Here is a 113,821-nt window from a genome sequence, read left to right as displayed (position 1 = left end):
CCGGTCTCGATCAGCACCGTCAGTGGCGAGAAGCTCGACGCGCTGGCCTCCGGCGGCACCGACGTGCGCTACCTGTCCGGCCGCGTGCCCAGCCTCAACATCGAATCCTCGTTCGGCCGTGCGTTCCCGCGCTTCTACATCCGTGGCTACGGCAACACCGATTTCCGCCTGAACACCTCGCAGCCGGTGTCGCTGGTGTACGACGACGTGGTGCAGGAGAACCCGATCCTGAAGGGCTTCCCGATCTTCGACGTGGAGCAGGTGGAAGTGCTGCGCGGCCCGCAGGGCTCGCTGTTCGGCCGCAACACCCCGGCCGGCGTGGTGAAGTTCGACTCGGTGCGCCCGACCCAGGAGTTCAACGGCTATGGCAAGGTCGGCTACGGCAGCGACAACCTGTGGAACGTCGAGGCCGCCGTCGGCGGCGCGCTGAGCGCGCGCTGGTCGGCCCGCGTGTCGGCGCTGTACCAGCGTCGCGACGATTGGGTGAAGAACACCGGCACCGGCCCGAACGACGGCCTGGAAGGCTATGACGAGTCCGCCGTGCGCGTGCAGTTCCTGTACGAGGGCGACAATTTCGAGGCGCTGCTGGGTGCGCACAAGCGCCACCTCAACGGCACCGCGCGCCTGTTCCGCGGCAACATCTTCAAGCCGGGCACGAACGACTTCGTCGCCGGCTTCGACGAGGACAAGGTGTCCATCGACGGCCTGAACCACTCCGAGCTGGACAGCAGCGGTGCCAACGCGCGCCTGAGCTGGGACTTGGGCAACCTGAAGCTGTCCTCGATCACCGGCTACGAAACCGTGGACACCTACAGCGTGGGTGACATCGACGGCACCTCCGGCCCGTACTTCACCCCTGAAGTGCCGTTTGCCTCCGAAACCGCCGACGGCATCCCGAGCCATTCGCAGTGGACGCAGGAACTGCGCCTGGAATCGCTCAACGAGGGTCCGCTGAACTGGCAGGCCGGCTTGTTCTATTTCAAGGAAGACTACGACGTCGACAGCTACAGCTACGACACCACCAACGGCAGCAGGCAGGATGGCTTCCAGCGCATCAACCAGACCAACGATGCCTGGGCGGCGTTCGGTGGGGTGACCTTCCAGGCCACCGACAAGCTGGAGCTGCGCGCCGGCGTGCGTTACACCGTCGACAAGAAGGACCTGGTGGTCAAGGACTACTGGAACACCGGCTTCTCCCCGTGCGTGCTGTCGGCCAAGTGCGACCTGGCCGGCCTGCTCGCCGCCCAGCAGGCGGCCTTCGCCCGCGGTGACGCGGTGGACCCGTACCTGTCGGCCTCGACCAAGGACAAGAAGTTCAACTGGGACTTCTCGGCCACCTACGCCGTCAACGACACCGTCAACGTCTACGGGCGCGTTGCCACCGGCTTCCGCGGCAGCTCGATCCAGTCGGCCGGCGCCTTCAACGACAAGACAGTGGCCGACCCGGAAACCGTGCTGTCCTTCGAGGCCGGCGTGAAGGCGGACTTCTGGGACAACCGTGCACGCCTGAATGCCAGCGTCTACCACTACCGGGTCAAGGACCAGCAGCTGACCGCCGTGGGCGGCGAGCTGGGTAACGCCAACATCCTGCTCAATGCCGACAAGAGCGTGGGCCAGGGCTTCGAGCTGGACCTGCAGGCCTACCTGACCGACAACCTGCTGGTCACGCTGGGCAGCGGGTACAACCACACCGAGATCAAGGACGCCGGTCTCAGCGTTGCACCGTGCTTCTCGTGCACCGTGACCAACCCTGTCATCGATGGCAAGGCGCGGATCAACGGCAACGCGCTGCCGCAGGCACCGGAGTGGACCCACAACCTGACCGCACGCTGGTCGCTGCCGCTGGCCGATGGTGCGCAGTTCTACGTGTTCACCGACTGGGCGTACCGCAGCGAAGTGAATTTCTTCCTGTACGAGTCCAGGGAATTCACCGGCAAGTCGTTGCTGGAAGGCGGCCTGCGCCTGGGTTACCAGTGGAACGACGGGGACTACGACGTGGCGCTGTACGGCCGCAACATCACCAACCAGATCCGCGCCACCGGCGGCATCGACTTCAACAACCTCACCGGCTTCATCAACGAGCCGCGCCTGTGGGGCGTGGAGTTCAAGACCCGCTTCTAAGCGCCGGTCTGCAGGTTGAACGAAGAAGGCGCGGAGCAATCCGCGCCTTCTTCTTTTCCGTAGTGCCGAGCCATGCTCGGCTGGGGCTTCAACGGTAACGCCCCTTGCCGAGCATGGCCCGGCACTACCCCGCATTGCTCAGCGGGCTTCGGAGATGTCGGAGGTGAGCGCGGCGGTCTCGGCGGCGCAGTCACGCGGCAACGACCGCTTCAGCGTGCGGGCGTACGCCAGCTCGCGGCGTGCCTTGGCCAGGTCGGCGACGAACTCGGGGTTGTCGTGCAGGCGGGCGACCGTGGCCGCACCCATGAAGCGTCCCTGCTGCACGTCACTGAACCAGTGCACGTTGCAGACCAGCCGGCTGTGGCCGTAGTTGCGGCCGCGCTCGATCAGGGCGGTGGCGTGCTCCGGATCGATCTCGGCCAGGATCAACGCCCAGGCCCAGCCGATCGAGGTGTGCCCGGACGGGTAGGAGCCACTCTTGCGCAGGTCCTGCTCGTCCTCCGGCGTGCAGGTCGGCTCGTTGTTGACCATGAACGGACGCGGGCGCTGGTAGTGGTGCTTGGCGGCCTTGGTGGCGGCGCTGGCATCGATGCGGCTGCGTTCGAGCAGGGTGTACAGCGTCGGCGTGTCCTGCGCGGTGACCGCCACGCCCAGCGCGCAGCTGAACTGCTCGGCGCCGGCCGGGAAGGACAGGTCGGCGTCGGCATGGGCCTGCTGGAAGCGCGCGCTGCCGCGCATGCCGATGGCCTCGCGGGCCACGGCCTCGTCCAGCTGCGCCCAGACCGAGCCCGGGGCCGGCGGGGCCGGGCTCAGCGCCAGGCTGTCGGGAATGGCATCGCCCTGCAGGTAGCCGCTGGCGTGCTGGGTGGGGTCCTCGTCCGGCGCACCGGAACGGGTGGGGGTGCTGGAACAGGCGGCCAGGGCGGCGGCCAGCGAAACGGCTGCGGCAAGGCGCAGCGGGAAGCGGGTACGGGACATTCGGGTACGGCGGAAACGACGGAACGGACCGGCATCATCGCATTGCCGGCACCGCCCCGGTGGATCGGGGCAGCGGCGATGGCCCGTTTACCCGACCCAGGCGGTCAGCCGGCCTTCGTCCTCGCGGACCTGGACCGGCCCGCCGAACAGCTCGGACAGCGGCCCGGAGCACAACAGCTCCGCGCGCGGGCCGTCGGCCAGGATGCGGCCGCCCTTCATCAGCACAACGCGGCCGATTTCCGGGATCACTTCCTCGATGTGGTGGGTGACCAGCACCAGGGTGATGCCCTCCCGGGCCAGGTGCTGCATGGTGTCGACCAGGTGCTGGCGCGAGATCAGGTCCAGCCCGGTGGAGGGTTCGTCCAGCAGCAGGGCGCGTGGCTGGTTGACCAATGCCCGCGCGATCAGCACGCGGCGGGTTTCCCCGGCCGACAGCTCGGCGTAGCTGCGGCCCAGCAGCGGCAGGGCGCGGGCCAGCTCCAGCGCCTGGCGGGCACGCTGGCGCATGGCGTCGGTGACGTCGCGGTGCGCCGGCACCACGTAGCTGGCGAAGAAGCCGGAGATCACCGCTTCCTCCACGCTCAACCCGGGCATGTCGGACAGGTTGCTGGACAGGTCGCCGGTGACGATGCCCAGCTGCGAGCGCAGCCGGTCCACCTGCCAGCGGGTCTGGCCCAGCACCTGCACCGGAATGTGACCGTCCGCACGTGCCAGCGGGTACAGCTCGCGGGTGATCAGCTTGATGAACGAGGATTTGCCGCAGCCGTTGGGGCCGAGGATCGCCGTGTGCTGTCCCTGCTCGATGCGCAGGTTCAATTCATGCAGGACGCGGACCTGGCCGCGGATGACGCAGGCATGGTCCAGTTCGATCAGGGGGGCCGGGCTGGCGGCGGGGGCGATGGACATCAGGAGGTGAGCGGCAGCTGAGGATTCGACCAACGGACGACCCGCCGGTGGATGAAGTTTGCGCCGACAGCCCCCATCATGTGTAGCGGTTGTTTCATCTGGCACCGACCTGCCACGGAGTCCCGCCATGCCTGACGCCCTGTTTGATTTCCTCACTGGTGGCATCGCCGGCCTGGGCTGGTGGGGCATGCTGGCGGTGCTGCTGGTGGTCACCCAGCTGACCATCTTCGCGGTGACCCTGTACCTGCACCGCAGCCAGGCCCATCGCGGCGTGGATTTCCATCCGCTCATCGCCCACTTCTTCCGCTTCTGGGTGTGGCTGACCACCTCGATGATCACCCGCGAGTGGGTGGCCATCCATCGCAAGCACCACGCCAAGGTCGAGACCGAGGACGACCCGCACAGCCCGGTGACCAAGGGCATCGACCGCGTGTTCTGGCGCGGCGTGGAGCTGTACCGCGAAGCCCGCGCGCTGCGCGGCGACATCGAGCAGTACGGGCGCGGCGCGCCGGAGGACTGGATCGAGCGCCACCTCTACACCCCGCACGCCAACCTCGGGCCGGTGCTGTTGTTCGTGGTCAACACGGTGCTGTTCGGCCTGCCGGGCATCGCGCTGTGGGCGATCCAGATGGCGTGGATCCCGTTCTGGGCCGCCGGTGTGGTCAACGGCCTGGGCCACTGGTGGGGCTACCGCAACTTCGAGTCGGCCGACACCTCCACCAATCTCACCCCGTGGGCGTTCTGGATCGGCGGCGAGGAGCTGCACAACAACCACCACGCCTTCCCGAGCTCGGCGCGCTTCTCGATGCGGCGCTGGGAGTTCGACATCGGCTGGCAGGCGATCCGCCTGCTGCAGGCGCTGCGCCTGGCCAAGGTGCTGCGCGTGGCACCGAGCATGGACATCCGTCCCAACATCGCCGTGCCCGATGCCGACACGCTCAAGGCGTTGCTCTCGCACCGCTTCCAGGCGATGACCGACTACCAGCGCAATGTGTTCGCCCCGGCCCTGAAGGATGAGGCCATCGCCGCCGGTGCCAAGCTGCGCAAACTGCTGCCGCGGCGCCTGCGCAAGGGTCTGGTCAACGATGGCCGTTGGCTCAAGCCGGCCTGCCGCGAGCAGTTGCAGGACTGGGTGCAGCAGCGCCCGCGCATCCAGCTGCTGGTCGACTACCGTGCGCGCTTGTCGGCCCTGCTGGAGGCCCGCAGCCACGATGCCGCCGAGCGCCTGCGCCAGCTGCAGCAGTGGTGCCAGGACGCCGAGGCCAGTGGCAGTGCGGTGCTGCAGGCCTATGCCGCGCGCCTGAAGGGCTACGCGCTCAGCGCCGCATGAAGACGGTGACGGTGCTGGTGGGCCTGTTGCTGGCCGGCCCGGCGATGGCGCAGGTACAGGACACCCACGAATACCTGCAACGCATGGACGCCGATGGCGACGGCAAGGTCAGCCCGGACGAGTACCTGCAGTGGATGCTGTACGCCTTCGACCGCATGGATCGCAACGGCAATGGCGTGCTGGAGCCGGAAGAACAACCCGGTGGCCGTGGCAAGCCGATCACCCGCGAGGAACAGCGGCAGGTGATCCTGGCGCGGTTCGCGCGACAGGACGCCAATGGCGACGGGTTCCTCAGCGCCCGCGAGCTGATGGCACCGCCGCGTTGAGCGACGGCGCGGCGCAGGGGCGGCCTTGGCCGCGGAACCGAAACCACGTCCTGCACTGGCAAGGCAATGCACATCGGCGGTTGAGGCGGGTCGTTCAACAACGCCAGCTTCGCGGCCGAGGCCGCTCCTACGAAAAACGATTCTGGAACGCGACATGCCCGAATTACCGGAAGTAGAAACCACCCGCCGTGGGCTGGAGCCACACCTGCAGGGACGGCGCATCCATGGCGTGATCCTGCGCCGGCCAGACCTGCGCTGGCCGATCCCGGCGGAGATCGAGGCCGAGCTGCCGGGCCAGCGCATCGCCGCGATCCGCCGCCGTGCCAAGTACCTGCTGCTGGACACCGAAGCGGGCAGCGCGGTGTTGCACCTGGGCATGTCCGGCAGCCTGCGCGTGCTGCCCGGCGATACGCCGGTGCGTGCGCACGACCACGTCGACATCAGCCTGGAGGACGGCCGCCTGCTGCGCTTCAACGACCCGCGCCGGTTCGGTTGCCTGCTGTGGCAGCCGACCGGGGAAACCCATGAACTGCTGCGCGGCCTGGGCCCGGAACCGCTGGATGATGACTTCGACGGCGACTACCTGTTCCAGCGCAGCCGTGGCCGCAGCGCGGCGGTGAAGACCTTCCTGATGGACCAGGGCATCGTCGTCGGGGTGGGCAACATCTACGCGGCCGAAAGCCTGTTCATGGCGGGCATCAACCCGCTGCGCGAAGCGGGCAAGGTCTCGCGTGCGCGTTACCAGCGGCTGGCCGATGCGGTGAAGGCCATCCTCGGCCACGCCATCGTGCGCGGCGGCACCACGCTGCGTGACTTCATCAGCCCCGACGGTGCTCCCGGCTACTTCGAGCAGGAGCTGTTGGTGTACGGGCGCGAGGGGGAGGCCTGCAAGCAGTGCGGGCGCGCGCTGCGCCACGCCACCATCGGCCAGCGGGCGACGGTGTGGTGCGGGCATTGCCAGCGGTGAGTGGCTAGCGGCGGCGCAGGGGCAATTGCAACCGCAACAGCACCCCTCCCCGGCCCTCCCCTGCTGCGCAAGGGAGGGGGTGGTTCCTGCAGGTCGGGCAGGTGGCAGCGCAACCCTGCTTTTGCCCCCTCCCTTTGGCATCGCCAAGGGGAGGGCCGGGGAGGGGTGCCGTTGCTGTTGATCTACCTACCGCCCCGCGCAGACGCTCACTCCAGAGTTAGCCGGCGTATGCCTATCATGCGCAACCTTTTTTGCTCCGGACGACTGCATGCAACGCCGTGATTTCCTGCGCAATGCCGCCGCCGCACTGGCTGCCTTCGGCCTGCCTTCCTTCGCCGCCTGCGCGGCCACGCCGGCCCAGTTGGGCCTGCGCCGCATCGGCCAGCCACAGCCCTTTGATTTCGCCGCGCTCAAGGGCCAGGCGCGGGCGCTGGCGGCCGCGCCGTACCAGAGCCACAAGCGCACCTTGCCGGCCGAGCTGGAAGCGCTGGACTGGGACCAGTACCAGTCCATCCGCTACCGCCAGGACCATGCCCTGTGGGCCAACCAGCCGGGCAAGTTCCAGGCCAAGTTCTTCCACCTGGGGCTGTACTTCCATTCGCCGGTGCGCATGTTCGACGTGGCCGATGGCAAGGCGCAGGAGCTGGCCTACGACGGTGATGCGTTCGACTACGGCAGCAGTGGCGTGCACGGCAAGCGCCTGCCGGCCGACCTGGGCTTTGCCGGGTTCCGCCTGAACACCCGTGCCGACACCGACCGCGACTTCGCCGCCTTCCTCGGCGCGAGCTATTTCCGCGCGGTGGGCAAGGAGGGCCAGTACGGCCAGTCCGCGCGCGGCCTGGCGATCGACACCGGCATGGGCAAGCCGGAGGAATTCCCGGACTTCATCGCCTATTACCTGGAACAGCCCAGCGGTGACTCCGACACGCTCGTGGTCTATGGCCTGCTGGACTCACCCAGCGTGGCCGGTGCGTATCGCTTCGCGATCACCAATGGCGAGGTGCTGCTGATGGACATCGACAGCGCGCTGTACCCGCGCAGTCAGATCGAGCGGCTGGGCATCGCGCCGTGCACCAGCATGTACCAGGTCGGCGAGAACGACCGCCGCATGGACTGGGACTGGCGCCCGGAGATCCACGACACCGACGGCCTGTCGATGTGGAACGGTGCCGGCGAATGGATCTGGCGCCCGCTGTGCAACCCGCGGCACCTGCGCTTCAACATGTTCATGGACAACAACCCGCGCGGTTTCGGCCTGCTGCAGCGTGACCGCAACTTCGACCATTACCAGGACGATGGCGTGTTCTACGAGAAGCGCCCCTGCCTGTGGGTGGAGCCGAAGGGGCAGTGGGGCGAGGGTTCGGTGCAGCTGGTGGAGATCCCCACCGTCGATGAAACCTTCGACAACATCGTCGCGTTCTGGAACCCCACGGCCAAGCCGCAGCCCGGCCAGGAACTGCTGGTCGGCTACCGCCTGTACTGGGGCGCGCAGCCGCCGGCTCGGCCGCCGCTGGCGCATTGCGTGGCCAGCCGCACCGGCCTGGGCGGGGTCATCGGCAAGAAGCGCGAGTATTTCTCGTGGCGCTTCGCGGTGGATTTCGAAGGCGGCGAACTGGCCGGCCTGATCGACAAGGCCGAGGTCGAGGCGGTGGTGGAAACCAGCCGCGGCAAGGTCGAGATCGTCTCGGCGCGCCCGCTGCGCGAGATCAAGGGCTACCGCGCCATGTTCGACCTGGTGCCGCCGGAAGGCAGTTGCGACCAGATCGACGTCCGCCTGTACCTGCGCAGTGGCGGCAAGACCCTGACCGAGACGTGGCTCTACCAGTACAGCCCGCCGCCGGCCGATGCGCCGGAGCGGACGTTGTATTGATTGGCTCGAGTCCCTGCTTGAGGCCCCCCTCCCCAACCCTCCCCTTGGCTGCGCCAAAGGGAGGGAGCAGAAGCTGGGCCTCACTGTGATTCGACCGACCTGCAGAAATCACCCCCTCCCTTTGGCGTAGCCAAGGGGAGGGTTGGGGAGGGGTAACGCATGTGCCCTCCGCACATCACCTCACAACGGCAGCGGTGCCTGCATCGGGTCGATGCGTCCTTCACCGCGCGTGATCTTCTTGAACTCGGCGCGGCTGACCGACACGTAGCGCTCGTTGCCGCCGATTTCCACCTGCGGGCCGTCCTGCACGGCGAAGCCGTTTTCGTCCACGCGCACGGTCATCGTCGCCTTCTTGCCGCTGTGGCAGATGGTCTTGATCTCCTGCATCTCGTCGGCCCAGGCCAGCAGGTACTGGCTGCCCTCGAACAGCTCGCCGCGGAAGTCGGTGCGCAGGCCGTAGCACAGCACCGGGATACGCAGTTCATCGACCACCTCGGACAGCTGCCAGACCTGCGCCTTGCTCAGGAACTGGGCCTCGTCCACCAACACGCAGCCAAGCTTGCCGTGGCGGGCGATGTCCTGCTCGATCAGCTTCTGCAGGTCGGTGTCATGCTCGAAGGCGGTGGCTTCGGCCTGCAGGCCGATCCGCGAGGCGACCACGCCGGTGCCGGCGCGGTGGTCCAGGCGCGGGGTGAGCAGGGCCACCCGCATGCCGCGCTCACGGTAGTTGTGGGCGGACTGCAGCAGGGTGGTGGTCTTGCCGGCGTTCATCGCCGAGTAGTAGAAATAAAGCTTGGCCATGGGCCATTTTACCGCGCCGGCCGGCGCTCACGGGCGATGGATTACACTGCCGGCCTGCTAGTGATCCGACCCCATGCTGGACTCCCTCAATCCCCCCCAACGCGCGGCGGCGGTGCACGCCGAAGGTCCCCTGCTGGTGCTGGCCGGTGCAGGCAGCGGCAAGACGCGCGTGATCGTCGAGAAAATCGCCCACCTGATCGGCAGCAACCGCTACCCGGCCCGGCGCATCGCGGCGATCACCTTCACCAACAAGTCGGCCAAGGAAATGCGCGAGCGCGTGGCCAAGCGCCTGCGCGCGGAGGATGCCGCCGAGGTGACCATCTGCACGTTCCACGCGCTGGGGCTGAAGTTCCTGCAGATCGAACATGAACAGGTGGGGTTGAAGCGCAACTTCTCGATCTTCGATGCCGATGACGCGGGCGGCCAGATCAAGGACCTGCTGGGCGGCAGCAATGCCAAGCCCGACGACATCGAGGACATCAAGAACCTGATCTCGCGGGCCAAGAACGCCGGCCTGTCGCCGGAGCAGGCGATGGCGGCGGCGCGCAGCAGCCGCGAGAAGAACGCGGCCATGGTCTACGAGCTGTACCAGGCGCGGCTGACCTCGTTCAACGCGGTGGACTTCGATGACCTGATCCGGTTGCCGGTGCAGGTGCTGGAAGAGAACCCGGACATCGCCCTGGCCTGGCGCGAGCGCATCGGCTACCTGCTGGTGGACGAATGCCAGGACACCAACGACGCCCAGTACCGGCTGCTCAAGCAACTGGCCGGGCCGCGCGGCAACTTCACCTGCGTGGGGGACGACGACCAGTCGATCTACGCCTGGCGTGGCGCCAACCCGGAAAACCTGCAGCAGATGGGCCGCGACTACCCGGCGCTGAAGATCATCAAGCTGGAGCAGAACTACCGCTGCTCCAACCGCGTGCTGCGCGCGGCCAATGCGCTGATCGCGCACAACCCGCACGAGCACCTGAAGACGCTGTGGTCCGACCAGGCCGACGGCGAGCGCATCCGCGTGTGGGAGTGCCGAAACAGCGAGCACGAGGCGGAGAAGGTGGCCTCGGAGATCCATTTCCTGGCCACCAACCGCAAGATCCCGTGGAGTGATTTCTGCATCCTGTTCCGCGGCAACTTCCAGTCACGGCCGCTGGAAAAGGCGATGCAGCTGGTCGGCGTGCCGTACCACCTCAACGGCGGCACGGTGTTCCTGGAACGGCAGGAGGTGAAGGACACGCTGTCCTGGCTGCGCCTGCTGGTGAACCCGGACGACGACACCGCGTTCATGCGCGCGGTGCAGTCGCCCAAGCGTGACGTCGGCGCCAGCACCTTGGCCAAGCTGGCCGAGCTGGCCTCGGAGAAGGGCATGCCGATGGCGCAGGCCGCCGAGGCGATGGGCGCGCTGGCGCAGCTGCCGCCGCGCGCGGCCAACAGCCTGAGCAAGTTCACCGACATCCTGCGCGCGCTGCGCATGGACATGCGCCAGATGAGCTCGGGCGACCTGGTGCGGCGCGTGGCCAAGGACTCCGGCCTGCTGGCGGAAATGCGCCACCAGGCCAAGGACACCACCAGCTACGAGCGCCGCGCCAACAACGTCGAGGAACTGGCCTCGTGGTTCGAGAGCGGCCCGCGCGGTGCCAGCGCCGCCGACATGGCCGCGCAGCTGGCGCTGATCTCGCGCAACGACAAGGACGACGGCGGCAACCAGGTGCGGATGATGACGCTGCACGCGTCCAAGGGCCTGGAGTTCCCGTATGTGTTCATCGTCGGCTGCGAGGACGGCGTGCTGCCACACCAGGTCAGCCTGGACGAGGGCAACCTGCAGGAAGAGCGCCGCCTGCTGTACGTGGGCATCACCCGAGCCAAGGTACAGCTGTGGATGAGCTTCAGCCGCCTGACCCGCAAGTTCGGCGAGCACATCCGGCTCAAGCCCAGCCGCTTCTTCGACGAGCTGCCGGCCAGCGAGATCCAGCGCGACGGCGCCGACCCGGTGGCCGATGCCGCGCACAAGCAGGAGCGCGCGAAGGCGGGGTTGGCGGCGATCCAGGCGTTGTTTGACTGACCCCTCCCCAGCCCGCCCGGCCCTCAGGCACAGCCTTCGGGCGTTCATCGGACCGCACGCCAGTGGCATGCAAACGCTCCTCTTCACCCCCTCCGCCTTCGGCAAAGGGAGGGGGCGGATCATGACGGTCGGTCAGGTCAACGTGTACCGCTTTGCTCCCTCCCTTGCGCCGCAGGCGGAGGGGAGCGCCGGGGAGGGGTAAGCTCGGCCTGCACATCCCGCACGGAACCCGGCAATGCCCCAACCCCTGATCCAGACCGAACGCCTCACCCTGCGCCTGCTGCGCGATGACGACACCGACGCGGCCGGCATGCTGGCCCTGCTCAACGAGCCGGGTTTCCACCAGTACATCGGCGACCGCGGCGTGCGCACGCAGGAGCAGGCGCGCGACTACATCCGCAATGGCCCGTTCGCCAGCTACGTGGCCAACGGCTTCGGCATGTACGTGATCGAGCGGCGCGAGGACGGTGCGTGGATGGGCAACGCCGGGTTGGTGCGTCGTGATGGCCTGGCCCACGTCGACGTGGGTTACGCGCTGCTGGGGGAATTCGGCGGGCGCGGCTACGCGCTGGAAGCCGCGCGCGCGGTGGTGGCGTATGCGCGCGATGCGCTGCGCATCGGGACGCTGTGCGCGATCGTGTCCAAGGGCAATGCGCGTTCGGTGGCGCTGCTGGAGAAGCTGGGGTTCGTGGCGGACGGCGTGGTGACGCTGCCGGGCAAGGACGAGGAGTTGTTCCTGTTTTTACTGGCGGAGGGGGCTGACTGAATTTCCAGGCATCGTCGTAGCCGTCCTTCTCCCTGCGGGAGAAGGTGCCCGAAGGGCGGATGAGGGTTCGGGCTAGGCACTGTGTCGTTGATTTCAGGTGGGCTTTGCTTCTTGCCCTCTCCCCAACCCCTCTCCCGCTTGCGGGAGAGGGGCTAGAGTCAACGCCTTACGGCATCACCGGTGGCACGTAGGCCAGGGTCGCGCCCAGCGCCCATAGCAGGAGCAGCACCAGCGGGATGTGCACCAGCAGCTGCACGAAGGTGAAGCCGATCAGGTCGCGTGCCTTCAGGCCCAGCACGCCGAGCAGCGGCAGCATGTAGAACGGGTTGATCAGGTTGGGCAGTGCTTCGGCGGCGTTGTAGATCTGCACCGACCAGCCCAGGTGGTATTGCAGGTCGTTGGCCACCTGCATCACGTACGGCGCTTCGATGATCCACTTGCCGCCACCGGAGGGGATGAAGAAGCCCAGCACCGCTGAATAGCTGCCCATCAGCAGCGCGTAGGTGTCGTGGCTGGCGATCCGGGTGAAGAAGGTGGAGATGATGTGGGCCACGCTGTGGCCATCGCTGCCGTTGACGGTGGTCATGATCGCGGCGATCGAACCATACAACGGGAACTGGATCAGCACGCCGGTGGTGGACGGCACCGCGCGCGCCACCGCATCCAGGAAGTTGCGTGGGCGCCAGTGCAGCAGCGCGCCCAGCATCAGGAACAGCAGGTTGTAGGTATTCAGACCGGAGATGGCCTGGATGGCCGGCTTGGTCGAAAACTCATGCACCAGCCAGCCAGCGGCCAGCAGCACCAGCAGCAGGATCAGCAGCGGGCTGTGTTCCAGCCATTCGCCGGGGCGGGTCGGCGTGGCCTTGGGCGGGGCGACGTCGTGGTGCACGTCCACGCCGCAGTCGGCCGCGTCACGCGCGGAGTTGGCGTTGGGCGCGGTGACGTAGGAGATCACCAGCGACACCAGCACCAGCGCTGCCAGCAGCACGCCGGACTGCCACAGGAAGATGGTTTCGGTGAACGGGATGACGCCGGTGATGGACAGGATCGACGGCGGCAGGCTGGCCGGGTTGGCCTGCAGCTGCGCGGCCGAGGACGACAGGCCCAGTGCCCATACCGCACCCAGGCCGAGATAGCCCGCCGCGCCGGCGGCGCGGTAGTCCATCTTCAGCTCGCTGCGGCGCGCCAGCGCACGCACCAGCAGGCCGGCGAACACCAGGCTCAGGCCCCAGTTCAACAGCGAGGCCAGCATCGACACGGTGGCCACCAGCGCCACCGCGGTGCGACCGTTGCGCGGTACCCGGGCAAGCCGGTCGATCAGCCGCGAGGCCGGGCCGGAGGAGGCCACCACGTAACCGCCGATGACCACGAAGGCCATCTGCATGGTGAAGGGGATCAGGCTCCAGAAGCCATCGCCGAAGGCCTTGGCGGTTTCGGTGGCCGGGGCGCCGATGGCCAGTGCGGCCAGTGACACGGCAGCCAGGGCGAGGGCGGCGAACACCCAGGAGTCGGGGAACCAGCGCTCGGCGAACTGGGCGCAGCGGATGGCGAAGCGCGCCGAGGCGGTGTCTTGGGTGGTGTGCATGGGGAGCTACCGTGAGGAACACCCGCTCGACGGTAGCGCGGTGACGTGGCCGCTGGAACTGGACCTTCGGATAGTAGGGATGGCAACAGCAACAGCACCCCTCCCCAGCCCTCCCCTTGGCTTACGCCAAAGGGAGGGGGCGATTCGTGCCGTTCGATCAGCCTGCAGAGTGGTGCTTTTAGCTCCCTCCCTTTGGCGTAAGCCAAGGGGAGGGCTGGGGAGGGGTAATGCGGTTGAGCTCCCCATCCACTCCTGCATCACTCCGCCGCGTCGTAGCCGAACTGGATGCCCGCCGTGCCGCCGGTGCTAATGAACAGCTCCATGAACTGCTTGGCGGTGCCGCTGCGGTTCCAGTCGCGCTGCAGCTCGCAGAACAGCTGCGGCACGCTGATCAGCTTGGCGCCGGCCTGCTCGACGCGGCGCAGGGCGGCGTCATGGGCGGCCAGCGAGGTGCCGCCCACCGCATCGACCGGCACGTACACCTCGTAGCCCTCGCGCAGCGCGTCCAGCGCCGGGAAGGTGAGGCAGGCCTCGGTCCACAGCGCGGTCATGATCAGCTTCCTGCGGCCGGTGGCCTCCACGGCCTTGCGGAACTCCACGTCTTCCCACGAGTTGATGGTGGTGCGGTCGTAGGTGGGCTCGTCCTTCAGCACCTTGCGCAGCTGCGGGATCGGCGGCTTGTTCAAGCCGGTCTTGACGTTGACCGTGGAGTGCACGATCGGCAGTCCATAGACCTTTGCGGCCTTGGCGACGCCGACGATGTGGTTGACCAGCAACTGGCGGTCCATCGAGGCGATGGAGTTCACCTGCACCGGCTGGTAGTCGATGACGATCAGGGCGGAGTTCTCCGGGGTCAGCAGATCGTCGGTCTTCGGGTCACGCTTGGTTTCGCTGGTCATCACAAAGCTCCTTTGCAGGGAGGGATGCACCGCGCGCAGGGCGCACGCGGTGCGGGGGGAAACGGATCAATCGCGCTGCGAATCCAGCGGTTCGTGGTTGGTCACCACTTCCTGCGCCTTGCTGTAGCTCTCGATCAGCAGCTGGTAGTTCGGGAAGATCTGCGTGTAGGCCTGCGCCCATTCGGCGGCGTCGGCGCGGTTCCAGGTCTTCTGCAGCTCCGAGGCCACGGCGGCCACGTCGATGACCACCACGCCGGCCTGCATCATCCGCGCCAGGGTGATTTCCTGGGCCTGCTTGGAATAGGTGCCCGAGGCATCGATCACCGCGAACACCTGGTAGCCCTCGGCCACCGCCGCGATCGACGGGAACGCCATGCACACGCTGGTGATGGTGCCGGCGATGATCAGCTGCTGCTTGCCGGTGTCCTTCACCGCCTGCACGAAGTCGGGGTTGTCCCAGGCGTTGATCTCGCCCTTGCGCGCCACGTACTTGGCGTGCGGTGCGTTCTGGTGGATCTCCGGGATCAGCGGGCCGTTCGGGCCCTGCGGCACCGAGGCGGTGGTGATGACCGGGATCTTGGCCAGCGACGCCAGCTTGGCCAGCGTGGCGGCCAGGCGGCGCAGCGTGGTGAACGGCATGTCGTGCACGGTCTGGAACAGGCCGCTCTGGTGGTCGATCAGCAGCATGGCGACGTTGTCCGGGTCGATTACCGGCTTGGCACCGTTGAAGTTGGCCGCGTACGGGAAGGCATTCATGGCGGGGCTCTCATTGAGTAGCGATGGGACGATCGCGCTGCATCGGTAATGCAGGCGCGACGGGGAAGTGACCGGGCGGTTACGCCCGGTCATGGGTTCAAGCGGCGATCTGGCCGAAGCGGCCGGAGTTGAAGTCCTCCATCGCCTGGCGGATTTCTTCCTGCGTGTTCATCACGAACGGGCCGTAGCCGGCGATGGGCTCGTCGATCGGCTCACCGGCCAGCACCAGCACGGTGGCATCGGCGTTGGCTTCCAGCGCCACCTCGCCGGCGGTACGGTCGAACAGCACCATCTGGCCTTCGCGGGCCACCTGGCTGCCGTTGAACAGCACCGTGCCGTGCAGCACCACCATCGCCACGGTGTGGCCTTCGGCAAAGGCGAAGGTGGCGTGCCGGTCACGCTGCAGGCGAAGGTCCCAGACATCCATCGGCGTGTGGGTGCGGGCCGGACCATGCTGGCCACCGAACGCACCGGCAATCACGCGGACGGAGCCGGCGCCATCGGCCAGGGGCACGACCGGGATGTCGGCATTGCTGAGGTTCTGGTAGCCCGGCGTGGCCATCTTGTCGCTGGCCGGCAGGTTCACCCACAGCTGCACCATCTCCAGCTTGCCTCCGCGGCGGGTGAAGGCCTCGGAGTGGAACTCCTCGTGCAGGATGCCGGAGGCGGCCGTCATCCACTGCACGTCGCCCGGGCCGATCTCGCCGCCGGCACCGGTGGAGTCGCGATGGGCCACTTCGCCGTCATAGACGATGGTGACCGTCTCGAACCCGCGGTGCGGGTGCTGGCCGACCCCGCGCGGGGTGTCGGTGGGGCTGAACTCGGCCGGGCCGGCGTGGTCCAGCAGCAGGAACGGGCTGAGCTGCCGGCCGTGGGTGTTGTAGGAGAACAACGAACGGACCGGGAAGCCGTCGCCGACCCAGTGCGGGCGGGGGGCGCTGTAGAGGCCGCTGATCTTCTTCATGTCTTTGCTCCAGTGGCGGCGCGGGTGCGCCTTTGTTGAAGCGAAGATTAGGATTGGGACGATACCCCCGGTAGACGGCAAAAAGTGGTCTCATAGTCCTATTTGGTGAACGATGGGACGCGCCATGCAGGACCTGAACGACCTGTACTACTTCGCCAAGGTGGTCGACTACGGCGGCTTCGCGCCGGCCGGGCGCGCGCTGGGCGAACCCAAGTCCAAGCTGAGCCGGCGCATCGCCTTGCTGGAAGAACGGCTGGGGGTGCGGCTGATCCAGCGTTCGACCCGGCATTTCTCGGTGACCGAGATCGGGCAGACCTTCCACGCGCATTGCCGGGCGATGCTGGTCGAGGCCGAGGCGGCGGCCGAATCCATCGAGATGACCCGCTCACAGCCACGCGGCATCGTGCGGGTGAGCTGCCCGACCATGCTGCTGGACTTCCGGGTGGCGAAGATGGTGGCCGACTTCATGGCGCAGTGCCCCGACGTGCAGGTGCACCTGGAGGCCACCAACCGCCGCGTCGACGTGATCGCCGAAGGCTTCGACCTGGCCATCCGGGTGCGTCCGCCACCGCTGGAGGACAGCGAGCTGGTGCTGAAGGTGCTGGCCGAGCGCACCCAATGCCTGGTGGCGGCGCCGTCGCTGGTCGAGCGGCATGGCATGGCGCACGGCCCGGCCGACCTGCACCTGCTGCCGAGCGTGGCGCTGGGCGTGCCGCAGGCCGAGCATGCCTGGCGGTTGATCGGCCCCGATGGCGCCGAAGCGGTGGTGGCGCATGCGCCGCGGCTGGTCACGCGCGGGATGACGGCCCTGCGCGAAGCGGCCTGGGCCGGTGTCGGCGTGGCCCAGCTGCCCTCGATGATCGTGCGCGAGTCGGTGGAGCAGGGCCGCCTGCTGCGCGTGGCACCGGACTGGGCCCCGCCGAAGGAGATCGTGCACGCGGTGTTTCCGTCGCGGCGCGGGCTGTTGCCGTCGGTGCGCGAGTTCATCGATTTCCTCGCCGCGCGCTTCGCCGAGCTGGACGAATCCTGAGCCGGCGGCGGCGCGATCGATCCTGAACCGGGGACAGTCACAGGAAATGCACATGCCGTTGGTGAACTTGGTCGATCACTCGCAAAGGAGCGCCCTGCATGCGCCATGGAATCGCCACGCTGACCTGTCTGTCGTTGTTGCTTGCCGCCTGTGGGCGCACCCCGCCCGCCGCGCCGGCGTCCGGTGACGCCGCGCCCACCGCAGGCGCCCCGGCCCCCGCCGCCGCCCCGGCAGCGGAAGGCTTGACCGCCGGCAGCATCGAGTTCCCGGTGATCCCGCCGATCATGGTGCCCAGCATCATCGGCAGCGGCCCGGCGCAGAAGCAGCTGGAGGCCTCGATGCAGGCGCTGATCAACCCGATCGACGGCATCACCGTGCGTCCGGCCAACTGCGCCACCGACGGCGGGCTGGTCAACGAGAGCGGCTTCACCAACGTCGATGCGCAGGGCAACCTGCAGCGCGTCAGCGGCCAGGGCGTGTTCGAGATCGGCGCCGATGGCAGTGGCCATGCGGTCACCGGCGACGACGTGGTCGAAGTGGCGCCCGACGGCAGCGGCAGCATCATCAACAGCGCCGGCACCTTCGAAGTGCAGGCCGATGGCTCGGGCACCTACGTCGGCGCGTACGGCAACATCGAGCTGGACGGCAAGGGGGGCGGCAACTGGGTCGGCGAGTTCGGCAACATCGAGAACCATGGCGATGGCTCGGGCCGCTGGGTCGGCGCGGAGGGCAGCATCGAGATCAATGCCGATGGCTCGGGCAAGTGGATCGGTGGCCCGGAGGGCATCGTCGAGAACCGTGGCGACGGTACCGGCACCGTGGGCGCGGTCGCCCGCGAGGTGCGCATGGCGCCGCTGCCGCCGCTGCCGCCGGCCGGCCGCTTCCCGTTGCTGGACAAGTTCAAGCCGTCCGGTGCGCCGTGTGGTTTCGTCATCACGCTCAACGACCAGGTGTTGTTCGACTTCGACAAGGCCGACATCCGTCCTGATGCCGGCAAGGTGCTGGACACCCTGGCCACCGCGCTGGGCACGGTGCAGGCCAGCTCCCTCGAGGTCCGTGGCCACACCGATGCCAAGGGCAGCGACGATTACAACCAGGACCTGTCCGAGCGCCGCGCGCGTTCGGTGGTGGCCGCGCTGCAGCAGCGGGGTGCGGCGGCCGGGGCAAGCGCCCACGGCTACGGCGAAACGCAGCCGGTCGCGCCCAACGAGATCAACGGCAAGGACAACCCGGGTGGCCGCCAGCTCAACCGCCGCGTGGAGATCTTCGTCCGCACCTAGGAGCGAGGTCGGGTGATGCATCGCGGCCAAGGCGGCTCCCGCGGCGTGGGTGTCCGCGACCATGCCTAACGGCCCGTGTCAGGGCCGTGCGCGTCGACGCATCATGGGGCTCTCAGACAAACGAGAGGTTGGTGATGCATGTATTCCGTCCTGCGGCGCTGGGGCTGGCCCTGATGGCCGCCATCGGCTTGGCGAATGCGGCACCGGACGTGCCCGATACCGACGCACGGGGCGTCAGGATCAGCGAGGCCGCCTACCCGGGCACCATCGTGCTCGACGTGGACGCCACCGACCTGGGCCAGCGCGTGTTCAAGGTGAAGCAGACCATGCCGGTGCAGGCTGGCCTGCAGCGCTTCCACTACCCGGCCTGGTTGCCGGGCAACCATTCGCCCACCGGCCAGATCGAGAAGCTGGCCGGCCTGGTCATCACCGGCAACGGCCAGCGCCTGGACTGGGTGCGCGACCCGCTCGACGTCTACACCTTCAACGTGCAGGTGCCCGAAGGCGTCGGCGAGCTGCGCATGGAGTACCAGTTCCTGAGCCCCACCGATTCGGCGCAGGGCCGCACGGTGATGACGCCGAACATGCTCAACCTGCAGTGGAACGCGATGCTGCTGTACCCGGCCGGGCATGCCGCCCATGCCATCACCTACCAGGCCAACGCGCGCTACCCGCAGGGCTGGGAAGCGGCCAGCGCGCTGACCGTGGCGCGCCGTGACGGCGACACCGTGCACTACGCGCCGACCAACCTGGAAATCCTGGTGGACTCGCCGGTGTTCGCCGGCCGCTACCACCGCCGCTTCGACCTGGCCCCGGCCGGCACCCGCCCGGTGCGCCTGAACGTGTTCGCCGACCGCGCCAAGGACCTGGAGGCCAAGCCCGAGCACATCGAGCAGCACCGCGCGCTGGTCACCCAGGCGCGCAAGCTGTTCGGTGCCGAGCACTACGACCATTACGACTTCCTGTTCGCGGTGACCAGCCAGCTGGGCGGCATCGGCCTGGAGCACCAGCGCTCCAGCGAGAACAGCGAGGACCGCGACTACTTCAGCGGCTGGGACGCGAAGGTCGGCAGCAGTGACCTGCTCGGCCACGAATACACCCATTCCTGGGACGGCAAGTACCGCCGCCCGGCCGACCTGACCACGTTGAACTACAACGTGCCGATGCAGGGCAGCCTGTTGTGGGTGTACGAGGGCCAGACCCAGTATTGGGGCAACGTGCTCACCGCGCGCGCCGGCATCCGCCCGCTGGAGGCCTCGCGTGACGCGCTGGCGCTGGTGGCCGCCACTTACGCCGACAACCGCCCGGGGCTGGAATGGCGCTCGCTGGGCGACACCACCAACGACCCGGTGATCGCCCGCCGCAAGCCCAAGCCGTACCGTGGCTACCAGATGAGCGAGGACTACTACCAGGGCGGCCAGATGCTGTGGCTGGAAACCGACGTGCGCATCCGCAGGCTCAGTGGCGGCAAGCGCAGCCTGGATGATTTCGCCAAGGCCTTCTTCGGCCAGAACGATGGCCAGTGGGAACGCCCGGATACCTATACCTTCGAGGATGTCGCCGCGACGCTGGAGCAGGTGCAGCCCACCGGTGACTGGACGCAGTTCCTGCGCGAGCGCGTGGATGGCCGCCGCGGGCTGACCGACGGCATCGCCGCCGCCGGCTGGAAGCTGGTCTACCAGGACAAGCCCAGCGCCTACTACAAGGCGATGATGAAGGGCCGGGGCGCCAACTTCATCTACTCGCTGGGCATGTCGCTGGACAGTGCCGGCCGCGTTGGCGAAGTGCGCTGGGACAGCCCGGCCTTCAACGCCGGCCTGGGCACCGGCATGCAGGTGCTGGCGGTCAACGACCTGCAGTACAGCGCCGACGAGCTGGAGGAGGCGGTACGTGCGGCCAAGGCCCATCCGCAGCCGGTGCGGCTGCTGGTCAAGGAGATGGACGTGTACCGCACCCTGAGCATCGACTACCAGGGCGGCCTGCGCTACCCGGTGCTGGAGCGCATCGAAGGCAGCACCGACTATCTGACGCCGATCCTCAGCGCCAGGAAGTGAGTGACCGTGCCGGGCGCTGCCCGGCACGGATGCACTGCAACACAAACCGGTGGTGCCAGGCCATGCCCGGCGCCACCGGCCGGGCGATGCCCATGCGATGCATGGCTGCCTGCTGCCGCAGGTCAGTTCTTGATCTGCACGTCGTCGATGTAGACGTTGATGTCATACGCGGTGTTGGCGTGGTACAGCCAGATCGCATCGAGCTTGACGCTGGAGGCGGTGATCGCACCGTTGCCGTCGACCCAGGCGTTCCATTGCGCCGCATCGGTCAGCGGCCATGACACGTAGGTCCAGGTATTGGCGGCGATGGCCTTGCTGGTCGATCGCTCGGTGCCATCGCTGTCGTCGATGCCCACGCCCACGCTCACGCCGCTGCCACCGGTCCACACCCAGAAGCCGACCACGCCGTTGCTGCGCGCCAGCGCGGTGTTGTTGGCCGGCGTGCCTGCGCCGGACAGCAGGCGCACCGCCCACGAAGCGGTGCTGGCGGTGTTGTCCTTCAGCAGCACGCGCAGCGAACAGCTGCCGTTCTTCTGCGTGGTGCAGTCGCGGGTGGCGGTGGAAGCGGTGCTGATGCCGGTGGTGCTGCCGGAATAGCTGGGACTGGTGTCGAAATGCCCCACGCTGCTCTCGAAGCGGTCCAGGTAAGTGACCGCGCCGGTGCCGCCGCCGCTGCCCGGGTTGATCAGCGCGTAGTACTTGGACCAGTTCCAGTTGATGCCCGGGTCGGTGTGGGTCTGCCCGCTGTAGTGCTGGTGGCCCTTGATCTTGACGCTGGTGGCGAGCACGTTGATGCCGCTGCTGGACGGGCCGCTGTAGGCGCTGGCGCAGCTGATCGCGCTGTACTTGGCGCAGAAGTTGCGTACCAGCGCCGCCGAGGCCTCGTACATGGCGTTGGTGTACCAGGAGCTGTTGTCGACGTAACCCTCGTGCTCGATGCCCAGCGTGTAGCTGTTCTGGCTGCCCACGTGCCAGGCGGTGTGCGCGTCGCGCACCATCTGCGTGACCTGGCCATCGGAGGAACGGATCACGTAGTGCGCGCTGACCTGGGCGCTGGCGTTCTTGAACCACGAGATGGTACCGGCGTAGCTGCCCTGGGTGGTGTGCACGGTGACCGCGCTGATCGCGGCCGCGCGCGAGGCGGCGTAGTTGGAACTGGACGCGGCGCTCCAGATCGCAGGGCCATAGTCGGTGCTCTGGATGGTCGCGTCGATGCCGGCCGTGGCCCGTGCATCGGCGCGCGCGGTGTTGGCCTGCAGGGTCTCGCTGACCGGGTCGATGTGGTAGGCGCCGGTGTCCACGCGGTCGCCGCTGACATCCAGGCGCACCATCGGGGCCCGCAGGGTGACCAGCTGCGGCGCGTCGAAGGCATCCTCCCAGGCGATGGGCCGTTCCGGCACCACGATGCCGCGGTCGTTGACGCCGCGGTCCTGCGCCAGCAGCACGTCATAGGCGAAGCTGGTGCGCGCGTAGGTGTCGATGTTGCCGCCGCTGCGCGCGGCCTGAGCGCCGGCCGGGGCGAAGCCGGCATAGCGCATCAGCGCGGGGCGGATGGCCTCGGGCGTGGCGTTGGTCCGCGCATCGGCATCGGGGATGTCCTGGCGGATCTGCGCATCCAGCAGCGCGGCGGCGGCCAGGATGTTGGTGGCCACGTCGGTGCGCACCGCGTCGCTGCTGACGCCGAGCAACCGTGCGCCTTCACCGACCTGGTCTTCGAAACCCTGGCCGGCGTACAGGCCCATCACGCCCCAGGAGGCGGGCATGCGCAGGTGGTTGGCGTCCTGTGCCTGCCGCGGCTGCAGGTTGGACCAGCGGCTCTGCACGAAGGCCATCGCCTCCAGCGTGCCGGACGGGATGGACGGATAGCGGCGGTAGGCCTGCTGGAAGTAGCGGCGGAACATCGCGCGCTGCGGTGCCAGCACGGCTTCTTCCATCTTCAACTGCATGTCCAGCGCCTGGCTGGAATCGGCCTGCGCTGCCTTGAGCGAGGTTTGGGCGAGCGCGGGTGCGGCCACGATACTGGTGATGACGGCAGACAGCAGCACGGCGGTATGACGGTGCATCATCGATAGGACCCCTTCAGTTGGAACCCCCTGCCGCTGTGGTTCTACCGGATCGCGGCCGCCCGTGGGTGAAGAGCGTGCCGGTATGTGACGCGCCTCACCCGCGGTGCGGGCACGGTGCAGAGCGGCCTTGGCCGCGAAACCACGAAGGCTTCCGGTCACCTGATGCCCGCTTCGGGAAAACCAGGCGACGTGTCGCGGCAGGATGCGGTATCGGCTTCGCGGCTCAGGCCGCTGCCACGACGGGCTTGCGGCGCTCCAGCCACCACAGCAATGCGGCGACCAGCACGAATGCCAACAGCCATGGCCAGCGTGGGCCGGGAACGCGGACGGTGGCCTGCGCGGTGCCGGCGGTGCCACGCAGCGCCAGCGTTGCATCCCGCTGTTGCGTTGCGTGCAGTGCCCTGGCCTGCTGCGGTTCCAGCAGCAGCATCGTCGCCTGCGCCGAACCGGCGGCAAGGGTGTGCCAACCGGCCTGCGTCGGCCACCAGCCGCTGCAGTTGCCTGCCTGTGGATCGGCCAGCAGGGCGCTGCGCGCGCCGTCCGGGGCAATGGCCTGTGCGTCGGTCGGCAGGCCACACAGCACGTTGCGCTCGCCGGCCCAGCCCCAGCCGGCAAGCTCGGGCGACGGCGTGGTCGGGAGCGGGCGCGCCAGCGTTGCCAGCACCTGGTTCCACAGCGCGGCGTGCTGCGGCGCGTGGCCGGCCAGCACCAGGCTGTAGCTGTCGCTGACCGGCAACACGCCAACCCGGCCCAGCCCCAGTGCACGCCACTGGCCGACCGCGTTGCCTTCGGCATCGCGCAGCAGCGGCACCGCGTCGTCTCCCACGACATCCAGCGTGAAACGCTCCAGCGCGAACGGCTCCGCGCTGCCATCGCCCGCCGCGCCATCAATGAACTTCAGCGGACGCAGTTCCTGGCCGCCGCGGGTATCGAGCCCCCATTCGCGCAGGGCCCGCCGCGCGCCGGCATCCAGGGGCCCGCCCATGCGCACCAGCACGCCGAGGCCGGCCCGCATCGCCGCGTTGACGCCACTGCGTTGCAGCGGGGACAGCGCGGCCAGCCGGCGTTCGTCCAGCACCAGCAGGTCGATCTTGGCCAGGCTGGCCGCATCCAGAGCGGCCGGGGCATCGCCCAACTGCACGCCACCGCCGACCAGGATGCTGGTCTGCTGGGACGCGCCGGTGTCGGCGGCCCAGCGTTGCAGGTACTTCAGCTCGGGCCCCGGAGCTCCGGCCAGCAGCCGCAGCGACGGCGGCGGCACCGCGCGCACCCGTACCGGCACCGGCAGCTGGTCCCGTACCTTGCCGTCGGCATCAAGCAGGCGCAGCGCGAAACTGACATCACCGGGCTCGCGCGCGCTGGCCACCAGGCGCACGCGGCCATCGCTGCCCGGCGTGGTGATGGCGACGCGGTGGCCGGCCGGATCGAGCAGTTCGACCCGGACATCACGCAGGCCATGCACGCGGCTGCCCACCGCGAAGCGGGCTCCCGGTGCCAGCAGTGGCGGTGCGCGCAGTTCGACCAGTCCGGTCGGCGCGGGGTTGGCGAGGAACCGCAGCGCCGGCGGCAACGGCGCGTCGCGGTCGCGCGCGGTCAATCCTTCACCGACGATCACCAGCTCGCGCGTGCCCGGATGCTGGCGCATGGCGGTGGCCAGGTCCGGCACCGCGGCCACGCGCGACATCGCCGGTGCCTCGGGCAGGCGCAGATGGGTAGTGGCGGGAATGGCGAGCACATCGGCCTCCCGCGCCCCGGCGGTGGCGATGACCAGGGTGTCGGCGCGCACGCTGCGCGGCGGGGGCGACAAGGCCAGGCACAGCAGCACCGCCGCCACGGCCTGCAACAGCAGCAATGCGGACAGGCGTGCCGGCGCCGGGCGTGGCCGCTGGCACAGGCGGATGCTGGCCAGCAGTACCGCCAGTGCGACGATGGCCCATGGCAGCCAGGTGCTCGTCATCGTGTCTCCCGTGGCGCGGCCAATGCATCCAGGTAGCGGCGCCCGCCGGCATCGGCGGCGTCGCGGCGCGCGGGCGGGCCGGGCGGGCGCTGCAGGGCCGGCCACAGCTGCGCGCGCAGGCGCTGGCGGCATGCCTGGCAATCCGGTTGCTGGCGGACATCGTCGATGGCGGCGAGCACGTCGAGCGGGTCCGGCACGGCCTGCGGATGTGCATCCAGCCAACGCGACAGCGCGTCCAGGTCGACCGCGCCATCGGCCTGCGCCAATGCCTGCCACGCATCGCTGACGAAACGCTCCGGTGGCGGCCGCGTGGACGGTTGCAGGGCGCGATTGCCCAGGCCCTCGCGCTTGCCGGTCATGCGCCGGGCCAGGTCGATCGGCGGCAACGCGCTGCCCACGCGCGCCAGGTAGATGCGCTCGGCCTGCTGCACCTGCTTGATGAAGCCCAGTGCCTTGTACGCGTAGGGCAATGCCAGGTCCGGATGCCCCTGGCGCAGGTGGCCCTCGGACTGCCACATCTGGTCGAGCGCGGCCTTGAGGATGGCGCGCGTCTGCGGATCCAGCAGCGTGGCGGCCTCGGCGTGGTCGTGGGTGTGCCCGTATTCGGACAACACGTCGGTGGCGCTGCCGAACACCGGCGTGCCGTCGGTGCCGCTGCTGCCGTGGTCATGGCCGTCCTCGTGGGCATGCGTGTCGGCGTGCTCGGCAGGGTCACCGGCCGTGGCGGCGTCGCCGGTGGGCAGGTCGCCGGTCGGCGGCGGCTTGGCCCCGCCTTCGGCTTCCTCGCCGAGGAACTGGCCATAGCGCAGGCGCAGGATGCGCTGGTCCACGCCGATCGCGTCGGAGCGCCTGGTGAAGGTTTCCGCGTCCAGCTGGCCGCGCTGCTTCTGCAGGGCCTCGGCGTCGATGATGATCTGCCGCTGGCTGCGGAAGTACGCCGGCATCACCTTCTTGATCGCACCTTCCAGCGCACTGGCCTGCATGTCCTGTTCGCTGGGAAGGCGCAGGATCAGGCTGGCACTGCGCGCCTGCTGCGGTTGCGGGTCGCGGTTGTCGCGCACGGTCAGGCGCGCGACCACTTCGTCACCGGGGCCGACGCCCAGCGCGGCGAGGTCGGCGGTGTAGGCGAAGCGGCGCGTGGTCGCTGGACCACTACCGTTCACCGTTACACGCTGGTGTTGGAAGGCGATGTTCTCGCCGCTGCCCTTGGCGGTGGTGAGCTCCAGCGTGGCGCTGGCGGTGACGCCGAAATCGTCGCTGGCCTCGAAGCGCAGCGGCCATTGCCGCTGCCCGGCGGTGGCCTGGTTGAGGGTCTGTGCCGGCTCCAGCACCTTGACCTGCGGCGGGTGGTCCGGCACCACGTCCAGGCGGTAGGCGCGGCTGGCGGTGGCCAGCGCCGGCGCGGTGACGATGCGGTACAGGCCCGCGCGCTGCAGCGTCTGCCCGGCCTGCCAGCGCTCGCCGTCGCGCTGCAACGGCAACCGTCGCCCATCGTGGAACTGCAGCCATGCCTGCCGCGGCTGCGGTTGGAACTGCAGCTGCCAGTGCAGGCGACTGCCCTGCACGGCACGTGCGTCGAGTTTCTCGCCGCCGGTCGTGGGCTGGCCGGTGTAGGCCGGTGGGGTCACGCGCAGTTGCGCGGCACGCAGCACCGGTGCCTGCGCGGCCGGGGATGCCGCGTTGCCGGTGGTGTCATTGGCGGCGGTTGGCCGCTCGCCACCGCGTGGCCATGCCAGGGCGATGGCCGCGACCAGCAACGCCACCGCGACACAGGCCAGCAGGCGCAATCCCGGCCACGGCTGGCGCAGGTCGGGCGGGTCCGCCTGCAGGCGCTGGCCGATGCGCTGGCGCTGCCGCTGCTGCAGGGGATTCAATGTCGCCGGCGTGGCGAACAGCAGGTCGGCGCTGTCCTCAAAACGCGGATGCTCGTTGAGCCGGGCAATCAGCCAGCGTGCATCACGCCGGCGCGCGCGCCACATCGCCACGCCGGCGACGGCGAGCAGGGCCAGGGTGAGGACCACCGACGCCACATCGATGTCGTACAGGCGCCAGCCCAGCACCGCGAGCGCCGCGGCGATCGGCAGCCCGCCAAGCAGGGTGATGGCCTGCACCCGGCGTCGCGCGCGTTGCAACAGCGCAGGCCGTTTCATGCCTGCCCCCGGCGACGCCGTGCGCTGGCCAGCCAGCGTTCGAGCAGGAACAGCAGGGCGGCCGTGAGCACCAGCCACGGCGCGAGCTCACGTGCGGGCTGCGGATATGCAGGGGCACCGCTGTCCGGGCGCAGGCTGGTGGCATCGGCACGGCCAGGTGCCGGCGGCGGCTGCAGCCGTGCCTGCAATTGCGAGGGGAAGCGCGCATCCAGCAACGCCGGCATCGATGCCGCGGCCAGGTTGGCATTCCAGCGCAACCAGCGCGGTGGCTGGTTGACCTGCTCGAGCAGCAGGTTGCCGGCGTCGTCATGCCATAGCGGGGTGTGCTGCGCCTGCGGCGGCACCGGGGTGCGCGCGTCGACCAGCAAGGTGCCGCCGTTCCCGGCCCAGGCCAGCAGCCCGGCGGGCACAGGCTTGGAAGACAGCCAGACGCGCACCGCGTCACCCTCGGTGAAGGCCTGGTCGTCGCCGGCGCTGTCCAGCACGGCCTCCGCATGCCAGGCCTGGTTCACGGCGCGCAGGTAGCGCAGCTGCAACGCGCCCTCGGCATCGTGGCGGACCTGCAACCGCGGTGGCTTGTGCGTCGCTGAGGCCGTGCCCGCAGGGGGCACGTCGACCTGCAGCCAACGTACCGTGCGCGACAGGCGTGGGCGCTGTGCGTCCCACCCCTGGCTGACCGACGGCACGATCACGGTCAGGGGTACGTCCGGCGGCAATGACGCATCGAGCTCACGCAGCAGGCTGGCCACGGGTTGCCGCGCATCGGGCATGGGCGCGTCCTGCCCGATGCGTGGAAACCCCGGTGCCAGCCACTGCCATTGCGACGGCGTGGTCCCGGCGATGGCACGCGCCTGTGCCGGAGTCACGCCGGGCAGCACGGCGATGCGTGGCTCGGTGTCGCGCAGGCCGTCCAGCGCCGGGCGCGCCAGCAACAATGCCAGTGCCGCCAGCAACAGCAGGCGCACCAGCAACAGCGGCCATTCGTCGAAGCGGATGCGGTGGCGCGGGCGCGGCTTGGCCGACAACCAGCGCAGCGCAGCGAAATCGATCAACTGTTGCTGGTCGCGCCGGGCCAGATGAATCAGCAGCGGCAACAGCAGCGCGGCCAATGCCGCCAGGCCGGCCGGGAACAGCCACAGCAGGCTCACGCCGCGCCTCCGCGCCGGCCAAACAGGCGCTGCAGCGGTGCATCGATGGGCGCATCGAGGAAGGCGGTGTCGTGACGGATGCCAGCGGCCTGCAGGCGCGCATCCAGCGTGCGGCGGGCCTCGGCGAAGCGGGCCAGGTAGTCGGCGCGCACGCGGCTGCCATCGCTGAGCAGTTCCTGCGCGGTTTCCGGGTCGCGGAAGCGGTGTCCGTCGCGGAATGGGAAGTCGCGCTCCTCCACGGTGAGCAACTGCAGGTGCACCACGTCGCGACCGGCCTTGGCCAGGTGTTCGGCCAGTTCAATCGCCGCCTCGTCGAAGCCGTCGCCGATCATCACCACCAGATCATGCGCGCCGATGCGTTCCCAGACCGGCTTCAGCTGCTCGGCGCCGGGCCATTGCCCGCGTGCGTGCAGGCCATGCAGTTGCAGGTGCAGCCGGTCGCGCTGGCGCAGGCCGATACCGGCCGGCAGCAACTGCAGGCCGTCGCCGTTGATGGCGATCAACCCGAACGCGTCGCCCTGCTGCAGGGCGAGTTCGACCACGCAGCCGGCCAGGGCCTTGGCGGCGTGCAGGCGCGTCCAGTCGCGGCGGGCCTGGTCGGCCTGTTGCATCGAGGCGGTGGCATCGAGGACCAGCCATACGGTGAGCGGGCTTTCGCGTTCGGACTCGCGCACGAAGAAGCGGTCCGAGCGGGCGTACAGCTTCCAGTCGATCTGGCGCAGTTCATCGCCCGGTTCGTAGGCCCGGTACTGCGCGAACTCCAGCCCGGCGCCGCGGCTGCGGCTGGCATGCATGCCGATGCCACGGCTGCCGCTGGCGCGCTGCGGGACCAGCCGCAACGCACGCAGGCGGCTGCGCACATCGGCGGGAATCAACGGTGGGGCAGGGGACACCATGGCGGGATCGGCATCAAGCCGGGAACGGCACCGTGCGCAGCAATGCGGTGATCACGTCATCGGCACTCTTCTGCTCGGCCTCGGCGGCGAAGGACAGCAGCAGGCGGTGGCGCATCACCGGCGCGGCCAGGGCCTGCACGTCCTCGCGGGTGGCGGCGAAGCGACCATGCAGCAGGGCGCGTGCTTTCGACGCCAGCACCAGCGACTGGCCGGCGCGCGGGCCGGCGCCCCACTTGATCCAGTTGTTGACCTCGGTCGGCGCGCCGTCGCCGGGACGGCTGGCGCGGACCAGGCGGGTGATCCAGGTCAGCAGGTCGGGGCTGACGTGCACGTCGCGCACGGCGGCCTGCAGTGCCTTGACCGCCTCGGCATCCATCACCTTCGGCACCGTGCCGCTGTGGCTGCCAGTGGTTTGGGCCAGGATGTCGCGCTCCTCGGCCTCATCGGGGTAGTCCACGCGCACGTGCAGCAGGAAGCGGTCCAGCTGCGCTTCCGGCAGCGGGTAGGTGCCGGCCTGCTCGATCGGGTTCTGCGTGGCCAGCACGAAGAACGGCGAGGGCAGCGTGTAGGTGGTGCCGGCATAGCTGACGGTGCGCTCCTGCATGGCTTCGAGCAGGGCGGCCTGGGTCTTGGGCGGGGTGCGGTTGAGCTCGTCGGCCAGCAGCAGGTTGGTGAAGATCGGGCCCTGCTGGAAGCGGAACGCGCGCTTGCCGGTGCCGTGGTCCTCCTCCAGCAGCTCGGTGCCGAGGATGTCGCTGGGCATCAGGTCGGGCGTGAACTGCACGCGCCGGAACTGCAGTTCCAGCGCCTGCCCGAGCGAGCGCACCAGCAGCGTCTTGCCCAGGCCCGGTGCGCCTTCGAGCAGGCAGTGGCCGCCGGCGAGCAGGCCGATCAGCAGTTGCTCGACCACCGCCTGCTGGCCGACCACGGCCTGCGCCAACGCGCCGCGCAGTTCGCCCAGGCGGGGCAGCAGGGAATCGAGGTCGGGGGAAGTGGCAGTCATGCGGTCACCAGTGGGGTCAGTGCGTCAGTGCGTACATCACGATGTTCACGCCGAACTTGGTGTTGTCTTCGGCCAGGAAGCGTTTGTTGCGCCAGTCGTAGTCCCATTCGCAGCCGTAGTCCTTGTTGCTGTAGAGCACGCCCAGCCGGCCATCGATCTCGATGCCCTTGAGGTAGTCGTGCACCAGGTCATCGCCCCAGCCGTTGAGTTCGAAGCCGGTGGCCGGCGGACCTTCGGGGAACTTGAAGAAGCTGTTGTAGACGGCGTGGTTGTTCGGCAGCTTCTTCAATGCGGTGGTGCCGAAGATACCGCGCATCTGCGCCTCGAACGAGGTGGCGAACAGGCCGTCGATGTCATGGTTGCAGTCATCGACGAAGACGAAGCCGCCGTTGCGCACGTAGCGCTCGAAGTTGCGGCGTTCGTCGGGGTTGAACTCGACCAGCTTGTGCCCGGCCAGGTAGCAGAACGGCGCGCGCAGCATCTTCGGGTCGGACAGCGCCACGACATGTTCGTTGGGGTCCACGCGCAGCGTGGTGTAGTCCACCAGCGAGGTGAGCAGGTTGGACGGCATGCGCGCGTCCACGTCCCAGTCGCCGGAGTCGTACTTCAGGCGGGTGAACCAGAAGTCGTAGCGGCCGGCCTGCGCCTTGGCCCGTCCCGGCAATGCGGCCGCAACCGCACCGCCAAGCAGCAGCTGCAGGAATTGCGCTCGCGTTAGACGGGACTGGAGCAAAGGCCAAGAATCTCAGGAAACCAGGAGCCCCTCTCCCGCAGGCGGGGTGAGAGGGGATGTTTGCGAACCATTGGTTCGCGGCCCGTCGAACGCCCTTGCGCCAGCGCAAGGGCCGGGGCGCGGAGCGGGGGTTGGGGTGAGGGCAGGCTTCTGGAGAGCAAACGTCAGAAGCGCCCCTCATCCGCCCTTCGGGCACCTTCTCCCGCATGCGGGAGAAGGGATGGAGCAACAGCGGAAGGCTGGAGGCAGCCGCTCAAATCAAAAGCTAAAAGAAGCCGCCTCCGTCACACCGCATCCGACAACGAGGTGAACGTGAAATCACGCAGCTTCATCGGCGGGATCATCATCACGAAGCTGGACTCGTCACCGGCCACGCGCACCGGCTTGCCCAGCTCGTCAATGTTGTTGAGCATGATCACCGGCGACTCGTTGAAGCGGAAGTTCTTCACCGGGTGCTTGATCTGGCCGTTCTCGATGTAGAACGTGCCGTCGCGGGTCAGCCCGGTCAGCAGCACGGTCTGCGGGTCGACCATGCGGATGTACCAGGTGCGGGTGACCAGGATGCCCTTCTCGGTGCCGCGCACCAGCTCGGCGATGGACTTGCTGCCGCCGCTCATCAGCAGGTTGCCCGGCTGCGCGTTGGCGGTCTTGCCCTGCTTCTGCGCCCAGTAGCGCGAATAGCTGAGGTTGGCGACCTTGCCGTTCTCGATGATGGCCATGCGCTCGCGCGGCATGCCTTCACCGTCCCACGGCAGCACCGGTGCATCGGGATGCCACGGGTCGGCGAACAGGTTCACCTGCGGGTCGTAGACCTGCTCGCCCAGCTTGTTTCCGCCGCCTTTCCTGGACAGGAAGCTGCGGCCTTCGTCGGCCGAGCGGGCGCTGAAGAAATTCATCATGAAGCTGATCAGGCCCGCGGCGGCGGCCGGCTCCAGGATCACCGTGTACTTGCCCGGCTCCAGCGCCTTGGCCTCGGCCGATTCGGTGGCCTTGCGCTTGGCGATCTCGATGTCCTGGTCGGCCCTGAAGTCCGATGCGTCCTTCAGGTTGCGGCCCACCCAGCCCGAACCGCGGCCGTCCTCGGTGCGCACGGTGCAGGTGTAGTTGAAGTTGGTGCTCTTCTGGTAGCCGAAGTTGCCGTTGCTGTTGGCGATGGCGACGAAGCCGTTGCCGTCCTCCAGGAAGCCGGCGGCGACCAGGCCATGGCCGCGGCACGGGGCGATCGAGTCGGCCGCCACCTTGGCGCGGAACTCCGGGTCGATCGCGGCGGTGGACGCGCTGAAGGTCGGGCTGGCGGTGTACTGCTGCTTGCCGATGGCCGGCACGAACTCGGGGTTTTCCGGTGCCAGCTTCGCAAGGTCCTCGGCGCGGCGGACCACGCGCTCCAGCGAGGCGTCATCGAACTCGTTGATCGAGGCGGTGCCCACGCGCTTGCCGAAGGCCACCTGCACGGCCAGTTCGGCATTGCTGACGATGCCGCTGGTGGAGACGTTGTTCAGCGCGAAACGGATGTTGCCATCGACCGAGCCGGCCAGCGTGGCGGTGCATTCATCGGCCTTGGACAGCGCGATGACCTTGTCCAGGATGGCCTTGGCTTCCTGTTCGGTGAAGATGCTCATGGTTCTCGAAGCTCCTTGACGATCAGCCGAGGCTGCGCGCGGTATTGATGACGTTGATGCCGTCGAAACGGGCGGTGGACGAGCCATGCGACACCGCCGAGACCTGGCCCGGCTGGCCCTTGCCGTCGAAGAACGAGCCGCCCAGGCGGTAGTCGCGCTCGTCGGCCACGGCGCTGCAGGCGTTCCAGAATTCCGGCGTGCGGATCTGGTAGGCCACGTCCTCCAGCATGCGGGTGATCTGCCCGTTCTTGATCTCGTAGAACAGCTGCCCGCCGAACTGCGCGTTGTAACGCTGCTGGTCGATGGAGAACGAGCCGTCGCCGATGATGTAGATGCCGTTCTCCACGTCCTTGACCAGGTCGGCCACCGACAGCGGGGTCTTGCCCGGTGCCATCGACACGTTGGCCATGCGCTGGAACTGCACGCTGGACCACGAGTCGGCATAGCAGCAGCCATCGGACTCGGTCTTGCCCAGGATGTGGGCCTGGTCGCGGATGGTCTGGTAGTCGACCAGCTTGCCGTCGGTGATCAGCGGCCAGCGCTTGGTCTTCACGCCCTCGTCGTCGTAGGCCACCGCGCCGAGCGAGCCGGGCTGGGTCTTGTCGGCGAAGATGTTGACCTTGTCGCTGCCGTACTGGAAATGCTGCTCGCGCTTGTCCAGCGTGGCGAAGCTGGTGCCGGCATAGTTGGCCTCGTAGCCGAGCACGCGGTCCAGCTCCAGCGGATGGCCGACCGATTCGTGGATGGTCAGCCAGGTGTGCGAGGGGTCCAGCACCAGGTCGTACTTGCCCGGCTTCACCGACGGCGCCTTGAGCTTCTCCTGCGCGTCCTTGGCCGCGGCGATGGCGTCCTCGCGCATGTCGTAGGACTGGCCGTACACGGTCACGCCGTTGGGCAGCACGGTCTTGCCGGAGGCGTCGCCGTCCAGGTATTCGAAGCCCAGGCCCATCGGCGAGGACAGGCCGTCGCGGGTGCGGAACTTGCCGCTGGCCTTGTCGATGGCAGTGACCGTCATCGGCGCCCAGATGCGATGCACGTCCTGGTCGATGTAGGAGCCATCGGTGGAGGCGAAATACTTCTGCTCGTTGACCAGGAACAGCATCGAGTTGACGAAGCTGGCACCGGCGGCGGTCGCGGCGGCATTGACGCCCAGCAGCAGGTCGGCCTTGTCCTTGATCGGCACTTCCATCGCGTTCTTCCTGATCGGCGTGCGCCAGCTGACCTCGCCGTAGCCCGGTGCCTTGGCGAACTGCACCGGCGAGGTCTGCACCCTGGCGTTGGCCTTGGCGATGGCGGCGGCCTGCTGCGCGGCCTTGACCACGCCGGCCGGGCTCAGGTCGTTGGTGGCGGCGAAGCCCCAGGCGCCATTCACGATCACGCGGATGCCGGTGCCGGTGGATTCGGTGTTCACCACGTTCTGGACCTTGTCCTCGCGGGTGATCACGAACTGGCGCAGGTAGCGGCCGATGCGCACGTCGCAATAGGTGGCGCCGGCGGCGCGCGCGGCGTTCAGTGCGTCATCGGCCAGGCGTTTCTTGACGACGGGGTCGAGCACGGTGAGCAGCTGCTCGGCGGCGATTGCCTTGCCGAAGAACGATGGCACCATCAGGCCACCGGCGGTGAGCCCGGTCAGGGCGAGGAAGTCACGTCTTTGCAAGGCTGCTCTCCGGAGGCGCGGCCCGCGATGCGGGCAATGGGCAACGAACGACGATGGCTTCGCGATGCTCTGCGAACCCTCCCGATTCTTGCGGGCGCGCGATGACAGCGGTAGTGACTTTAGGCATGGATGATGTGCCGGTGGTGCGGTTCGGAGCGCACGGCATCCCCTTCGCAACGCGTCCCTTGCCTGCGGCAAAGGGAGGGAGCGGTTCAGGAGTGAACGGGAGGGCTGGCGTTGATGCGCTACCCGCGGCCCCCGACCACGTCGCCCATCACCCCCTGCAGCCATTCCACGAACACCCGCAGCCGCTGCGAGGGATGCCGCCGATGCGGGAACAGCAGGTGCATCGGCATCGGGTCGGCGCGGTGGTCCGGCATCACCTCCACCAGGCGTCCATCGACCAGCTCATCGCGCACGTCATAGGCGGGGATCTGGATCAGCCCCATCCCGGCGATGCAGCAGGCGATGTAGGCCTCGGCGCTGTTGACGGTGACGCGTCCGCGCAGCGGCAGGGTGTGCAACGCCCCGTGTTCGCGCCACTCCCAGGGTTCGACCCGGCCGCTGCCGGGCGAGGCGTACAACACGCCCCAATGCTGCTCCAGCCGGCGTGGATGAACAGGCACGCCGTGCGTGGCCAGGTAGCCGGCACTGGCCACGTTGAGCAGCGGCAGCTGGCCCAGGCTGCGCGCCACCAGGCGCGAGTCCTGCAGCGGGCCGACCCGCAACGCGCAATCCACGCCGTCCTCGACCAGGTCGATGCTGCGGTCGGTGATGCCCAGTTCCACGTCGATCTGCGGATGCGCCTGCAGGAACGCCGGCAGCGCCGGTGCCACGATCAGGCGCCCGATGCGGCCGGGCACATCGACCTTCAGCCGCCCGCTGAGCGCCTGCGGCGCCTGCCGGAACAACTGCTCGGCCTCGTCCGTGTCGGCGATCAGCTGCTGGCAGCGGGCATGGAACAGCAGCCCGTCCTGGGTGGGCGTGACCTGGCGGGTGGTGCGGTGGAGCAGGCGCGTGCCCAGCCGCTGTTCCAGCGTGCGCACCGCCTCGGAGACGGTGGAGCGCGGCAGGTTCAGCTGGTCGGCGGCGCGGGTGAAGCCGGCACAGTCGACCACGCGGACGAAGATGCGGTACAGCTCGATGCGGTCCATGGGCGGATTGTCCGGAAAGGCCGACAAGTGAAGTCAGAATGGCGGGCTTTATCCGGAATTCCAAGCCGATAGCCTCTGTGGGCATCCACCCGCACAGGAGTTGCCCCATGACCGACCATCGCATCCACGGCAAGACCGTCCTCATCGCCGGCGGCGCCAAGAACCTGGGCGGTCTGCTCGCCCGTGACCTCGCCGCCCAGGGCGCGGCCGGCATCGCCCTCCATTACAACGGCGACGCCGCCCGTGCCGAGGCCGAGGCCACCGCCGAGGCGGTGCGCGCCGCCGGCGCCGACGCACACCTGTTCCAGGCCGACCTGACCCACGCCGCGGCGGTGGAGCAGCTGTTCGCCGATGCCCGGCAGGCATTGGGCCGCATCGACATCGCGGTCAACACGGTGGGCAAGGTGCTGAAGAAGCCGATGACCCAGATCAGCGAGGCCGAGTTCGACCAGATGGACGCGGTCAACAACAAGGCGGCGTTCTTCTTCCTGAAGGAAGCCGGCCGCCACCTGGCCGACAACGGCAAGGTGTGCACGCTGGTGACCTCGCTGCTGGGGGCGTTCACCCCGTTCTACTCCAGCTATGCCGGCACCAAGGCGCCGGTGGAGCACTACACCCGTGCGGCGGCCAAGGAGTTCGGCGAGCGCGGCATCTCGGTGACCGCGATCGGCCCGGGGCCGATGGACACGCCGTTCTTCTACCCGGCCGAAGGTGCCGACGCGGTGGCGTACCACAAGACTGCCGCGGCGCTGTCGCCGTTCTCGCGCACCGGCCTGACCGACATCCAGGACATCGTGCCGTGGGTGCGCTTCCTGGTGTCCGAGGGCTGGTGGATGACCGGGCAGACGATCCTGGTCAATGGTGGGTATACGACGCGCTGACAGCGTCGCCCCTCATCCGCCCCGTTGGGGGCACCTTCTCCCGCTTGCGGGAGAAGGAAGCGGTTTGCTGCAGTGTGCGGTGCTTCCCTCCCTTCTCCCGCAAGCGGGAGAAGGTGCCCGCAGGGCGGATGAGGGCAGCGTTTCGCGCTTACCCCAACGACCGCGCGGTATTGATGATGCTCACCCCGTCAAAGCGCGTCGTCGCCGAACCGTGCGACACCGCCGACACCTGGCCCGGTTGGCCCTTGCCGTCGAAGAACGAACCGCCCAGGCGGAAGTCGCGCTCGTCGCAGATCGCGCTGCAGGCATTCCAGAACTCCGGCGTGCGGATCTGGTACGCCGCATCCTCGACCAACCCGGTGATCTCGCCGTTCCTGATCTGGTAGCAGAGCTGGCCGCCGAACTGCGCGTTGTAGCGCTGCTGGTCGATCGAATACGAACCACGGCCGTGGATGTAGATGCCGTTCTCCACGTCCTTGACCATCTGCGCCGGCGTCAGCGGTGTCTTGCCCGGGGCCAGCGACACGTTGGCCATGCGCTGGAACTGCACGCTCTTCCACGAATCGGCGTAGCTGCAGCCATGCGAGGCGTTCTCGCCGAGGATGTGCACCTCGTCGCGGGTGGCCTGGTAGTTGACCAGGATGCCGTCCTTGACCAGGTCCCAGCGCCGGGTCTTCACGCCCTCATCGTCGTACCCCACCGCGCCCAGGCTGTACGGCTCGGTCTTGTCGGCGGTGAAGTTGACGATCTCGCTGCCCCAGCGATAGCCGCTCTCGCGCTTGTCCAGCGTGGCGAAGCTGGTGCCGGCGTAGTTGGCTTCGTAGCCGAGCACGCGGTCCAGCTCCAGCGGGTGGCCGACGTTCTCGTGGATGGTCAGGAACAGGTTGGACGGGTCCAGCACCAGGTCGTACTTGCCCGGCTTCACCGACGGCGCGGTGAGCTTGGCGCGCGCCTGCTTCGCGGCGGCGATGGCGTCCTCGACCGGGTCATAGGAATGCCCGTAGCCCACCACGCCACCGGGCAGTGCGTGCTTGTCGGCGGCGTTGCCGTCGAGGAACTCCCAGCCCATGCCGGCCGGCGCCGACAGCCCGGCGCGGGTGCGGAACTTGCCGCTGGCCTTGTCGATGGCGGTGGCGGTGAACGGCAGCCAGATGCGGTGCACGTCCTGGTCGATCCACGAGCCATCGCTGGAGGCGAAGTACTTCTGTTCGTTGACCAGGAACAGCTGCGAGTTGATGAAGTCGGCGCCGGCGTTGATCGCCGCGGCGTTGATCGACAGCAGCAGCTCCACCTTGTCCTTGACCGGCACCGCCATCGCGTTGCTGCGGATCGGCGTCTTCCATTGCACCTCGCCGACGCCGGGAGTGGGCGCCAGCTGCACCGGCTTGGTCTGGATCTTCGCGTTGGCCTTGGCAATGGCCACGGCCTGGGCCACGGCGGCAGCAATGCCCTGCGGGTTGGTCTGGTTGCTGGCGGCAAAGCCCCAGGCGCCATCGACGATCACGCGGATGCCAACGCCGGCCGATTCGCTGTTGGTGACGTTCTGCACCTTGTCTTCGCGGGTGACGATGGCCTGGTTGAGGTAACGACCGATGCGCACGTCGCAGTAGCTGGCACCGCCGCGCCTGGCCAATGCCAGCACGGTGTCGGCCAATGCCTTCTTCTTCGCCACGTCCGACGGCGTGAGCAGCTCCTCGGCGGCGATCAGGCGGGCATTGGGCAGCATCATCCCGGCCAGGCCGAGACCGGAGAGGGTGAGGAACTGACGGCGTTGCATGGGGGGCGGGGCTCCGGAGCAGGCGATGCACGCATCGCGCAAGACCGTTGAATCTCGGCGCCAGCCCACGCCGGGCACAAGTGACCATGGTCATGCGTGGGCCGAAAGTGGCATTGCGGCACAATCACGGTGGTCTTTCCCGGTAGCGCCGCCATGCCCGACAAACCCTATGCCGAATCCTGCGAGCGCAACCGCGCGCCCATCCTGGCCGAGCTGCAGCGACACCTCGGCGGCGCCCGGCGCGTGCTGGAGATCGGCAGCGGCACCGGCCAGCACGCGGTGCATTTCGCCGCGGCGCTGCCCTGGCTGAGCTGGCAGGCCAGTGATCACCGCGACCACCTGCCGGGCATCAGGCAATGGCTGGACGAGGCGGCGCTGCCCAATACACCGTCGCCCATCGCGCTGCAGGCAGTCACCGAGCCCGTCGCCGGCCTGCAGCCGGTGCCCACCGCCGGTGGCCGCTTCGATGCGGTGTTCACCGCCAACACCCTGCACATCATGAGCTGGGCGCACGTGCAGGCCTTGTTCGCCGGCCTGCCGGCGGTGCTGTCCACCGATGGCCTGCTGCTGGTGTACGGGCCATTCAACTACGGCGGTGCGTTCACCAGCGACAGCAACCGTGCCTTCGATGGCTGGTTGAAGGCACGCGATGCCGCCTCCGGCATCCGTGACTTCGAGGCGGTCGACGCGCTGGCGCGCGCGCAGCGGCTGGTGCTGCAGGCCGACGTGGCGATGCCGGCCAACAACCGCTTGCTGGTCTGGCAGCGCCAACCCGGTTGAGGACCGGCTAGGATGCGGGAACTTCTCGGGAGGGCAGGGCGTGGTGAAACACGGTCGTAGGTGGTTGTTGGCGGTGGCCCTGGGCGTGACGCCCTGGTGGGTGCAGGCACAGCAGGGGGATGCACGGCAGGCGGCCCTGCAGGTGCAGGCCAGCTATCCCGGCGTGATCGAGCTGGAGGTGGACGCCAGCGACGTCGACCGCCGCATCCAGCGCGTGCGCGAGCGCATCCCGGTGGCCCCCGGCCCGCTCAGGCTGTGGTATCCGCAATGGATCCCCGGCAACCACGCACCGACCGGCCCGATCAACCAGATCGGCGGCCTGGTCATCCGTGGCAACGGCCAGCCGCTGCAGTGGCTGCGCGATCCCGGCGACATGTATGCCTTCACGCTGCAGGTGCCCGAAGGCGTCAACGTGCTCGACATCGAGTTCCAGTACCTCTCGCCCACGGCCTCGGACCAGGGGCGCGTGGCGATGACGCCGAACCTGCTCGACCTGCAATGGCATCGCGTGGTGCTGTACCCGGCCGGCGTCGATGCGCGTGGCATCCAGGTCAAGCCGTCATTGCGCCTGCCCGACGGCTGGCAGAGCGGCACCGCACTGGACGTGGAGCGTCGCGAGGGCGGCACCGAGCACTACCAGCCGGTGCCGTTGATGACGCTGATCGATTCACCGGTGTTCGCCGGCCGCCACTTCAAGCGCTTCGCGCTGGATGAGGCCGCCAGGCAGCCGGTGTGGCTGGACGTGGTCGCAGAGAACCCGCAGGCACTGCAGGCCGATGCCAAGGTGCTGGACGCGCACCGCGCGCTGGTGCGCGAGGCCGACGCGGTGTTCGGCGCGCGGCCCTACACGCGCTACAACTTCCTGCTGGCGGTGTCGGACGTGTTCAGCGGCATCGGCCTGGAGCACGCGCAGTCCAGCGAGAACGGCATGCACGATGGCTACCTGCGCGGCGAGCGGCCGTTCATGGACAATGACCTGCTGCCGCACGAGTACGCGCATGCGTGGGTGGGCAAGGCTTGGCGCCCGCGCCCGACCTGGGTACCGCATTACAACGGGCCGATGCACAACGACGAGCTGTGGATGTACGAAGGCCAGACCCAGTACTGGGCGGTGGTACTGGCCGCCCGCTCTGGGTTGTGGAAGCCGGACTACGCGATGGCGATGCTGGCCCAGTTGCAGGCCAACTACGCTACCCAGCCGGGCCGGCAATGGCGCGACCTGCACGACACCGTGCACCAGGGCATCCTCGACTTCAATTCCAAGCCGCAGGCCTGGGCCGACTGGCAGCGTGCCTTCGAGTTCTACAACGAAAGCACGTTGTTGTGGCTGGGCGTGGACGCGCGCCTGCGCGCGCTGTCCAGGGGCAAGGTGACGCTGGATGACTTCGCCCGGCGCTTCCATCAGGGCGGCACGCAGGGCGAGATCCGCCTGTACGACCGTGCCGACGTGATGCAGGCATTGGAAGCGGTACAGCCCGGTGATTGGAATGCCTTCATCGGCACGCGCCTGGATGCGCGTGACGGCAGCGCTCCGGATGGCTTGAAGGCCGCCGGTTGGGAGCTGTACTACAGCGATGCGCCAAACCTGGTGGTGGCCGATGGCGAAGCCGACGGCGTGACCGACCTGCAGTACGCGTTGGGCCTGAAGGTGGGCAGCGATGGCGTGCTGCAGTTCGTCGGTTGGGAGAGCCCGGCGTTCAAGGCGGGGTTGGCCAAGGACGTGACGTTGGTGGCGGTCAATGGCCTGGCGTACAGTGGCGGGCGTCTGAAGCAGGCGGTGATCGATGCGAAGGAAGGGACGCCGATCGAGCTGATCGTGCGCCAGGCCGACAGCTTCCGCACCGTGCGCATCGACTACCGCGATGGGCTGCGTTACCCGCACCTGCGCCGTGTCGAGGGCAGCCCGGATCTGTTGACGAAGATCCTGGCACCGCGCCGATAAGGGCAGCGGAGCCTGACCAGTGCGCGACAACCTCCCTTCTCCCATGCCATGGGAGAAGGTGCCCCAAAGGGGCGGATGAGGGCGCTTCTGCTTTGTTCGCGGAGAGCCTGCCCTCACCCCAACCCCTCTCCCGCACGCGGGAGAGGGGCTTGAGCAAAGCGAAGCCCCGCCAGCGCACGCCATGCTCGAAAACCTCCCTTCTCCCATGCATGGGAGAAGGTGCACCGAAGGGGCGAATGAGGGCGCTTCTGCTTTGTTCGCGGAGGGCCTGCCCTCACCCCAACCCCTCTCCCGCACGCGGGAGAGGGGCTTGAGCAAAGCGAAGCCCCACCAGCACACGGCATGCCCGGGAACCTCCCTTCTCCCATGCATGGGAGAAGGTGCCCCGAAGGGGCGGATGAGGGCGCTTCTGCTTTTTTCGCGGAGAGCCTGCCCTCACCCCAACCCCTCTCCCGCACGCGGGAGAGGGGCTTGAGCAAAGCGAAGCCCCGCCAGCACACGCCATGCCTGGGAACCTCCCTTCTCCCATGCATGGGAGAAGGTGCCCCAAAGGGGCGGATGAGGGCGCTTCTGCCTTGCTCGCGCAACGCCTGCCCTCACCCCAACCCCTCCCGCAAGGAGAGGGGCTTCAAACAGGACCCTCAATACTCCCAGCGGTACCCGATCCCGAACGTCCGCCCCTGCGCGGCCACGCTGGAAATCTGGCCATAGGTCGCCGCTGCCTGCTGCCCGTACACGGTCTTGTAGTCGCGGTCGGCCAGGTTGTAGATGCCGGCACTGAAGCGGCCCACGCCCAGCGGAATCTCCGCCAGCAGGTCGAACACCGCATAGCCGCTGATCTTCGCCGACGGCGTGGCACGGATGGTCGGGCTGAACGCCGTCACCTGCGCGTCGCGCCAGGCATGGTCGGTGCCACCCACCGCCTGCCCCTGCAGGCGCAGCAGGCTGTCGGTGGCGAAGCGCCACTGCCCGTACAGGCCGGCCTTCAGCGGCGACACGCGGAACGCGTTGAGCTCGCGCCACTGGCCGTTGGCATCCTTGTACTGGCCGCGCGTGCTGGCCACGCTCGCGCCGAACTCCCACTGCTCGTTGGGCAGGTAGCGCAGGTTGGCCTCCACGCCCCACACGCGCTCGTCGGTGTCGGCGACCGACACGCTGTAGTCGCGGTTGAACTGCACGGTCTTGTCGGAGTTGTTGTAGAACGCGGTCACGCCACCCTGCAGTACCGCGTCATCGCTGCGGCGCCAGCCCAGCTCGTAGTTGTTGACCTTGATCGGGCCGATGTTGCGGCTGTCGATCACGAAGCTGGCCGGCACGTCGCGCAGCATGCGCTGCGTATCGGGCAGGCTGAAGCCCTGCGAGAAATTGGCGAACAGCTGCTGGCCGTCGGCCACCTTGTAGACCACGCCGGCATTGAACAGCGTCTGCGAATGGCGGACGTTGCCGCCTTCCAGCAGCTTCGGCACATAGGTCGGGTTGGCGGTGGCGGCGATGGCCTCGGTGTAGGGCAGTGAATCGGCGACGCGATTGTGCAGGATCTGGTGGCGCACGCCGGCCTGCACGGTCACGCGTTCGGTCAGCGGGTAGTCGCCTTGCAGGAACAGGCCGGTGGTATCCACGCGTACGTCCGGGCCCATCGCATAGCGCTGGGTCGGAACATAGTTCAGGCCGTTGCTGGCGATGAAGGCAGTGATGTCATAGGTCTGGCCGAGCTGGCTGTCCTTCTCGCGCTCATGATCCACACCGTAGGAAAGCTGCAACGCACGCCCATCCACGTCGAAAGCCTTGTGCAGCGCGCTGCGCACGCCCCACACGTCGATGTCGGTGTTGGACTGCATCGCCACATAGGCGAAGCCGCCCGGCAGCGCCGGGTGTACCGCGGCTGAAACCGACGGGAACCAGCGGCCCTTCTCGTTGCGGTAATAGGCTTCCACGCTCAGCTCATGGCCGCCGAGGATGTCGCGGTTGCGGTACTGGCTGTTGATGCCCTGGTGCCTGGTGCGCGGCTGGTCATCCAGCTGCAGGCCCTTCACCGCTAGGTGGCTGGGCGCATAGGCTGGGTTGAACAGCACGGCCAGGCGCGGGCCGTAGTCGGGGCCGTAGTCGCTGTCCTGCTGGTCGTCGTACCAGCGCAGGCCCACGCTCAACTGCTGCTTTTCGTCCGGGTTCCAATCCAGGCGACTGTTGAACTCCTTGGTCTCGGTGTCCTGGCGGTCGGTCTGTGCGATCTCCGGGCCGATGCGTCGGCCATCGGCATCCAGCGAGGCGCCCTGGCGCGCGTAGTTGATGCCGGCCGCGCCACTGAGCGTGCCGCTGCGGAAGGTCAGCGTCTGCGCCAGGTTCCAGGCCAGGTTGTCGCCATCCACGTCCGACGGGCTGCGCAGGCCGACCTGCGTGGCCAGCGCCAGCGGCTGCTCGCCCGGCTGCAGGGTGATGATGTTGATGATGCCGCCGCTGGCGCCAGCGCCGTACAGCGCAGTGGCGCCGGAAATCACCTCGATGCGCTCGATCATCGTCGGCGAGATGCTGTTGAGCTGGCGCGAGCCGTCACGGGCACCGGTCAGCGGCACGCCATCGATCATCACCTGCACGCTGCGGCCGCGCATGGTCGTGCCGTAGTTGCTGGTAGTGCCCGAGGCCGGGGCCAGCGACGGCACCAGCTGGCCGAGGATGTCGGCGGTACTACGGCCGGCGGCAATCTGCTGCGCAACCTGCGCGTGGTCGATGCGATACACGGTGCCGGCGATCTCGGCCACGCTGCGCGCGGCGCGGGTGGCGTTGACGCTGACCGTGTCCAGTTGCTGCACGGAAGTAGTGCTCTGCGCATACAGCTGGCTGCTGATGGCCAGGCTCAGCAAGGCGAGCGGAAGGGTTGCCGCATGATGCCGCATGGTGTCCTCGGGGATGTCGTCAGGGAGAAGGGGAGGGCGCTGCCAGGCGCGTCATCACCGGCCTGCACAACAGCAGGCCGATGGCCGATACGGCCGCCAGCAGCAGGTAATACGGGGCATAGCCCAGGCCTTTGGCCAGGAAGCCGGAGGCCGCGCCGCCGATGAAGAACAGCAGCAGCTCGAAGCACACCAGCAGGGTGAAGTCGGTGCCGGCCTGCTCGCGCGAACTGACCCGCATGAACAGCGCATACAAGCTGGTCATGGCCACGTAGCGCAGGGCGAGCATTGCCACCACCAGCGCGCCCAGCCCCCACCGTGAGCCGGCCAGCACACCGCCGTACAACAACGCCGCCAGCAGCACGTACAGCACGCTGCGCCAGATGCCGGCGTGCATCAGCAGCTGTTCGGCGCTGCGGCGCTTGAGCAGCCACGCCGCGGCCACGGCGGCAAGCATGCCGATGCCGGCACCGGTCACCGAGATCAGCAGGCCGATATCGGTCAGGCTCCACTGCTGGTCGACCAGCAGCGGGTTGATCATCGCCATCGCCGGTGCCTCGACCAGCCGGTACAGCACGATCAGCAGCAACGCCCAGCGCATCGACGGCCGGCGCAGGGCGCGCAGCACGCTCGGGCGCTGCTGCTCGGCCGGGCGAGGTTGCTCCTGTACCGCCTGCACGGCAAGCAGGGTCAGCGCGCTCATCGCCGCCAGGATCAGCAGCGCCACGTTCCAGCCACGGGTTTCATACAGCCACAGCACGCCGGCACCGCCGACCATGCTGCCCAACGCCACGCCCACGCTCTGCGCCATGCTGCCCAACCGGTGCTCGGCCGGTGCCAGTGCTTCGACGGTGTAGCCGTCGATGGCGATGTCCTGGGTGGCGGCGACGGTGGAGATCCACAGCCCCACCGCGAGGAACACGCCCAGACCGTGGTCCAGCCCGGTCGCGGCCAGCGCCAGGATGCCGGCCAGCAACAGCAGCTGGGTCAACCACAGCCAGCTGCGGCGGCGTCCGATCCGTGGCAGGTGCCAGCGGTCGACCAAGGGCGCCCACAGGAACTTGAACGCCCACGGCAGGTACAGCAGCGACAACATGCCGATCCAGCGCAGGTCCACGCCCTGGCTGCGCAGGATGGCCGGCACCGCCACGTTGTAGAAGTACAGCGGCAGCGCATGCGCCATGTACAGCGCCACGATCACGGTCAAGCCCAGCGGTGCGGCGGCCGAACGCTCAACGCGCATCGCCGGCCTCCCACTGGGTGGTGATCCACTGCAGGCCGGCGTGTTCGTCGGTGGTGACGAAGTAGGGCACGCCCCAGGCCGCGTGCAGGGCCGGGGTGTCCAGCCGCTGCTGGTCCTCGGCCGAGACGGCGATGCGCACCAGCCCGCGGCAATACCGGCGGAACGCGGCCTTGTGCTGCTTGTACCAGACCGCCTGGATGGCCCGGTAGTCGTCGCAGAAGCTGGCGCCGGGCAGGGTGGCGGCGATGAAGAAAAACGGTGTACGGGCCACGATCAGGCGTTCCACTCCGGCCAGCCAGCGGCGGATCTCGTCCGCATCCACCTGGCCGTGGAACACGGCGCGTACCAGCACCGCCTCGTTGATCGTCAAACCCATCACTGCTGCCTGTTCAGGAAAGAACGCCCAGCGACAGGTGCTGGGCCTCAAATGAGAATAGTTACCAATTCCATTGCAAGTTTAGGCGGGGCGACGGAAAATTTAGGCACGACCACATTCCCAGGATGCCCTGCATGCAGGTTTTCACCTGCGCCGAACTGATGACCGCCGCCCACGCGCTGGGTGGGCAGGTCGATTTCGATGCCGGCATGGCCGACGCCACGCCGGTGTTGGCCGGCTGGCAGCAGGTGCACGCGGTCGATGACGGGGTGGTGCTGTACCTGAGCCGCAGCCGCGACATGGTCGGCGGCAGCAGCCATAACCGGCTGGCGCCGGGCATCACCGCCGGCTTCCTGGTCGATGGCGAGGCCGACGTGGCCATCGGCAGGCATCGGCTGCGCCTGGAAGGCGCCCAGCGGCGCATGCCGACGATGCTGGTGCACCTGCGCGAGGAAGACAGCTTCCGGCGCCATTGGCAGGCCGGTCGCCAGGAGGGCAAGGTCAGCTTGCACCTGGGCGATGACTGGCTGCGCCGTCAGTTGGATGGCGATGCAACCGGTAGCGCGCGGTTGTCGCGGGTATGCCGCAGCCATGCCGACAACCACGCCTGGCGCCCGGGTGCGCCGTTGCTGCAGCGGGCGACACGGTTGCTGCAGGACGCACCGCAGGCGTTGCCGCTGGTGCGCCGCCTGCAGCAGGAGAGCTTCGCGCTGGAGCTGGCCGCTGATGTGTTGCAGGCCCTGTCGCAGGAGGACGAAGCGCGTCCGTTGAGCGCGCACTTGCAGCGCTGCGTGTTACGCCTGCAGCAATGGCTGGAAAGCGGCGAGGCCGACGCACTGAGCATCACCCAGATGGCGCGCCAGCTCGGCACCAACGCGGTCGACCTGCAGCGCGGCTTCCAGCACTGCCACGGCCAGAGCATCGCCCACCACCAGCGCCAGCTGCGGCTGGAACGCGCCCGCCAGGCGCTGCAGCGCCAGCGCGTACCGGTGGACGTCGCCGCCGCCATCGCCGGCTACGCGCACACCAGCAGCTTCAGCGCCGCCTTCAAGCGCCAGTACGGCGTGTCGCCCTCGCAGCTGAAGTAAGCCCGGCGGGGAAACTTACCCGGTAGGAGCGGCTTCAGTCGCGAAGCTAGTGAACGGGTTCGCCGCGAAGACATTCCGGTTGCTGATGATCGTTCAAGGAGAATCCGCATCACCTGCTCGGGTAATGCAGTTCGTGCCTCCGTGAAATTACTGACGGAAAAGAGTTGTAGACGAACAGAATACTGATCGATGCCTTGGACGAATGGGTGGCTGCTTTCGACCCATAGCGGCCCTTGGTGCGGCCGCCGAGCCTACTGCTGGGTCCGGTTATACGCTGGCTTGTTAGCCGGACCCAGTCACCCTAAGATCGAGCTGTATCGAGGGAAAAGCCCGCCATGCGGTGCTTTGTGGGTAAGTCGTGCAACCGGACCGACGGGTTCGTCTTCCAAGTAGCTGGGTGTCATGCCGAAGTTCATCGTTTCCCTGACCGCGAGCGTGTTGCTGATGCTATCGGGCGCCGCGCAGGCTTGCTCCCTCTTTCCCGATAGCCCAGAGGAGATTTTCAAAAACTATGGTTCAGTGTTTCTTGCTCGCCCTCTCGCGATGTCACCTAGTCCAGAAGCAATTGATCGACTGCCGACCAATGCTCGATATCAACAGACGGTAATCTGGCAAGTGGTGAGTGTCTGGAAAGGTGATCAGAGCGCTGGTGACACGTTTGTACAAGTCGGAAGGCTCGATTCAAGAGATCCATGCTCGGGATGGGGGATCACTCGGAGCTACGAGCCACAGATCTTTTCCTTAGTGGCAGAGTCCACCTTCCACCAGCACTACGGTCTAGGGGCAGCCTACGCTGCAACCCAGTTTGATGCACTCAAGCATCGCGAGAGTTCCTCCCTCATAAAGTGACACCTACTAGTTCGTTCAAGCCAACGCCGCTTCTCGGCGCGGCTTAGTTCCGGAGTCGAAGGTCCGCTCCTGGCCGCTGGGCGCCATGCGACCCATGGCCGACATCAGAACTTCTACCGGAGCGAGCTTGCGGTGGTCACTGAGCCCTTCGCGGGGTCCGGTTATGCGCTGGCTTGTTAGCCGGACCCGGCCGCCCTAAGATCGAGCCGTATCAAGGGGAAAGCCCCTCATACGGTGCTTGGGGGATAAGTCGTATAACCGGACTCACGGGTCCGTCTATTAGGCAGTTTGGGCCCATGTGGAAGATATTCCCAACCTTGGCGCTATTGATTGGCGGGTGCTCGGCAGAGTCACCGCCATCTTCCATACCTGCTGCTCGTAGCTCTGACCCTTGCTCCACAGACGTAGTTGAACCAATCAACGTTTCCCTGGCGGCGCTACTTGCTAATCCGGAGCGTTATGAAGGTCGATCCGTAGCGGTAATTGGCTTCTTGCATCAGTCCTTGGAGCACTCAGCGATCTATTCCCATCGCGAGGACTACGTGCAGACCATTACGCCCAATGGGCTGTGGGTCAGCGGCGCTACTATTCCTGAAGCATTGAACGACCGCTACGCCCGCGTCGAGGGGATTTTCACCACAACTGAGACCGGTCACTTGAATCAGTGGTCAGGTGCCATCTGCAACATCGGACGAGCGACGCCCTGGGGCCGGGATGCGCCCTAACAATTCATTCAAGCCGAACCCCCTGCGCGGGCCGGCTTAATTCCGAGGCTGGGTGCTGATATGAGAATGCGCGCCACGGTCGGGATGCCGACACCTTTGCTCTTTACTCTATCTGGAGCGTGGCTTATTTCGCTGGCGAGCTTGATCACGCTCGACTTCAGCCCTCCCTTCACAGGCCCCCTTCTCATTCTTATGGGCCTATCTTCTGTTGTCATGCTTGCCGTTGTTCCGGCCGCTGGCTACGCCCTGGTCACCAACAAGGCGCTACGGACCGCTGCACAGTGCATTAGCTTTTGGCTCTGCACGCTATGCCTGATCCTGCTTCTATCCACTCTCGTTGCCGGACGTCTGGCTTGGAGCAGCTGATGGACTTGCCCGAGTCAACACCTAATAGTTCATTCAAGCCGAACGTGCTCCGCGGGTCGGCTTAATTCCAGAGTTAGATATCACATGCGAACTAATGATTCGTCCAGCATTCTTTACTGCAGCTTCTGCGGCAAGAGTCAGCACGAAGTTGTAAAGCTCATCGCCGGTCCGGCGGTGTTCGTCTGCGATGAATGTGTCGAGCTATGCGTTGACATCATCTATGACGAGGATGGAAACGCAAAAATCAAAAGAACCATAACGTTCGAGCCAGAGTATGCTCAGGCCGGCGTTTCAATCCTTGCCAATTTCTCCAGAATCATCGCGCAGAAGTACCCAGGAATCCCAGTAGAAGTCACTATCGAGCAGGCCGGCACTACGGTTTCTATGCTCATCATCACTCCTTCGGGCGAGCAGGAGCGCGTTCTAGAAACGCTTGGGAGTTATGGGATGGTCCTGAAGGGGGAGATTCGGCCGGATCAATTACTTTCCGACCCAATGCAGATCATGGAGCTAAACAACAAGCTTCAGCTTGCTGCGCTCGAGGTCAAGATGACGCGAGACATGATGGAGCAAGCGCGCCTGCAATCTTCAGAGCGAATTGGCAGCTTGGAGCATCAGGTGGCCGCGCTTCAATCCCTAATAGGGTCGAGCCTAAGCTGTATTACGTCCCCATCGGTTGTGCTTGATGCACTAGCTCGATACCAAACTGCTGACTTTGAGCTCAAATCAGCTGTAGCAACTTTAGTCAAGGCGCATTCGAGAAAGTTGCAAGGTGCCGATCCTGCGGTTCAACTTGCGCTCGAAGTTGTCCGCAAGAAGGACTCATCCCTCTACTCCGACATTAAGGACGTAACTAAGGAGATTATTGCGGGTATCGCGGTAAGCACAACCACTGGGGTGCTGGGAACAGTGATGGGGTCCCTGCCGAAGTGAGAGCAAAAAGTTCATTCAAACCGATGCCGCATCGCGGCGCGGCCAAATTCAGGCATTTCGAACGTCCGCTTCTGGCCGGAAGCGGCCTTGGAAGATCAAATCCACAACAGCGTCACGCCGCTGAGCACCGGTATGACCAGCGCCGCATTGCTGGCCAAGCCCAACGCTTCCAGAATCAAGCGGCAGCAAGTGCACGGTCCACCCGCTAACCGGCTGCACATGCACCGTGCAATGGATACTTCAACTCACCACCAACGGAAGGTCGGGTCACATGTTCAAGATCGTGCTTGTTGCAGCATTCCTGTTGATCGCCAACAGCGCACTGGCGCGTGATCGCCCGATCCAATCATGCGAGAAGGCGCCGCTTCTGGCAGAAATCCAGAAACGTGTCCCGGACCACGTCATCGGTGAATCGGCCGACGTGAAGCCTGCGCCGGTGGGGACGCTGCCGACGTTTCCCCGTGGTATCTGGATGCGCTCCGGCAGCAGCCTGACCTGCGTCGTGGTGGCGCTGGATGCCGCTGGAACACCGCAGGATGCCGTCGTTTCCTATCCTATCCGTCCCGGTTCGCGTTGACCGAGCAGGAGAAGCAGATGGTGCTGTCCGTCCAATGGACGCCGGCGCAGGTGGGTGGGCAGGCGCGGCCGTCGCTGGTCTCCATGGATTTCCGGACGCGCTGACAGGCGACCCGCCTCCCCGAACCGCAGCTTCCCGGCGAACGGCCGGGCGGCTATGCGAACAGGTTGTGCATGCCCCATGCAGCCTGAGCGGGAAACGCATCATCGCCGGCATTGGCTAACCCGCCCCGGTGATCGTGCGCCACCTGCATCGCCTCCCGGAGGCAGTACAGGCGGCGCATCATCGGCTTACGCCATCTGCACGATATGCAGTGCCCTCGGGTTGCGCCACGTCGCCAGCAGCGTCGCTTCGCGGGCCTTGGCTTCGTGCAGGTGCGCTTCCTTGACGTGGCCGTAGCCGCGGATGTGCTCGGGGATGCTGGCGATGTCCACCGCCAGCGCCAGCCGGCGCGCGTCCAGCCCGCCCAGCAGTTCCTGCAGGGTCTTCTCGTAGTCGGCGATCAGCTGGCGTTCGCCACGGCGTTCCTCGGTGTAGCCGAAGACGTCGAAGCGGCCGCCGCGCAGGCCCTTGAGCTTGGCCAGCAGGCCGAAGGCCTTGAACATCCACGGGCCGTATTCCTTCTTCTGCAGCTGGCCCTGCTCGTCGCGCTTGGCGAACAGCGGCGGTGCCAGGTGGAAACGCACCTGGTAGTCGCCCTCGAACTGCTGCTGCACGCGCTTGATGAAGTCGCCGCTGGTGTACAGGCGGGCCACTTCGTACTCGTCCTTGTAGGCCATCAGCTTGAAGAAGTAGCGCGACACCGCCTCGGTCAGCGCGGTGCTGCCCGGCACGGCCTGCTGCTCGGCGCTGCGCACCGCATCGACCAGCGTGCGGTAGCGCTTGGCGTAGGCCGCGTCCTGGTAGTCGGTGAGGAAGGCGCTGCGGCGCGCGACCAGCTCGTCGAGCGAGCGCGACAGGCGGCCGTCGTCCAGCGCGGCGAAGGTGGCTTCGCCATTGGCCGGGCCGGCGGCGGGCAGGCCGCGCACCTCCGGTTCATTGCCGGGGTTGCGCGGTGCCGACGGCGCGCCGGCCTCGCTGCCTTCCCATTCGCCCGGCGGCAGTTCATGCAATGCACCCGGCGTGCGTTCGGCCTGGGTCGGCGCGTTGCGCACCAGCCCGGCGGCCTGCTGCACGGCCTGCGGATCAATCGCCGCCAGCCGGCCCCAGGCAAACGCCTTCTGGTTCATCTCGATGGCCGCGCCATTGAGTTCCACCGCGCGCATCAGCGATTCCAGCGACAGCGGCACCAGGCCCTGTTGCCAGGCAAAGCCGAGGATGAACAGGTTGGCGGCGATCGCGTCGCCGAGCAGGGCGGTAGCCAGCTGGGTGGCGTCGAGCAGGATCGGGTCACGCCCGCCCAGTGCCACCTTCACGCCGGCGATGATGTCGGCGGCCGGGAACTGCATGTCCGGGTGCGTGGTGAACGTGCCGGGCATGGCTTCGTAGGTGTTGAGCACCACCTGCGAGCGCTCGGCGCGCACCTTGGACAGCGCCCAGTAGTCATTGACCACCACCATGTCGCAGCCCAGCACCAGGTCGGCCTCGCCGGCGGCGATGCGCACGGCGTGGATGTCGGCCGGGGTGTTGGCGATGCGGATGTGCGTGGTGACCGCGCCGCCCTTCTGCGCCAGGCCGGTCTGGTCGAGCACGCTGGCGCCCTTGCCCTCCAGGTGGCCGGCCATGCCCAGCAGCGCGCCGATGGTGACCACGCCGGTGCCGCCGACGCCGGTGATCAGGATGTTCCAGGGCTGGGACAGGTCAGTGCGGAACGCCGGGGTCGGCAGGTTGTCGAGCAGGCTGGCCGCATCGCTCTTCTTGCCCTTGCGCAGCTGGCCGCCGTGCACGGTGACGAAGCTCGGGCAGAAACCGGTGGTGCAGGAGAAATCCTTGTTGCAGTTGGACTGGTCGATGTCGCGCTTGCGGCCGAACTCGGTTTCCTTCGGCAGCACCGACACGCAGAAACTCTTTTCGCCGCAATCGCCGCAGCCTTCGCAGACCAGCGAGTTGATCATCGTGCGCTTGGGCGGGTCGACCAGCTTGCCGCGCTTGCGGCGGCGGCGCTTCTCGGTGGCGCAGGTCTGCTCGTAGATCAGGATGCTGGTGCCCTTCACCGTGCGCAGCTGCTTCTGGACGGCGTCCAGCTCGGCGCGGTCGTGGAACTCCACGTCGGACGGGAATTCGTGGCGACGCGACTTCCATTTGTCGATGTCGTCGGACAGCAGCACGATGGTGTACACGCCCTCGGCGCGCATCTGGTGCGCGATCTGCGGCACGGTCAGGGTGCCGTCCACCGGCTGCCCGCCGGTCATCGCCACCGCATCGTTGTAGAGGATCTTGTAGGTGATGTTGACGCCGGCGGCGATCGCCTGGCGGATCGCCAGCGAGCCGCTGTGGAAGTAGGTGCCGTCACCGAGGTTCTGGAACACGTGCTCGGTGTCGGTGAAGGCGGCCTGCCCGGCCCAGGTGACGCCTTCGCCGCCCATGTGGGTGAAGGTGTCGGTGTCGCGGTCCATCCACGTCACCATGTAATGGCAGCCAATGCCGGCCATCGCACGCGAGCCTTCCGGCACGTTGGTGGAGGTGTTGTGCGGGCAACCGGAGCAGTAATGCGGCACGCGTGGGAACTGCGCGCGCGGCAGCGCCATCTCCGCTTCCTTCTCGTCCATCCAGCGCAGGCGCTGCTCGATCGATTCGGTGTTGAAGAACTGCTGGATGCGACGGCCGATCACGCCGGCGATGGTGGCCGGGGTGAGTTCGCCGGTGGACGGCAGGATCCATTCGCCCTGCTCGTCGTACTTGCCGACGATGGACGGGCGCGCGCCCCAGCTGGCCGGCCAGTTGTAGAAGTACTCCTTCATCTGCCGCTCGATGAAGGCCTTCTTCTCCTCCACCACGACGATGTCCTGCAGGCCGCGTGCGAATGCGGCGATGCCCTGCGGTTCCAGCGGCCAGGTCATGCCGACCTTGTACACGCGGATGCCGATCTGCGCGCAGGCCTTTTCGTCCAGGCCCAGGTACTCCAGCGCCTGCAGCACGTCCAGGTAGCTCTTGCCGGTGGTGACGATGCCCAGCCGCGCGTTCGGCGCGTCCATCACCACCTTGTCGATGCCGTTGGCGCGGGCGAAGGCCTGCGCGGCCTTCACCGCATAGCGGTGCAGGCGCATCTCCTGCTCCATCGGCGGGTCCGGCCAGCGGATGTTGAGCCCGGCGGACGGCATCTCGAAATCTTCCGGCAGGATGATCTGCCGCGCGAACGGGTTCACATCCACCGAGGCCGAGGACTCCACCGTCTCGGCGATGGTCTTGAAGCCGATCCAGCGGCCGGTGTAGCGGCTCATCGCCCAGCCGACCAGGCCCATGTCCAGGATGTCCTGCACCCCGGCCGGGTTCAGCACCGGCATCATCGCGCTGACGAACTCCTCCTCGCTGCCATGCGGCAGGGTCGAGCTGCGGCAGGCATGGTCGTCGGCGGCCAGCGCCAGCACGCCGCCGTGCTTCGAGGTGCCGGCGGCATTGCCGTGCTTGAACACGTCGCCGCAGCGGTCCACGCCCGGGCCCTTGCCGTACCACATGCCGAACACGCCATCGACGTTGGCGCCGGGGAACAGGTTGGTCTGCTGGGTGCCCCAGACCATGGTCGCGCCGAGGTCCTCGTTGAGGCCGGGCACGAACTTCACCCGCGCCGCCTCCAGGTGCTTGCGCGCGCGCCACAGCTCCAGGTCGAAGCCGCCCAGCGGCGAGCCACGGTAGCCGCTGATGAAACCGCCGGTGTTAAGCCCCGCCGCCAGGTCACGCTGCTGCTGCATCAGCGGCAGCCGTACCAGTGCCTGTACCCCGCTCAGGTAGATGCGGCCGTCGGTGCGCGTGTACTTGTGGTCCAGCGTGTAGTCGCGGTCGCGGACCCCGATCAGCGGGTCATTGGCGGACGCGGGCGAGGTAAGTTCGGCAGTGCTGGTCATGGCTGGCCCATTGCAAAAAACGGCTGGCGGCTGGCGCCGCTGGCGGCGCGCGTGGCAGCCGGCGATTGTAGCAGTGGCCGTTTCAGCCCCCCCTGCTGCAATCGCACACGGGCCGCCTTGCGGGTTAGGATCGGGGGCTGGATGTGAAAATCGGGATACGGGGATTGCTGTGATGGGGATGATCAGGCGTCTGGTCGCCGGCACCGTGCTGGCCGGGCTGTTGTTTTCCAATGCATGGGCCGAAGGCCTTCCGAAGATCAACGAGTTCTATTTCGACGAGGACACGGCGGCCAAGCCGATCCAGGCGGTGCCGCCGGAGCAGGCCGACGTGGTGGACCAGCTGATGAAGCTGCGCGAGCGCGGCCGCAAGGGGCTGGAGGCGACCGTGCAGCTGGCCAGCATCGCCTATGCCGAGGGCCGCGATGAACTGGGGGCCAAGCTGTACCAGGAAGCCTATGCGACGGTGAGCGAGTCCTCGGTGCAGATGCGCGGCCTGCGCTGGAACCAGGGCTGGGACCTGTATCGCCGGGGCGAGGTCGATGCCGCCCTGGGCCTGTGGACGCGCGCGGCCGAGAGTGCGCGCGGCAACCCCGGCTGGCTGCCGCCGACCCTGGCGCTGGCACTGTGGAAGCAGGGCAACAAGGCCGATGCGCTGGCCTGGTATGCCGCCGCCGTGCGTACCGAGCCCACCCAATGGGGCAGCAGCGCCGAGTTCGCGCGCCTGTTGCCGGCCTGGACCGATGCCGAGCGCGCGCAGCTGGCCGAGGTGCAGCAGGCCTGGGCGGCCAATCCGCCGGCCTGGCCCTGACCACCGCTTCGCCCGCTGGCCGGGCGGCGCTTGACCACATCCGGACGATTGCCGATTCCAATGGCGCGGCCCGGCAGGGCATGCTTGCGGCATGGCTTTCGATGCATTCGCACTGATCTTGGCCATGCTCGCGCTGGGCATGGTCTTCGCACGACGGCGTACCTTCCCGGACAACGCCGCCGACACGCTCAACCGCGTGGTGCTGTACCTGTGCCTTCCCGCCGCAGTGCTCACCTACGTGCCGCGCCTGCAGCTGGACCTGTCGCTGGCCGGCATCATCGCCACTCCCTGGCTGTTGATGCTGTTGAGCGTGGGCCTGGTCAGCCTGGCCACGCGCCTGTTCGGCTTCGAGCGGCAGGTGCATGCGGTGCTGCTGCTGTGCGTGGCGTTGTGCAATTCCAGCTTCATCGGCTATCCGATGGTGCGTGCATTGCTGGGCGACCATGCCTTGCCGTACGCCGTGGTCTACGACCAGTTCGGCACCTTCGTGCTGCTCTCGACCTTCGGCCTATACGTGCTGGCCCGCTACAGCGGCGATGCGCCGCCCACCGCCGGCGAGATCCTGCTGCGCATCCTCCGCTTCCCGCCGCTATGGGCACTGCTGTTCGCGGTGACGCTGATGCCGGCCGAGCCGCCGTCGTGGGTCGCCTCGGCCTTGAAGAGCCTGGCCGACGCGATGTTGCCGCTGGTGATGCTGGCGGTCGGCCTCACCATCCAGTTGCGCCTGTCGCGTGCCGAGCTGGCGCCCCTGGCGGTGGGTCTGTTGCTCAAGCTGCTGGTGTTGCCGGCGGTGGCCCTGCCGCTGTCACTGGCCTTTGGCCTGCGTGGTGAGATGCTGCAGGTCAACGTGCTGGAGACGGCCATGCCGACCATGATCACCGCCGCCGCGCTGGCCATCTCGCACCGGCTGGCGCCGCGCCTGGCCGCGGCGATGGTGGGGTATGGCATCGTGCTGTCGCTGGTGACCCTGCCGGCGTGGGTGTGGGTGCTGCATCACCTGGGGTGATGCGCGTACGGCGACGAATTTCAACCCGTTGGGAGGATCAAGGCATGCGTGGACAGGGAGTGTGGGCGATGGTGTTGCTGGTGTTTGCCGGCATGGCCAATGCGCAACCGCCGGCGGAGGAGGAGATCGCACCGGAGCAGCTGCTGGCACGGATCGAGGCCCAGAACGCCGCACGCCTGCAACTGGCCCGCGGGCTTGCGGCCACCGGTGAGCCGCGCAAACTGTATGCCGCCTCCCTGCTGGTGCCAATGCGCATGGATCTGGCGAGCAAAGGCCTCAAGCGCGAGCCCGAAGCCGACGCCTGGCTCGCGCAGGCCATTGCGTCCGGCAGCACGCAGCCGCTGATCGCGATGGAAGCCGTGCGGCGTTGCATCGGGAAGGACGCCTGCGCCATCGATGCCGCGGTGCAGACCTTGCAGGGGGACGGTGCCGCCGATGCCGGTTCGCAACTGCTGTTGAAGCGGCTGGCCGAACACCGCAAGGACGCTGCCCAGGCCGCGCAGGCGTGGCAGCGGGCGACGCAGGCCACGCGTTACGGTGACTCGCTGGCACAGCTGGTGGGCTTGCTGGATGAAGCCACGCGCGACGTGCCGTGGCCGGTATCCGATGCCGCGCGCGCGGCCGAATGGGAGCAGCGCAACGGTGGCAGCTATGCCGACCAGGAGCGCGCGATCACGTTGTTCGGCATCGCCGCGACGGTGTGGATGCCGGAGCTGAAAACGGCCTTCGACGCGTGCCCGAAGGACATCGGTGAGCCCGCGAGGAGGCAGGCGTGCGAACGCGTGTTCTCGGTGATGGCCGACAGCACCTCGAACGCGGTGGCCCAGGCCGGTGCCCGATGGATGTTCGAAGCCAGCGCGGGCACGCCCGCGCAGGCACGGTGGGAAGCGCGCCGGCGCCTGCTGGCGTGGATCAGCATCCGCGCCAGCGGCGTGCTCGGATCGGAACAGGGCACTGCGCCCAAGGTGAGCCCCGCCGACTACATGCGCTGGATCGGTGATGACGGGGAACTACCGGCCATGCGCCGCCTGCTGGCCGTGCATGGCATCGCCGCCGAGCCGCCGGCGGACTGGCAACCGCCGTCCACGCCACAGTGAGCCGAAGCCCGCCTGTGGCATCGGCAAAGCCGGAGACGGTCAGGTTCGCGGGCGGTGGGTGATGGGTGGGCGAACGTTTCCCAGGCGTGCCGTGCTCACCCGGGCCAGGTGATGCATGCCGCGGCTCAATCGGCCGGCACGGTGCGCTCGCGCGCCCAGTCACGCAGCGACTGCACCTGTTCGGCCATCAGCACCGACAGCGGCCGGGTGTTGCGGATCTCGGCCATCAGCAGCTCGGTGTCCAGCGGGCGCTGCTCGGCGTGCGCGGCATACAGCCCGGCCACCACCGCCTGTTCGATCTCGGCGCCGGAGAAGCCCTCGCTGGCTGCCGCGAGGGCGGGCAGGGCGAAGGCTTCCGGGTCCAGCTGGCGGCGTTGCAGGTGCAGCTGCAGCAGCTCCACGCGCACGTCCGGGGCCGGCAGGTCGACGAAGAAGATCTCGTCGAAGCGGCCCTTGCGCAGCAGTTCGGCCGGCAGCTCGTGCACCTGGTTGGCGGTGGCCACGATGAACACCGGCGCCTTGCGCTCGGCCAACCAGGTCAGCAGGTAGCCCAGCACCCGGCGCGACACGCCGCCGTCCTCGCCGTTGCTGGCCAGGCCTTTCTCGATCTCGTCGATCCACAGCACGCACGGGGCCAGCTGCTCGGCCGAGGTCAGCGCCTCGCGCAGGTTCTTCTCGGTCTCGCCGTGGTACTTGTTGTACAGCGTGCCGAAATCCAGTCGCAACAACGGCACGCCGAAGCCGGCGGCGGTGGCCTTGGCCAGCATCGACTTGCCGCAGCCCTGCACGCCCAGCAGCAGCATGCCCTTGGGCGGGTCCAGCCCCGGCGGGGCGTTGCCGGAGACGAACACCGCCCGGCGCTGCTCGATCCAGCGCTTGAGCCGGCGCGCGCCGGCCACCTCGTTGAAGCGCGCCGAGTCGTACTCGTAATGCAGGTTGCCGCTGCGGTTGAGCAGCTCGAACTTGAGCTTGGCCAGCTGTGGCAGGTCGTCGGCCTGCAGCGCGCCGTCCTCGTAGATCAGCTGGCGGGCGATGCGGCGGGCGTCGGTCATGCTCAGCCCGCGCAGGTTGCGCAGGATCTGCTGCACCGCGTCCTGGTCGGCCTCGACCCGGCGCCCGCCGTTGTCCCTGGCGTAGCTGGCCGCCTCCTCGCGCAGCATCTTCAGCAGCGCGTTGGCGTCGGGCAGGCGCGGGTTGAAGCGGGTGGCCAGGGCCTCCAGCTCCGGCGGCAGCTCGACCTTGGCCCCGACCAGCACCAGCACGTGTGGCTGGCTGTGGCGGCGCTGGACGATGTCGCGCAGCAGCCGCTGGTGGCTGGCGTAGCCCAGGTAGGGGTGGAAATCGAGCAGCAGGTAGATGCCGCGCTGCTCGGCCTCCTGGATCATCCGCAGCACCGAGCTGGCGTCGGGCGGGCCGAACGCCTCGTCCTCGCGGTCCATGTCGATCCGGCGCAGGCCCTCGGTGATCGACCAGCGGTACAACGCCCGCCAGACGTGCATCAGCGCCTGCCGGAACAGCTCCACGACCCGCGACTCATCCTGGGTCTGGATGACGATCAACGGCGTGTTGGCGCGGATCAGCGCGGTCAGGTCCTGCAGTTCGCTCATGGTGGTTCCATCCCGGGGGCGACACGATAGCAAAGCCGGGCTCCGGGGCCGACCCTCACCCGGTGACTACCTTTGGTCATGCAACGCGGTGTACGCTGCGGGAACGTTCCGCGGAAACGAGGCGTGCATGAAGACGATCCTGGTAGCCGGCTCCAAGGGCGGTGTCGGCAAGACCACCATCGCCACCCATCTGGCCGCGCATTCGGCCCTGGCAGGCCATGCCACGGTGATTGCCGATGCCGATCCGCAAGGCTCCAGCAGCCGCTGGGCCGAGCGCCGGGCCATGCTGGACAGCGCCGTGCTGCCGGTCGACGTGCACCGCAAGAAGAACTGGGAAAAGCTGATCCCCGACGGCACCGAGCAGGTCATCATCGATGCCCCCGCCGGCGCCTATGGCGAGGACCTGGAGCGCTTCACCGACATCGCCGACGCGGTGGTGGTGCCGGTCCTGCCCTCGGCCCTGGACATCGAGGCCATCGTCGGCTTCCTCAACAGCCTGTCCAAGCTCAAGCGCGTGCATTCGCGCGCGCTGCCGGTGGGGCTGGTGCTCAACCGCACCAAACCGTGGACGCAGACATCGCAACAGGCCCGGCAGATGCTGGGCCAATGGCCGTATGAGGTGGTCGCGCAGCTGCGCGACAGCCAAAGCTACGTGGTGATGGTCGGGCTGGGCCGCAGCCTGTTCGACTATCACTCCGCCCAGGTACGCGAGCACCAGCAGGACTGGGAGCCGCTACTCAAATGGTTGAACAAGGTCTGACAGGAGTACTCCCCGGCCATGCGTGAACTGATCCTGCTGCGACATGCCCATGCCGAACCGGCCAACAACGGCCTGGCCGACATCGATCGTCCCCTTTCCCCGCACGGGCTGGCCGAGGCCGAGGCCGCCGGGCGCTGGCTGCTGGAGCAGAAGCTCACCCCGGACCGGGTGCTGTGTTCGCCGGCGCGGCGGACCCGCGAGACGCTGGAGGCGGTGCTGGCACTGACCGGCTACGTCGAGCAGCGGCTGGAGGAGCGCATCTACGACGCCATGCCCGGCACGCTGGCGGCGCTGGTGGATGAGCACCGCGAGGTCGAGCGGCTGCTGGTGGTGGGCCACAACCCGGGCCTGGAACAGCTGGTGGCGCTGATGCACAGCGGCCAGTCCGGGGATTACCGCGGCATGCCGCCGGCCTCGGTGGCGGTGCTGTCGCTGCCGATGGAGGCATCGATAGAACCGGGCATTGCCCGTCTGGCGGCGTTCTGGTGGCCGTAAGTCCATGGGTTTGTTCCGTGGCGGGCTGCTGCTGGGCTTGCTGATCGGGCCGGTTTCGTCCTTCGCGGCGGAACCGCCCCAGTTCGACCCGGCTCATTCACAGTTCGGCTTCGAGATCCGCACCCGCTTCGGCCAGAAGATCGAAGGGGTGTTCCGCCGTTTTGATGCACAGGCCACCGCGCTGCCCAACGGGCAGCACCAGGTGGTGCTGCGCATGTACACCCAATACGTCGAGATCCCGGACAAGCCGCGCTACACCGGCTGGATGCGCGGCGAGGATTTCTTCGACGTGGCGCGTTACCCGGTGATCGAGTTCCGCTCCGATCCGTACTCGCCGGAGCTGATCCACCAGGGCGGCGACGTCAATGGCTGGTTGACCATCCGCGGCATCAGCCGCCGGGAGACGCTGCACCTGGCAAAGCCTGAATGCGCACGTCCCGGCTATGATTGCGACCTCGTCAGCCGGGGCACCGTCCAGCGCGGGCGGTACGGCATGGACAGCTGGCAGATGGCCCTGGGTGATCGAGTGACCTTCATATTGCGTACGCGCCTGAGCAGCGCCCCCCCAAAGTGAACCCTTTCGTACGACTTTTCCTGCTGCTGGCGGCGCTGCTGGCCGGCGGTTGCGCCTCGCTGTCGCCGCAGCAGCGCGACCGTGCCCAGGGCATTGCCATCGCCGCGCGCTCGACCGTGGTGGACTGCGACCGGCCGGACCGCTGCGCGCTGGATTCGCCGCTGCGCGCGCTGGGCGGGCAGGCCATCACCGAATCGGCGCCCGGGCTGCCGCGCCACTACGCCACCATCGTGGACGAGGGTGAACTGGCGCTGGTGGCGCGCCTGAACCTGATCCGCAGCGCCACCCGCAGCATCGACCTGCAGACCTACATCTTCGACACCGACGACAGTGCGCGGCTGGTGATCGACGAACTGCTGGCCGCCGCCCGGCGCGGGGTCAAGGTGCGGGTGCTGATCGACCAGCTCTCGGCGATCTCCGACGTGCAGATGCTGGCCGCCCTGTCCGGGGCGCATGCCAACTTCGAGCTGCGCGTCTACAACCCCGCCTTCGGCAAGGCCAAGCTGAACTACCTGGACTACGCCGGCAGCGTGCTGTGCTGCTTCCGCCGCTTCAACCAGCGCATGCACAACAAGCTGCTGGTGATCGACGACGTGCTGGGCGTGGTCGGTGGCCGCAACTACCAGGACGATTACTACGACTGGGACAACGAGTACAACTTCCGCGATCGTGACGTGATCGTCGCCGGTCCGGAGGCGCGGGAAATGGCCGCCAACTTTGAGTCGTTCTGGGTTGCGCAGCGCAGCGTGCCGGCCGAACGGCTCAACGACGTGGGCCGGGCGCTGCTCAAGCAGGGGGTGCCGGCGATGCCGCAGGCCAACTTCCGCCACCCCGAGCGGATCGAGCGGGTGGGCGAGGAGGCAACCGACCCGGCGTTCATCGACGAGGCCTTCGTGCAGACCGCGCTGCCGGTGCGGTCGGTGGCCTACGTGGCCGACCTGCCGCGCAAGCATCGCCACGAGGACGACGATCCGGACGACGGCCAGCATGTCACCGAGCCGCGGCTGGATGCCCTGATCGCCTCGGCCAGGACCGAAGTGCTGCTGCAGACGCCGTACCTGGTGTTGTCCAAGCCGGCCCAGCAGCTGTTCCGCGACCTGCGCAAGCGCGAGGCCGCGCCGCGGGTGGTGGTCTCGACCAACAGCCTGGCCGCCACCGACAACCCGATCGTCTACGCGCTGTCGTACAAGTACAAGCGCCGCAACCTGCGCGAACTGGGCTTCAACATCTACGAATACAAGCCGTTCCCGCTCGATGCGCCGGTCAACTACCCCGGGCTGCTGCCCGAGCCGGTGGACGTCGAATCGGTGCCGTCCGGCCGCAACCGGGTGATCGGCGGCAGCGCGGCCGGCAGCAACGTGCGCGGCAGCGGCTCGGGCCGGCGCAACACGCCCGGAGGCAGCGACGTCGAACGCGAGGTGCTGCGCACCGAGACGCGCCCCTCGTTCCTGAGCCGGCGCGCGGCCAACCGGCCGCTGCCGGTGACCCGCAGCGGCGCGCGCATGGGCCTGCATGCCAAGTCGCTGGTGGTGGACCGCCGCATCGGCGTGATCGGTACCCACAACTTCGACCCGCGCAGCGAGAACTACAACACCGAGGGCGCGGTGATCATCGAGGATGCCGCCTTCGCCGAGCAGTTGGCGCGCAGCATCGAGCGCGACATCGCCCCGGACAACTCCTGGGTGGTGGCGCCGCGCGAGAAGGCACCGGTGTTCTCCGGCCTGAACTACAGCATCGGCAAGGCGTCCGAAGCGCTGCCGGTGCTCGATTTCTGGCCGTGGCGCTACGCCACCATCTATGAGTTCAAGCCCGGCCCGGACTGCCCGCGGCCGCTGCCGCGGCAGGACCCCGGCTTCCGCGCCTGCTACACCGCCATCGGCGATTTCCCGGAAGTGGACGTCGGCCCGAAATGGCTGCTGGTGCGCATGCTTACTGCCTTCGGCGCCGGGTTGGTGCCCATCCTCTGACTGCGTCCCCGCAAAGGTTCAAGCCATGTCCCGAGTATTCCGCGCCCCCGTCGACCTGGAACAGGTCAATGCCCTGAGCCGCAACACCCTGATCGACCACCTCGGCATCGTGTTCACCGCTGCCGGCGAGGATTGGCTGCAGGCCACCATGCCGGTCGACGAACGCACCCGCCAGCCGTATGGCCTGCTGCACGGCGGCGCCTCGGTGGTGCTGGCCGAAACCCTCGGCAGCAGCGCCGGCAACCTGTGCGTGGACCCGGCCGAGCAGGTCTGCGTGGGGCTGGAGATCAACGCCAACCACCTGCGCGCGGCGCGCACCGGCGTGGTCACCGGCACCGCGCGGGCGCTGCACGTGGGCCGCACCACCCAGGTGTGGGAGATCCGCATCGAGAACGAAGACGGCAAGCCGGTGTGCATTTCGCGGCTGACGCTGGCGGTGGTGGCCCGCTGAGCGGGCGTTGACGCGCGATACCTGCGGCTTACCCCTCCCCAGCCCTCCCCTGCTGCGCAAGGGAGGGATTTACCGTGATCGGTCCGACCCCGCCGAACCGCTCCCTCCCTTTGGCGAAGCCCAGGGGAGGGGGAATGCCCCGCCGCCGTAGCCGTCGCTCAGCCCTCGACCATCGCCGGCAGATGCTCGCGCACCCATTGCGCCAATGCCGGCGCGGGCAGGGCAGGGGTGAAGTGGAAGCCCTGCGCGATGTGATAGCCCTGCTCGCCGAGCAGGCGCAGCTGCTCGCTGCTTTCCACGCCTTCGGCCACCACCTTCAGGTGCAGGCTCTGGCCGATGTGGGCGATGGCCTGGGTCAGCGCGCTGGCCACGCTGTCACGCTCGATCCCGTTGACGAAGCTGCGGTCCAGCTTGAGCTCGCTGATCGGCAGCTGGCGCAGGTAACTCAGGCTGGAATAGCCGGTGCCGAAATCGTCCATCGACAGGCGCACGCCCAGCGCATGCACTTTGCGCAGGGTCTGCAGGGTGACCGGGTCGGCGTCGAGCAGCACATCCTCGGTGATTTCCAGGATCAGGTCCGACGCCGACAGGCCGTGCTCGTGCAGGATCCGGCTGATCATCTCGGCCAGCGCCGGGCTGTGGAAGTTGGTCGGTGACAGGTTGACCGAGACCGAGGGCACCTCCAGCCCATCCTCGCGCCAGTCGGCCAGCTGGTGGCAGGCCTCGTGCAGCGCCCATTGGCCAAGGTCGCCGATCAGCCCGGTTTCCTCGGCCAGCGGGATGAAGCGGACCGGCGGCACGTTGCCCAGCCGCGGGTGGTGCCAGCGGGCCAGGGCCTCGACGCTGTGCAGGCGACCATCGTGCAGGTCGATCTGCGGCTGGTAGTGCAGTTGCAGCTGGCCCAGTGCGAGGGCTTCGCGCAGGGCATTCTCCAGCGCCAGCCGCTCCTGCGCGCTCTGGTCCATCTCGCAGCTGTAGAAACGGGCCAGGTTGCGGCCGCTGTGCTTGGCCTGGTACATCGCCATGTCGGCGCGGTGCAGCAGGGTTTCCATGCTCGTGCCGTCGTGCGGGAACACGCTGATGCCGATGCTGGCCGAGGGCCGGATCTCCATCTCCCCCAGCTGCAACGGCTCGCCCAACGCGCGCAGCAGGCGTTCGCTGTGTTCGTCGGCGCCCTGCGCGTCGCAGCCGTTGAGCACCACCACGAACTCGTCGCCGGACAGGCGGCCGACGATGTCCATCGGCCCGGTCTGCTCCTGCAGGCGGCGCGCGACCACCCGCAGCAGTTCATCGCCGCCGGGGTGGCCGAAGGAATCGTTGACCTGCTTGAAGCGGTCCAGGTCGATGAACAGCACCGCCAGCGCTTGGTGGGTGTGGCCGGCGGCGCTGATCGCCTGGTCGGCGCGGGCATGCAGCAGGCTGCGGTTGGGCAGGCCGGTGAGGTCGTCGTAGAAGGCCAGCCGGCGGATGCGGTTACGGGCTTCCTCGCGTTCCAGCGCCAGCGCGCACAGGTGCACGATCACCTCGACCAGGCGCCGGTGGAAGCTGTCCGGCTCCATCGGCTGCCGGTAGTAGAACGCGAAGGTGCCCAGCACGCGGCCGTCGCTGGACTTGATCGGCGTGGACCAGCACGCCGCCAGGCCGTACTGCAGGGCCAGGTGGCTGACGCCCTCCCAGTTGGGGTCGCTGGCGATGTCACGCGCGACCACGGTTTCGCCGCAATGGGCCGCGGTGCCGCAGCTGCCCGAATGCGGGCCGACCGGCGTGCCATCGACCAGCTTGCTGTAGGCCTCCGGCAGGCTGGGCGCGGCCAGCGTGCGCAGCCGGCCGTCCTCCACGCGCAGCACCGAGCAGGTGACCTGCGGGGCGATCTTCTCCACCTCCTCGCACATCATCTGCATGATCTCGGCGGTGGGTACCTCGCGCACCATCGCATCGAGCATGCGGTGCTGCAGGACCTCATGCACCTTGGTGCGGGTGATGTCGGTCAGCACCACGACCATGTTCACCAGCTTGCCGTAGTCGTCGAAGATCGGGTTGATGGTGACCGAACACCACAGCGGCTGGCCGTCCTTGCGGTACAGGCGCTCGTCGGCGCGGATCGACTGCCCGGACATCAGCCGCGTCATGTAGGCGGCCATCTGTTCGCCGGAATGATCGTCCGGCGCCAGCAGGGTGGGGACGTAGCGGCCGAGCAGCTCGCTGTCCAGGAAGCCGAACAGGCGACGGAAACCCTTGTTCGGGTAGACCACATGGGCCTGGGCATCGGTGATCAGCACCGCGCTCTGGGTCTCGTCGAACCCCAGCGACAGCAGCCGCTCGCGCTCCTGCGCCTGGCGCCGCGCGGTGACGTCGCTGATCAGTGCCATGTGGATGTCGCGGCCGCCGCTGGACACGTGCGACAGGGTCACGCTGATCCAGCAGTGGCTGCCGTCCTTGCGCACCAGCTGGATGTCATGCGGCGCCAGGGCCAGTTCCTGCACGCGGTTGCTGGCCCCCGGGTACAGGCGGGTGTCATAGCGCTCGCGCATGGAGGGCGGGGCCAGCTGGCCCAGGTTCCTGCCCAGCATTTCCTCGCGCGGCCAGCCGGAGATGGTCTCCATGGCGCGGTTGAGGTACAGGATGGTGTTCTGTTCGTCGAACAGGATCACGCCGCTGCCAATGCGCTCCAGCGCGGCAGAAAAGAAGTGCAGCATGTCCTCTGTCGATGACAGCAGCTGCCGGTGCATCACCACGCTCCCCTGAACGTTGGAACCGTTTTACACACTTACGGCGCGGGAAGGGTAACGCTGAAGGTCCAGCCGGGCCCCTTGGCCCGCGTGATGTCTGGATACTGTGCCGCAACGCACCTTTCCGTGTCCTGGCAGCAATACCCTGCCGCCGTAACAGTCGCTGGCACAAGCCGGACCGCATCCGGTATCGTGCGCGGATGATCTCCCCCCGTCCCGCCCGCCAGGGCGGTGTGGCTCGCGTGTTCCGTTACCTGTACCGCGTCCCGCTGCTGCTGGTGCACATCGTCCTGTTCCTGCCGCTGATCCTGTTGCTGATGGCCCCGCCATTCGGCCGCATCGGCGGGCCTGCCGATCCCCTGGAGCACCGCGTGGTGCGCTGGTGGTCGGGCGTGCTGATGTGGATCTTCGGCTTCCGGCTCAAGCGCTTCGGCCAGCCGCTGCCGGGGCCGGTGCTGTTCGTGGCCAACCACGTGGGCTGGGTCGACATCTGCATGATCCACAGCCAGAAAATGGTCGGTTTCGTCGCCAAGCGCGAGATCGCCGGCTGGCCGCTGGTCGGCTGGCTGGCCAGCCGTGGGCATACCATCTACCACCAGCGCGGCAACACCGAGTCGCTGGGCGGGGTGATGGAGGAAATGGTCAAGCGCCTGAACGAACAGCGGCCGGTGGCGGTGTTCCCCGAAGGCCGCACCCGCGGTGGCCACGAAGTGGGCCCGTTCCACGCCCGCATCTTCCAGGCGGCGGTGGAGGCCAACGTGCCGGTGCAGCCGGTGGCTTTGCGCTACGGCGTGCGCGGTGACGCGCAGACCATGGTGGCGTTCGGGCCGGGCGAGAGCTTCTTCGGCAACTTCCTGCGCCTGCTCGGCGAGCCGGCGCGTGCGGCGCAGGTGCACTTCCTCGCGCCGATCGGCAGCCAGGACCTGGAAGGTCGCCGCCGCATCGCCGAAACCTCGCGTGCGCGCATCGTGGCGGTGATGGAAGGGCCGTGAGGCGATGTCGGTCGTGCGCCTGCCGTCGTCGGAAAGCCGCCAGCCAGACGCGCTGAACGCCGCCGATTACCTGCCGCCGCGCTGGTTGCGCAATCCCCACCTGCAATCGATGCTGGCTTCGAGCCGGCTGCGCCTGCGCCGCGGCCTGCAGCTGCTGGCCGCCACCGGCGCGGTCAACCGCGAACTGATCCTGGACGGCGGTGACGGCGTGCGCCTGCAGGCCTGGCACAGCAGCGTGCCGGGCCGTGCCCCGGTCGGGCTGGCGCTGCTGCTGCATGGCTGGGAAGGCAGCACCGAGTCGAGCTACATGCGCATGACCGCCGCGCGCATGCTGGAGGCCGGCTTCGACGTGGTGCGGCTGAACTTCCGCGACCACGGCAACACCCACCACCTGAACCCGGGCATCTTCCACTCCTGCCGCATCGATGAAGTGGTGCAGGCCGCCGGCGACGTGGCGCGCCGTTTCCCGGACCTGCCGATGGTGGCCGCCGGCTACTCGCTGGGCGGCAACTTCGTGCTGCGCCTGGCCCTGCACGCACCGGCCGCGGGCGTGCCCCTGCGGCACGTGGCCTCGGTCTGCCCGGTGCTGGACCCGGCGGTGACGATGGAGAGCATCGAGCACGGGCCGGCGATGTACGACTGGTACTTCCGCCGCAAGTGGACCGGCTCGCTGCGGCGCAAGCGCGCGCTGTTCCCCGAGCTGGCCGACTGCGACGACGACGTGCTCAAGCTGGACATCCGCGCGCTGACCGGCTGGCTGGTGAACCGGCATACCGACTTCCCTACGCTGCAGGACTACTTCGAGGGCTACTCGATCGCCGGCCACAAGCTGGCCGGGCTGCAGGTGCCGGCCGAGATCCTGATGGCGCAGGACGACCCGGTCATCCCCTTCGCCACCTTCGACCATTGGCAGCTGCCGAACCACGCACGCCTGCAGATCGCGCGCTGGGGCGGGCATTGCGGGTTCATCGAGAACCTGCGCGGCGATGGCTTCTCCGAGCGCTGGGTCACCCGGCAACTGCTGGCGGCGTTGCCAGGCTGAACCGTGGCGCGGCGGGCGCGCCCGCTACAATGGGTTTTTTGCGCTCACGCTGGACCGCCATGCAAGACAAGATCATCGAAGCCCTGCGCCGCAACGCCAACGACGACGCGGTGTCCCTGGCCCGCGAATGGGTGGCGGCCGAACCGCAGCAGGCGCAGGCCCATCGCTGGCTGGCGCTGGCCCTGCAGCAGGACAACCAGCTGGAACAGGCCCAGGCCAGCCTGGACCAGGCACTGGCGCTGGCACCGGAAGAGGCCGCCCTGCACCTGCAGCACGCCGGCCTGCTGCTGGCCCTGCGCCAGCTCGAGGCCGCCGACCAGGCGCTGGACCGCAGCACCGCGCTCAACCCCAATGAATTCTCCGCCTACCTGATGCAGGCGCACCTGGCGCTGGGCCGCGAGGACATCGACGAAGCCGACCGCCTGATCCGCCTGGCCGAACGCGTGGACCCGGACAGCCCGGAGCTGGGTGCGGTGCAGGGCATGGTCGCGTTGCGCCGCGGCGAGCTGGACCTCGCGCTGGGCGTGCTGTCGGCCGCGGTCGAGCGCCTGCCGCGCGATCCGCGCCTGCTCTACGCACTGGGCTTCGCCTATCTGGGCAAGGACATGCCGGCGTTCGCCGAGCAGGCCTTCCGCCGCGTGCTCGAACTGGTCCCGGACAACCAGGCGCTGCGCGGCCTGCTGGTGCAGCTGGCGCTGCGCCAGGGCCATGTCGACAACGCGGCCGAAGTGATGCGCGAGGTGCTGGCCAGCAAGGGGGGCGACACCCCCGGCCTGCGACGCCTGGCCGGTGAACTGGAGCTGGCCTCCGGCCAGCCGCTGCAGGCGCTGGAACACCTGCGCCCGCTGCTGTCGCAGCTGCCCGGTGACCGCGGCACGCTGCAGATGCTGCTGGTGGCCTGGCAGCGACTGGGGCGCGAGGAGGAAGCCAGCGCCGCGCTGGATGCGGCACTGGAAGCCCACCCGCAGCTGCACGACCTGTGGCTGGCCCGCCTGGCGATCCCGGCGGTGGGCAGCCCGGAAGCGGTGGCCGTGGTCGAGCGCTGGCTGTCGGCCATGCCCGACCATGTGCCGGCGCTGGAAGCCCGCATGCGGCTGCATGACATGAACGAGGAAAGCGACGCGGCCGAGGCCATCGCCCGTCGCATCGCCGCGCTGGAGCCGGGCCGCGTCAGCGCCGAGCAGCGCATCGTCGAAGCCCTGCTGCTGCGCGATGCGCCCGCGGCAGCGGCGCATGTCCAGGCACTGATCGACCGTGCCCCGGAAGCCGCGCGGCCGAACCTGCGCAGTTGGCTGGGCACCGTGCAGGACCGTGGTGGCAACCCGGCCGGCGCGGTGGCCACCTGGCTGCAGCTGCATGCCGAGCAGGCCGCCACGCGCCTGCCGCTGCCGCCGCAGGCCAAGGCCCCGGTGGAATGGCCGGCGCTGGGTGAGGTGGCCGACGACAACGCGATGCGCCCGCTGTTCGTCTGGGGCGCGCCGGGCTCGGGCGTGGAGCGCGTGGTGACGGTGATGGCGGCCGGCAGCCGGGTGCTGCGCGCCGACCGTTTCGGTGCCACCCCGCCGACCGACGGTTTCCAGAACTACCTGACCCTGCAGCGGCTGGCCACCGATGCGCTGACGCCCGAGCAGCTGGTGCAGCAGTGGCGCGAGCAGCTGCCGGCGCGCGGCATCGCCGACGGCAACGTCATCGACTGGCTGCTGTGGTGGGACAACGCGCTGTTGTGGGCGCTGCGCCCGCAGTTGCCGGAAGGCCGTCTGGTGGTGGCGGTGCGCGATCCGCGCGACATGTTCATCGAATGGCTGGCGCTGGGCGCACCGGCGCCGCTGGCGCTGACCTCGTCGATGGACGCGGCGCAGTGGCTGGCACGCTCCGTGGAGCAGGTGGCCGAGTTGCACGAGGGTGACCTGTACCCGCATCTGATCCTCCGCACCGACGAGGCGGTGAACGACCCGGCGGCGATGGGCGCGCTGCTGGAGCAGGCCTTCGGCGTGCGCTTCCCGCAGGTGCGCAGCCTCGGCCCGGGCACCGTCGAGGCCGGCCACTGGCGCCGCTACGCCCAGGTGCTGGCGGCGGAATTCCTGTATCTCACCCCGGTCGCGGTGCGACTGGGCTACCCCGAAGCCTGACCCGAGGACCCCCGATGAAACTGGACAGCCAGAGTTTCAGCAACGGCCAGCCGATCCCGGCCGAGTTCGCCGCCGGCCAGCCGTCCGGCTTTGCCGGCAACCGCAACCCGCAGCTGTCCTGGCACGACGTGCCCGAAGGCACGCGCTCGTTCGCCCTGCTGTGCGTGGACCCGGACGCGCCGACCGTGGCCGAGCTGGTCGGTCGCGACGATGTCGGCATCCCGCTGGACCAGCCACGCGCTGATTTCGTGCACTGGGTGATGGTGGATATCCCCGCCGACGTGCAGGAGATCGCCGCCGGCAGCTGCAGCGACGGCTTCACCGCGCATGGCAAGCAGCAACCGGCAGGCCCGGCCGGCGCGCGCCAGGGCATCAACGACTACACCGGCTGGTTCGCCGGTGACCTCGACATGGCCGGCACCTATTTCGGCTATGACGGCCCGTACCCGCCGTTCAACGACGAGCGCCCGCACCGCTATTTCTTCCGCGTGTTCGCGCTGGACGTTGCGTCGCTGCCGGTGGAAGGCGCCTTCACCGCCGCCGATGTGTTCAGCGCGATGCAGGGCCACGTGCTGGCCGAAGCCGCGTTGCACGGCACCTACACGTTGAACCCGCACCTCTGACCGGGCGCGGTGCCGCCACACGGCGGCAGGGAACCGAAATAACGAGGGCGCCTTGCGGCGCCCTCGTCGTCTGCTTCGCAGCGGTGGCTTACTTGCCCACCTGCTCCGAGCTGACCACCATGTCCAGCACGTAGGCCAGCGAAGACGCGTCGGCCGGCGGGTTCTTCACCTGGAAACGCTTCAGGCGCAGCACGTTGCGCACGCCCGGCTGGTGGGTGTAACCCTCGATGTTGCCGTAGAAGTTCTCCCACTCACCGCGCTTGCCCTGCTCCAGGCCCTGCTCGTTGTACTTCACCTCGCGCACCTGCAGGCACTGCGCATCACGCATCACGCCGTGGGTGCAGGGCTTGGTCTGTGCATCGACTTCCAGGAACACGCGCTCGCCCTCGCCGCCGTAGCGGGCTTCGGCGGTCGGCTCGGCGCGGAAGGTCAGCACGTCGCCATTGGCGGCGGCCAGCACCAGCTGCGACGCATCCAGCGAACGGATCGTCAGCTTGCCCTGCAGGCGCTCGCTGACCAGGCCGTCCAGCGCCATCACGCCGGGCTCGCCGCAGGCCATGTTGGTGGACATCATGTTGCCGACGCTGAGTGCGTCGCCTTCCAGCGTGTAGCCACCGCCCATGCCGTTGCAGGCATTGCTCACGCTCAGGCGGCCGTCCTTGAAGTCCAGCGTGACCGGCTTGTCGGCGCGCACGAACAGCGCGTCCACGCGCTTGCCGGCCGAATCCACGGCGGTGTCGAGCAGCCAGTGGTTGGCGCCCAGCTGGGTGGCGTCGATCGAGGCCGCCGCGGCCGGGGTGGCGGTGTTGGCGGCGGGGGTGGCTTCACTCTTGGTGGTCGTCTGCGACGGGTTGCTGCAGGCGGCCATCAAGGCCAGCGGCAGGGCCAGCATGAGGATGCGCTTCATGGACAACTCCTTGGGTTATGGAAAGGATTCGGGACGACAAACGGATGAAGCTGCCGGCCGGGGTTGAAGGCGCCGGGGCGCGTTCAGTTTCCAGCAGGCAAGAACAGCAGCAAGCCAATGCCCAGTGCGATGCGGTATAGCGCGAAGCCCGTGAAGGGCCGGCGCTTGATGTAGTCCAGCAGCCACTTCACCACCACGAAACCGGTGATGACGGCGGCGGTGAAGGCCACGCCGACGTCGGTCCAGTTCTCGCTGCCGAGCTGCCCGTCCTTGGCAAGTTCCAGGAACGCGTAGCCACTGGCGGCGAACATGGTGGGAATACCTACCAGAAAGACGAACTCGGCCGCGGCGGCGCGGCGCGTCAGGCCCAGCAGCATGGCCAGGAAGATGGCCGCCGCCGAGCGCGAGGTGCCGGGGAACACGCCGGCCACCACCTGTGCCAGGCCGACGCCGATGGCCACCGTCCAGGTGACCGTCTCGCGGTCGGGCAAGCGTGCGGCGAAGCGTTCGGCGGCCAGCATCCAGACGCCCCCGATGACCAGCGCCCACGCCACCGGGGTCACCGTTTCCGGCAGCTCCCAGCCGGCCAGGCGTACCGGCAGGCCGACCACGGCGGTGACCAGGAAGGCCACGCCCAGCTTCATGACGTAGTCGCGGTTCTCGCGCTGGTCCAGGCCGGTGGCCAGTGTCCACAACCGCTGCCGCAACGCCAGCGTCACCGCCAGGATGGCACCGGCCTGGATCACGATGTTGAAGAAGTCCGAGCGGCTGCCCAGCCAGTGCTGGGCGATCAGCAGATGGCCGGTGCTGGAGATGGGGAGGAATTCGGTGAGGCCTTCGAGAATGCCCAGCAGGAGGGCGGAGAGCAGGTCGGACATGGAGATCGGTGGGAAAAAAGGCCGGTACAGCATAGTCCAAGTGATGTGTTGCACCTGCATGGTGCCGTGCACGCCGTTTGCACCTCCGTGGTGCAATCCGGTCGATGCAATTGCAACTTTCACCAAACAAAAACAATCACTTGCGATGATTTCGGGGTTGGCACGCTACTTGCTCCTTCACCCCATACGTCATCACCCATCCGAGGTTGCACCCGATGTCCCTGGAAAACGTTGAGAAGCTGATCAAGGACAACCAGGTCGAGTTCGTCGACCTGCGTTTCGTCGACATGCGCGGTATCGAGCAGCACGTGACCTTCCCGGTCTCGATCATCGAGCCGTCGCTGTTCGAGGAAGGCAAGATGTTCGATGGCAGCTCGATCGCCGGCTGGAAGGGCATCGCCGAATCGGACATGGTGCTGCTGCCGGACCCGGACAGCGCCTACCTGGACCCGTTCTACGCCGATCCGACCCTGGTGCTGACCTGCGACGTGCTCGACCCGGCCACCATGCAGGGCTATGGCCGCTGCCCGCGCGGCATCGCCAAGCGCGCCGAGGCCTACCTGAAGTCCTCCGGCATCGCCGACCTGGCCTTCTTCGGTCCGGAGCCGGAATTCTTCATCTTCGACTCGGTCCAGTTCGCCAATGACATGGGCCACACCTTCTTCAAGATCAACTCCGAGGAAGGTTCCTGGAACACCGGCAAGAGCTACGAAGGCACCAACAGCGGCTACCGCCCGACCGTGAAGGGCGGCTACTTCCCGGTGCCGCCGACCGACTCGCTGCACGATATCCGCGCCGAGATGTGCAAAGTGCTGGAAAAGGTCGGCATCGAAGTCGAAGTGCACCACCACGAAGTGGCCAACGCCGGCCAGTGCGAGATCGGCGCCAAGTTCAACACCCTGGTCACCAAGGCCGACGAACTGCAGCGCATGAAGCACGTCATCAAGAACGTGGCCCATCGCAACGGCAAGACCGTCACCTTCATGCCCAAGCCGCTGGTCGGCGACAACGGCAGCGGCATGCACGTGCACCAGTCGCTGGCCAAGGAAGGCAAGAACCTGTTCTCCGGTGACGGCTACGGTGGCCTGAGCCAGATGGCGCTGTGGTACATCGGCGGCATCTTCAAGCACGCCCGCGCCATCAATGCCTTCGCCAACTCCGGCACCAACAGCTACAAGCGCCTGGTCCCGGGCTTCGAGGCACCGGTGATGCTGGCCTACTCGGCGCGCAACCGTTCGGCCTCGTGCCGCATCCCGTGGGTGTCCAACCCGAAGGCACGCCGCATCGAAATGCGTTTCCCGGACCCGATCCAGTCCGGCTACCTGACCTTCACCGCGCTGATGATGGCCGGCCTGGACGGCATCAAGAACCAGATCGACCCGGGCGCACCGAGCGACAAGGATCTGTACGACCTGCCGCCGGAAGAAGAGAAGCTGATCCCGCAGGTCTGCTCCTCGCTGGACCAGGCACTGGAAGCGCTGGACAAGGACCGCGAGTTCCTCAAGGCCGGTGGCGTGATGAGCGACGACTTCATCGATGCCTACATCGCGCTGAAGATGAAGGAAGTGACCGCGTTCCGCGCGGCCACCCACCCGCTGGAATACCAGCTGTACTACGCAAGCTGATCCTTTCAGGTGGCGATGACGAAGGGCACCCCTCCCACCTTCGTCATCGCCGCCGCCTGCAAGGCTGGGGAGCCTTGTAGGCGGTCTGAAGCAGGACGCACGGAAGCACCAGGGGCAAGAGAATCCGGACGCGCGCCATGGGCCATTCCTCCCTCCCGCGTCACTGCCGTCAGCGGCTGGAAAAGTGCTGCCGTCAGCGAGGCCCATGACACGTTCGGCGCAACAGCCAGCGGCCGCATCGCGGCCGGTGGAAGACACGAAACCGGCCCGCAGGCGCGGGCCGGTCTCCTCCACTACGGGACATGCGCATGAAATTGATCTCCGCCATCATCCGGCCATTCAAGCTTGACGAGGTACGCGAGGCACTGGGCGCCGTCGGCGTTTCGGGCATCACCGTCACCGAGGTCAAGGGTTTTGGCCGCCAGAAGGGGCACACCGAGCTGTATCGCGGTGCCGAGTACGTCGTCGACTTCCTTCCCAAGATCCGCATCGAGACCGCCGTCACCGACGACCGCGTGGATGCGGTGATCGAAACCCTGCAGGGCGCGGCCGGCACCGGCAAGATCGGTGACGGCAAGATCTTCGTCACCCCGCTCGAGCAGGTGGTGCGTATCCGCACCGGTGAAACAGGCGCTGACGCGCTCTAACCCCCACAGCCGGAGTCGACAATGCGAACGGAATTTTTCACCGGGCTCAAGGCCCGGTTCGGTGGCCTGTGCCTGTCGTTCATGCTCGCCGTCATGGCGGTGGGCATGCTTCCCTCACACGCGTTGGCCCAGCAGGCCACGCCGCCGCAGCCGGAGGCAACGCAAGGCGCGGCACCGGCGGTTGCCGCCGAGGCCCCGGCCGAAGCCGCCGCCGAGGTGGCACCCAGCTTCGATCGCGGGGACGTGGCGTGGATGCTCACCGCCACCTTGCTGGTGCTGATGATGGTGGTGCCGGGCCTGGCGCTGTTCTATGGCGGCCTGGTGCGCGCCAAGAACGTGCTCTCGGTGCTGAGCCAGGTGCTGGTGGTGTTCTCGCTGGTGCTGATGCTGTGGGTGGCCTATGGCTACAGCGCGGTGTTCAGTGCGGGCAACCAGTTCTTCGGTTCCTTCACCGAATTCGCCTTCCTCAAGGGCTTCACCCCCGAGTCGGTGGGCAACACGCCGATCGCCGGGTTGCCGGACTTGCTGTTCGTGGCCTTCCAGTCCACCTTCGCCGGCATCACCACCGCGCTGATCGTCGGCGCGTTCGCCGAGCGCATCAAGTTCCGCGCGGTGCTGTTGCTCTCGGCGTTGTGGTTCACCCTGAGCTACATCCCGATGGCGCACATCGTCTGGGGCGGCGGCTATCTCGGTGAGATGGGCGCGATCGACTTTGCCGGCGGCACGGTGGTGCACATCAACGCCGGTGTGGCCGGCCTGGTGGCGGCGTGGTTCGTCGGCAAGCGCCTGGGCTATGGCCAGACCGCATTGAAGCCGCACAACCTGCCGCTGACCTGGATCGGCGCGATGCTGTTGTGGGTGGGCTGGTTCGGCTTCAACGCCGGCTCGGCCGCGGCCGCCGACACGGTCGCCTCGCTGGCCTTCATCAACACCGTGCTGGCCACCGCTGCCGCGGTGCTGGGCTGGACGCTGGTGGAGGCGGTGACCAAGGGCCATCCCTCGGCGCTGGGTGCGGCTTCCGGCGCCGTCGCCGGCCTGGTGGGCGTGACCCCGGCCTGCGGTACGGTAGGCCCGCTCGGTGCGATCGTGATTGGCTTTGTCACCGGCATGATCTGCGTGTGGGGCGTGACCGGGCTCAAGCGCCTGTTGAAGGCCGATGACACCGCCGACGTGTTCGGCGTGCACGGTGTCGGTGGCATCGTCGGTGCGATCCTCACCGGCGTGTTCAGCGCACAATCGCTGGGCGGCACCAAGGCCGACCTGGACATCGGCCACCAGCTCTGGGTGCAGGTGGTCAGCGTCGGCTTCACGGTGCTGTGGAGTGCCGTGGTCACCGCGGTGATCCTGCTGGTGGTGCGCGCGCTGGTAGGCCTGCGCGTGAGCGAGGAAGCCGAACGTACCGGCCTGGACGTCACCACCCACGGCGAATCCGCCTACGAGGCCTGAGCGCCGCTTCAAAAGCCCCTCTCCCGCCAGCGTGAGAGGGGTTGAGGTGAGGGCCGCGCCAGCATCCTGCCGTAGGTCACTTGCTTTCCCATCCGTGGCAACGTGCAATGCCCGGCATGAACCACAAACTCCTGTTGCCGCTGGCGCTGGTCGCCGCACTCGCCGCCTGCACCACCACGCCGCAGCGCAATCCCCTGGCGCAATGGGTTCCCTCGGCGAACCACAACGCACGCCAGCCGGTGATCATCGTGCTGCACCACACCGACCAGGATTCGGTGCAGCAGAGCCTGGACACGCTGCGCAGCGCCAACAGCGGCGGCAAGGTGAGCTCGCATTACCTGGTGGGGCGCAAGGGTGACCTGTACCAGCTGGTCGCCGACAGCGAACGTGCCTGGCATGCCGGTGGCGGGCGCTGGGGATCGATCACCGACCTCAACTCCACCTCGATCGGCATCGAGATCGACAACGACGGCGAGAGCCCGTTCAGCGCACCGCAGATCGCCACGCTGCTGCGTCTGCTCGATGACCTGTGCACCCGCTACAACATCCCGCGCAGCCAGATCATCGGCCATGCCGACCTGGCCCCGTCGCGCAAGGCCGACCCCAGCCGCTTCTTCCCCTGGCAGCAGCTGGCCGAGGCCGGCTTCGGTATCTGGCCCAAGGCCAGCGACGGCGCGGCCCCGGAAGGCTTCGACCGCTGGCTGGCGCTGCAGGCGCTGGGTTACCCGATGGACGACCGTGCCGCGGCCGCGCGCGCCTTCCACCGGCGCTTCCGTGGCAGCGACACGTTGCCCGCCGAGCTGGATGCCGAAGATGCCCGCATCCTCCACTCGCTGCTGCAGCAGGTGAAGTGAGCGACCGCGCCCGGTGGCATGGTCGCCGGGCGCGTGCTCAGTTGACGCTGCACTGGACCTGCACGTTGATCTGGCTGTTGGCCGGGAACGCCGTCACCGTCGCCCCGTTGGCGGTCAGCAGGTCCGCCGGCGCCTGCGGGCAGGTCGCATTGTTGCTGGGTGTGCAGGAGAGCACCTGGCAGTTGGACAGCCCGCTCGTGGGCGTGTCCTTCAGGACCGCGCCACCGGCATCGCCCGGGCCGCCGTTGCGGAACTGCAGCGAGTAGGTCGTACTGCTCCCGGACGGCACGCTGGCCACGGCATTGGTCTTGGTCACGGAGAGGTCGACGCCGGCCGCATTGGTGAAGGTGCAGGTGATGTTCGCGCCCTGGACGATGGCGGCGGCCGGCAGCGTGACGCTGCGGTTGGGCAGGTCCACGGTACCGTTCACGCCGGCAGGCAGGCCGGTGCACTGGATCGCGCTCAGGGCGAAGCCCGGCGTCTGTGCCTCGGTCAGCGTGGTGGCCGTGTTCACCGCCGTCAGCGCACGCGCGCTGCCGGCCACGGCCTGGCCGGCGCTGGTCGTGGTCAGCGTCTGCGAGGGCAGGCCATTGGTGCCGGTGAAGGTGAAGGCGCCCACCGCGCGTTCGCTGATCTTGCGCGCGGTCACCACCGGCCGGGGCGTGTTGGTGATGGTGCAGGTGTACTGCGTGTTGGCCGCCACCGCGATGGTCCAGTCGGGGCCGGTCCCGCTGGGCGTGTAGGCCTGCTGCTGGCCGTTGAGCTGGTAGGACGTGCAGCTGATGCTCTTGTCGTAGTCACCGATGGCCTGGACGCTGTTGGCCGCCATGTCATCGCGCACGACGTGGTTGCCGGTGCTGACCTGCAGCGCGCCGGTGCTGGCCTGCTGCCCCGTCCCGGCGCCGCTGGTGGAGGCCGCGCGCAACGTGTTGCTGCCCTGGCGGATGGAGACGGTGAACTGGTCGTTGGGCGCGATGCGGCCCAGGTTCACCACCTTGTTGACCATGATCGCCGGCACCGGGTAGACGATGCTGCCGGCGCAGCCGCTGGAACTGCTCGCCTGCGAGGGGTCGCTGAACTGGCTGGCGGGAATGATCTGCGCCGCGCCGCCGTTGATCGCGGGATGCTGCCAGCGCAGCCGGTTGAAGTTCAGGCCGCCGGCGTTCACCCAGTAGATGCGCATCAGGGCACAACTGTTGGCGACGTCGGCGTTGAAGCTGCCGATGGCCCGGAAGTCGGTTTCGCCGTTGGTGTAACTGCTCAGTGCGCCGACCGGGATGTCGTAGTTGGCGGTGCGGTAGGCGGTGCTGGTGTAACTGGAGGACATGCTGACCTGCACCGAGTCGTCATGCGCCACGGAAAGCGTGTAGGTGCCGGCAACCGGGAACCGCACCAGCGTGTACATCACCCGGCCCATGGCCTGGTAGCGGCAGGGATCGGTCTGCAGGTTGGCGGCGGTGCGGCTGTCGCACAACGCGAACGGATTGCTGCCGTAGTCCACCAGCGCCGAGGTGCCGGTGCGGACCGCATTGGCCGGGTTGTTGGCCAACGCGGAGAGGTTGGCGATGGTGGCGGGGTTGTTGACGAACCGCGGGGCGCCTTGCGGACCGATGTAATTGGCATCGGATGCGATGCTGGTGGTGCCACGGTAATCCTCCCACAGCACGTTCTGCGCGGCCGCCTGGAACGCGGTCATGGCCAGCAGCAGGCCGGCGATGCCGGCGCCACCGGCGCGCCAGAGGCCGGAAAGCGTGGTTCGAGCGTGAAGCGTTGGCATGTCATCCCCTGAAGTGTCACTTGCCGCAATGGCGCGGATAGTGGCCTTGGCGGTGCCAAGCCGCCGTGACGATGCTGCCCAGCCGGTCGCCTTTGCACTACATTGGTGCAATGACGATGCCTGATGACCGCCCCGCGCTGGACGTGCTGGGTACCCCCGTAGCCTGGGCCAGCGCCGATGGCCGCATCCTTGGCACCAACCCGGCCTTCGCGCGCTGGATGGGCGTGAGCGTGCGCCGCCTGGTCGGCCAGCCGCTGGTCTCGCTGGAGGCGCAGGGCGAGGCCCTGGCCAACTTCCTGGCCCGCGACGAGCGCGACGTGCTGCGCCTGCATCGGTTGATCCTGGCCCTGCCGGGCGAGAGCCCGCGTTTCGCCGAGGGCTGGTTGAGCCGGCTGGAGGAAGGCGGCTGGCTGCTGGAGGCCTACCCGGTGGACGAGTTCGTCGCGCCCGACCCGGCGCAGGTGCTGCCCGGCGCACTGTCGGCCGCCCTCAAGGGCCTGGCCCACGAGCTGCGCAACCCGTTGGCCGGGCTCAAGGGCGCCGCGCAGCTGCTGGCCCGCCGGGCCCAGGGCCGCGACGCCGGCGAGCGTGAGTTGATCGACCTGATCGGCGCGGAGATCGAACGCCTCAACGGCCTGCTCGAACAACTGCTGTCACCGGCCCCGGCACGACCGCACGCGGCCATGAACATCCACGCCGCGCTGGAGCGGGTGCTGCGCCTGGCCGAGAGCGAGGCGGGCTGGTCGGTGCGTATCCAGCGCGATTACGACCCCAGCATCCCCGAGTTCGACGGTGACCCCGACCGCCTGACCCAGGCCGCCTGGAACCTGGTGCGCAACGCCATCCAGGCCGGCGCCACCGTGGTGACGCTGCGCACCCGGGTCGAGCACGGCCTGCGCATCGGCGACCAGATCCAGCCGTTGGCGCTGCGCCTGGAAGTGGCCGACGACGGCCGCGGCGTGCCCGAGGACATGGCCGAGCACCTGTTCCTGCCGCTGGTCAGTGGCCGCGCCGAGGGCACCGGCCTGGGCCTGGCGCTGGCCCAGCAGGTGGCGCGCGAACACCGCGGCACCCTCGGTTACCGTTCGCGCCCCGGCCACACGGTGTTCACCGTGCTGCTGCCGCTGGGCACACAGGAGGCCCGTGATGCCTGACCCCACCACCGCCACCGTCTGGGTGGTCGATGACGACCGTTCGGTACGTTTCGTGCTGACCACCGCGCTGCGCGAGGCCGGTTACACCGTCGAAGGCTTCGAGCATGCGGCGGCGGCCCTGGCCGCGCTGGAAACCCGGCCGGTGCCCGACCTGCTGTTCACCGACGTGCGCATGCCCGGCGACAACGGCCTGGCACTGCTGGAGAAACTCAAGGCCGCGCATCCGCAGCTGCCGGTCATCGTGATGAGCGCCTACACCGACGTGGCCAGCACCGCCGGAGCGTTCCGCGGCGGTGCGCACGAGTTCCTGTCCAAGCCGTTCGACCTGGACGATGCGGTGGAACTGGCCCGGCGCGCGCTGCCCGAGCCGTTGGTGGAAGACCCGCCGGCGGCGCCACCGCCGGCCGCCGTGGCCGGCCAGGGCGCGCCGCAGCTGATCGGCGACACCCCGGCCATGCGTGCGTTGTTCCGCGCCATCGGCAAGCTGGCGCAGGCGCCGTTGTCGGTGTTGATCAATGGCGAAACCGGCACCGGCAAGGAACTGGTGGCCAACGCGCTGCACGGCGAGTCGCCGCGCGCGAAGGGGCCGTTCGTGGCGCTGAACACCGCCGCCATCCCGGCCGAACTGCTGGAAAGCGAACTGTTCGGCCATGAGGCCGGCGCGTTCACCGGCGCGCACAAGCGCCATATCGGCCGCTTCGAGCAGGCCGATGGCGGCACGCTGTTCCTGGACGAGATCGGCGACATGCCGCTGCCGCTGCAGACCCGCCTGTTGCGCGTGCTGGCCGAGGGCGAGTTCTTCCGCGTCGGCGGGCGCGAGCTGATCCATGTCGATGTGCGCGTGGTCGCTGCCACCCACCAGGACCTGGAGGCACTGGTCGAGCAGGGGCGCTTCCGTGCCGACCTGCTGCACCGGTTGGACATGGTGCGCCTGCTGCTGCCACCGCTGCGCGAGCGCCTGGCCGACGTGCCGCAGTTGGCCGAGACCTTCCTGGCCAATGCCGCACGACGGTTGGACATGCCGCCCAAGCGCCTGTCCGCGCCCGCCGTGCAGGTGCTGCGCGAGCACGCCTGGCCGGGCAACGTGCGCGAGCTGGAGAACGTGTGCTGGCGCCTGGCTGCGCTGGCGGTGGCCGACACCGTGTCGGCCGAGGATGTCCGCGCCGCGCTGGCCCGCGGCGGACGCAGCCCGCGCGGTGGTCCCGCGTTGTCGCCGGAACACTGGGACCGTGCGCTGGAAGCCTGGGCGCGCCAGCGCCTGGCCGAAGGTGCCATGGGCCTGCACGCCGAGGCCCGCGAGCGCCTGGACACGGTGCTGCTGGAGGCCGCGCTGGCATTCACCGATGGCCACCGCGCCGATGCCGCTGCCCGGCTGGGACTGGGCCGTAACACCGTCACCCGCAAACTGGGCCCGGGCCGTCGCCGCGGCAGCTGAGCGCACGACACCGGGCAAACGTTCGTAGCAAGGAGATTCCAATGCGCATCCATCTTCCCCTGACTGCCCTGGCCGCCACCGCGCTGCTGGCCGCCTGTGGCTCCGGCCCCGCGCCCCGGCCGCAGGCGCCGCCGCCGCCACCGTCGGTCAGCACCGCACGCATGGCCGAAGCCAACCTCGCACCGGCCTCGGCCAGCCTGGTCAGCGGCCGCCTGGCCCTGGTGCCCGAAGCCGGCGGCGTGCATATCACCGGCGTGGTGGGTGGCCTGCCGCGCGGCCGGCCGTCTGCCTTCCACGTGCACGAGAAGGGCGATTGCAGCGCGGTGGACGGCAGCAGTGCCGGCGGCCACTTCAACCCCACCGCGCAGGCGCATGGCCGCGCCGGCGCCGGCGCGCACCATGCCGGTGACATGGACAACCTGCTGGCCAATGCCGAAGGCGTGGCCAATGTCGACGTTCACCTGCGCGGCGTCACCCTCGGCGGTGGCGCAGTCAACGACATTGCCGGTCGCGCCCTCGTGGTGCACGCTGCACCCGACGACTACCGTAGCCAGCCTGCCGGCAATGCCGGTGCCCGTGTCGCCTGCGCGGTGATCCGCGTCGTACGCTGAATGCGTCTGTCGTTCTGATCCACCCATTCATAGGGAGCAAGACCATGCGTTTGATCCACACCACGTTGTTCCTCGCCGGCGCGCTCGCGCTGACCGCCTGCAACCAAGGCGCAGAACCCGATGCCGTCCCGGCCGAACTGGTCGCCGACGCACCTGCCGCCGCGGCCCCGGCCGCCGATCCGGCCGCTCCGCCGGCCATGGCCATGGCCGCGCCGGTCGCCGTCGCCCAGCTGGAGCCGACCAAGGACAGCACGGTCAAGGGCAGCATCAGCTTCACCGTGGTTGACGGCCAGCTGCGCGCCAGCGGCGACATCAGCGGCCTGCAGCCGGACAGCGAGCACGGCTTCCACATCCACGAGAAGGGCGATTGCAGTGCGCCGGACGGCACCAGCGCCGGTGGCCACTTCAACCCGGGCAGCAGCGAACACGGCAGCATCGACGCCACCGCCCACCACGGCGGCGACATGCCCAACATCAAGGCCGATGCCCAGGGCAACGCCCACATCGACGGCCCGGTGGCCAGCAACGTCAATGCGGGCAAGGGCGATGCGTTCGACATCATCGGCCGCGGCCTGATCGTCCACGCCGACCCGGACGACTACAAGACCCAGCCGACCGGCAACGCCGGCGCACGCCTGGCCTGCGCGGTGATCAACAAGGCGCCGTAAGCGGCCGTGCTGCTCCAAACCCCTCCCTTGCGCAGCAGGGGAGGGCGGGGGAGGGGTTCGCCTCCGGGCCGAACCGCTCCAAACAAAAGGGCCGCTTGCGCGGCCCTTCGGGTTCCATCCGCCAGCGCGCTCAGTGCGCCAGCATCGCCTTGGCGTCCTGGCCGGCATGCACATGCACGTACAGCACGTCGATGCCATGCGCCTCCAGTACCGCGGCCATCTGCCGCTGGCGCATCAGGTACTGCTCGTACACCCGCTGCAGGCGATCGCAGGCATTGCGCTCATGGCCGTAGTGCGCGCACCAGCCGGCCGGGTCGAACAGCGCCATGCGCACTTCGCCACCGACATAACGCAGCAGCGGTTCCGGCGGGGCTTCCAGCCATTGCTCCTGGCCGGGCGCGAACATCGCCGTCTCCAGCAGCGGCCACAGGTCGGCCAGGCCCTGGTTGTCGTACTGCATGGCCATCATCGCGGCCAGGTCGTTGAAGGTGAAATAGCGTGCGTGCTCGATCTGCGCGGCAAACCCGGTCTGCGCCAGCAGCGCGGTGTCCGGCTGCGCCATGCCGTTGGCCAGCAGCACCTCTTCCAGCGCATCACGCGCTTCCTGCAGCAGCCCGGTATCGGTGCCGGTCAACACGAACGGCACCACCCGCAGCCCACCGCCGACCAGGCCCGGATCGGCCTGCAGCGGCAGCGGCACCTCGCCGTTGGCATCGGCACCGAAGGCCAGCAGGCGCGGCCCCTGGTTGCGGCCGGGCGCACGCGCCTGCAGCTCTTCCAGGCGGCGATGGATCGGCAGGCCCGGGCGCAACACCTCGGCCGGGTCGAAATGCGCCGCGGCGAACACCAGGTCCAGGCCGCTGACCTGCGGCACCAGCTTGGCCAGGTCACGGCCGACCAGCGCCGCCAGTTCGCCGGCCTGGTCCGAGGACAGCGCGGCCTTGCGTGGTTGCTGGCCACCGGCCAGTTCCAGTGCCAGTACGCCCAGTGCGTTCATGTCGGGGTTGGAATTGCTCATGGTTCGCGGTTGGCCCGTCACGGGCTCGAAGCTACACTCAACGCCATTATGCCTGCTATCGCGTGCAGGCCACGTTGCACTCACATTCCAGTCATCAGGTACCCGCATGACCAGCGCTCGTCCCGTAGCCATCCTCGGTGGTGTCCGCATTCCGTTCTGCCGCCAGAACACCGCCTATTCGGATGTCGGCAACCTTGGCATGTCGGTCCGTACGCTGGGCGCCCTGGTTGAACGGTTCGGCCTGCACGGCCAGCAGCTGGGCGAAGTGGCGATGGGCGCGGTGATCAAGCATCCCAGCGACTGGAACCTGGGCCGCGAGGCCGCGCTGTCCTCCGGGCTGTCGCCGCTGACCCCGGGCATCACCCTGCAGCGTGCCTGCGGCACCTCGCTGGACACCATCATCACCGTCGCCAACAAGATCGCGCTGGGCCAGATCGAGTCGGGCATCGGCGGCGGCTCGGACACCACCTCCGACGTGCCGATCGTCTATGGCAAGAAGCTGCGCGCACGCCTGCTGGCGGCCAACCGCGCCAAGAGCACCGGCGACAAGCTCCGCGCGCTGACCAAGGGCTTCAAGTTCTCCGAGCTCAAGCCCGAGTTCCCCGGCGTGGCCGAGCCGCGTACCGGCAAGAGCATGGGTGACCACTGCGAGGACATGGCCAAGGAGTGGAACATCTCGCGTGACTCGCAGGACGAGTGGGCGGTGTCCTCGCACAAGAAGCTGGCCGCCGCCTACGAGCGCGGCTTCTTCAACGACCTGATCGCACCGTTCCGTGGCGTGGAGCGCGACAACATCCTGCGCCCGGACACCTCGCTGGAAAAGCTGGCCACGCTCAAGCCGGCCTTCGACAAGACTTCCGGCCGCGGCACCCTGACCGCCGCCAATTCCACCCCGCTGACCGACGGCGCCGCCGCGGTGCTGCTGGCCAGCGAGGAATGGGCACGCGCGCACGGGCATGCGCCGCTGGCGTATCTGCGCGACGCGCAGGTGGCGGCGGTGGATTTCGTGCATGGCGAGGGCCTGCTGATGGCCCCGACCGTGGCCGTGCCGGAAATGCTCAAGCGCAATGGCCTGACCCTGCAGGATTTCGACATCTACGAAATCCATGAAGCCTTCGCCGCGCAGGTGCTGTGCACGCTGCGTGCGTGGGAGAGCGAGGACTACTGCCGCAAACGCCTGGGCCTGGACGCACCGCTGGGCCGCATCGACCCGGAGAAGATCAACCCGCTGGGTTCGTCGCTGGCCACCGGCCATCCGTTCGCCGCCACCGGTGCACGCATCATCGGCACCGTGGCCAAGGAACTGGCCGAACGCGGCGGTGGCCGCGCGCTGGTGTCGATCTGCACTGCCGGCGGCATGGGCGTGGTGGCCATCGTCGAGCGCTGATCCAGCGCACCCCAACCGGTAGGCACGGTGGATCTGCCCCCTCCCTTCTGCGCCGCAAAGGGGAGGGTCGGGGAGGGGTGTCTTTGCGTCTTCGAGATACATCCCGACTTCGCGGCCAAGGCCGCTCCTGCGCCGGGTGCAGGCACGCATCCTTTGAGCCGCGGCAGATCTGCTCCCTCCCTGCTGCGCAGCAGAGGGGAGGGCTGGGGAGGGGTGTCTTGGCGCCTTCGAGATATATCCCGACTTCGCGGCCAAGGCCTTTTCTGGCTGCCTGGCAAGCCTGTATCTTCGCCGCACCAAGGACGAGGGAACACGGATGAGGTGCATCGCGATCGGGTTGGGGATGATGGTGTCGGTGTTGGCTGCCCCGGCAGCAGCGATGACGTTCATGAAGGTGGACTACGTCTGCCCGGTCGGTGGCGAACGTTTCAGCGCCCGCACGATGGGCTCGGGCACCTCTTTCGGACACTTCCTCGATGGCCGCGCCTATGGCGCGATCAAGTCGCCATGGCCGCTGGTGCAATGCCCGGGCAATGGCTTTGTGATGTTCCGTGAGACCTTCAGCGCCGATGAGGTCCGGGCGCTGGACGCCTACGTGCAGGGTGAGGAGTACCGGCGCATGCGCGAGAGTGAAACCAGCTACTGGCTGGTTTCACGGCTGATGCAGGCGATCGATGCCCCGGCGGACGAACAGGCCGGCGTGCTGCAGCGTGCCACCTGGCAGGCCTCGCCGGCGCAGTATCCGCGCTACGTGGCCGCGGCCGCGGCGGCCTTCGCCGAACAGTGCCCGGACCAACGCCCCGCTGTCCGGCGTGACCAGCGTTGGCTGCATTGCCAGATGATCCTGGGCGAATGGGAGCGCCGCCTGTCGCGCTTCGATGCGGCCCGTGCACGCTTCACCGGCCTGCAGCCGCAGGTGGAAGCGCTGGTGGTGGGCGAGGACAGCGAGCGGAGTGCCCGGCAGTTCCGCGCCGAGATCGCCCAGCAGCTGCAGCTGATCGAGCAAGGCGACAACGCCGACACGGTGGCAGTCGATGCCAACGCACCGGCGCACAGGAGTGCTGAGGCCGCCACGCAGGAAAGCGCCGCCGCGGCCCAGGCGGCGGCGCAGGCGGCCGATGCGGCCGCCGCCGCAGGTGGCCGCAGGGATTGAGCGGGACGCACGGGCGCGGGGGCGCCTTTCATTGGCCATGACACAGGGGAAAACCCGCAGTGAATGACGACAACCCGTATGCCGCGCCACAGAGTTCGCCGCAGCCGCCACCACTGCAGCACGCACATGGCGACGACCGCTGCTGGCGCGACGGCGCGGAACTGCTGGTGCGCCCCGGCGCAGACCTGCCGCGTTCGTGCGTGAAATGTGGCGACCCGGCCAGCGAATATCGCAGCCGTACCTTCTACTGGCATTCGCCGTGGCTGTACCTGCTGATCCTGCTGCACATGGTGGTCTACCTGATCGTGGCGCTGATCGTGCGCAAGCCGGCCAGCCACCAGGTGGGCCTGTGCGCCAGGCACCAGGGCCAGCGTCGCAACTTCATCCTGATGGCGTGGTTGTCGCTGGTGCCGCTGATCGGTGGCTTCATGTTCGAGCGCGGCGGCATGATCCTGCTCGGCGTGCTGCTGTTCCTGGTGATGCTGTTCTGGGGCCTGCTCGGCATGCGTGTGCTCAAGCCGAAGAAGATCACCCCGGAACTGGCGGTCTATGCCGGCGTCTCGCCCCGGTTGCTGGCCTCGCTGCCCCGCTATCCCCACCGCCGCGATTGACCGCAGGTGCGCCCGGCCGCGTTGCCGGGCGATGCAGGCCGGATCTCAGCCGCCGCCCGTGGTGGGCGCGTGGTCGAGCAGGAACTGGCTGATTTCGCGGCGCAGCGGCAGGTCGTCGGTGGCGCGCGCGTAGGCGTCGGCCTGCAGCGCGTGATCGCGTGCGGCGTCGAGCTCTTCCAGGTTGGAGTAGCGCTCGGCCAGTGCCAGGCAGATCGAGGCCGCGTAGCCGGCGGCATTGGCCGCGGTCGCCAGTGGCAGGGCGCGCAGGTAGAAGCCGATCGCGGTGGGGTCATCACCGGTGAAATCGGCCAGCGTCTCCCACAGGAACGGGTGGTCACGGTCACTGCGGGCGGTGGCTTCGCAGTAGCGGGCCAGTTCGGCGTAATGCACCTGGACCGCCTCGTCGTCGCCGGCCTGGCCGGCGTCGATGATGGCATCGGTCAGTGCCACGACATGCGCGTGCATGTCCGGAGGGATGTTCATGGCGTCTGGAAGAAGGCGTGGGTACTGGATTCCATGGGCTCAGCCGGGCAGGCGCGGGAAGCCATGTTCGTCGCGCTCCTCGGCCACGGCCTGGTCCTGGATCTGCTGGCGCAGGTCACGGCGTTCCAGTGGCAGCGGGGTATCGCCACGGCGTTGGTGCAGGGCGTTGAGCAGGCATTGCCGCGCCAGCGCGTCCTCGCCCTGCGCGGCGAAACCCTCGCCCAGGGCTTCCCAGGCGTCGGGGCCGGCGCCCTGCGCGATCGCGCGGTGCAGGAATTCCTCGGCCTGCGTCCATTGCCCCTGGCCGCGTGCCAGCCGGGCCAGGGTCAGCAACAGTGCCGGGCTGGAAGGGTGCGACTGCAGCCAGCGCTGCGCACTGGCCCGCCGCGAGTCCAGCTTGTCCACCGGCAGGGTGCCGTACAGCGTGACCAGCGCCTCGTCCCAGCTGCTGTCCAGCGTCTGTTCGATCACGCGCAGCGCCACGTCGTTCCAGTTCAACGCCACCGCGCGGCTGGCATAGCGCGCCACTGCCTGCGGCGACACGCGCAGGGTCTTGGGCAGCACTTCCCAGCGCGCAGCCAGCGCGTTCACGTCAACGGCCTCGTCCAGCATCTGCAGGGCCAGCCGGGTTTCCAGCGCGGCCACCGCCGGCGGTGGCAGGGCCTGTTGCTGGCGCAGCGCGCCAAGTTGCCCGTAGGCCTCCTCGGCGCGACCGGCGCGGGCCAGCGCCTCGGTGCGCAGCGACAGCCCGCGTGGCGGCAACGGCTGGATGCCGGGCAGGTCCAGCGCAGTGATCGCTTCCAGTGGCTTGTCCAGTTCCAGCCAGCGCTCGGCGCTATGCAGTGCGTGCAGGGTGGGGTCGACCGCACCCAGCTGCTGCAGGTGCTGGCCGGCACTGGCGGCATCATCGCGGGCTTCGGCCGCACGCATCGCCGCGACCAGCGCGATCGGTCGCACCTCCTTCTCGGTGGCCGCGCTCTGCAGCAGCTTTTCGGCACGCTGCCACTGCCCGCCATCGAGCGCCTGCAGGCCATCGATCAAGCGGGCGTGTCCCTTGCCGCGGCGATGCCGTGCCCAGACGCGGAACGGCGTGCTCACCAGGGTCCACAGCAGCCACAGCAACAACAGGACGATCAGCAGCGCCAGCACCGCCTGCGGCAACGTGGCGATGTAGTCGTGGTTGCCCGCACGGACGATCACCTCGCCCAGCGCACGCACGGACGCCTGGCCCATCCACTGCGCGCCGAAGATGCCCAGCGCGGCGACCAGCAGGACGATCAGCAGGGAACGGAAGGCTTTCATGGCGACTCCTTGGCCGCGCGCATGCTGCGCAGCTGCTGCAGGGTGCTGCCCAGTTCGGGAAGGGCGGGGCGCAGTTCCACCGCGCGCAGGGCCTTGAGCTCGGCGCGATGCTGCTGGCGTTGCGGCGAATCCGGCCACAACCGCTGCAACCAGCCATCGATGCGGTCCAGCGCCTGCTGCCAGGCGGTGTCGTCACCGCGTTCAAGGGCGGCACGGGCCAGGCTCAACTCGATCTGCAGCGAGTCGGTGGCGGCCAGCCGCTCGGAGCGGGCGACCAGCACCGAGGCATCGGCCGGGCGGATCTCCACCAACGGGGAAAGCAGCTGCTGCCACCACGGCTGCTCGGCATCGGTCGCCGCGCGTGCCTGCTCGGGCAACTGCTCCAGGCTGGCCGCCCACTGGGTGAGCCGGTTGGCGGTGGTGGTGCGGACGCCCGGACCCAGCGCATCGACCGCGTTGCGCTCCTGGATCAGGGCCTGGCGCAGGTTGAGGTAGGCCGGGTCGTCGATGCTCTCCAGCACGCCGGCGGCCAAGGCATACAGGCGGCGCGCACCGTCCAGGTCATCGGCATGGTTCATCCGCTGCGCGGCCTGGCTGAGCAGCAGTTCGGCCTCCTCGCGGCGCAGCGCCTGCGCACCCTGGCGCGAGCTGTCGGCCAGGCGAGCCAGGTTCTCCTCCAGCAGCGCATTGCGCTGGCTCAGGCCCAGCACTTCGTCGCGCAGCACGCGGTTGGTGGCGGCCGCGTCTTGGATGCTGCGGGCATTGGCGCGCTGGTCGCGGCGCAGGGCTTCCATGCTGTCCTGCAGGGCGGTCAGCTGGCGCGCGGCGTCATCGCGCGCCTGGTGGGCCTGTTGCTGCTGGGCCTGCCAGCCGCGATAGCCGAACCAGCCGGCGGCGGCGAGCACGCCGACCACGGCCAGTGGGATCAACCAGCGCAGCGGGTGCCGGGGCGTGGGAGCGGGGGAAACATCATTCATCGGGGCACAGCATCCTTGGCGGGCTCACCGGGGCCACGGACGGCGCGGCACCGGGTCATGCTGCAACAGGATGGCGGCGCGGGTGGATGCCTGCAAGCCACGCGCCGTACAGGCTCAGGCGCTGGCGTGACCTGCCGCCATCGCCGTGATCGCGCGCTGCGCGGCGCTGGCCAGCTGTGCCGGCAAGGGGCCGGCCGCCACGCTGGCATGCGTGAAGCCATGCGTGCGCGCCAGGGCGGCCAGGCGTTCGCTGGCGGCGACCACCGGCATCCGTTGCCAGCGCCGCAGCACCGCCGCCGGCAGCTGCGGCAACACCGTCTCCAGCGCCTCGCCACTGCTGAGCGCAAGCACGGTCGGGCCCTGCAGGGCTTCAAGCCGCTCGATGACGGCGGTACTGAGCGGCAGGCCGACGCGCTCGTACACATCCACCCGTTGCAGCGTGGCGCCGCGCTCGACGATCTGCGCGGCGATCATGCCGCGGCCACCGGGGGCGGTGACCAGCGCCACGCGCAGGCCCTGCAGCTCCTGCATGCGCGGCAGCGCCAGCAGGCCCTCGCTGTCCATGCGCTGCGGTGCCTGCACGTCGCGCGCGCCATGGCGGCGCAGCACCCGCGCGGTGCCTTCGCCGACCGCGACCACGCGGCCTTCGCCCAGTTCGGGCAGTGCCAGCAGGCGCGCGGCGGCCTCGGCGGCGGTCGGGCTGGTGAACACCAGGCGGTCGGCGGTCGCCGCATGGGCCAGCTGCGCACGGGTCAGGGTGTCGGTACGCAGGGCCACGCGCCAGGGCGAAAGTGCCAGCGTATGTCCTCCCAGCCGGGCAGCGGCGCTGCGCAGGGTGTCGTGCTGCCCCTGGGGGCGCAGGGAGATCAGGTGCCAGGCCGTGTCGGCTGGCACATAGGCGCGGCGGTTCATTCCATGCATTATGCGGGCGCTTTCCTGTCCGTGTGTTGCTTACTTCTTCCATGTCCGACGCTTCCGATTCCGCTGCACTGCTCGCGCAGGTGCAGGCCACCCTGGATGCCATGCCGCCGGTGGCCGCGATGAACATCCGCATCGCGGGTTATGAAAATGGCGTGCTGCGCATGCAGGCACCGCTGGCCGCCAACGTCAATGACAAGGGCAATGCCTTCGGCGGCAGCCTGGCCTCGGTGATGACCCTGGCCGGCTGGGCGCTGGTCAGCCTGCGCCTGGCATTGGCCGGCAAGCAGGCCGAGGTCTACGTCGCCGACAGCAACATCCGTTATCGCGCGCCCGTCTACGGCGACCTGCTGGCGGTCGCGCGGGCCGCGCCGGACCAGGATTGGGACGATTTCCTGGCCCTGTTCAACAAGCGTGGCCGGGCACGGGTGACCGTACGGGCCGAGATCGAGGGCGGTGCCGCCGAGCTGGAAGGGCGCTTCGTGGCCCTCGGCAAAGGCTAGGATGGGCGCCGTTACCCGGGGATTCCATGATGCTCAGACGCCTGTTCCAAGCCGCCCTTGTCCTGTCGTTGCTGGTCGCGGCCGGCGCCAGCGCCGGTGACGGCCCCAGCCGCAGCCAGCGCGCCAAGCTGGTGCCGACGCAGGCGGCCTACACGGCCGCGGTGCGCTGGAGCGATTTCGAGGCCGCCGAGGGCTTCCTCGACCCGGTCTACCTGCAGGCCCACCCGCTCGGTGACCTGCAGCGCCAGCGTTACCAGCAGGTGCAGGTGTCCGGTTACCGCGAACGCGGCAGCAGCGTCGCCGCCGACGGCAATGTCGAGCGGCGCATGGAAATCAGCGTGATCAACCGCAACACCCAGGCCGAGCGCACCATGGTGGTCACCGAACGCTGGCGCTGGGACGCGGAGGGCAAGCGCTGGTGGCAGGCGGGCGGCCTGCCGGACCTGTGGCAGGGCCAATGAGCCCGCTGGGCGCCCCATTGCCGGCATATGCGACAATCCCCGCCCGCTTAATCGACCCGTGACCTGAGTGAATTACGAAGAGTTGCTGGCCTTCGCTGGCCGAAATCCGATGCTGTCGCTGGCCCTGGTCGGCCTTACCGTGGCCATCATCGCCACCGAGGTCGCGCGCCTGTTCCGCGGCTACAAGTCGCTCAAGCCGTCCGAGCTGACCCACCTGATCAATGCCGGTGGGGCCGTGGTGATCGACCTGTCGGCCGCCAGCGATTTCGAGAAGGGCCATATCGTCGGCAGCCGCAACCTGCAGCCGGCCCAGGTGAGCCCGACCCACAAGCTGCTGGCCTCGGCCAAGCAGTCGCCGGTGGTGCTGCTGTGCCGCACCGGCAACGCCTCCGCCACCGCCGCCAAGGTGCTGAAGAAGGCCGGTTTCGAGCAGGTGTACGTGCTCGACGGCGGCCTGCCGGCCTGGCAGGCGGCGGACCTGCCGCTGGTCAAGGGCCGCGGCTGATCAGTTAATTTGCGTTAAGGCCTTGTGGACGGCGTGGACCGCCCCCATCGCTGGTCTGGTAACAATCCCAATCATTGAACAATCTGTTCTGGAGTCTTGAGAAATGTCCGAAGAGAACACCAACGGCGTAGTCCCGGCTGACGAAGCTGCCAACGGCCCGGCTTTCACCATCGAGAAGATCTACGTCAAGGACGTTTCTTTCGAATCCCCGAACTCGCCGGTCATCTTCAATGAGAACGTGCAGCCGGACCTGCAGCTGAACCTGAACCAGAAGGTGCAGCGCCTGTCCGACACCGCCTTCGAAGTGGTGCTGGGCGTGACCCTGACCTGCAAGGCCGGTGACAAGACCGCCTACGTTGCCGAAGTGCAGCAGGCCGGCGTGTTCGGCCTGATCGGCCTGGAGCCGCAGGCGATCGACGTGCTGCTCGGCACCCAGTGCCCGAACATCCTGTTCCCGTACGTGCGTTCGATGGTGTCGGACCTGATCCAGGCCGGCGGCTTCCCGCCGTTCTACCTGCAGCCGATCAACTTCGAAGGCCTGTACGCCGAAACCCTGCGCCAGCGCCAGGCCCAGGGCGAAGCCTCGCTGGCCGACTCCGAGCCGGCCGGCAACGCCTGATCGGCGTCCGCGACATCGGATGAGTACGACCGACGCGAACAAGATCGCCGTCCTCGGCGCGGGCTCCTGGGGCACCGCGCTGGCCACCCTGCTGGCCCGGCACGGTCACCCGACCGTGCTGTGGGGACGCGATGCCGCCGTCATCGAGGCGATCGACCAGCGTCATGAGAATCCCCGGTACCTGCCGGGGATTCCCTTGCCTGATTCCCTGCGCGCCAGCACCGACCTGGCTGCCACCGTTGCCGGTGCCAGCTGGATCCTGGTGGTGGTGCCTTCGCATGCCTTCGCCGAGACCGTGCGCGCGCTGGCGCCGCTGCGGCCGGCCGGGGCCGGCGTGGCCTGGGCCACCAAGGGCTTCGAGCCCGGCTCGGGGCGTTTCCTGCATGAAGTGGCCCGTGAAGTGCTGGGCCCGGACGTGCCGCTGGCCGTCGTCACCGGCCCGTCCTTCGCCAAGGAAGTGACCCTGGGCCTGCCCACGGCGATCACCGTCCACGGTGATGACGACGCTTTCGCCCAGCAGGTGGCAGATGCGATGCATGGCCCGGCCTTCCGTGCCTACACCGGTGACGACATGGTCGGCGCCGAGCTGGGGGGGGCGATGAAGAACGTGCTGGCCGTGGCCACTGGCGTGGCCGATGGCATGCAGCTGGGCCTGAACGCCCGTGCCGGCCTGATCACTCGCGGCCTCAACGAGATGCTGCGTCTGGCCGCCGCCATCGGCGGCAAGCCGGAAACCCTGATGGGCCTGGCCGGCCTGGGCGACCTGGTGCTGACCAGCACCGGTGACCTCTCGCGCAATCGCCGCCTGGGCCTTGCCCTAGGGCGTGGGCAGAGCCTGCCCGACGCGGTGAAGGAAATCGGCCAGGTGGTGGAATCGGTGCAGACCGCCGACGAGGTGATGCGCCAGGCCGAGCGCCATGGCATCGACCTGCCCATCTCCAAGGCGGTGCAATCGGTACTGCACGGTGAGCTGAGCCCGACCGAGGGCCTGCAGCAGCTGCTGGCACGCGAGCAGAAGCCGGAGTATCCGGACACGCTGTTCAAGTAATTTGACCGACGTTGAAACAAAAAGCCCGGCGATTGCCGGGCTTTTTTGTTGGGCCGGTGGAATGCATCTGGCCCTTCCTGCCTTCGACGAGGGAAGGCGGTGGATCTGCCAGTAGAACCTGCTCCTGCCCCAACGGGTGGACAGGGGGAAGCATTTCGCCGGCCCCGGAAAAGGTGAAGCCCGGTCGGGGAGAACCGGGCTTCAGGCGCGGGGGAGAGAGAGCACGCGCCTTTACAACACGTTGTTGCCGCTACGGCTTACCAGGTGAAGCGCGGGCCGACGAACCATTCCTTGTCGCCAGCCTTGGCCAGCTTCACTTCGCCGGTCAGGCCCCAGTTGGCGTTGAACTTGCCGGTCGCACCGACGCGGCCGTAGAACTCGCCATCCGGATTCACGCCATGCTTCTTGCTGTAGTCCTCGTAACCGGCCAAGGCATACGCCTCGAAGTTCGGGGTGAAGGCGGTACGCACGCCGACTTCAGCGCTGTAGCCGTTGAAGGTCAGGCCATAGTCCGGGTCGAACTTCTGGTACGCGGCGCGGGCCAGCAGGTCGGTGTTCGGGGCCACGGTGTAGTTGTAGCCAACACCCAGGCGCCACTGGTCCACGTCAACCTTGCCCTTGTCGGTTTCCTGGGCGTTGTATTCACCGAAAACATGGAAGTTCGGGTGCACGGCAACCGAGCCCTTCAGAGCCCAACCATCGGCGTCGCCGCCGCGGGTGTCGGTGTTCACGTAACCGCCTTCCACATAGTTGTAGGACAGGCCATCGGCAGCCGAGGCAGCGAACGGCAGGGCGGCCATCAGGCCCAGTGCGATCAGGGAAGTCTTCATTTCGGCATTACCTTTTTTATTGGTTTGATCGATGCGGCGTGATGCTTGGGGCCGTTCGATGGTTGTGAATTATCCGTTAGCCAATGGAACTGACCCTGAATATAAAACTGACCAGTACATAAATTAGGCGGCGAATCGGGGAACTTCCGTGCCGGAACAAGGCCACGTCCCCGGTCCGTCCAAGAGACCGGAAGGCATGTGGCGCCGGGGATGGGGTCCTGCGCTTACTCGCCGCGTCGCGCGGCCAGTTCATCCCAGAGGCGGCCCTGTCGCTGGGCCGGGGTGGTGACGTTGATGACTGCCTGTTCGCCCAGGCGATCATGCAGCTGCTGCAGGTACAGGCTGCGCGGCGTTACCACCGCATGCGGGGACTGCACGATGCCGGTCGGTTCCTCCGGGGGGAACTTGCCCGGTACGCGCTCGCCGATCTGGCCCACGCTCCAGTTCATCGCATGCGGCGGGGCCTGCAGGACGTAGCGGGCGCTGTCGGTGTTCCAGAACATCTGCTGGGCGCCGGGCCATCCATGCCCGGTGCCGCTCCCGCGCCGATGCTGCACGCGCAGCTGGCGGTCGCGGGTGTTGTCGTACAGGGTGCCGGTGGCCCAGCGATGGTGCGGGCCACTGTCGTTGCTGCCGTCCACGGCCAGGCAGTCCAGGAACACGTTGGGGCCGGGGACGCGCGCGCCGGTGACAAAGCTGTGGCGGCCCTGCTCGGCGTAGCAGCGCTGGGTCAGGTTGAATGCGGCGTTGCCTTCGTAGTCGTACACGTAGCGGCGCACGCCCTGGGTCTGGCCGTAACGCGGGTCCAGGTAGGCCAGGTCCTGGAACGTGTTGAAGTGCGCGCCGTTGTGGGCGGTGATGCCATGCGAGACGTAGCGCAGGGTGACGTTGCGTACCCAGCCATCGCGCACGCCGCCGAAGCGGATGGCGGTGTACGGGCCAGTGTCAGGCGTGCCGACGGCGGTGCCGGTCTGCGGATTGCCTTCCAGGCGCAGATCCTCGATGCCGACCTCGCCGATCCGGGCGATGTCGGTGCGGTAGACGCTGCCGCCACCGAAGCGCTGCTCGATCGCATCAACCACCGGTGCGTCCAGTTGCAGTCCCCCTGCATCCACCGCGGTGACGACACGCTCGTAATGCATCACGTAGTCGGCGGCGGCCCAGCCATAACGCGCGGTGTCGATGCCCTGGCTGCCGAGCCAGGCCTCGTTGGGCGTGCGCATCAGGGCGATGCTGTCGCCGACGCGGTAGCCCTGGGTGGAGGCCAGCGACAGATACATCGCCCCGACCGGGACCCGTTCGGCGGTGATCCGGGTCATGGCGGGTCGTGCCGCGGGCTGTGGTACGGCCGTCTCCCGGTTGCCCACCTCAATGATCCGGCCCTGCGGCCCGCTGTAGGTGGAGCGCAGCACCGTGCCGTCGGCTGCCCGGCCCTCGCCACGCAGCACCACGCCGCCGGCCCGTATCCGCAAGCCCTGGGCGAGCGTGTAGTGGCCCTGCTTCAACAGCACCACGCCGCGGACGCCGTTGGCATCCGGCGGCAGGGCGGAGACCGCGTCGATGGCTTGCTGGATGCGCGGCTGGTCATCCTCGCCCTGCGCGGGCGACAGGACCACCCGTACCGGCAGGGCTTCGCGTGCTGGCAGGGCGATACCGCCACCGCGATAGCCGGCGCGTGAGAAGTCCGGGACGATGTGCTCGGCGGCCGCGCCGTCACGCACGCGGTACCGCCCGTAACGCAACCGGCCATCGCCGCCGGTGGAGACCAGTGGCGCATCTGCTTCGTCGTTGAGGGGATGGGCGAAGGGCGAATGCGCGTGAAGATGGCTGGTGGCGGGCGCGGGTGCAGCGGCGTTGGCATGCAGCGCGGGCAATGCCAGCAGCGTGGCGAGGACGACAGGTCCATGCAGTCGCATGCGGCGTGTTCCAGCGGGAGGGAGCCACCGACCCTAGCAGGCGGCATGCAGCCCGCCCAGCCTCACGGCGATGCAGGGTGGGTCGGCGGAACTGCCAGCGGCGCCGTCCAAGGTCACCGGAATCTCCCGCGTCCGGATGCCAAGCGCCGCTGCCAGCGATGAATCTCCTAAACTTCGGGTGGGGTAAACACGGGAAAATCAGTAAATGGATGTCATGCCCAGCGATAGGCCGGCACTGGAACCGCTCCACTACCACCGCCAGTTGGTGGCGTACCTGAAGCAGCACGAGCCGGAGGTATGGCGCTGGGCGGCCTCGCAGCGGATCCGCGATGAACACATCGCGCAGGTACGCAGCGACCTGCTGCGCGATACCTACCGGCTGGAGGCCGAGGCCCACCCGGAGGTGCATGCGAGCCTGCAGTTGGCCATGCAGCGGCTGGGCATGCAGGCCCCGGCGACGCTGTACCAGGCCGGCAGCCAGGACATGAATGCCGCGCTGGTGTTCGTGCCCGGCGAAGTGCACATGGTGCTGCAGGGGCCGCTGCTCGAACGCCTGAGCGATGACGAGCGGCTGGCGCTGTTCGGGCATGAACTGGCGCATTACGTGCTGTGGTCGCTGGACGGCGGCGACTTCCACGTCGCCGACCGCATCCTCAATGACGCCCTGGCCTCGCCGCAGGCCAGCCCCAGCCAGGCCGAAACCCTGCGCCGGTATGCCTTGCATACCGAGCTGTTCGCCGACCGCGGCGGCGCGGTGGCAGCCGCCGCCCCCGGGCCGGCGGTCAGCACGCTGCTGAAGGTGCAGACCGGTGTGGCCAACCCGGACCCGGTGGCCTACCTGCGCCAGGCCGCGGAGGTGGATGCCAACGAGAAGCAGGGCAGCACCATGCGTACCCACCCGGAGACCTTCATCCGCGCGCGTGCGCTGGAGCAGTGGTGGCAGCGCACCGACCGGCTGGACGGCTGGGTCCGCGACAAGCTTTGCGGTGCCTTGTCGCTGGAGGCACTGGACCTGCTCGACCAGCAGGCCCTGCAGCAGATCACGCGCGGCTTCCTCGGCCACTTCCTCGACGAGGTGCCGCTGCGCAGCGCGCTGGTACTCAACCAGGTGCGGCAGCTGTTCCCGGACTGGAACCCGGGCGAGGCCACGGTTGCGCCCCAGGCCATCGTCGAACGCAACATCGATGACAGCGTGCGTGGCTACCTCAACGCCTTGATGCTGGACCTGGCGCTGGTTGACCCCGACGTGCAGGACGCCGCGCTGCTGCGCGCCAGCACGCTGGCCCACGCGCTGGGCAGCGCGCAGGCACTGCAGGCCAACCTCAAGCGGGATGCACGGCTTGGCAAGCGTGAGCTGGACAAGCTGAAGAAGAACACCGAACGGGCCCTGAGTGCATGAGCGAGATGACTGAAACCCCGGTGCCGGCGGGCAACTTCGCCGCGCTGGTCGACGCCCAGGCCGGCGCGGCGCTGTCCACCGATGACGTGCTGGTACTGGTGTTGCCGCTGTTCGCGCAGGTGGCGTCGCTGCATGCCGGTGGCCGCGTCGCCACGCTGTCGCCCGAAGCGATCGTGCTGGATGCGGCGGGCGGGCTGGCCCTGCGCAACCCGGCCGGCCAGGCACCGGCGATGGCGCTGGCCGCGATCAGCCGCGTGCAGCCCGGTTCGGCGTCCACGCTCAACATCGTCGGCACCCTGCGGGTCGCGCATGACGCGCAGGGCTACGAGCGGCTGGACGACCTGGCGGTGCAGGCCGACCTGGAGGCGGCGATCGAGCATCCGGTGTACCTGCCGGGCTATCGCAGCTGGGAACTGGCGTTGGGCCACCATGACGAGCTGACCGACATCTTCCAGCTGGGCATGGTGTTGGCGGCGTTAGCCTGCGGCCTGGACTTCGACGACGTCGACGACCTGCGCAGCTTCGCCGGCAACCGCGAGAACCTGTTCCAGCTGGCCCCCCGCCTGCATCCGGTGCTGGCCAGCGTGATCGTGGAGATGACCGCGCTCAACCGGCATGACCGCAGCACCGAGCTGGACAGCCTGGCTACGCGCCTGCGCACCTGGCGCGACCAGCCGGACGTGCTGGACGTGGCGCGCGCGCTGTCCGGCGTCAGCGGCCTGGCCTCGCGCCGTGGCGCGGTGCTGTCCTACCTGCGCGACCGCCTGTTCGACCTGTCGCGCCGCAACCGCCTGCTGTTCTTCCGGCCCACCGCCGGCTCGGTCAACCTCACCGTGTCCAGCGTGCCGCTGATGCTGCAGGTGGAGAGCATCCGGCCGGAGCACATCTGCACCTGGGGCGGGCCGTTCGCGGCGGACATGACCGCCGGCAAGGCGGTCGACCTGCAGCGCTGGCTGCGCTTCGACGACCAGCCGTTCCTGCCGGCCGCGCTGGACAAGCTGATCCAGGAAACCCGCCGTGATCGCGCCGAGTATGGTTTCAGCCACCTGCGCCTGGTGGTCGCGTTCCTGCGTTGGCACAACCTCAAGGAATTCCCGGAAGAACGCATCACCACGCCGTTGCTGTGGTTGCCGGTGGAGCTGGTCCGGCGCAAGGGCGTGCGCGACCAGTACGTGCTGCAGGCCGAGGAAGGCGAGGCCGAGTTCAACCCGGTGCTGCGCCACCAGCTGCGCCAGCTCTATGACATCCAGCTGCCGGAAACGGTGGACCTGCAGAAGACTTCCATCGCGCAGGTGCATGCCGACCTGTTGGCGCAGATCCGCCGTACCGAACCGTCGGTCGAGCTGCGCCTGATCGAGAAGCCGCAGGTGCGGCTGGTCCGGCAGAAGGCCCTGCAACGCCTGCAGCAGTACCAGCGTCGCCGTCCGGCCGGGCGTGGCACGCGTGCCGTGGCCGGGCGCCTGCCCGATTACAGCTACGAGCGCGAGGATTACCGGCCACTGGGCCAGGCATTGTTCGAGCGCTGGGTGCGCCCCAGTGCGCTGCCGCAGCGGTTCGAGGCCGGTGCCGCGCCGGTGGCCGGGCCGCGCCATGCGTGGATGGTGGAGGAGGTGGCCGATGCCGAGCGCGTGGGCTATGCGCTGCAGGAGGCCGAAGGCCATCGCTACGCATGGGACCTGGACCTGACCCAGGTCACGCTGGCCAACTTCAACTACAAGAAGATGTCGCTGGTGCGTGACTACACGCAGCTGCTGGACGACAACACCGACAACCCCGCCTTCGACCGCGTGTTCTCCATCGAGCCGCGCGCCGTGGACGCCGCGCCGCCGGCGCCGTTGCCGCTGCGCGAGCAGTGGAACGTGATCGCCTCCGATGCCACCCAGGGCGCGGCGGTGGGCCTGGCCCGCAGCCAGCGCAGTTTCATCATCCAGGGGCCACCGGGCACCGGCAAGTCGCAGACGATCACCAACCTGATCGCCGACTACGCCGGGCGCGGCAAGCGCATCCTGTTCGTATGCGAGAAACGCGCCGCGCTGGACGTGGTGTTCCACCGGCTCAAGCAGGCCGGCCTGGATGCATTGTGCTGCCTGATCCACGATTCGCAGGCCGACAAGAAGGCCTTCATCGCCGACCTGCGCAGCTGCTACGAGAACTGGATCGCGCAGCCGCACAACAGCGAGCGGCTGGCCCAGCAGCGCGATGCGGTGCTGGATACCCTGCAGCGCCTGCAGGCGCGCGTCGATGCGTTCGAGCAGTCGATGTCCGTCGTCCCCGAACCGCTGGGCACCAGCGTGCGCCAACTGGTACGGCGCATGGCCGAGCTGCCCGGCGTGCCGGAGCTGGATGCCGCGCGCCGCGAAACCCTGCCCACCCTGGCCGCGTGGGATGCGCAGCGTGAACTGGCGTTGCGCGTGGAGCGCAACCTGCGCGAACGCTTCGGCATCGACAGCCTGGCCGTGCATCCCTTTGCGCGCCTGTCCGCCGCGCTGGTCGGTGACGAGCGCGCCTATGGCCGCGTGCAGCACCTGATCGACGATGGTGAGGCATTGCTGGAGCAGCTGGACCCGGTGCTGGATGACAGCGCGGGCCTGATCAAGGCCGGGCTCACGCCGGCACAGGCCCTGCAGCTGGCCGAGCAGGCCCGCTGGTTGCTGGACAATGGCATGGCCGGGCAGTTGTCGTTGCTGGAAGAGGACTCCTCGCAGGCGCTGGAACTGCGACGCGCGCGCGAGCGGCTTGAACAGCAGCAGGCAGCAGTGCAGCAGGCCGCGCAGGCCACGACGCACTGGCGCGACAAGCTCGATGCGGGCGACACCCAGGCCGCGCTTGCCTTGGCCCAGCAGCTGGAAGGCTCGCTCATGCGCTGGCTGCAGCCGGCCTGGTGGCGGTTGCGCGGCGAGCTGCGCCGTCGCTACGACTTCGGCAAGCACGCGGTACATCCGGGGTATGCGCGGGTGCTGCAGTCGCTGGCGGCCGAGCAGGCCGCCACCGTGGCGCTGGCCGAAGCCGATGCCAGCAGCTGCAGGCAGTTCGGCGTGCAGAGCATGCGCGGGCTGCTGGATGCGGTGACCCAGCTGCGCGAACGCCAGGCAAGCAGCGGACCGATGCGGGCGATGCTCGACCACCTCCGCGCTGCACTGGACCCGGTGACCGCCGCCCGCAACGAAGCCGTGGCCGCCGAACCGCTGCGCAAGCTCGGCCAGCGCCTGGACGAGAACGTGGAGGGCGAACCGGCATTGAGCCTGGCGCGGGTCGGCGAGCTGCTGCGCGACCTGCGCGAAGGGCTGGAAGAACTGCCGGACCTGTTGCCGCTGCTGCGTGCCGTGCACGCCGGTGATGCCGCCGTCAGCGCCGCGTTGCGGCAGCTGCCCTTGCCGGCGCTGCAGATCGAGGCGGTGGTTGCCGATGAAGCGTTGCGTCGCCTGGAGCGTGCGCATCCGGAGCTGGCCCGCTTCGATGGCGCGGCACTGGCGGTGGCCGCACGGCGCATCGGCGAGGGCCAGCGCGAGCTGCTGGGCCTGAACGCCAAGGTGGTGCAGGCCACGCTGCATCGGCTGTTCGCCGACCACGTGCAGACCGCGTCGCTGTCGGCGACCCAGCTGGACGCCGAAGGCAAGGCATTCAAGAAGCTCTATTCCACCGGGCGCCGGGAGCTGGAGCATGAGTTCGGCAAGAGCATGCGCCACCGTTCGATCCGCGACCTGTCCGACGACGAGACCGGGCTGGTGGTCAACGACCTCAAGCCGATCTGGCTGATGAGCCCGTTGTCGGTGTCCGACACGTTGCCGCTGTCGCCGGACCTGTTCGACGTGGTGATCTTCGACGAGGCCAGCCAGATCCCCACCGAGGAAGCGGTACCGGCGCTGAGCCGGGCGCGGCAGATCGTGGTGGTGGGCGATGAGATGCAGCTGCCGCCGACCAGCTTCTTCGCCGCCAACGGCGAGGACAACGAGGAGGTCGTGGTGGAGGAGGATGGCGAGCGCATCGCCATCAACATGGAGTCGGACAGCCTGCTCAACCAGGCCGCGCGCAACCTGCCGGCGACCCTGTTGGCCTGGCACTACCGCAGCCGCCACGAGACGCTGATCAGCTTCTCCAACGCCGCCTTCTACGACGGCCGCCTGGTCACCATCCCCGACCGTCGCATCGAGCCTTCGGCCGACGCGCCGGCATCGGTGCCGTCCACCCAGGACGATGCCGGCGCGATCGGCGCCGATGCCCTGCAGGAGCGTGCGGTCAGCTTCCACCACATCGCCGACGGTGTGTACGGTGCGCGTCGCAATGCCGCCGAGGCGCGCTACATCGCGCAGATGGTGCGCGAGTTGCTGCGCCGGGGCGGCGGCCAGAGCATCGGCATCGTCGCCTTCTCCGAGGCACAGCAGGGCGAGATCGAGACCGCGCTGGAAACGCTGGCCGGCGAGGATGCCGAGTTCGCGCTGCAGCTTGAACGCGAGTACGTGCGCGAGGACGAGGACCAGTTCAACGGCCTGTTCGTGAAGAACCTGGAGAACGTGCAGGGCGACGAGCGTGACGTGATCATCCTGAGCATCTGCTACGCACCCGGTGCGGACGGCCGGATGCTGATGAACTTCGGCCCGATCAACCAGCGTGGCGGCGAGAAGCGCCTCAACGTGATCTTCAGCCGTGCCCGGCTGCGCATGGCGGTGGTGTCCAGCATCCATGCCGAGGCCATCACCAACACCCACAACGACGGCGCGGCGGCGTTGCGTGCGTTCCTGCAGTTCGCCCAGGCCAGTGCGCGGGGGGATTTCGACCGCGCGCAGCTGGTGCTGGGTTCGCTCAATGCCGGCGCACGGGAGGCGTTCGCCGCACCGCCGTCGGCCGATGCCATCCGCCAGGCCATGGCGGAGGCGTTGCGCCAGCGTGGGCACATCGTGCACGAGCAGGTGGGGCGTTCCCAGTTCCGCTGCGACCTGGCGATCGTGGACCCGGCCGGCGGCGACTACCAGCTGGCGATCCTGCTCGATGGGCCGGACCAGGCAGTGGCCGATACCCGCGAACGCTACGTGTTCCGTCCCGGCGTGCTGCGCGGCTTCGGCTGGCAGGTGATCGACGTGCCCGGCCGCGATTGGCTGCGCGCGCCCGAGGCGGTGCTGGCGCGCATCGATGCGGCGTTGCAGGGCCGGGAGGTCGATGCGCAGACGGCGCTGGATGCACTGGAGTCATTGCCGGCGATGGAGACGGCGGTGGTGGAGGCCGCGCCCGAGGTGCCGGCGGCGCTGGCCGAGGATGTGCTCAGCCGCGAACTGGTGTTCGAACAGGGCACATCCAACAAGTTCTGGCGCGTAGCGGTCAGCGGCGGCGAACTGGTGGTGACCTACGGGCGCATCGGCAGCGCCGGACAGCGCAACGTGAAGCAGTTCGACAGCCCCGCGCGTGCGCGTCGCGAGATGGACAAGCTGGTGGCCGAGAAACTGGGCAAGGGCTATCGCGACGCGTGATGCAGGTGCGTGGCCACCGGCTTCACGGCTGAAGGCGCTCCTGCCATGGGAGCGACCTTGGCCGCGAAGCCGGCGTCGTGACCGACGGCCTGCTCAGCAGACCAGCACGAACCGGCCGAGGAAGAGCCCGAAGCCGAGGATCCACAACGCAAGCATCGCCGGGAAGCTGGCCGCGCGCAGCCACCAGCGCATCACCCGCGGCGCCTGCCGCGTGGCGCGGAACATCAGGATCGGCAGCAGGATGCCGGCGATCACGAACAGCGCGAAGATCGTCCAACCCAGCAGCCAGAAGCCGGTCGATTTCTCGCCGAACTCCGGTGGGCATTGCCGCATTGCCCAAGCCAGGCCCGGCCAGGACAAGCTGATGACCAGCAAGGTGATGGGTAGGCAACGCAGGTGTCGCAACGCCAGGTTCCCGCAAAGTCGTGGTTGGCGAGCATCCTGCCATGGAAATGCCGGCCATGCGTTGCGGCGCCCGGGCACGCAGGCACCCAACCGACGCTGGGCAACCCCGCACGCTGGCGTGATGCGGCGGCGGGCGAGGCTGTCGATTGCCGCCCGGGACACGCTGCGGGCCACCGCGCCCGCCTCCCGCCGAACGCGGTGAAACCGGGCACTTCTGCGCCGCCGGCTGATCGCATAGGCTGTGCGTCCGATCATTGCTTGGGGGTTGTGATGGGGATCAGGAGCACGATGTTCCTGCTGTTGGCCGTGTTGGGAAGCACGGCACCGTTGCCGGTCATGGCACAAACCGTTCCAGTGGAAGCCTTCGCCAAGGCCAGTCCGTTCTCGATGCCGCGGCTCTCGCCCGATGGGCAGTACCTGGCATTCGCCACCGATTTCGGCGAAGGCAACCATGCACTGCAGGTGGTGCGACTGTCGGACATGCACCGTACCGCGGTGCTGCGCCTGCCGCGCTACGAAAGCCCGTACCAGATCATCTGGGTGGGCGACCGTCGCCTGGTGGTCGCCAAGGGTCGTCGGTACGGCTCGCTCGAGAAGCCGATTCCGACCGGCGAGATCATCGCCAGCGACTTCGATGGCGAGAACCAGCGCTACATCTATGGGTACGAACAGCAGAACGCTGCGGCAGGCCTTGACCGTGGCTTCGGTTTCATCGAGGGCATCGGCCAGGGCAACGATGGGCGCTTCTACATGCGCCAGCTCAAGCGCAGTCCCACCAACTCGATGTTGTACCTGGTGGATGCGGGGCTGCGTCCTTCGTTCAAGCTGGTCGCCAGCGTCAACGTGCCGAACCTGGAGTTCGTGATCGATCGCAACGGCGTGGCGCGTTATGCGTGGGGGCGCGATGACCAGGACAACTACCAACTGTTCGCCTCCGGCGATGGACAGCACTGGCAGCCCATCGCGCAGGAACAGGTGGGCGGCGTGTGGACGCCGATGGCCTTCAGCGACGACAACCAGCGCGTCTACGGGCGCTTCAGCCGTGCCGATGGACCCTCGGCGCTGGTGCTCAGCAACCCGGACGGTGGGCAGCGCGAGGTGCTGGTCGAGGATGGGTTCGGCAGCATCGGGCTGAGCCAGTGGACGCGCACGCCCGCCACGCCGTTCGCAGCCGCGCCGTTGGCCGGGCGGCCGCAGCTCCGGTACTTCGATCCGGGCCGGCCGGAAGCCGAGCTGCACAAGGCCCTGGCCGACCTGCTGCCGCAGCAGCACGTCACCTTCGACGATGTCAGTCGTGACGGCCAGACCGTGCTGGTGCACCTGGCCAGTGACCGTGACCCGGGCAGCTGGTACACCTTCCGGCGCGGCACCAACAAGCTGGAGAAGGTGCTGTCCCCGCGCGAGGGCATTGATCCGACGCAGATGGCCGAACGCCGTCCGGTGCGTTTCAAGGCCAGTGATGGCCTCGAGCTGGAAGCGGTCTTCACCGTGCCGAAGAACGCCCAGGGCCCGTTGCCGACGGTGATCCTGCCGCACGGTGGCCCGCATGGGGTCCGGGACGACTGGTTCTACGACACCGATGCGCAGTTCCTGGCCAACCGTGGCTACCTGGTGGTGCAGGTCAACTACCGCGGCAGCGGCGGACGCGGCCAGGCGTTCGAGGAACGGGGCTACCTGCAATGGGGCACGCGTGTGCAGCAGGACCTGGTCGAGGGGCTGCGCGAAGCGGAGAAGCAGGGCCTGGCCGACACCTCGCGGGTCTGCAGCTATGGCGCCAGCTTCGGTGCGTACTCGGCGATGATGCTGGCCGCGCGCGAGCCGCAGCTGATCCGTTGCGCGGTGGGACTGGCCGGCCTGTACGACCTGAAGATGATGTACAAGAAGGGCGACATCAAGGACAGCGCCTACGGCCGCAATTACCTGGGCCGGGTGATCGGGCGCAGTGACGAGGAACTGGCGGCCAACTCGCCGACCGGCGTGGCCGCGCGCATCACCGTGCCGGTGTTCCTGGCCCACGGCGAGCGCGACGAGCGCACGCCGATCGCCCAGGCCAACGCCATGCGCAGCGCGTTGACCGCGGCGGGCAGGCCGCCGCAGTGGATGGCGGTGGCCGGTGAGGGGCACGGCTTCTACAACGACAACAACAGCATCGCCTTCTACCGTGCGCTGGAGACGTTCCTGCAGGAAAACATCGGCCAGTAGGCATCGATGGCTGGGCCAGCGGCCGGTGCCGCTGGCCCTACTTCTGCTGCGACAGGTACTCGATCACCGCCTGGCGACGGGCGGGGTCGGAGGTGGCATTGAGCATGCGCGTACCCGGCACCTGTCGGGTCGGGGATTTCAGGAAGGCATCCAGCGTCTGCGCATCCCAGGTGATGTCGCTGGCCTTCATCGCATCGGAATAGTGATAGCCCGGCGCGGTGCCGGCCCTGCGGCCGATCACACCCTGCAGGTTGGGCCCGACGCGGTGGCCCAGGTCGGCGCGGGTGTCATGGCAGCCGGCGCAGATCGCGAAGGCGCGCTCGAGCTGCTGCTGGTGCGGATCGGCGTTGGCGGTGTGGTTGAAGGCGTCGCGCTGGCCACAGGCTGCCAGCAGCAGGCCGAGGCACGACAACGACAGCGGGCGGAGCATCAACATGGGGTCGTCCAGGGGGCGGCAGGCGCTGCCGCAGGTGCCCCGCCCATGCCAGGTGCTGCCCGGCACGGCGAAGCCCCTGCAGCAGGGGCTGCTTACATCGCCGGGTAGTTCGGGCCGCCGCCGCCCTGCGGGGTCACCCACACGATGTTCTGGGTGGGGTCCTTGATGTCGCAGGTCTTGCAGTGGACGCAGTTCTGCGCGTTGATCTGCAGGCGCGTGTCGCTGCCTTCGCCGACAAATTCGTACACGCCGGCCGGGCAGTAACGCGCTTCCGGGCCGGCGTAGGTGGCCAGGTTGACCGTCACCGGGATGGACGGGTCCTTCAGCGTCAGATGGCTGGGCTGGTCTTCCTCGTGATTGGTCGAGGACAGGAACACCGAGCTCAGGCGGTCGAAGGTCAGCACGTTGTCCGGCTTGGGGTAGTTGATCTTCGGCTGGGTGGCGGCCGGCTCCAGGCACTCGTGGTCGGCCTTGGTACGGTGGATGGTCCACGGCGCGTTGCGGATGCCCAGCTTGGGCAGCAGCCACTGTTCGATGCCGGTCATCAGCGTGGCCAGGGTGCGGCCCTTCTTGAACCACTGCTTGAAGTTCTTGGACTGCAGCAGCTCGGCCTTCAGCCAGCTGTTCTCGAACGCCTCCGGATACGCGCTCAGTTCATCGCGCGAACGGCCGGCGGTCAGCGCGTCGAACGCGGCCTCGGCGGCGAGCATGCCGGTCTTGATCGCGGCGTGGCTGCCCTTGATGCGGCTGACGTTGAGGTAGCCGGCCTCGCAGCCGACCAGCGCGCCGCCCGGGAACACCGTCTTGGGCAGCGACAGGATGCCGCCGGCGGTGATCGCGCGTGCGCCGTAGGCGATGCGCTTGCCGCCTTCCAGGTGCTTGCGGATGGCCGGGTGGGTCTTGAAGCGCTGGAACTCCTCGAACGGGCTCAGCCACGGGTTCTTGTAGTCCAGGCCGACCACGTAGCCGATCGACACCTTGCCGCCCTCGGCGTGGTACAGGAACGCGCCACCGTAGGTGTCGTTGTCCAGCGGCCAGCCGGCGGCGTGCACCACCAGGCCCGGTTCGTGCTTGGCCGGGTCGATCTGCCACAGCTCCTTGATGCCGATGCCGTAGGACTGCGGGTCCTTGCCGGCGTCGAGCTTGAACCTGCTGATCAGCTGGCGACCGAGGTGGCCGCGCGAGCCTTCGGCGAAGATCGTGTACTTGGCGTGCAGCTCCATGCCGCGCTCGAAGTTCGGGCCTGGGGTGCCGTCCTTGTGGATGCCCATGTCGCCGGTGGCCACGCCCATCACCGCGCCGTTGTCGTCGTACAGCACCTCGGCGGCGGCGAAGCCCGGGAAGATCGCCACTTCCAGTGCCTCGGCCTGCTGCGCCAGCCAGCGGGTCACTTCGCCCAGGCTGATGATGTAGTTGCCGTCGTTGTGGAAGCACTCCGGCAGCAGCGCGTGCGGGGTGGCCTTGGCACCGGTCTCGTCCAGGAACAGGAACTCATCGCGGGTGACGGCCTGTTTCAGCGGCGCACCGCGCTCGGCCCAGTCCGGGAACAGCTCGTTGAGCGCACGCGGGTCCATGATCGCGCCGGACAGGATGTGCGCGCCCGGCTCGGAGCCCTTCTCCAGCACGCAGACCGACAGCTCCTGGCCCTTCTCCACGGCCAGCTGGCGCAGGCGGATGGCCGTGGCCAGGCCGGCGGGGCCGGCACCGACGATGACGACGTCGAACTCCATCGCTTCGCGCGGCGGCAGGGCGGAAGTGGCTTCAATGTTCATGCAGGGGCTCTTGGGTAAAGGCCGGCGCACGGGGCGACGACGGTTGCCTGGAACCGCCACCTCGACACGAGGCGGCGACGATCTCCGAGGGCGCAGTATTCCAGATCGGCCCGGCGCGGTTGCCCTGCTGGGCGGACCTGCGTTCCAGGTGGCTGATGCGGTGTCGCTGGCCCATCACCCACGCGGGGCGGTGGGCGCGAGCAGGCGACCGGGTCAACTGCGCCGCGTTTCCTCCGCTGGGAACTCGCGGGCATTGGCCCTCGGACGCGCATGCTCGGCCTCGGCCCGTGGATTTTCGCCGACGATGACGCGATCTTCCAATGCCGGTGGCAACGGCGAGGCGATCAAGGGGCCGTCGGCGGACGGGAAAGCGCGCGCAAGGTGTCGTTGCCGCCACGCGCAAACCACGCCAGGCCGGCCTTTGCCACGTTTCGGGCCCGTTCCCGGTTTGCCGGCGGGCAGGGATCGGGCGGTCGGCGGGAGCCGGACGAAGGCCGCGTCGGCTCGCCCGGAATGCGCGGGAGGCATTCAGTTGCGCGACGAGGCGACGCTGGCCGGCAGGCCGACCATACGTTTCCCGTGCATCGGGTATGCGCAAGCGGCGGGCTGTACGCGGGAGAGGATGGCGATGCCCGCGCTCCCCCGACAGATCCTCAGAAGGCCCGTCCGTCCACGGCGATCCGTTTCACCGTTTCCAGATCAAACCCTTCCAGGCAGCGCAGGTTGATCGCCGCCGTCTCGGTCCCGTCCGGCTGCCTGCCCAGCCCGAACGGTTGGCATCCGCAGGTCGGGCAGAACTGATGGGCAATCACGTGCCGGTTGAACAGGTACGTCGTGAGTGCACCTTCGCCGGCGGTGACCCGCAAGGCCTGCCGCGGCACGAACCACAGCACGAACCCCTTGCGGCTGCAGTGCGAGCAGTTGCACTCGTAGCCTTCGGTCGGCACGCCATCGCACTCGAAGCGCACCGCACCACAATGACAGCTGCCGTTGACCATGGGCCTCTCCACGACGTTGAATGCTGCCCAGCCTAGCGGCTGCCGGCGGGAACGCACGCTGCACAGCGCAACTCAGCGCCGGCGCAGCTCCTGGCCATCGACGGTCATCTTCCATACGCCGCCATCCTCATGCGGCGGCGCCGAGACCACGAACCGCGTGGTCAGCGGCCCGACGCCGACCACCAGGTCATCGCCCTCGAAGGACTTGATCGGCGCATCCAGCGACTTGCTGACGTTGGGCGTGGGCTGGTGCTTGTAGCGCACGCGGCCACTCGGCTCGATGACCAGCAAGGTGGTATCCGATGCCCAGCTACCGACGTAGTCGCGCTTGGCCGCGGGCACCGGCATGCCGCAGGCGGCCAGCATCATCGCCAGCAGCACGGCCAGGAGCATGGGGCGCGCGCTCATTCCCGTCTGCGGTTTCATCGCCGGAACTCCGTGCGCTGCTCCAGCTGGTAGATCGCATCCTGCAGGTCTTCCATGCGCGCGCTCAATGCGGCCTGTGCATCGTACAGGCCATGGTTGTAGTAGTACGCGCCGATCTCCTTGCCGATGAAGTCCAGCAGGAACTCAGCGTCGAACTGCCCGATCTTCTGCTGCAGCTCTTCGGAAAAGTACCCCTGCAGCTTGCGGACGAGGATGGCTTTCTCGTCCTTGTTGAATTCGATGTTGGCCATGCTGTCGTACACATCAACGGAGATGGCCGGAAGTGTACCGGTCCGGCCGCCGGCACCCACTTCCCGGCGGCGCCATTCGATCGCTCGTGAATGAGGCACCACACGATGGAGAGCACCGGCAGCTTGAATCCGTGAGGGACGCGGGGCTGGCCTCCGGCCGAGCTGCTGCCCATGCCTGCGCCAGGGGATCGCGAACACGTTGAGTCGATTCGTGAATGACGTACGGCGGTAGAGCACGACGAAGCCAAGGCGGGGCGCGGTCACGGGGAAGTACGGCATCCGGTTCTCCGCGGCTAGACGTCGGCAAGCCGGAACAATGGCAGGTAGATGAGCAACAGGGCGACAGGAACGGCAACGAAGGGAGCGACCAACCCCAGCACGCCGGCAATGACCGGGGCATTGGGGCGCGGCCAGCAGCGGCCGATGGCGAGCACGCCCGCCGGCAGCAGCCAGACCAGGCCGAAAAAGCGCATGAACAGCTGGGAGGTCGCGGGCATCTGCGCGCCGAAACTGCGGTAGACCGACTCGAACTGCGGCGCGACCGCCAGCCCGATATAGCTCACCACCAGCGCCGCGGAGACGCTGCCGGCCAGGCCGATCAGCAGCCACACCCGTCGATTGGGTGCAGGCGGCTGCGGACGTGTCAGTGGCGGGGGAAGGGGGCCGGGCATGTGGATCTCGCGTCGAGGGCAGGGAGCTGCGTTTTCATCCGCCGGCAAACATCACCACCACCACCGCGAGGCCAGCCAGCAATGGCAGCGAGAACACCAGCAGTTCGGCCAGCCGCCACCCCGAGCGCGGGCGTGGCGTCGCCCGGTACGCCAGCCCGCCCAGCAGCAGTGACGTCAACGACAGCAGTGCCGCCAACATCAGCCCGAACAGGAACAGCCCCAGCACCGACATGCCGCAGGCCCAGCCTCGTTCGGCTACCTGGGCCGCGGTATCGGCGCGGCTCTGGCTGCCGACCCACAGCGGAATGCCTATCAGCGCAATGGCGGTCAGCAGCCAGGCAAGGCTGCGCTTGAGGAACGTACCGCGCGGCGGGCGGGCGGCGGCAGCTGAGGGCGAGACGTCCGTCATCGGGCGACAGCGTGCGCTCACTGGCCCTGCGGCGGTTGCCACAGTTCGACCTTGTTGCCTTCCGGGTCGATCACCCAACCGAACTTCCCATACTCCGAATCCTCGCTGCGCTCGAGCACCTGGCAGCCTTCCTCGCGCAATGCCGCCAATAGGGCATGCAGGTCATGCACCCGGTAGTTGATGACGAACGGTGCGCTGCCGGGGGCGAGCGCCTCACTGCCAGCCGCGTTGATCGACCAGACCGTGGTGCCGGCGAAGGGCTGGCCATCGGTGTCGGTCCAGGTGAATGCAGCGCCGCCCCAGGGTTGCACCTCGATGCCCAGGTGGCGCTGGTACCACGCACGCAGCACGGCGGGGTCGCGTGCCTGGAAGAAGATGCCGCCAATACCGGTCACGCGCTTCATGGGCCGCCTGGGTGCTTCATGGGAAGGGAAAGCAGAGCATGCGCGCGGTGATGGGCGCGTGTCATGCGAATCCGGGCGCGCGCATGACCGCCGGGATGCTACTGCGATCACTGCGCAGGCGCGTCGCATTCAGTTGCGGGAAGCGGCCGATGATGCGGCTGGCTTCGTCCCAGTGGTCTTCCAGCGATGCATCGTCGATGGGTGCGAACACCGCCGGCGCATCGCCGAAGCGGAACTCGATGCCACGCGCGGGGGCGAACCGGCGCGTGATGATGGTGGGCACCCGGCCATGCCGGAGGTGCCAGACCAGCTCGTCGATCACCGTGTTCCAGGCTTCGTTCTCAAGCTCGTTGATCCATTCCATGCACACCGCCGCCCGAACAGCGCCGTGCCCCGGGGGAGCCGACGTGAGTGAAGGGTCAGGCGAGCCATGGCCAACCACCGAATTCCAAGCCGAAGCCGCCCGGTCTGTGTTGCGCAAAGCGAGCCGATCATGCCACACCCGGTAGTGCCGGGCCACGCTCGGCGCCACACCCCATCGGGGGCCATCCCTGCGTCACCGCAGCGGCTCCCCCTTCAGCCAGCACACCACGAGCAACAGCAGGATAATGCCCCCCGTCGCTCCCATGAACGGGCCCGGGGCCCGGGTCGGCGGCACCACGAAGAACAGTGCCGCCAACGAGGCGAAGGTGATGCCGTACGCCAGCCAGCCCTGCCATCTCAGTGGCCATCCCCAGCCATGTTGCTTGGCCTCGAACCAGTACCGTTCATTGCGCATGTCGTTTCCGATCTCCAGGAGTAGGGCGATCAACCGGGGTTGTTACTGCCAAGGGTTGAGGATGGAAGGCATGGGCGACCTTGCGGCTGGGCTTTCCCGGTGGCATCGGTGCCTCGAACCGAATATGGGTTGGCACTGGAAGGCAGTATGGCAGGGGAGTGGTAACTCACCTCGAAGCGCGCGATGCCATCGCGCGTCCTGACATTCCAGTGTTCGATGCGGAAACCATTGTTCCCCCACAGGACCGCCTTGGCTTGAAGCACTTCGACCAGGCAGCCCGCGCCGACATACTCCTGCACCTGCACCTGCACCTGCGCAAGCGCCTGCGGGTCGACGGCATCTGCCGGCCCTGCGGTGAGCACAAAAGACATCATGACGGCGGGTTGGATACGCATGGCACCTCCGGTGGAATGAGTGACGAGGTCATCATGGGCGCCGATGAAGCCTGGCCAAGTGGGCCCGGTCGCGAGCGTGCGGGGTGTGGTGTTTCTGCATCATAACGATAGGGGTGCATGTCCGTAGCTGGCAGGTGAGCAGGTGATCGACCGTTCTTTGTGCCTCCACCGTGCCGTGGCAAAGGGCTGTGACCGCGCTGCTCATCCTCTGGGTTCGGGTGTTGGAGGGGACAGCGCGGTGACCTGGAACAGCCGCTCCTGGAACCGGGTGCCCAGCATCCGGTCCACGGCATCAATGGTGCCCAATGCCTGCTGCACGTCGAAGGTGCCTCCCTGCAGCACCGCATCTGCCTGATTGTGGAGTGCATAGGCCAGGTGTGCCGCCGCGCGTGCGGCGGGGTCTGGTGCATCGCCGCTGCCGAGGTGATGGCCAAGCAGCAGGCGGATCTCATGGATCGCGAAGGCAAGCAGCTGGGTATGCGTCGGTGACATGGGTTCGAGCGTCCTTGTGTTCATCAGGTGGCCAGATGTGCATGCGGGTCAGGTGCCAAACAGGTTCCAAGGCGACCGATACGTGAGTGACGAGGGCTCCCGCAGCGACGCTGCATCAGGCCCACTGCTTCAGGAGCGGATACAGGCGATAGGCCAGGAGCGCGAGCATGGGCCCGGTTACCAAGCCGGCAAGCAGGGCTCGCAGCGGACGGGGGTGGCGGGAGACCGAGCAGACCAGGCCGGCCACCAGGGCCACGCACAACAGCTGTGGAAGCGCGGCCAATAGCAGGGCGGGATCATTCTGCGAGGTACGGAAATGCCTGCGCTCGGCGGCGCAGAACAACAGGGCAATCGCAAGGAATGCCGCAGGTGAGGAGGCCAGCAGGCTCGACAGCCACAGCCTGCGTCCGGGCGCGGCGGCTGCGGTTCCACGCGGGGAGCGGTACGGGTTCTCGGAGTCGTCCATGCCGGGCTCGTGTCGGTGTGGTGCCAGCCTCAAGACGGATTCGGCGCGGGAGCGCCGACGTTGTAGGCCAGGCAGGTGGATCGTCGCGCACCGCCAATCAGGTTCGGAGGGAAGGATCGCTCAGCGATCATCGGCGATTCGCCTGCGCCAGAAGCGCTTCTCGATCGTCCTGACATTCGCCGCACCGGCCAGGGTGGGTAAGTACTCGCCGAGCTGGAAAAGCTCACGGTCCGCAGGGTCGCCGAAAAAGGGCTTGATCCTGACCAGGTTGCCGTAATGCCGGGCGAGCTTCGCCGGCGTGTCATCCACCATCAGGACCTGCTCGAGCCGATGGCCGCGCCGCTTCAGCTTCCCGAGGTTCTTCGTCCACTCATGGTCCTGCTGGTCCGGATCGAAGCGCGGCGTGCAGCGCTCCCTGGCCCACACGAACGCGAGTTCGATCCCGGCCGGGAAGATGTTCGCAACCACCGGTAAGGCATAGGGGCGTGTGGAAGAGGTCCATACCGCCAGTGTGAAACAGGCTCCCATGGTGGACAGGAATGCATCCAGCCCCGGCCGCTTGTACACCGCGTACGGCCCGACTTCGAAATCGGGTGTGTGCCCCAGGCCGGCCTCGGTGGCGTGGATGAGTGTTTCATCGAGATCGAGAACCAGCAGTTTCATCGGGCGCACGGGGTGGGCAGTGAGCGATCAGCCTGCATCATCCTTGCCACCGGATGGTGGATGGATGTCCCAGCTGGAGAGGTAGTCGGGGTCATGAACCACCGTGTTCGTCGACCTGAGGGTGTAGGTGCCGGGCTCGGCGGCAGAGTACTGCGCCAGGTCGGGCGGGAGGGCGATTTCGGTGCCGTCGATGCCGTTGGCCAGGACCACGCCTTCCTGCGCGTTGATGCGCAGGACCCTGCCGAAGACCTGCGTCTGGTTGAGGATGTTTCCCTCGCGGTCATGCGAAGTGATGCCGGCCAGAACGATCCTGCCGAGCATCCGGTGAGCCTTGTCCTGGTCAATCCCGTTCATGTCACTGCAGGGTCCATCGTTGGGTTGGAGTGATGCCGCTGGGAGACGGTACCAAAGCCTGCGGCCGGGGCGCGGCCATCCTCGGGTTGGGGAGGCCATCGATGCCGAGGCGGATGCCGGCCCCAGCTATTGGGCGATCTGCGTGCGCCCTCACTGGTGTCGTTCCGGTTGGATGAATCGTCTTTGCCCACGCTACCAGACCAGTAGCATGCCGTCGGGCCAGTCCCCGGACCAGCCGCACGGGAAATGCCCGGCGCGATACACCTGGAGCAGCTGGAGGAAGAACGTCGGGCGCCCGGAGCAGTCCCGATACGCGTGTTCCAT

Annotated in this window: 98 protein-coding genes and 1 pseudogene (2 of these 99 cut by a window edge); 48 read left to right on the top strand and 51 right to left on the bottom strand. The window is 68.2% G+C overall.

The window, feature by feature from the left end; genetic code table 11:
- Positions 1-2,121: the 3' portion of a TonB-dependent receptor gene (locus IB227_RS16940; protein WP_192288348.1), read on the top strand. 183 nt of this gene lie to the left of the window's left edge; the window shows 2,121 of its 2,304 coding nt (coding positions 184-2,304); its start codon lies off the left edge, out of view; the stop codon is at positions 2,119-2,121.
- 138 nt (positions 2,122-2,259) lie between these two features.
- Here IB227_RS16940 and IB227_RS16935 read toward each other — a convergent pair whose 3' ends face one another.
- Positions 2,260-3,099 carry a phosphatase PAP2 family protein gene (locus IB227_RS16935; protein WP_192288347.1) on the bottom strand — a complete coding sequence of 280 codons (840 nt, stop codon included), beginning with the start codon at positions 3,097-3,099 and terminating at the stop codon, positions 2,260-2,262.
- A gap of 87 nt (positions 3,100-3,186) precedes the next feature.
- Positions 3,187-4,005, bottom strand: a complete 819-nt coding sequence (locus tag IB227_RS16930) for an ATP-binding cassette domain-containing protein (RefSeq protein ID WP_192288346.1) — start codon at positions 4,003-4,005, stop codon at positions 3,187-3,189.
- Positions 4,006-4,132: 127 nt separating this feature from the next.
- Between IB227_RS16930 and IB227_RS16925 the strand changes: the two genes are divergently transcribed.
- The 4 genes from IB227_RS16925 (at position 4,133) to IB227_RS16910 (ending at position 8,498) form a co-directional block, all read left to right on the top strand.
- Positions 4,133-5,335 carry a fatty acid desaturase gene (locus IB227_RS16925; RefSeq protein ID WP_192288345.1) on the top strand — a complete coding sequence of 401 codons (1,203 nt, stop codon included), beginning with the start codon at positions 4,133-4,135 and terminating at the stop codon, positions 5,333-5,335.
- Positions 5,332-5,661 carry a hypothetical protein gene (locus tag IB227_RS16920; RefSeq protein ID WP_192288344.1) on the top strand — a complete coding sequence of 110 codons (330 nt, stop codon included), beginning with the start codon at positions 5,332-5,334 and terminating at the stop codon, positions 5,659-5,661. Before IB227_RS16925 ends, IB227_RS16920 begins: the two co-directional genes overlap by 4 nt.
- Positions 5,662-5,815: 154 nt before the next feature.
- Positions 5,816-6,628: a bifunctional DNA-formamidopyrimidine glycosylase/DNA-(apurinic or apyrimidinic site) lyase gene (mutM, locus tag IB227_RS16915; protein WP_192288343.1), complete on the top strand. Its 813-nt coding sequence runs from the start codon at positions 5,816-5,818 to the stop codon at positions 6,626-6,628.
- 268 nt (positions 6,629-6,896) lie between these two features.
- Complete coding sequence (locus IB227_RS16910) at positions 6,897-8,498, top strand: glucan biosynthesis protein D (RefSeq protein WP_192288342.1); 1,602 nt, start codon at positions 6,897-6,899, stop codon at positions 8,496-8,498.
- Positions 8,499-8,678: 180 nt separating this feature from the next.
- Here the strand turns inward: IB227_RS16910 and IB227_RS16905 are convergent, their stop codons facing one another.
- Positions 8,679-9,299 carry a thymidine kinase gene (locus IB227_RS16905; protein ID WP_192288341.1) on the bottom strand — a complete coding sequence of 207 codons (621 nt, stop codon included), beginning with the start codon at positions 9,297-9,299 and terminating at the stop codon, positions 8,679-8,681.
- A 76-nt stretch (positions 9,300-9,375) separates the two neighbouring features.
- On the opposite strand from IB227_RS16905, the gene IB227_RS16900 reads away from it, so the two are divergent.
- Both IB227_RS16900 and IB227_RS16895 read left to right on the top strand, forming a co-directional pair.
- Positions 9,376-11,358: a UvrD-helicase domain-containing protein gene (locus IB227_RS16900; protein ID WP_192288380.1), complete on the top strand. Its 1,983-nt coding sequence runs from the start codon at positions 9,376-9,378 to the stop codon at positions 11,356-11,358.
- A gap of 235 nt (positions 11,359-11,593) precedes the next feature.
- The gene (locus tag IB227_RS16895; RefSeq protein ID WP_132862314.1) at positions 11,594-12,124 is read left to right on the top strand and encodes a GNAT family N-acetyltransferase; all 531 of its coding nucleotides are present in this window, start codon (positions 11,594-11,596) and stop codon (positions 12,122-12,124) included.
- A 166-nt stretch (positions 12,125-12,290) separates the two neighbouring features.
- Here IB227_RS16895 and IB227_RS16890 read toward each other — a convergent pair whose 3' ends face one another.
- The 4 genes from IB227_RS16890 to IB227_RS16875 all read right to left on the bottom strand — a co-directional run bounded on the left by IB227_RS16890 (position 12,291) and on the right by IB227_RS16875 (position 16,328).
- Positions 12,291-13,709, bottom strand: a complete 1,419-nt coding sequence (locus IB227_RS16890) for a TIGR00366 family protein (RefSeq protein ID WP_192288340.1) — start codon at positions 13,707-13,709, stop codon at positions 12,291-12,293.
- A gap of 257 nt (positions 13,710-13,966) precedes the next feature.
- Entirely contained in the window at positions 13,967-14,608 is a 642-nt protein-coding gene (locus tag IB227_RS16885) for a hydrolase (protein WP_192288339.1), read from the bottom strand.
- A gap of 66 nt (positions 14,609-14,674) precedes the next feature.
- Positions 14,675-15,364 (bottom strand): isochorismatase family protein, encoded by a 690-nt coding sequence (locus IB227_RS16880; RefSeq protein WP_192288338.1) that lies wholly within the window; start codon positions 15,362-15,364, stop codon positions 14,675-14,677.
- Between the two features lie 97 nt (positions 15,365-15,461).
- On the bottom strand, positions 15,462-16,328 hold the full coding sequence (locus IB227_RS16875; RefSeq protein WP_192288337.1) for a pirin family protein: 867 nt from the start codon (positions 16,326-16,328) through the stop codon (positions 15,462-15,464).
- Between the two features lie 124 nt (positions 16,329-16,452).
- On the opposite strand from IB227_RS16875, the gene IB227_RS16870 reads away from it, so the two are divergent.
- From IB227_RS16870 to IB227_RS16860, 3 genes are all read left to right on the top strand, one after another.
- Positions 16,453-17,358, top strand: a complete 906-nt coding sequence (locus IB227_RS16870) for a LysR family transcriptional regulator (RefSeq protein WP_192288336.1) — start codon at positions 16,453-16,455, stop codon at positions 17,356-17,358.
- Between the two features lie 98 nt (positions 17,359-17,456).
- Positions 17,457-18,638 carry an OmpA family protein gene (locus IB227_RS16865; protein ID WP_192288335.1) on the top strand — a complete coding sequence of 394 codons (1,182 nt, stop codon included), beginning with the start codon at positions 17,457-17,459 and terminating at the stop codon, positions 18,636-18,638.
- A gap of 134 nt (positions 18,639-18,772) precedes the next feature.
- Positions 18,773-20,692: a peptidase M61 gene (locus IB227_RS16860; protein WP_225591954.1), complete on the top strand. Its 1,920-nt coding sequence runs from the start codon at positions 18,773-18,775 to the stop codon at positions 20,690-20,692.
- Between the two features lie 122 nt (positions 20,693-20,814).
- Here IB227_RS16860 and IB227_RS16855 read toward each other — a convergent pair whose 3' ends face one another.
- The 10 genes from IB227_RS16855 to IB227_RS16810 all read right to left on the bottom strand — a co-directional run bounded on the left by IB227_RS16855 (position 20,815) and on the right by IB227_RS16810 (position 35,075).
- Positions 20,815-22,758, bottom strand: coding sequence for a peptidoglycan recognition family protein (locus tag IB227_RS16855; RefSeq protein WP_225591938.1), 1,944 nt, complete (start codon positions 22,756-22,758; stop codon positions 20,815-20,817).
- A gap of 223 nt (positions 22,759-22,981) precedes the next feature.
- Positions 22,982-24,715 (bottom strand): carboxypeptidase regulatory-like domain-containing protein, encoded by a 1,734-nt coding sequence (locus IB227_RS16850; protein WP_192288334.1) that lies wholly within the window; start codon positions 24,713-24,715, stop codon positions 22,982-22,984.
- Positions 24,712-26,865 carry a hypothetical protein gene (locus IB227_RS16845; protein WP_192288333.1) on the bottom strand — a complete coding sequence of 718 codons (2,154 nt, stop codon included), beginning with the start codon at positions 26,863-26,865 and terminating at the stop codon, positions 24,712-24,714. The genes IB227_RS16850 and IB227_RS16845 overlap by 4 nt, the downstream gene beginning before the upstream one ends.
- A complete protein-coding gene (locus IB227_RS16840) occupies positions 26,862-28,013 on the bottom strand; it encodes a BatA domain-containing protein (RefSeq protein WP_192288332.1) in 1,152 nt (383 codons plus the stop codon). Before IB227_RS16840 ends, IB227_RS16845 begins: the two co-directional genes overlap by 4 nt.
- A complete protein-coding gene (locus IB227_RS16835; protein WP_192288331.1) occupies positions 28,010-28,909 on the bottom strand; it encodes a DUF58 domain-containing protein in 900 nt (299 codons plus the stop codon). Before IB227_RS16835 ends, IB227_RS16840 begins: the two co-directional genes overlap by 4 nt.
- Positions 28,910-28,922: 13 nt before the next feature.
- Positions 28,923-29,912: a MoxR family ATPase gene (locus IB227_RS16830; RefSeq protein ID WP_192288330.1), complete on the bottom strand. Its 990-nt coding sequence runs from the start codon at positions 29,910-29,912 to the stop codon at positions 28,923-28,925.
- Positions 29,913-29,928: 16 nt separating this feature from the next.
- Positions 29,929-30,612 carry a DUF4159 domain-containing protein gene (locus IB227_RS16825; protein ID WP_225591952.1) on the bottom strand — a complete coding sequence of 228 codons (684 nt, stop codon included), beginning with the start codon at positions 30,610-30,612 and terminating at the stop codon, positions 29,929-29,931.
- A gap of 317 nt (positions 30,613-30,929) precedes the next feature.
- Positions 30,930-32,264: a TldD/PmbA family protein gene (locus tag IB227_RS16820; RefSeq protein ID WP_132862328.1), complete on the bottom strand. Its 1,335-nt coding sequence runs from the start codon at positions 32,262-32,264 to the stop codon at positions 30,930-30,932.
- Positions 32,265-32,286: 22 nt separating this feature from the next.
- Positions 32,287-33,921 (bottom strand): TldD/PmbA family protein, encoded by a 1,635-nt coding sequence (locus IB227_RS16815; protein ID WP_192288328.1) that lies wholly within the window; start codon positions 33,919-33,921, stop codon positions 32,287-32,289.
- A 245-nt stretch (positions 33,922-34,166) separates the two neighbouring features.
- Positions 34,167-35,075, bottom strand: coding sequence for a LysR family transcriptional regulator (locus IB227_RS16810; RefSeq protein WP_192288327.1), 909 nt, complete (start codon positions 35,073-35,075; stop codon positions 34,167-34,169).
- 107 nt (positions 35,076-35,182) lie between these two features.
- Here IB227_RS16810 and IB227_RS16805 point away from each other — a divergent pair, with 107 nt between their 5' ends.
- Positions 35,183-35,956: an SDR family oxidoreductase gene (locus IB227_RS16805; protein WP_192288326.1), complete on the top strand. Its 774-nt coding sequence runs from the start codon at positions 35,183-35,185 to the stop codon at positions 35,954-35,956.
- Positions 35,957-36,104: 148 nt separating this feature from the next.
- Here the strand turns inward: IB227_RS16805 and IB227_RS16800 are convergent, their stop codons facing one another.
- Positions 36,105-37,733 carry a TldD/PmbA family protein gene (locus tag IB227_RS16800; RefSeq protein WP_192288325.1) on the bottom strand — a complete coding sequence of 543 codons (1,629 nt, stop codon included), beginning with the start codon at positions 37,731-37,733 and terminating at the stop codon, positions 36,105-36,107.
- Positions 37,734-37,886: 153 nt separating this feature from the next.
- Between IB227_RS16800 and IB227_RS16795 the strand changes: the two genes are divergently transcribed.
- Together IB227_RS16795 and IB227_RS16790 are read left to right on the top strand one after the other, a co-directional pair.
- Positions 37,887-38,513, top strand: coding sequence for a DUF938 domain-containing protein (locus IB227_RS16795; RefSeq protein ID WP_192288324.1), 627 nt, complete (start codon positions 37,887-37,889; stop codon positions 38,511-38,513).
- Positions 38,514-38,556: 43 nt separating this feature from the next.
- Positions 38,557-40,455: a peptidase M61 gene (locus IB227_RS16790; protein ID WP_318639557.1), complete on the top strand. Its 1,899-nt coding sequence runs from the start codon at positions 38,557-38,559 to the stop codon at positions 40,453-40,455.
- A gap of 641 nt (positions 40,456-41,096) precedes the next feature.
- Here IB227_RS16790 and IB227_RS16785 read toward each other — a convergent pair.
- The 3 genes from IB227_RS16785 to IB227_RS16775 are packed head-to-tail and all read right to left on the bottom strand — an operon-like array spanning position 41,097 to position 44,962.
- A complete protein-coding gene (locus IB227_RS16785) occupies positions 41,097-43,346 on the bottom strand; it encodes a TonB-dependent receptor (protein ID WP_192288323.1) in 2,250 nt (749 codons plus the stop codon).
- 19 nt (positions 43,347-43,365) lie between these two features.
- A complete protein-coding gene (locus IB227_RS16780) occupies positions 43,366-44,586 on the bottom strand; it encodes an MFS transporter (protein WP_192288322.1) in 1,221 nt (406 codons plus the stop codon).
- Positions 44,576-44,962, bottom strand: coding sequence for a hypothetical protein (locus IB227_RS16775; RefSeq protein ID WP_192288321.1), 387 nt, complete (start codon positions 44,960-44,962; stop codon positions 44,576-44,578). The genes IB227_RS16780 and IB227_RS16775 overlap by 11 nt, the downstream gene beginning before the upstream one ends.
- A gap of 134 nt (positions 44,963-45,096) precedes the next feature.
- On the opposite strand from IB227_RS16775, the gene IB227_RS16770 reads away from it, so the two are divergent.
- The 4 genes and pseudogenes from IB227_RS16770 (at position 45,097) to IB227_RS16755 (ending at position 49,500) form a co-directional block, all read left to right on the top strand.
- A complete protein-coding gene (locus IB227_RS16770) occupies positions 45,097-46,050 on the top strand; it encodes an AraC family transcriptional regulator (RefSeq protein ID WP_192288320.1) in 954 nt (317 codons plus the stop codon).
- 402 nt (positions 46,051-46,452) lie between these two features.
- Positions 46,453-46,899 carry a hypothetical protein gene (locus IB227_RS16765; RefSeq protein ID WP_192288319.1) on the top strand — a complete coding sequence of 149 codons (447 nt, stop codon included), beginning with the start codon at positions 46,453-46,455 and terminating at the stop codon, positions 46,897-46,899.
- A 1,175-nt stretch (positions 46,900-48,074) separates the two neighbouring features.
- Positions 48,075-48,245, top strand: a pseudogene (locus IB227_RS16760) (ClpX C4-type zinc finger protein); the annotation flags it as partial.
- Between the two features lie 949 nt (positions 48,246-49,194).
- Positions 49,195-49,500: a hypothetical protein gene (locus IB227_RS16755; protein WP_192288318.1), complete on the top strand. Its 306-nt coding sequence runs from the start codon at positions 49,195-49,197 to the stop codon at positions 49,498-49,500.
- Between the two features lie 290 nt (positions 49,501-49,790).
- Here IB227_RS16755 and IB227_RS16750 read toward each other — a convergent pair whose 3' ends face one another.
- Positions 49,791-53,501 (bottom strand): indolepyruvate ferredoxin oxidoreductase family protein, encoded by a 3,711-nt coding sequence (locus IB227_RS16750; protein ID WP_192288317.1) that lies wholly within the window; start codon positions 53,499-53,501, stop codon positions 49,791-49,793.
- Positions 53,502-53,673: 172 nt separating this feature from the next.
- Between IB227_RS16750 and IB227_RS16745 the strand changes: the two genes are divergently transcribed.
- From IB227_RS16745 to IB227_RS16735, 3 genes are all read left to right on the top strand, one after another.
- A complete protein-coding gene (locus tag IB227_RS16745; RefSeq protein WP_132862343.1) occupies positions 53,674-54,309 on the top strand; it encodes a tetratricopeptide repeat protein in 636 nt (211 codons plus the stop codon).
- 91 nt (positions 54,310-54,400) lie between these two features.
- A complete protein-coding gene (locus IB227_RS16740) occupies positions 54,401-55,315 on the top strand; it encodes an AEC family transporter (RefSeq protein ID WP_132862344.1) in 915 nt (304 codons plus the stop codon).
- Between the two features lie 44 nt (positions 55,316-55,359).
- Entirely contained in the window at positions 55,360-56,412 is a 1,053-nt protein-coding gene (locus IB227_RS16735) for a hypothetical protein (RefSeq protein WP_192288316.1), read from the top strand.
- 125 nt (positions 56,413-56,537) lie between these two features.
- Here IB227_RS16735 and IB227_RS16730 read toward each other — a convergent pair whose 3' ends face one another.
- Entirely contained in the window at positions 56,538-58,019 is a 1,482-nt protein-coding gene (locus tag IB227_RS16730) for an AAA family ATPase (protein WP_132862346.1), read from the bottom strand.
- Positions 58,020-58,146: 127 nt separating this feature from the next.
- Here IB227_RS16730 and IB227_RS16725 point away from each other — a divergent pair, with 127 nt between their 5' ends.
- Genes IB227_RS16725 through IB227_RS16705 form a run of 5 tightly spaced genes read left to right on the top strand, consistent with a single transcriptional unit; the run spans position 58,147 to position 62,266 of the window.
- Positions 58,147-58,779 (top strand): ParA family protein, encoded by a 633-nt coding sequence (locus IB227_RS16725; RefSeq protein ID WP_132862347.1) that lies wholly within the window; start codon positions 58,147-58,149, stop codon positions 58,777-58,779.
- Between the two features lie 18 nt (positions 58,780-58,797).
- Positions 58,798-59,274, top strand: coding sequence for a histidine phosphatase family protein (locus IB227_RS16720; RefSeq protein ID WP_192288315.1), 477 nt, complete (start codon positions 58,798-58,800; stop codon positions 59,272-59,274).
- 4 nt (positions 59,275-59,278) lie between these two features.
- The gene (locus tag IB227_RS16715; protein WP_132862349.1) at positions 59,279-59,848 is read left to right on the top strand and encodes a YceI family protein; all 570 of its coding nucleotides are present in this window, start codon (positions 59,279-59,281) and stop codon (positions 59,846-59,848) included.
- Entirely contained in the window at positions 59,845-61,815 is a 1,971-nt protein-coding gene (locus IB227_RS16710) for a phospholipase D family protein (protein ID WP_192288314.1), read from the top strand. The genes IB227_RS16715 and IB227_RS16710 overlap by 4 nt, the downstream gene beginning before the upstream one ends.
- A gap of 25 nt (positions 61,816-61,840) precedes the next feature.
- Positions 61,841-62,266, top strand: a complete 426-nt coding sequence (locus IB227_RS16705; protein ID WP_132862351.1) for a hotdog fold thioesterase — start codon at positions 61,841-61,843, stop codon at positions 62,264-62,266.
- 158 nt (positions 62,267-62,424) lie between these two features.
- Here the strand turns inward: IB227_RS16705 and IB227_RS16700 are convergent, their stop codons facing one another.
- Complete coding sequence (locus IB227_RS16700) at positions 62,425-64,995, bottom strand: EAL domain-containing protein (RefSeq protein ID WP_225591937.1); 2,571 nt, start codon at positions 64,993-64,995, stop codon at positions 62,425-62,427.
- Between the two features lie 200 nt (positions 64,996-65,195).
- Between IB227_RS16700 and IB227_RS16695 the strand changes: the two genes are divergently transcribed.
- The 4 genes from IB227_RS16695 to IB227_RS16680 are packed head-to-tail and all read left to right on the top strand — an operon-like array spanning position 65,196 to position 69,781.
- Complete coding sequence (locus IB227_RS16695) at positions 65,196-65,987, top strand: lysophospholipid acyltransferase family protein (protein WP_132862353.1); 792 nt, start codon at positions 65,196-65,198, stop codon at positions 65,985-65,987.
- 52 nt (positions 65,988-66,039) lie between these two features.
- On the top strand, positions 66,040-67,029 hold the full coding sequence (locus IB227_RS16690) for an alpha/beta fold hydrolase (protein ID WP_192288375.1): 990 nt from the start codon (positions 66,040-66,042) through the stop codon (positions 67,027-67,029).
- 59 nt (positions 67,030-67,088) lie between these two features.
- Complete coding sequence (locus tag IB227_RS16685) at positions 67,089-69,158, top strand: tetratricopeptide repeat protein (protein WP_192288313.1); 2,070 nt, start codon at positions 67,089-67,091, stop codon at positions 69,156-69,158.
- A gap of 14 nt (positions 69,159-69,172) precedes the next feature.
- Entirely contained in the window at positions 69,173-69,781 is a 609-nt protein-coding gene (locus IB227_RS16680; protein ID WP_192288312.1) for a YbhB/YbcL family Raf kinase inhibitor-like protein, read from the top strand.
- A gap of 88 nt (positions 69,782-69,869) precedes the next feature.
- Here IB227_RS16680 and IB227_RS16675 read toward each other — a convergent pair whose 3' ends face one another.
- Both IB227_RS16675 and IB227_RS16670 read right to left on the bottom strand, forming a co-directional pair.
- The gene (locus tag IB227_RS16675; RefSeq protein WP_192288311.1) at positions 69,870-70,688 is read right to left on the bottom strand and encodes an META and DUF4377 domain-containing protein; all 819 of its coding nucleotides are present in this window, start codon (positions 70,686-70,688) and stop codon (positions 69,870-69,872) included.
- Between the two features lie 83 nt (positions 70,689-70,771).
- Complete coding sequence (locus tag IB227_RS16670; RefSeq protein ID WP_192288310.1) at positions 70,772-71,566, bottom strand: undecaprenyl-diphosphate phosphatase; 795 nt, start codon at positions 71,564-71,566, stop codon at positions 70,772-70,774.
- A gap of 215 nt (positions 71,567-71,781) precedes the next feature.
- Here IB227_RS16670 and glnA point away from each other — a divergent pair, with 215 nt between their 5' ends.
- The 4 genes from glnA to IB227_RS16650 all read left to right on the top strand — a co-directional run bounded on the left by glnA (position 71,782) and on the right by IB227_RS16650 (position 76,138).
- The gene (gene glnA, locus IB227_RS16665) at positions 71,782-73,191 is read left to right on the top strand and encodes a type I glutamate--ammonia ligase (protein ID WP_132862359.1); all 1,410 of its coding nucleotides are present in this window, start codon (positions 71,782-71,784) and stop codon (positions 73,189-73,191) included.
- 308 nt (positions 73,192-73,499) lie between these two features.
- On the top strand, positions 73,500-73,838 hold the full coding sequence (locus IB227_RS16660) for a P-II family nitrogen regulator (protein ID WP_132862360.1): 339 nt from the start codon (positions 73,500-73,502) through the stop codon (positions 73,836-73,838).
- 21 nt (positions 73,839-73,859) lie between these two features.
- Positions 73,860-75,284: an ammonium transporter gene (gene amt, locus IB227_RS16655; protein ID WP_192288309.1), complete on the top strand. Its 1,425-nt coding sequence runs from the start codon at positions 73,860-73,862 to the stop codon at positions 75,282-75,284.
- Between the two features lie 107 nt (positions 75,285-75,391).
- Entirely contained in the window at positions 75,392-76,138 is a 747-nt protein-coding gene (locus tag IB227_RS16650) for an N-acetylmuramoyl-L-alanine amidase (protein WP_132862362.1), read from the top strand.
- 37 nt (positions 76,139-76,175) lie between these two features.
- Here IB227_RS16650 and IB227_RS16645 read toward each other — a convergent pair whose 3' ends face one another.
- Positions 76,176-77,915, bottom strand: coding sequence for a DUF11 domain-containing protein (locus IB227_RS16645; RefSeq protein WP_192288308.1), 1,740 nt, complete (start codon positions 77,913-77,915; stop codon positions 76,176-76,178).
- A gap of 110 nt (positions 77,916-78,025) precedes the next feature.
- On the opposite strand from IB227_RS16645, the gene IB227_RS16640 reads away from it, so the two are divergent.
- Genes IB227_RS16640 through IB227_RS16625 form a run of 4 tightly spaced genes read left to right on the top strand, consistent with a single transcriptional unit; the run spans position 78,026 to position 81,783 of the window.
- Positions 78,026-79,069 carry an ATP-binding protein gene (locus tag IB227_RS16640; protein ID WP_132862364.1) on the top strand — a complete coding sequence of 348 codons (1,044 nt, stop codon included), beginning with the start codon at positions 78,026-78,028 and terminating at the stop codon, positions 79,067-79,069.
- Positions 79,062-80,504 (top strand): nitrogen regulation protein NR(I), encoded by a 1,443-nt coding sequence (gene ntrC, locus IB227_RS16635; protein ID WP_192288307.1) that lies wholly within the window; start codon positions 79,062-79,064, stop codon positions 80,502-80,504. Before IB227_RS16640 ends, ntrC begins: the two co-directional genes overlap by 8 nt.
- 41 nt (positions 80,505-80,545) lie before the next feature.
- On the top strand, positions 80,546-81,115 hold the full coding sequence (locus IB227_RS16630; RefSeq protein WP_192288306.1) for a superoxide dismutase family protein: 570 nt from the start codon (positions 80,546-80,548) through the stop codon (positions 81,113-81,115).
- A gap of 44 nt (positions 81,116-81,159) precedes the next feature.
- Positions 81,160-81,783 (top strand): superoxide dismutase family protein, encoded by a 624-nt coding sequence (locus IB227_RS16625; protein ID WP_192288305.1) that lies wholly within the window; start codon positions 81,160-81,162, stop codon positions 81,781-81,783.
- A 130-nt stretch (positions 81,784-81,913) separates the two neighbouring features.
- On the opposite strand, the gene IB227_RS16620 is transcribed toward IB227_RS16625, so the two are convergent.
- Positions 81,914-82,801, bottom strand: a complete 888-nt coding sequence (locus tag IB227_RS16620) for a hypothetical protein (RefSeq protein ID WP_192288304.1) — start codon at positions 82,799-82,801, stop codon at positions 81,914-81,916.
- Positions 82,802-82,907: 106 nt separating this feature from the next.
- On the opposite strand from IB227_RS16620, the gene IB227_RS16615 reads away from it, so the two are divergent.
- The 3 genes from IB227_RS16615 to IB227_RS16605 all read left to right on the top strand — a co-directional run bounded on the left by IB227_RS16615 (position 82,908) and on the right by IB227_RS16605 (position 85,952).
- Entirely contained in the window at positions 82,908-84,188 is a 1,281-nt protein-coding gene (locus IB227_RS16615) for an acetyl-CoA C-acetyltransferase (RefSeq protein WP_192288303.1), read from the top strand.
- A gap of 316 nt (positions 84,189-84,504) precedes the next feature.
- The gene (locus IB227_RS16610) at positions 84,505-85,341 is read left to right on the top strand and encodes a hypothetical protein (RefSeq protein ID WP_192288302.1); all 837 of its coding nucleotides are present in this window, start codon (positions 84,505-84,507) and stop codon (positions 85,339-85,341) included.
- Between the two features lie 59 nt (positions 85,342-85,400).
- A complete protein-coding gene (locus tag IB227_RS16605) occupies positions 85,401-85,952 on the top strand; it encodes a hypothetical protein (protein ID WP_132862371.1) in 552 nt (183 codons plus the stop codon).
- Positions 85,953-85,997: 45 nt separating this feature from the next.
- Here IB227_RS16605 and IB227_RS16600 read toward each other — a convergent pair whose 3' ends face one another.
- From IB227_RS16600 to IB227_RS16585, 4 genes are all read right to left on the bottom strand, one after another.
- Positions 85,998-86,435, bottom strand: a complete 438-nt coding sequence (locus tag IB227_RS16600) for a hypothetical protein (RefSeq protein WP_192288301.1) — start codon at positions 86,433-86,435, stop codon at positions 85,998-86,000.
- Between the two features lie 39 nt (positions 86,436-86,474).
- Positions 86,475-87,737, bottom strand: a complete 1,263-nt coding sequence (locus IB227_RS16595) for a heme biosynthesis HemY N-terminal domain-containing protein (RefSeq protein WP_192288300.1) — start codon at positions 87,735-87,737, stop codon at positions 86,475-86,477.
- The gene (locus IB227_RS16590) at positions 87,734-88,714 is read right to left on the bottom strand and encodes a uroporphyrinogen-III C-methyltransferase (protein ID WP_192288299.1); all 981 of its coding nucleotides are present in this window, start codon (positions 88,712-88,714) and stop codon (positions 87,734-87,736) included. The genes IB227_RS16595 and IB227_RS16590 overlap by 4 nt, the downstream gene beginning before the upstream one ends.
- 114 nt (positions 88,715-88,828) lie before the next feature.
- Positions 88,829-89,635 (bottom strand): uroporphyrinogen-III synthase, encoded by an 807-nt coding sequence (locus tag IB227_RS16585; protein ID WP_192288298.1) that lies wholly within the window; start codon positions 89,633-89,635, stop codon positions 88,829-88,831.
- Between the two features lie 41 nt (positions 89,636-89,676).
- On the opposite strand from IB227_RS16585, the gene IB227_RS16580 reads away from it, so the two are divergent.
- From IB227_RS16580 to IB227_RS16560, 5 genes are all read left to right on the top strand, one after another.
- Positions 89,677-90,135: a YiiD C-terminal domain-containing protein gene (locus IB227_RS16580; RefSeq protein WP_192288297.1), complete on the top strand. Its 459-nt coding sequence runs from the start codon at positions 89,677-89,679 to the stop codon at positions 90,133-90,135.
- Positions 90,136-90,161: 26 nt separating this feature from the next.
- On the top strand, positions 90,162-90,596 hold the full coding sequence (locus IB227_RS16575; RefSeq protein ID WP_192288296.1) for a hypothetical protein: 435 nt from the start codon (positions 90,162-90,164) through the stop codon (positions 90,594-90,596).
- Between the two features lie 67 nt (positions 90,597-90,663).
- On the top strand, positions 90,664-91,101 hold the full coding sequence (locus IB227_RS16570) for a rhodanese-like domain-containing protein (protein WP_192288295.1): 438 nt from the start codon (positions 90,664-90,666) through the stop codon (positions 91,099-91,101).
- A gap of 103 nt (positions 91,102-91,204) precedes the next feature.
- Complete coding sequence (secB, locus tag IB227_RS16565) at positions 91,205-91,720, top strand: protein-export chaperone SecB (RefSeq protein ID WP_132862378.1); 516 nt, start codon at positions 91,205-91,207, stop codon at positions 91,718-91,720.
- Positions 91,721-91,739: 19 nt separating this feature from the next.
- Positions 91,740-92,768 carry an NAD(P)H-dependent glycerol-3-phosphate dehydrogenase gene (locus tag IB227_RS16560; RefSeq protein ID WP_192288294.1) on the top strand — a complete coding sequence of 343 codons (1,029 nt, stop codon included), beginning with the start codon at positions 91,740-91,742 and terminating at the stop codon, positions 92,766-92,768.
- A gap of 257 nt (positions 92,769-93,025) precedes the next feature.
- Here the strand turns inward: IB227_RS16560 and IB227_RS16555 are convergent, their stop codons facing one another.
- Positions 93,026-93,598: an Ax21 family protein gene (locus tag IB227_RS16555; protein WP_192288293.1), complete on the bottom strand. Its 573-nt coding sequence runs from the start codon at positions 93,596-93,598 to the stop codon at positions 93,026-93,028.
- A 224-nt stretch (positions 93,599-93,822) separates the two neighbouring features.
- Positions 93,823-95,514 (bottom strand): hypothetical protein, encoded by a 1,692-nt coding sequence (locus IB227_RS16550; RefSeq protein ID WP_192288292.1) that lies wholly within the window; start codon positions 95,512-95,514, stop codon positions 93,823-93,825.
- A 214-nt stretch (positions 95,515-95,728) separates the two neighbouring features.
- Between IB227_RS16550 and IB227_RS16545 the strand changes: the two genes are divergently transcribed.
- Positions 95,729-96,913, top strand: a complete 1,185-nt coding sequence (locus tag IB227_RS16545) for a M48 family metalloprotease (RefSeq protein WP_225591936.1) — start codon at positions 95,729-95,731, stop codon at positions 96,911-96,913.
- The gene (locus IB227_RS16540) at positions 96,910-102,375 is read left to right on the top strand and encodes an AAA domain-containing protein (protein WP_192288291.1); all 5,466 of its coding nucleotides are present in this window, start codon (positions 96,910-96,912) and stop codon (positions 102,373-102,375) included. The genes IB227_RS16545 and IB227_RS16540 overlap by 4 nt, the downstream gene beginning before the upstream one ends.
- 93 nt (positions 102,376-102,468) lie before the next feature.
- Here IB227_RS16540 and IB227_RS16535 read toward each other — a convergent pair whose 3' ends face one another.
- Complete coding sequence (locus tag IB227_RS16535; protein WP_192288290.1) at positions 102,469-102,780, bottom strand: hypothetical protein; 312 nt, start codon at positions 102,778-102,780, stop codon at positions 102,469-102,471.
- 288 nt (positions 102,781-103,068) lie between these two features.
- Between IB227_RS16535 and IB227_RS16530 the strand changes: the two genes are divergently transcribed.
- Positions 103,069-104,982 (top strand): prolyl oligopeptidase family serine peptidase, encoded by a 1,914-nt coding sequence (locus IB227_RS16530; protein ID WP_225591935.1) that lies wholly within the window; start codon positions 103,069-103,071, stop codon positions 104,980-104,982.
- A 37-nt stretch (positions 104,983-105,019) separates the two neighbouring features.
- On the opposite strand, the gene IB227_RS16525 is transcribed toward IB227_RS16530, so the two are convergent.
- The 16 genes from IB227_RS16525 to IB227_RS16450 form a co-directional block, all read right to left on the bottom strand.
- Complete coding sequence (locus IB227_RS16525) at positions 105,020-105,418, bottom strand: c-type cytochrome (RefSeq protein ID WP_225591934.1); 399 nt, start codon at positions 105,416-105,418, stop codon at positions 105,020-105,022.
- 92 nt (positions 105,419-105,510) lie between these two features.
- Positions 105,511-107,190 carry an electron transfer flavoprotein-ubiquinone oxidoreductase gene (locus IB227_RS16520; RefSeq protein ID WP_192288289.1) on the bottom strand — a complete coding sequence of 560 codons (1,680 nt, stop codon included), beginning with the start codon at positions 107,188-107,190 and terminating at the stop codon, positions 105,511-105,513.
- Between the two features lie 653 nt (positions 107,191-107,843).
- Positions 107,844-108,188 carry a GFA family protein gene (locus IB227_RS16515; protein WP_192288288.1) on the bottom strand — a complete coding sequence of 115 codons (345 nt, stop codon included), beginning with the start codon at positions 108,186-108,188 and terminating at the stop codon, positions 107,844-107,846.
- A gap of 72 nt (positions 108,189-108,260) precedes the next feature.
- Entirely contained in the window at positions 108,261-108,596 is a 336-nt protein-coding gene (locus IB227_RS16510) for a hypothetical protein (RefSeq protein ID WP_225591933.1), read from the bottom strand.
- A 14-nt stretch (positions 108,597-108,610) separates the two neighbouring features.
- Positions 108,611-108,865 carry a DUF2164 domain-containing protein gene (locus IB227_RS16505; RefSeq protein ID WP_132862387.1) on the bottom strand — a complete coding sequence of 85 codons (255 nt, stop codon included), beginning with the start codon at positions 108,863-108,865 and terminating at the stop codon, positions 108,611-108,613.
- A 293-nt stretch (positions 108,866-109,158) separates the two neighbouring features.
- Positions 109,159-109,476, bottom strand: a complete 318-nt coding sequence (locus tag IB227_RS16500) for a hypothetical protein (RefSeq protein WP_192288287.1) — start codon at positions 109,474-109,476, stop codon at positions 109,159-109,161.
- A gap of 94 nt (positions 109,477-109,570) precedes the next feature.
- Positions 109,571-109,945 (bottom strand): hypothetical protein, encoded by a 375-nt coding sequence (locus IB227_RS16495; RefSeq protein ID WP_192288286.1) that lies wholly within the window; start codon positions 109,943-109,945, stop codon positions 109,571-109,573.
- Between the two features lie 17 nt (positions 109,946-109,962).
- Complete coding sequence (locus tag IB227_RS16490) at positions 109,963-110,349, bottom strand: VOC family protein (RefSeq protein ID WP_192288285.1); 387 nt, start codon at positions 110,347-110,349, stop codon at positions 109,963-109,965.
- Positions 110,350-110,410: 61 nt separating this feature from the next.
- A complete protein-coding gene (locus IB227_RS16485; protein ID WP_192288284.1) occupies positions 110,411-110,713 on the bottom strand; it encodes a hypothetical protein in 303 nt (100 codons plus the stop codon).
- Positions 110,714-110,905: 192 nt separating this feature from the next.
- Positions 110,906-111,127 (bottom strand): hypothetical protein, encoded by a 222-nt coding sequence (locus IB227_RS16480; protein WP_192288283.1) that lies wholly within the window; start codon positions 111,125-111,127, stop codon positions 110,906-110,908.
- Positions 111,128-111,156: 29 nt separating this feature from the next.
- Entirely contained in the window at positions 111,157-111,522 is a 366-nt protein-coding gene (locus IB227_RS16475; RefSeq protein WP_192288282.1) for a hypothetical protein, read from the bottom strand.
- Between the two features lie 201 nt (positions 111,523-111,723).
- The gene (locus tag IB227_RS16470; RefSeq protein ID WP_192288281.1) at positions 111,724-112,014 is read right to left on the bottom strand and encodes a hypothetical protein; all 291 of its coding nucleotides are present in this window, start codon (positions 112,012-112,014) and stop codon (positions 111,724-111,726) included.
- A 115-nt stretch (positions 112,015-112,129) separates the two neighbouring features.
- Positions 112,130-112,480: a hypothetical protein gene (locus IB227_RS16465; protein WP_192288280.1), complete on the bottom strand. Its 351-nt coding sequence runs from the start codon at positions 112,478-112,480 to the stop codon at positions 112,130-112,132.
- A gap of 120 nt (positions 112,481-112,600) precedes the next feature.
- A complete protein-coding gene (locus IB227_RS16460; RefSeq protein ID WP_192288279.1) occupies positions 112,601-113,143 on the bottom strand; it encodes an HAD family hydrolase in 543 nt (180 codons plus the stop codon).
- A 27-nt stretch (positions 113,144-113,170) separates the two neighbouring features.
- On the bottom strand, positions 113,171-113,497 hold the full coding sequence (locus tag IB227_RS16455; RefSeq protein WP_192288278.1) for a hypothetical protein: 327 nt from the start codon (positions 113,495-113,497) through the stop codon (positions 113,171-113,173).
- 192 nt (positions 113,498-113,689) lie between these two features.
- A protein-coding gene (locus IB227_RS16450; RefSeq protein WP_192288277.1) for a hypothetical protein crosses the window boundary here: on the bottom strand, positions 113,690-113,821 show its 3' portion. The gene runs 357 nt beyond the window's last position; 132 of the gene's 489 nt are visible here — the last part of the coding sequence; its start codon lies beyond the right edge, outside the window — the gene reads right to left on this strand; the stop codon is at positions 113,690-113,692.

It is taken from the genome of Stenotrophomonas sp. STM01, assembly GCF_014852135.1.
Taxonomy (GTDB): domain Bacteria; phylum Pseudomonadota; class Gammaproteobacteria; order Xanthomonadales; family Xanthomonadaceae; genus Stenotrophomonas; species Stenotrophomonas capsici.
Note: the sequence above shows the minus strand (reverse complement) of the source record. Positions and strands in the feature narration are given on the sequence as shown.

Excerpts from the sequence above, each read along its gene's own strand:
- IB227_RS16935 (WP_192288347.1), bottom strand. The coding sequence starts at position 3,099 with ATGTCCCGTACCCGCTTCCCGCTGCGCCTTGCCGCAGCCGTTTCGCTG.
- IB227_RS16930 (WP_192288346.1), bottom strand. The coding sequence starts at position 4,005 with ATGTCCATCGCCCCCGCCGCCAGCCCGGCCCCCCTGATCGAACTGGAC.
- IB227_RS16925 (WP_192288345.1), top strand. The coding sequence starts at position 4,133 with ATGCCTGACGCCCTGTTTGATTTCCTCACTGGTGGCATCGCCGGCCTG.
- IB227_RS16920 (WP_192288344.1), top strand. The coding sequence starts at position 5,332 with ATGAAGACGGTGACGGTGCTGGTGGGCCTGTTGCTGGCCGGCCCGGCG.
- mutM (WP_192288343.1), top strand. The coding sequence starts at position 5,816 with ATGCCCGAATTACCGGAAGTAGAAACCACCCGCCGTGGGCTGGAGCCA.
- IB227_RS16910 (WP_192288342.1), top strand. The coding sequence starts at position 6,897 with ATGCAACGCCGTGATTTCCTGCGCAATGCCGCCGCCGCACTGGCTGCC.
- IB227_RS16905 (WP_192288341.1), bottom strand. The coding sequence starts at position 9,299 with ATGGCCAAGCTTTATTTCTACTACTCGGCGATGAACGCCGGCAAGACC.
- IB227_RS16895 (WP_132862314.1), top strand. The coding sequence starts at position 11,594 with ATGCCCCAACCCCTGATCCAGACCGAACGCCTCACCCTGCGCCTGCTG.
- IB227_RS16890 (WP_192288340.1), bottom strand. The coding sequence starts at position 13,709 with ATGCACACCACCCAAGACACCGCCTCGGCGCGCTTCGCCATCCGCTGC.
- IB227_RS16885 (WP_192288339.1), bottom strand. The coding sequence starts at position 14,608 with ATGACCAGCGAAACCAAGCGTGACCCGAAGACCGACGATCTGCTGACC.
- IB227_RS16880 (WP_192288338.1), bottom strand. The coding sequence starts at position 15,364 with ATGAATGCCTTCCCGTACGCGGCCAACTTCAACGGTGCCAAGCCGGTA.
- IB227_RS16875 (WP_192288337.1), bottom strand. The coding sequence starts at position 16,328 with ATGAAGAAGATCAGCGGCCTCTACAGCGCCCCCCGCCCGCACTGGGTC.
- IB227_RS16870 (WP_192288336.1), top strand. The coding sequence starts at position 16,453 with ATGCAGGACCTGAACGACCTGTACTACTTCGCCAAGGTGGTCGACTAC.
- IB227_RS16865 (WP_192288335.1), top strand. The coding sequence starts at position 17,457 with ATGCGCCATGGAATCGCCACGCTGACCTGTCTGTCGTTGTTGCTTGCC.
- IB227_RS16860 (WP_225591954.1), top strand. The coding sequence starts at position 18,773 with ATGCATGTATTCCGTCCTGCGGCGCTGGGGCTGGCCCTGATGGCCGCC.
- IB227_RS16855 (WP_225591938.1), bottom strand. The coding sequence starts at position 22,758 with ATGATGCACCGTCATACCGCCGTGCTGCTGTCTGCCGTCATCACCAGT.
- IB227_RS16850 (WP_192288334.1), bottom strand. The coding sequence starts at position 24,715 with ATGACGAGCACCTGGCTGCCATGGGCCATCGTCGCACTGGCGGTACTG.
- IB227_RS16845 (WP_192288333.1), bottom strand. The coding sequence starts at position 26,865 with ATGAAACGGCCTGCGCTGTTGCAACGCGCGCGACGCCGGGTGCAGGCC.
- IB227_RS16835 (WP_192288331.1), bottom strand. The coding sequence starts at position 28,909 with ATGGTGTCCCCTGCCCCACCGTTGATTCCCGCCGATGTGCGCAGCCGC.
- IB227_RS16830 (WP_192288330.1), bottom strand. The coding sequence starts at position 29,912 with ATGACTGCCACTTCCCCCGACCTCGATTCCCTGCTGCCCCGCCTGGGC.
- IB227_RS16820 (WP_132862328.1), bottom strand. The coding sequence starts at position 32,264 with ATGAGCATCTTCACCGAACAGGAAGCCAAGGCCATCCTGGACAAGGTC.
- IB227_RS16810 (WP_192288327.1), bottom strand. The coding sequence starts at position 35,075 with ATGGACCGCATCGAGCTGTACCGCATCTTCGTCCGCGTGGTCGACTGT.
- IB227_RS16805 (WP_192288326.1), top strand. The coding sequence starts at position 35,183 with ATGACCGACCATCGCATCCACGGCAAGACCGTCCTCATCGCCGGCGGC.
- IB227_RS16800 (WP_192288325.1), bottom strand. The coding sequence starts at position 37,733 with ATGCAACGCCGTCAGTTCCTCACCCTCTCCGGTCTCGGCCTGGCCGGG.
- IB227_RS16795 (WP_192288324.1), top strand. The coding sequence starts at position 37,887 with ATGCCCGACAAACCCTATGCCGAATCCTGCGAGCGCAACCGCGCGCCC.
- IB227_RS16785 (WP_192288323.1), bottom strand. The coding sequence starts at position 43,346 with ATGCGGCATCATGCGGCAACCCTTCCGCTCGCCTTGCTGAGCCTGGCC.
- IB227_RS16780 (WP_192288322.1), bottom strand. The coding sequence starts at position 44,586 with ATGCGCGTTGAGCGTTCGGCCGCCGCACCGCTGGGCTTGACCGTGATC.
- IB227_RS16775 (WP_192288321.1), bottom strand. The coding sequence starts at position 44,962 with ATGGGTTTGACGATCAACGAGGCGGTGCTGGTACGCGCCGTGTTCCAC.
- IB227_RS16770 (WP_192288320.1), top strand. The coding sequence starts at position 45,097 with ATGCAGGTTTTCACCTGCGCCGAACTGATGACCGCCGCCCACGCGCTG.
- IB227_RS16765 (WP_192288319.1), top strand. The coding sequence starts at position 46,453 with ATGCCGAAGTTCATCGTTTCCCTGACCGCGAGCGTGTTGCTGATGCTA.
- IB227_RS16755 (WP_192288318.1), top strand. The coding sequence starts at position 49,195 with ATGTTCAAGATCGTGCTTGTTGCAGCATTCCTGTTGATCGCCAACAGC.
- IB227_RS16750 (WP_192288317.1), bottom strand. The coding sequence starts at position 53,501 with ATGACCAGCACTGCCGAACTTACCTCGCCCGCGTCCGCCAATGACCCG.
- IB227_RS16745 (WP_132862343.1), top strand. The coding sequence starts at position 53,674 with ATGGGGATGATCAGGCGTCTGGTCGCCGGCACCGTGCTGGCCGGGCTG.
- IB227_RS16740 (WP_132862344.1), top strand. The coding sequence starts at position 54,401 with ATGGCTTTCGATGCATTCGCACTGATCTTGGCCATGCTCGCGCTGGGC.
- IB227_RS16735 (WP_192288316.1), top strand. The coding sequence starts at position 55,360 with ATGCGTGGACAGGGAGTGTGGGCGATGGTGTTGCTGGTGTTTGCCGGC.
- IB227_RS16730 (WP_132862346.1), bottom strand. The coding sequence starts at position 58,019 with ATGAGCGAACTGCAGGACCTGACCGCGCTGATCCGCGCCAACACGCCG.
- IB227_RS16725 (WP_132862347.1), top strand. The coding sequence starts at position 58,147 with ATGAAGACGATCCTGGTAGCCGGCTCCAAGGGCGGTGTCGGCAAGACC.
- IB227_RS16720 (WP_192288315.1), top strand. The coding sequence starts at position 58,798 with ATGCGTGAACTGATCCTGCTGCGACATGCCCATGCCGAACCGGCCAAC.
- IB227_RS16715 (WP_132862349.1), top strand. The coding sequence starts at position 59,279 with ATGGGTTTGTTCCGTGGCGGGCTGCTGCTGGGCTTGCTGATCGGGCCG.
- IB227_RS16705 (WP_132862351.1), top strand. The coding sequence starts at position 61,841 with ATGTCCCGAGTATTCCGCGCCCCCGTCGACCTGGAACAGGTCAATGCC.
- IB227_RS16700 (WP_225591937.1), bottom strand. The coding sequence starts at position 64,995 with ATGCACCGGCAGCTGCTGTCATCGACAGAGGACATGCTGCACTTCTTT.
- IB227_RS16695 (WP_132862353.1), top strand. The coding sequence starts at position 65,196 with ATGATCTCCCCCCGTCCCGCCCGCCAGGGCGGTGTGGCTCGCGTGTTC.
- IB227_RS16685 (WP_192288313.1), top strand. The coding sequence starts at position 67,089 with ATGCAAGACAAGATCATCGAAGCCCTGCGCCGCAACGCCAACGACGAC.
- IB227_RS16680 (WP_192288312.1), top strand. The coding sequence starts at position 69,173 with ATGAAACTGGACAGCCAGAGTTTCAGCAACGGCCAGCCGATCCCGGCC.
- IB227_RS16675 (WP_192288311.1), bottom strand. The coding sequence starts at position 70,688 with ATGAAGCGCATCCTCATGCTGGCCCTGCCGCTGGCCTTGATGGCCGCC.
- IB227_RS16670 (WP_192288310.1), bottom strand. The coding sequence starts at position 71,566 with ATGTCCGACCTGCTCTCCGCCCTCCTGCTGGGCATTCTCGAAGGCCTC.
- glnA (WP_132862359.1), top strand. The coding sequence starts at position 71,782 with ATGTCCCTGGAAAACGTTGAGAAGCTGATCAAGGACAACCAGGTCGAG.
- IB227_RS16660 (WP_132862360.1), top strand. The coding sequence starts at position 73,500 with ATGAAATTGATCTCCGCCATCATCCGGCCATTCAAGCTTGACGAGGTA.
- amt (WP_192288309.1), top strand. The coding sequence starts at position 73,860 with ATGCGAACGGAATTTTTCACCGGGCTCAAGGCCCGGTTCGGTGGCCTG.
- IB227_RS16650 (WP_132862362.1), top strand. The coding sequence starts at position 75,392 with ATGCCCGGCATGAACCACAAACTCCTGTTGCCGCTGGCGCTGGTCGCC.
- IB227_RS16645 (WP_192288308.1), bottom strand. The coding sequence starts at position 77,915 with ATGCCAACGCTTCACGCTCGAACCACGCTTTCCGGCCTCTGGCGCGCC.
- IB227_RS16640 (WP_132862364.1), top strand. The coding sequence starts at position 78,026 with ATGACGATGCCTGATGACCGCCCCGCGCTGGACGTGCTGGGTACCCCC.
- ntrC (WP_192288307.1), top strand. The coding sequence starts at position 79,062 with ATGCCTGACCCCACCACCGCCACCGTCTGGGTGGTCGATGACGACCGT.
- IB227_RS16630 (WP_192288306.1), top strand. The coding sequence starts at position 80,546 with ATGCGCATCCATCTTCCCCTGACTGCCCTGGCCGCCACCGCGCTGCTG.
- IB227_RS16625 (WP_192288305.1), top strand. The coding sequence starts at position 81,160 with ATGCGTTTGATCCACACCACGTTGTTCCTCGCCGGCGCGCTCGCGCTG.
- IB227_RS16620 (WP_192288304.1), bottom strand. The coding sequence starts at position 82,801 with ATGAGCAATTCCAACCCCGACATGAACGCACTGGGCGTACTGGCACTG.
- IB227_RS16615 (WP_192288303.1), top strand. The coding sequence starts at position 82,908 with ATGACCAGCGCTCGTCCCGTAGCCATCCTCGGTGGTGTCCGCATTCCG.
- IB227_RS16610 (WP_192288302.1), top strand. The coding sequence starts at position 84,505 with ATGAGGTGCATCGCGATCGGGTTGGGGATGATGGTGTCGGTGTTGGCT.
- IB227_RS16600 (WP_192288301.1), bottom strand. The coding sequence starts at position 86,435 with ATGAACATCCCTCCGGACATGCACGCGCATGTCGTGGCACTGACCGAT.
- IB227_RS16595 (WP_192288300.1), bottom strand. The coding sequence starts at position 87,737 with ATGAAAGCCTTCCGTTCCCTGCTGATCGTCCTGCTGGTCGCCGCGCTG.
- IB227_RS16590 (WP_192288299.1), bottom strand. The coding sequence starts at position 88,714 with ATGAATGATGTTTCCCCCGCTCCCACGCCCCGGCACCCGCTGCGCTGG.
- IB227_RS16585 (WP_192288298.1), bottom strand. The coding sequence starts at position 89,635 with ATGCATGGAATGAACCGCCGCGCCTATGTGCCAGCCGACACGGCCTGG.
- IB227_RS16580 (WP_192288297.1), top strand. The coding sequence starts at position 89,677 with ATGTCCGACGCTTCCGATTCCGCTGCACTGCTCGCGCAGGTGCAGGCC.
- IB227_RS16575 (WP_192288296.1), top strand. The coding sequence starts at position 90,162 with ATGATGCTCAGACGCCTGTTCCAAGCCGCCCTTGTCCTGTCGTTGCTG.
- secB (WP_132862378.1), top strand. The coding sequence starts at position 91,205 with ATGTCCGAAGAGAACACCAACGGCGTAGTCCCGGCTGACGAAGCTGCC.
- IB227_RS16560 (WP_192288294.1), top strand. The coding sequence starts at position 91,740 with ATGAGTACGACCGACGCGAACAAGATCGCCGTCCTCGGCGCGGGCTCC.
- IB227_RS16555 (WP_192288293.1), bottom strand. The coding sequence starts at position 93,598 with ATGAAGACTTCCCTGATCGCACTGGGCCTGATGGCCGCCCTGCCGTTC.
- IB227_RS16550 (WP_192288292.1), bottom strand. The coding sequence starts at position 95,514 with ATGCGACTGCATGGACCTGTCGTCCTCGCCACGCTGCTGGCATTGCCC.
- IB227_RS16545 (WP_225591936.1), top strand. The coding sequence starts at position 95,729 with ATGCCCAGCGATAGGCCGGCACTGGAACCGCTCCACTACCACCGCCAG.
- IB227_RS16540 (WP_192288291.1), top strand. The coding sequence starts at position 96,910 with ATGAGCGAGATGACTGAAACCCCGGTGCCGGCGGGCAACTTCGCCGCG.
- IB227_RS16530 (WP_225591935.1), top strand. The coding sequence starts at position 103,069 with ATGTTCCTGCTGTTGGCCGTGTTGGGAAGCACGGCACCGTTGCCGGTC.
- IB227_RS16525 (WP_225591934.1), bottom strand. The coding sequence starts at position 105,418 with ATGTTGATGCTCCGCCCGCTGTCGTTGTCGTGCCTCGGCCTGCTGCTG.
- IB227_RS16520 (WP_192288289.1), bottom strand. The coding sequence starts at position 107,190 with ATGAACATTGAAGCCACTTCCGCCCTGCCGCCGCGCGAAGCGATGGAG.
- IB227_RS16515 (WP_192288288.1), bottom strand. The coding sequence starts at position 108,188 with ATGGTCAACGGCAGCTGTCATTGTGGTGCGGTGCGCTTCGAGTGCGAT.
- IB227_RS16510 (WP_225591933.1), bottom strand. The coding sequence starts at position 108,596 with ATGAGCGCGCGCCCCATGCTCCTGGCCGTGCTGCTGGCGATGATGCTG.
- IB227_RS16505 (WP_132862387.1), bottom strand. The coding sequence starts at position 108,865 with ATGGCCAACATCGAATTCAACAAGGACGAGAAAGCCATCCTCGTCCGC.
- IB227_RS16495 (WP_192288286.1), bottom strand. The coding sequence starts at position 109,945 with ATGACGGACGTCTCGCCCTCAGCTGCCGCCGCCCGCCCGCCGCGCGGT.
- IB227_RS16490 (WP_192288285.1), bottom strand. The coding sequence starts at position 110,349 with ATGAAGCGCGTGACCGGTATTGGCGGCATCTTCTTCCAGGCACGCGAC.
- IB227_RS16485 (WP_192288284.1), bottom strand. The coding sequence starts at position 110,713 with ATGGAATGGATCAACGAGCTTGAGAACGAAGCCTGGAACACGGTGATC.
- IB227_RS16480 (WP_192288283.1), bottom strand. The coding sequence starts at position 111,127 with ATGCGCAATGAACGGTACTGGTTCGAGGCCAAGCAACATGGCTGGGGA.
- IB227_RS16475 (WP_192288282.1), bottom strand. The coding sequence starts at position 111,522 with ATGCGTATCCAACCCGCCGTCATGATGTCTTTTGTGCTCACCGCAGGG.
- IB227_RS16470 (WP_192288281.1), bottom strand. The coding sequence starts at position 112,014 with ATGTCACCGACGCATACCCAGCTGCTTGCCTTCGCGATCCATGAGATC.
- IB227_RS16465 (WP_192288280.1), bottom strand. The coding sequence starts at position 112,480 with ATGGACGACTCCGAGAACCCGTACCGCTCCCCGCGTGGAACCGCAGCC.
- IB227_RS16460 (WP_192288279.1), bottom strand. The coding sequence starts at position 113,143 with ATGAAACTGCTGGTTCTCGATCTCGATGAAACACTCATCCACGCCACC.
- IB227_RS16455 (WP_192288278.1), bottom strand. The coding sequence starts at position 113,497 with ATGAACGGGATTGACCAGGACAAGGCTCACCGGATGCTCGGCAGGATC.